We start from the raw sequence: 87,471 nt of genomic DNA, 5'->3' as shown, positions 1-87,471 counted from the left end.
GGTCCCCGCGTAAGAGGTGACGCTCCGGTCCCCGCGTAAGAGGTGACGCTCCGGTCCCCGCGTAAGAGGTGACGCTCCGGTCCCCGCGTAAGAGGTGACGCTCCGGTCCCCGCGTAAGAGGCGACCCTTCTTGTTGTGGTCGGTATGGAATCCGTCCCGGTACTTGACGGAACTCCGCGTACGCAACCCTCCCTTTGTGGTTCCGACTCCCAACTTGCTTGGCTCCCAACGCACCGTGCCATGCCAAGCCCCTCCTCTTGTGGTCCCCTCCTTTGTGGTCTCCCTTCCTTGTGGTCCTCCCTCTTCCCTCTTCTTCTTGATCTTCTGCTCTCAACTGTTTGGTGGTGGTTTGTTTTCTGCCTGACCCCCACTCTCTTCAGCGAAGCGGGAGAGAGTGGGGGTCAGGCAGGAGACGGGCCGCCACCAAACACCCCAGATCACAGCGATTTCATATCGCACTTTCATCGCACAACTTGTGTGCATTCATTGCGCATCCACTGTGCATCCGTTCCGCATTCGGTGCGCATCGGAAATCGGAGCCAGCGACATTGAAGATCGCGTACGCCTGCCCGAATCCACCGGCACTGCGGCCACCAACGGAGATGACAGCGGAACCTCGTTGTCGCGACCTCGGTGACTTACGCTCGGATCCCGTGCTGCATAGCTCCATCCCGCCAGCCCGCATCACAATCTCAGAGCCGCTGCCCCGCAGACGATTTGCTGAGATCATTGCACGATGAGCATGCCCACGCCCCAGGGACGCCTCGGCCGCCTCATAGATGCCTGGAAGACTCCTCTTCCTCCACCACCGCCAGCCCCTGAGCCAGAACAGGAGCCCGAACCGAGCCGCCTTAACCGCTTGGGAAGAGACATAGGGAAAGCTGCGACGTGGGATGGTTGGCTGAAGCTCGGCGCGATCGTGACTGCTGTCGGCGTACTGGCAGGGCTCTACTTCACCAATAACTCGTTGAAGGCGACCACTGTTCAGAACGAGGCGACGAGGCGCGTAGCTCTCACGGACCAGTTCAACAAGGCCGTAGCAGCCTTGGACAGCGGAGGCCTGAATGCGCGAATAGGAGGTATCTACTCTCTTGAACAACTCTCCATAGACTCCCCGCAAATGCGGAGCGCGATATTCTCAGTTTTAGCCGCCTTCATAAAAATCAATGCGCACACAAAGGATTCGAAGTCATGCGATAATCACACCGACAATCAGATATCCGAAGACGTTGCGGCCGCCCTAGTAATATTCACTCGAAATCAGTTCGGTGATACCCCGATCGCAAGAATCGACTCCGTCTGCCTGCCAGGCGCCAACTTGCGAGGTGCGGATCTGCGCAACATAGAATTCATCAACTCGAATCTAAATCGAACCGATTTTTCTGGTGGCCAAATCGGAGTTACGACCTTCATAGACGCCACGATGGTGAACTCCTTTCTGACCCACGTGAATCTCACAGGTGTATGGTTTCAAAATTCTGATTTAACAATCGCAGACTTCACTGATTCCAATTTGACTGACGCTAGATTCATCGGCGGAAATCTGAGGGGCGCTGACTTTCGGGGGACAGATTTGACAGGAACCTGCTTCGGGAATGTGGACATCTCAGAAGCCTTCTTTGTTGAAGAGTCGCGCTCAGATCTAGCGAAGAATATCAATAAAGCCCGTTTCGTTGGAAACGCCCATGCTGGGACCAGATGGCCGACTGGTTTTAGCCCGCCGACAACGATCGATCGTCCACATAAAGACACAGACGATATTTCTGTTCTCTGCGGGTAATATGCAAGGCGCTCGGTTCTAACGCAAATAAGTAAGACGGTAGACGACGTATTTGGCCGACACCGGCGTCGGACTGAGCTCGGTACCACCCTGAGAGCATCGAGCTGTGGCATCTCATGAGGTTGGTGCCGCGCTGGTCGCGGACTTCCACAACAACTACGACCGCCCGCTCGCCGGCACAGGCACATGGGCACCAATCAGCCGCGTCCCACTCTGAACCCTCCGGATCACCGACGTCGAAATCACTGCTCCTGCGCATCTGCCGCTGGAACCCCAACAGATCGACATAGTGGAACAACGTCATGAGGCACCACAGCTAGTCGTCTTCCATCTTGCGGCGCCACTTCTCCGCATCCATGGAGTCGCCGCGCTGCTCCAGAAGTTCTCGTAGGCGATACTTCGCCAACGAGTCTCCCGATTCGGCGGCCTTGCAATACCAATATTCTGCTTCGACGATGTCTCCCCTTCGATCAAGTTTGGACGCCAGTAGGTAGATCGCGTCCTTAATATCGGCCTCGGCAGCCAGTCGAAGCCAAGGCTCGGCTTCGACTGGATCCTCGAATACCGTCTCCAATAGAGCCCAGATACGAAGCATCGCATATGCGATTCCGTGTTCGGCTGCCTGGCGATACCAGCGCAGGGCGCCCTCAGCGTCTTGACGCTGTTCGCAGATGGCCCCGAGGTTGGACATGGCGATCGGATCATCGAGTTCGGCTCGGCGGCGATATCGTGCCTCGGCTTCGCCCAGGCCATCTCGCTGGTGGAGGAGGAAAACAAGCCTGAGCATCCCTACAAGATCTCCGCGGTCTGCAGCTTTGTAGTACGAGATTTCGGCGTCGGCGAGTTTTCCTTGCTCCTGGAACAGGTCTCCGAGGTTAACCATTGCCGTCGAGTTTCCCGCATCGCTCTCCCTACGCAACCGATGCTCGGCCTCCGTATGCTCGCCGCGTTCCTCCGAGATCTGGATGTACACATTCCCGACCAGGGATCCAGCCTCGCCGGCCTTGCGTTGCCAAACTCCAGCTTCAGCAGAATCGCCTCGTTGCAAATCGAGAAACGTTCCCAAGTCAAGAAACTCCGATTCGCCGCCGTTCTCGGCTGCTCGGCGAAACCAGAATTCAGCCTCGTCAAGGTCGTCACGATCCACGGCGAGGCAAGCGAGCTCTCTCATGGCTACTAGGTCCCCGTCGGCCGCGGTTTGCTGGAGCCGAACCTCTTTTTCTGCCAGATCCACGCCCCTGCTCCGTCGGCTTTCGACGAGTGCACTGAGCGTCCGCACGGCCGTGGTAGGTTCACGACGGTTAGCTCGTTGCAGCCTGACGAGCTCCCCTAGGTCCAACATCGCAGTCAAGTCGTCGCGATCGGTGTTATCGCGGTGACTAGTATCGTCATCTGCATTCGCCTGATCATCCAGATCACTATGCAACCAGCGAAGACCGTTTTTGACGATCAGGAAAGTAGCCGCGCGGAGGTCACCGACACGCGCAGCGCGGCGATACCAGTCGTCGGCGCTGTTGACGTCGTCGTATCGCTGGAGTAACGACCCGAGCCGTTTCATCGCGGAAGTGTTGCCGAGGTTCGCTGCACGTCGGTACCATTCTTCAGCCCCATCGTAGTCGCGACGTCGCTCAATCAGCGCTCCGAGCGCGAGCATCGCCTTATCGAAGTCGGCGTTAGCGGCACGCCGATACCATCTTTCGGCCTCGCTGTCATCGCCGCGCTCGTGACAAAGTACTCCAAGGACATACATTGCCTCCAGGAGACCGCCCTCGGCAGCAGTTCGGAACAGCCGTGAAGCTACAGTCACCCTGCCGCGCTGACGTGCAGCCAATCCAATTGCGAATAAGTTTGCTAGATCGGCGCTTTCTGCCGCGGAGTACCAAAAAGCGTCAGAGATGGGACGCGCTGCATGCTGTTGTCCGTCATCCCATGCAACCAGGTAGTCAAACGGACGATAGCCTCTCGCATGGCTACCAAGCCGGATTGTCGACAAAGCGGCGACACGTCCGGCACCGACAGGCGGTGTACGAGCATCGGAGATAGCAGCATGAATTTGCTGCTTTGTGATCTCGGCTTCCGGGTGGAGCCTGCCCGCCAGCTCGGTGGCGAGTTCAACTAGAACTGGTTCTGGGATGGGATCGGGCCGCCCAACTCGTACCCAATCAATGGCGATTCGGATCGCCGCAAATAGCGGTGGGCTGCTGTAACAGGAATCGCGGTAGCGGGCCAATAGTTCCGGCGCACCGGCCAACGCTTCTCCCAGCCCGTGTTTGCCGAGTTCTTGGTCTGGATAGGCGGCTACTGCGGCTGTCTGCTCTTGGTCGTCCTCGCTCGTTGAGCCAAGCTCTATCGCAACGGCGCTGCCAAGCAGGATTCTGATGTCACGCGTAAGTTCACCAGTGTTGCGACGCAATCGATCACGTGCCTCCAACCGCAACGTGGCGACTACCACCGTGTGCTCTTGGCGAGCCGTTAGTCGCGCCAGGATCGCTGGAGTGACAGGATCGACGTGAGTCAGAAATCTATCAAGATCGTCGAGCCACACCACAATTTGTCCATAGGATTCAGCGAGCTCCGGATGGGCGGCGAGCTGGCTCAATGATCCTGGCGTGGGGGCGAGCAAGCGCGCCGCTGGCAGGTGGGCACGGACGGCTTCGAATAGTGTTCGGGTCTTGCCCGCCTTCGAAGATCCGGTAACGAGGACAAAGCTCCCGTCGACCATTGCCGACGCCAAGCGAGCATCGACTTCATTGCGCGTGCGCGCCACGTATGGGTCGCGTTGCCCATAAAGGCCGATTTCACCGAAGGCCGAGGGTGTGACACCCAACAGATAGGGGTCGGACTCCGCCACGGTAGGCAGAACTCCGTCGCCGAACACTTCGACCAGCTCAGATAGTGCGGCCCTCGATGGGGGCTGGCCATAATTGAATGTGACGTCCCCGCCAGCAGACACACCCGACAAGACAACGGTGGGTGGAAAATTCGACGCGACTGTGGCTGGGTTTACTCCCGTCGCGTCACAGGAGGGTCCAGCGGCCCCTGAATTCCGGCCCGCACATTGTTGATGTCGATATTGCCGTGGAACGTGCTGTCGACTGCCTGCACGCCGGTACCGGATGCCTCGACATCGCTGATCCGCAATGCCTCAGCCTCAACTCTCGCCAAATCGACACCTACCGCTGGTCCCGTTTGAGGCGCGTTTGCGCGCACGATCGCAATCAATCCCTGTGCCGCCGCAAGCAATTCCAGATCTTCTCCAGCGCCAGCGTCATCGAGGTCTTCAGCCAGCGACTCACGTTTGGACAGCGATTCCGGCTTCGTCTCGACGGTTCCGAGGTCGACGCCGCGGTACCTGCTAGTAATCAGGCCCTTCAAGCCGCTGTAAGCATCAACGACTGCCTGTTTCGCCGAATCTTTCAACCCTGCCGCTGCCCCGACCGCAACAGCCGTGGCAACAATCGTCGTCAGAGGCTCCATGTCTCCCTCGATTTCCCCACCGCAGTAGCGGTTCCGTTGTTCCATCCGAGAGCCAGACACCCTGGCTCGACAACCTCCACTGAACCAGCCTGCAACCACGGCAGCAAGGATCAAACTCGTTCTGGGTTGCGGCGGCCGGTCAGGGTCCTCGGGATGAAAGACTCGTAGTGAAAGTCTCCCAGCGCAGTAACAGGTTTCGCGTATACAACCTGCTTTGAATGGGCACTACTGCAGTACCGATCCAGCACCATCATGGTGGCCAATTGGTCGCCGTGCGCTATACGCGGGCGTGAACAATGCCTAGTCGCAGGAACGCCGGAGAACGGGCGGATCGTATGTGACGTACGTAGATGATCTAGATACGAATCTGGGGTCAAATAGTCGCAGGTTCAAATCCTGTCAGCCCGACAGTAAGAACCCCTCCTGGTCGGGAGGGGTCTTCTACTATACCCCACAAACCCCCACCGAATTCGTCGCCCGTCGCGGTTTTCCGAAGTTGCCCTGGGTTGCGCAAGATGACCAAGAGTCGGCCAGATCACCAGGCACACAGGGCTTTTCGGTAGCAGTTGACAGCGAATAGCTGTGTCAAGTAGCGATGCTTTGTGCTAATCCCTAGATCGCAGGTTCGATTCCTGTCCGCCGGTAGGCAAGGGCTCCATCCTGGAGCAACCAGGCAGATGGTTGACATCGAAAGTCGTTGCACGCCAGGGGAAAGCTCGCCCAGCATCAGCTGGGCGAGCCTTCCCGGCTTGGCCGTCGCCTTCAAGGTTTCAAGGACTGTCTCGCTTCATCATGAGCGGTACTTGAACCAAAGTCCGTACACAGCGATCGTGAACGCTGTCGCCGCGGCGATGCTCTGCGTGTCGGCGCGCGCGACAACTACCAAGGCCAGCATGGCGGCGATGATCACTAAGAGCACCAACACGTCCAGAATGGTCCGCAAGCGACTGTGGCGGTGCTCGCTCTGGTCCAGCTGGATGGGACCCTCCACCAGATCTGGCGTTGGGTCTTCCGGATCAGTGGGTCTAGGAGGCACGATCAAAGGGTCCTTCGTTCCGTAGGGACAATCCCGGATCGGATCGGCACCCTGGGCTGCGAAACCGTGGTAACCGATCCGATCCGGTGCACCGACCGGGGTTGGTCGACTGCTCTGAAATTGAATGTTGCGAAAGGGTTTTCGGTCCACCCCGAAAACTCCGTGAACTCTCGGCCATCTGGCAAACATCCGGGTTTGTGGGCAAACTTCTACGGTTTTCGGCACGGCTGCTTGGGTTTTCGGTCAAACTCAACGACCCGTGAGCACTTCACAACCGCAAGCGGAGACAAATACGGCAAATCGGAACCGTGGTGGGAGACCACGCATCACGGATCCCGAGCAACTTCCGTCGTGGATGCCGGACGAAGTCAAAGCACTGGTCGTCGCGCTGAACCTGCTGATGAATCGAGCGAGACTCACAGCTTCTGTAGTTGCCCGGCAACACGGGCTGAAGCTAACCCCGCCCCAGTTCCATGACCGGATGAGCCGCAAGTCCGGTCCGCCGCACGAGGTGTACCGCGGGATCGTGGAATCGGCCGCGTCCGCACTGAGCATCGACCCCATCGAACTGCACAAAGAGCTAGAGCCACTGTGTAGGGCGGTTTACCCGACTGGCCCTGAACTGTGGTCACCGATCCTCGGCAGCGACCAAGCAATATTGGGCAGTCTCGACGCTGGTGGGGCTGAAGTCCGCGGCCGAACAAAGTGGTTGCGCGACCTCCTGCAAAACGCCCGTGAGGACGAGGCCATCGCCGCCCTGGATGAGCATTTCCCCGGGAATGACGGCGTGTTGGCAGCAGCGCTGATCGACATCGCAGCAGTCGACAGGTTCGGGGTTGGGCTGTTTCTCGACACTCTCGCTTGCACAGACTCACACCGGGCAGCCAACGTCGTGCGCGCGATCAGTGAACGTGATGAGCAATCCGCTGCCGCAATAGGTGAGGTCAGTAACCTCTCGATGTCCGCTCATGAAGCTGTCGAAACAGTCGAGCCGACCTCGGGGCCAGACCAGGACCCTGATCTCGTGGCCGGTAAACGGATAGTCGCGCTGTTGGAGCAACGACGCGAGACGCGCCGCCTAGTGCGTGAACTCAAGATCCGAGTCGAGGCCGACGAGGAAATCGCGGGTGGAACTCGTAGATCCTGGCATCGGCCCAATAAGGACGATTTTGACCAGGCTGCCCAGTATGAGCGCCCTCGGTGCAGCAGATCGTTCCAACGCCTGATTTTCGGCATCGCCATGAGCGAGACAGTCCGCGGGCCACATCGGCTGGCCGAGCTACTGCTGGCGCTTCATGATGCCGGTGAGCACCAATGTGTCAATCATTGCGTCACCGCGTTGTTCGATCTCGGGAACAAGTACGGTAAGCCTGTATTGCGTTCCATTGCAAGGGTTTTCGAGAATATGACCACAGATTCCGTGCTGCAGATTTTGTGCTGGATCTGTACTGAAGTGCGACTCCAGGACGACGATACTGGTGCGGCCACACACGATGATCTAGAGATGTTGTTGTGGGCGCTCGACGACCTCGACCTGGTCCTTGTATCGCAGCAGGTGGCTGCGCTACCTGCTGAAGCCGCGCTCAGCATCGGCCGATTCGTGGCCTGTCTACCTAACATCTCATCGTTCTGGCGCCGCATGATCGACAGTCAGGATGGATACCTCGCCGGTGTGCTGCTTGAGCGTGCTCTTGCAGACTGGTTGCCTGTCGACCTCGCGACCCCTCAGCCTGAGGAGTATCCACCATTGCGATGGATCGCCAGCGCCTTGGTTGACGTCGACGCCATGCACCGAATGCCGCGCCACAATCCCCGTGCCGTGCCGATGCACTCGCCTGTCATCACGCTGTTGAAGCGCATGCTCGCCGACCATCCAGCGGCGGCTATCCTCCTGCTGCACGCAGTCGTTGTGGACACGCATCCCAGGAAAGGTGCGTTCTTCAGGGCTCTGACGGACGACGCGGATGCGTACGAAGCACTTACATACACCATCGCCCCTGGTCAGCCCAAGACGGCCGCAGTTCGACTGTTCGAGCACCTCGCAACCAACCTGCCTGCGACGGCGCACCAACTTGCAGACCGGATTGCTACCGAGTTCACAGACAACACGCACCACGTCCTCATGGATCACATAGACGATGCGCCCTTGTTCAGCGAAATCCTGCTTGACAAGCTGGCCGACCTTCACCCGGAAGGGCATTGGGACCTCAAACGTGCACAGGTGCGTAAGGAAAGTGCAGCTGGCCGTCTGAACCGCTTCGCGATGTTCCACAGCGTGACTGTCTAACCGTGCGGTCCCAAACCGGCCCTCAGCCAATTGCAACGCCGCCAACGCCTTCAATCGAACTGCACGACCGTGGTGGCCATTCGGTGGCCACACGGCATGCGCGAGAGCGAACAATGCCTGGTGACAGGGAACTCGGCTGGCACGCTTGACGTGTGCGACGTGCGCAAACGGTCTGGCTGCGAACCTGGGGGTCAAGTGGTCGCAGGTTCAAATCCTGTCAGCCCGACAGAGTGAAAATAGCCGGTCTTCGGACCGGCTATTTTCGTATTTCATTCGACTTGTGAAAGCCTACGGCGGAATGCGCGCGGCCTGTGCGGCTAATCGCGCAGGACAGTGGCGGCAATCCGCGCAAGGGTGCCGCGGCAAAGCGCGCATATAATCAGCGGCAATTCGCGCTCACACTGTGTCATTATTGATGTGTGACCTCGTCGTTCTCCTCTTCGCCTATCGGCCGAATCTTGCCGCGTCATGCGCATTCGGCCGTGCACGAAGCGCTGGCAGATACGCGTGTTGTCCTGATCAACGGAGCCAGGCAGTGCGGCAAGAGCACCCTGGTATCCCGGATCGGGCGGGAAGTCGATGCCGAGTGGCGGAGTCTGGATCGGCCGGAAACGCGGCACGCGGCACAGTACGACCCGACCGAGTTCGTCGACAGTGCCGCACCGCTGGTGATCGATGAGGTGCAGCGGGTTCCGGAACTGCTGTTGGCAATCAAAGAGAGGGTCGACGCAGACGGTCGGCCCGGTAGATTTCTGCTGACCGGATCAGCGCATGTGATGGCTCTGCGCAGTGTGCCGGACGCGTTACCGGGGCGTATGGAGACGATCGAGCTCTGGCCGTTGTCTCAGGGCGAAATCGATGGTGCGCCGGACAGATTCATCGATCTCGCCTTCACGCGTGGTCCGGAATTGAAGTTCAGCGGTGCGGAGACGCGGGACGGATACATAGAACGTGTACTTCGCGGCGGATTTCCCGAAGCTGTTGCGCGAGTGGGAAAACGGCGGTCCCGATTCTTCTCGTCCTATGTCGCGGACCTCATCAACCGGGACGTGATGCAACTTTCGGAGATCGAGCGCACGACGGAGATGTTCGCCTTGACCAATCTGGTCGCGGCACGGTCCGGTCAGCTGTTGGTTCCGGGAACCTTGGGCAGTGAACTCGGCCTGCCGAAAGACACTGTCGCCCGATATCTGCGCTTGCTGGAAGAAGTCTTCCTGATCAAGCGGATTCCAGCCTGGTCGCGCAATCTCACCACCAGAGCGTTCGCGACATCGAAGGTATTCATGGTGGATTCCGGTATCGCCGCCCACCTGTGCGGAGCCGACCTCCGGTCCTTGCGCGCCATAGACGGCCCTTTGGGCGCGCTACTCGAAGGCTTCGTCGCCGCTGAGCTCGCTCGTCAGCTCACATGGTCCGATCAAGACGCCCGGATGTATCACTACCGCACCCGAGACAACGTCGAGGTCGACATCGTCCTCGAGAACAATCGCCGCGAGGTGATCGCGATTGAGGTCAAGGCCGCCGCAACGGTGCGCGGCGATGATTTCCGAGGCCTGCGGCACCTGGCCGACCGTTTGGGCGGCGATCTACTTGCCGGATATGTCCTCTACACCGGAACGGAGACGCTCCCCTTCGGTCCGAAGTTCCGGGCCATCCCGATCTCGGCCCTCTGGGACGCCCGCAGCTGACCATCTCGGTCAAACCCATCCCTGCGTCGGAAGATGGCCTGTACCAACGCCGCCACAGCAGGAGCTTTAGACGACAATCCGGAACGGGCACTCTCGTCCCTGGAACATGCGGTGGACCACTATGGCCGCACTAGGTATGTCACTCCAATGGAGGGTTGATGCAGTGCGACAACGACACCGGGGCGGTCGGGAAGTTCCGGCCGGTCGGGTCGTTCCGGAGTGCGGAGAATGCTAGGGACAGCGCGTCGTGCCAAGCGCTGTTCCATAGCGCGTCCGCGCGGGCGTGGAGCTGGCCTAGTTCACAGCGGTCAGCGAATCGCGGCCCAGAGTGGCGATGGCGTCCTCGAGTTCCCGCCGTAGGTCGCTCATTGCTGGTCATCCTGCTGCAGCGGCACTGATCGGATCGGGCGGGGGCCGTCGGTGTAGTAGTCGTGGGCGACTCCGTAGGACCAGCAGACACAGTCCTCGTGGACCACATTGTTGTTGCGGCCGAACAAGAATCCCTGTTTCTGCTCGACCCACTCTCCGCAGTCGCTGCAGCGGGCGCGATACCAGTTCCTGGCAGCCATCGTGTTCCTCCTCGAAATGAATTCCTGGGGGTGCCGCGGCTGCTCGTGGTCTAGATCCGCGGTTCGCCAGGGTTGATGGGATGGCGCACCGATGCGCGGTGTACGAATACGTCGACATTGAGGCGTGCCAATCGATGCTGTTGTGGCTCAACTGATCTCGATGAGTAGCAGGATCGTGAAGGCGATCAGCAGCAGCGCGATCAGCCAGGCCCGCCGCATCAGCTTCGTGGTCATGGTCGCGATTTTTCGGCTGAACTGTTGGCGGGTGGTTTCGAGTTCGCTTGCCAGTCGCGAAGATTCGGCTGCGGCGGTGTCGGCGCGGCTGGTCTCGGAAGCAATGGACCGTGCCTGGTTAACGATCTGGTTCTGCTTGGTCTGCAGCTGCGCGGCTTGTTGCTTGATGGTATCGCGGAACGAGTCGCGGGCCTTTCGTGTCGCTGCGAGACGGTCTTCGAGGTCTTTGATGGTGTCGGCTTGTGCTGCGGTGCGCAGCTTCCAATCAGTCACGGTGGCCCACCCTGCTTGCTTGTGATCTTTGTTGGCCCATGCCAGTTCGCCAGCGACCCACTGTTTGAGGAACTCGCGGACCGAGACTTCGGTGACGGTCATGCCTGCACGGGAGTCGTAGGTGAGAAATCCGGTATGAGCGCGGTAATCCGCTTAGGTCGGTGCGAAGGAGGCGATGCCCAGTGCGGGTAGCCGCGCGACCCAGTCACAGTTGCGGGTCAGCCACACCACCTCGTGCACGCCGGCCGTCTGCTGGTCGGCGGTCCGCTGTGCCGCGTTCTCGTAGCTGAGGTCCGACCATTGGACTTCGACGGAATAGCCTCGACCGTCGCTACTCTCGCCGAAAATGTCCGGTTTGCGGACGCCCAAGTCGACCTCGACCTCGGCGGCGACACCGCGGACGCGGAGCTCGTCGCGGACCCAGTACTTGAACCGGTAGTGCAGGAAGGTTTCCCGAGCAGCACGCCGCTGGGCGGCCGTCCCTTTGGGCCCGTAGCCCTTCCCGTGACGGACGAACAGGTTCCTCACCTTCGAGTGGTAGATCTCAGCGGGGCGTCCACACACCAGGCAGCACAGTCCGGTCCTGTTCTGCCACGTCTGGAAGACGTCCTCGCTGGCGATGTCGACGTATTCACCAAAGGGTCCCAGCGCGGCGGTCATCCGCTGTGCGAAACAATCGGCGCTTCCGGCAGATTCGTTCATGTCCCGACCCCGACACTCGCGAAATAGTTACCCGCACAACGGTAACCGCGACCACCGACTAATCCACGGAAAGTCCCACGCGGGCGTAACTGACTGTTGCACTTGCACTTTCATCTGTGCGGGCGATGTGGATTTAGTCTGGCGAGGGTGATTCCTTCGGGATGCCGTCCGATGAGCGCGGCCGCCTGGGACATGAGCGAATCCCTCTTGTCCAGGGCGACCCGGCGACGAAGTCGGGTTACCGCTGCAGTTCGGAGTCAGCGAATAAGGATCGTCATTATCGCGGTCGATACCGTCGTGATGATGGGGGTAAGGGCGATGATCCACTGGCGTAGGCGTTCTTCGCGCGAGGAACGCTGGGGTCGCCGGACGACGGGAGTCCGAGCAGCGTTCGGGTGCAACCTGCCTCGAAGGCGTTTGGGTGCAACGGCTTTGGCGTTCGCGTCATCCATGCGAAACCCCCCTTTATGGTGGTCTTTCCACCGCGTCGGGACGGGGCAGTGGGGCAGAACGGCTCGGTCTGAACTCCCGTCCTGTGGGAGCCTTCGGTCGCCGCTCGCAGGGTGCGGCGATCCGCGCCGCACACCCCACTGAAAACCAACCTACAGTCTGTTTAGCCAAGAATCTACTGCATTGTCGGTATGTTTTCCTGAGTCACGTTGGCGGACGGAGGGTCTCGCTCGTCACGGAATGGTCGATGACACCGCCTCGCTCTATCGGTGCTGTGGCGTCAGAGCCAGCCCTTGCGGCGGAAGAGGGCTTGGACGAGGGCTGCCAGGGAGAGCATGAGGGTTAGGGCGGTGGGGTAGCCGTAGGTCCAGGTTAGTTCGGGCATGGTGTGGAAGTTCATGCCGTAGATGCCTGCTACCAGGGTGGGGGCGGCGGCGGTGGCTACCCAGGCGGAGATTTTGCGCATGTCTTCGTTTTGGCGGATGCCTACCTGGGTGAGGTTGGCGTTGAGGATGCCGTCGAGGAGTTCTCGGCGGGCGGTTACGCGGGTGTCTATGTGGCGGAATTGGCGGTCTATTTCGTGGAGGGCTTGGGCGCCTACGTTGGCGCTGTAGGGGTCTTGGGTGATCCAGGTGGGGAGGCGGCGGCGGACCAGGCGTTCTAGGGGTTCGTCTACGAGGGGGGAGGTGGTTTGTTCGAATTCCATCAGGAGGCGGCGTAAGCGGTAGATTTGTTCTACGGGGTTGGCGCCTTTTGTTGAGAAGACTTCTCGCTCAAACTGTTTGATTTCTCGGTCCAGGTGGTCGAGCAGGGAGAGGTAGTCGTCGATGATGAGGTCGAGGACTATGTGGAGGGCGGCTAGTGGGCCGCCTGCAAGTTCGGCGTCGGAGTGTGGGGGAGTGAGGTCGCCGCCGATGGTTACGATGAAATCCCTTCCTACGGCTATCAATACGTCCGATACCTCGAGGGATGAGTCCTCGGGGTTGTAGTGACCGGTGGTCAGGGCGATGATCACGGTCTCGCCGTGCACCTCCAATCCGGGACGCTGCAGCGACCGATGAGCTTTCGCCAGCAGAACGGGATCCGATCCCACCGCGGCGTGCAGCCGGGTGAGATCGGCATCGTCGAGATCCCGCACCCCTATCCAGGCGAACGCCCCTGGTGCCAGCTCATTGCGAGCGGAGGTCGTCGCCTGGGAACCGGGGAGCTGCTGCCCATCGAGATAGATGGCGTCAACGGTGATCATGCGGGCATTGTGCCGGGTCGCGCGCGGGGCAGACAACATCCCGCAAGCTCGCGGCACCCCGCCATCGGCTACCGTCGCGCCGCGACCACCAGCGCTGCCAGCGCCGCGACCGCCGCCGCGATCGGCAAGGATTGGGTTCCGTTGCTCTGCAACAGAATCCCGCCCAGCAGTCCACCTCCCGCGACAGCGAGGTTGAAGACCGTCACCAACATCGATTGGGCGAGATCGGCTTCCGGCCCCGCCGCCCGGCCGATAGCGGTTTGCAGGAGAGTGGGAGCGCCACCGAAGGCCAAGCCCCAGGCGATGATTCCGATGATCGCGGCGACAGGCGAACCGCCCGCGATGGCGAGCACGATCGCCGCCGCCGCGAAGACCCCCAGGCTGACGAGTGTCGTTGCGCGCAGCCGAGTGTCGACCAATGCCCCGGTGGCCCAGATCCCCGCGATAGCGGCCGCGCCGAAGATCAGCAGCATGAGATCGGTGCGCGACTGTAGACCGGAGCGGGCGAGGAACGACGAGATATAGGTGTAGAAGACGTTGTGCGCCAATATCCAGAGCAGAACCAGGGCGAGCACCGGTCGAACACCGGGGAGCGTGAACACGTGGCGTAGCGGGAGTCGCTCGTGTGCGGCCTGGCCGGGCTGATCGGGCACCGCCACACGGATCCACACCACCAGGACCGCCGCCAAGGCCGCGGTGATCCAGAAGGCCGCGCGCCAATCCATGAGCGTGCCGACCCAGGTGCCCAGCGGTACCCCCAATGCCAAGGCGATCGGTTGCCCGACACCGACCACCGCGAGCGCACGGCCCTGTGAATGTTCGGGAACCAGCCGACGGGCGTATCCGGCGAGGAGCCCCCAGATCACGCCCGCCGACATACCCGCGGCGAAGCGCGCACCCAGTGTCAGTGCATAGCTGGACGATACGGCGGTTACCGCATTGAATACGACCATCCCCGCGACCGCAGCCAAAAGCAGTGGGCGACGCCGTATTCCGCGAGTCGCGGTGATCACCGGAATAGCGGCGGCGACCGAACCCAGCGCGTAGAGCGTGACGAGCTGACCGGCCTGGGATTCGGAGACGCGGAGCCCGCCGGCGATCTGCGGTAGCAACCCGGCGGGCATGGTTTCGGTGATGATGGCCAGAAATCCGGCCGTGGTGAAGGCCAGCAATTTGCCTACGGGCAACCGGCTCGCGGCCGGTGCGGCGGTGACGGCGGTCATGGTCAGCGCACCTCGCGAGCCAGGTAGGAGGCGGCCATATCGGCGGCGTCATGCCCCGCGGCGGCGGCCCTGCGGAACCGCTCCAGCCCGGCCGCGCTGACATCGACCGCGATCCCGGCGCGGTCGGCCGCGTCCACAATGAGACGAGAATCCTTGACCGCGTTGGCAATCGAGAAGGCCGTCGAGAAATCGCCGAGCAGTGCCGCGTTCGCCTTGGACTGGAAGAATCCACTGTCCAGTGGTCCTCCCGATACCGCCTCGACCACCAGCCTCGGATCGACACCCAATGCCTCGGCGAGGGACAGGCTTTCAGCGACACCGTGGGTCAGCGCGAACACCAGACTGTTCAGCGCGAGCTTGAGTCGTGTCGCAGCGCCCGGCAACTCGCCGACCCACACCGTCCGGCTTCCGATCGCATCGAAAACCGCAGTGGCCAAGGGTCGTTCACCGTCCGGACCGGCCGCCAGGACGACCAATCGGCCGAGCTCGGCGGGCTGTTTGGTACCCAGCACCGGTGCGTCGTAGAGGATCAGCTCACGCTCGGCGGCGAACTCGGTCAACTCGTCGATATCGGCGTCACCGACCGTGCCCAGCTGAATCCACACCGTGCCCGGCGCGGGCGCGGCGGCCGCCATCACCTGCCGTACCGCCGCGGCATCGGTAAGTACCGTGACGACGACCTGCGCGCCGGACACGGCCTCGGCGGCGAACTCCGCGACGTGAATTCCATCGTCGACCAAGGGCTCCGCCGCAGCCCGAGTCCTGTTCCAGGCACGAACGGTGAAGGTCCGCAGCAGGTTTCGCGCCACCGGCGCGCCGATGATCCCGGTGCCGAGCACGGCGACGGTCGGTGTTTGCTCTGTCATGAAGAGAGTTCCTCACTTATTTTGACTGATCGTTACACTATGAAGGCAGCACAATGCCGCCGGACTGAAAGTTCTTTTACGAGCGCTTGATTCGCGACCGCTAGAGCGAAGCCAGCGCGGTCTCGACCGTCCCGATCATGGTGTCGCGATCCGCGGTCTTACCGAGCACCCGAAGCCCGTACATGACGGTGAGCAGATACGCGGCCAGCGCACGCGGATCGCGATTCGCGCTGATCTCGTCATCGCGCTGCGCCCGCTCCAGCGCCTCTTGGAACGCATCCTGCATTCGATCGAAGATCCGGCGCACCTGCGCCGTGGCCTCCGGATCGCTGCCGCCCAGCTCGACGATGGAATTGACCGCCAGGCAGCCGCGATTCGCCGGAACGGTACCGGACTCCTCATCGACAACCGTCATCAGCACCGTGCGAATACGCCCGCGCACGGGCCCCGCCCCGCCGAGTAATTCGACTTGGCGCACAGTCCATTCACTCTCATAGCGGCGCAATGCCTCCATGAACAGCTGATGCTTCCCGCTGAAGGAGTGATAGAGGCTGCCGCGCCCCAGTCCGGTGGAGTCCACCAGATCCTGTGCGGAGGTAGCTGCGTACCCCTTGTTCCAGAACGCCGACATGGCGGCATCGATCACATGATCGGTGTCGAATCCCTTGGGACGAGGCATATCAGCACCCTAACATGTAGTTGAACGACTGTTACAAATACGTGGGAGCCCCGCGTGAGATCACGGTCGGCGATGCGCGACCGTATGGGTGATGCCGATATTGTCGATATCGCAGCTGACCACGGAGGTGGCGGCGAACATCCGCCAGGCGCGGGCACGTTGTTCACCCACGATGGCGACCGCCTCCTCCCAGTTCTCCTCGATATTGCGCAGCCAGGCGATATGGCTTGCGGTGAAGTGGGTGCGGAGGTTCTCCACGGTCGCGATCTCGAACCCGGCCGACTCGAGGGTGGTGATGGCCGAATCACGAGTCGGGACATCGATTTCGGGAAAGATATAGGCGGTGATGAAGCCGGACCCGCGCTGGAAGAGGCGGCCTCTGGGCGACGCGGTGATCTCATGGCAGAAGATTCGCCCGCCGGGGCGGACCAGATCGTGCAGGGCCCGGGCGTGCTGGATTCGCCCTCGGGTATCCAGGTGGAAAGTCATCTCGATACTGGAGACCGCGTCGAACGGTCCGTCGGTGACATCCCGGAAATCGCACAGGCGGAACTCGGTCCGATCACTGACCCCCGCCTGCTCGGCCAGCTGCCGGGCATGGGCGACCTGATTGCGGGCGAGGGTCACCCCGACCACTTCCACGCCATAGTGTTTGGCGGCGTGCACACCCAATGCGCCCCAGCCGCAACCGATATCGAGCACCCGCATACCGGGTTGCAATTCGAGACGCTGGCAGATCCGGTCCAGTTTGGCGATCTGCGCTTCCTCGAGATCGATCGGCTGGGCGGGGTTCTTCCACACCGCGCAGGAGTACACCATGGTCGGCCCGAGCATCAGCCGGTAGAACTCATCGCTCAGATCGTAGTGATGCCGGACGGCCTCGGCGCCGCGTGAACTGGCGCGACGCACCTCGGATGCGGGCGGTGGCACCGGCAGGCCGAGCAGGCCGTTGCGCAGCAGCCATTGGGTGGTGTCGGCGGCGGCGAGTGCCCTGGCGGCCAGGGGCCGGATGCGACGCCCCAGGATATCGTCGAAGGTGGTGTCGGCCGCGAGCATGAACTCGCGCATGAAATCGACCAGACTGCCCTCGACCTCGAGATCGCCCGAGATGTACGCGCGCGCGACTCCGAGATCATTCGGCCGGAAGAGTATGCGCCGCAGCGCCTTCGGATCACGCACTACGACCACGGGGCCGTCATCTCCCGCGGTGCTGTCGTCCCACAGTCGAAGTCGCAGCCGCACTGGGCGGCCCGCGACCGCCTCGGCGGCGCGCAGGAGTCGCTGGGCTTTGTTGTTCGGCATGGTTGCGCTCCTAGCGGTATGCGGAATCGGCGAGTCCCGAACGCAGCCACGGCAGTACGAGGTGCCGCAGCGCGGGGAAGAGCAGTGGGCGTGGGATGGTGCGGCCGCCCCACGCCTGCATTCGTGCGGTGCGGCCCGGCGTCACGGTGCGCCGCCGCGCGAACAGCGCGGTCAGACCCGCACGCGCCACCTGGTCGGTGGAGATCGAGGTATAGGACTGCTCGCGTTCGGTGGAAACGCCGCCGACCTGATAGAACTCGGTGCGCACCGGGCCCGGCGATAACAGCGTGCAGGTCACGCCGGTGCCGTGCAGTTCGACATGCAGTGCCTCCGCGAAACTGTTCACGAATGACTTACTTGCGGCGTACGCGGCGGCCGTCGGCACCGGTTGCACACCGGAGATGGAGCCGGTGAACAGGATCGCGCCGTCCCGACGGGCCAGCATCGAGGGCAATACCGCTGTCGTAAGCTCCTGCACCGCAACGACATTGACGAGCAGCATGGCCCGCTGCGCCTGCGCGTCCGTCCGCGCCACCTCACCGCAGACCGCGAATCCGGCGTTATTGCACAGCACCGCCACATCTCGCGCGGCCAGATCCGCGCACAACTGTTCGCGATGCGCGGCATCGGCCAGGTCGCACGGGATGACCTCGACCTTCGTGCCGTACTCACCGCGTATCCGGCTCGCCAATGCCTCCAGCCGATCCACCCGGCGCGCCACCAGTACGGTGGCATAGCCGCGCTCGGCCAGTTGACAGGCCAGTGCCGCACCGATTCCCGACGACGCGCCGGTGATCACCGCCCAGTTGCCGCTATTCGGTTCACTTTTCACCATAAATGACTCCCGGCCGCTCGAGTACGTCAAAGGTACTGTGCCGTAATGGATGTCGGGCATCGCCCGGGAATCGTCCGGTAATCGGCGAAACTATCCACCGATTTGTTCCGGAATTTCCCGGCGATTACCGAGCGGTTTCCGAGTCATGGTGGCGCGCTGCGAATTTGGGATATTTTATCGGTTACACAGTTCGACGTCAGGAGTGCGGCAATGCCCGTTCCAGAATCTCATATCTTCGATCGACTTCGCGACCTTGCCGCGATCACCGAACCGGGCGCCCGGCCGACCCGGGAGATCACCGAGGTATTCACTGGCAGCCGGCTCGGCGACATCCCCGTGGGCACCGTCGCCGACGTGGACGCGGCCTTCGCGAAAGCTCGTGTGGCACAGCGTGAATGGGCCGCTCGGAGCCCACGGGAGCGGGCCGCGGTGTTCGAACGGTACCGCACGCTCATCTTCGACAACCGAGAATTCCTGATGGATCTGCTGCAGGCCGAGTCCGGTAAGGCCAGGGCCGTCGCCAATGCGGAGGTACTCGGGCTGGCATTGGCCACCCAGTTCTACGCCCGGGTCGCACCGCGATTACTGCGGCCGTATCGGGTACCCGGCCTATTCCCGATGCTCGTCAAAACCATTGTGCACCATAGGCCCAAAGGCGTGGTCGGGTTCATTTCGCCGTGGAATTACCCGATGCTGCTCTCGATCGGCGATGCGGTGCCCGCATTGCTGGCCGGCAATGCGGCGGTGCTGAAACCGGACGGTCGCACACCCTTCTCCCTCCTCGCGAACGCCGAATTGCTGTACCGCGCCGGGCTGCCCCGCGATCTGCTCGCGGTGGTGCCGGGGGAGGGACCGGTCGTCGGCACCCGAATCGCCGACAGCTGCGACTATCTGATGTTCACCGGTTCCACCGCCACCGGGCGCATCCTGGCGCAGCGCTGCGCCGGCCGTCTGATCGGCTTCTCGGCCGAACTCGGCGGCAAGAACCCGATGATCGTCACCGCCGGAGCGGATGTGGACACGGTCGCCGCGGCCGCGCTGCGGGCCTGTTTCGACAATGCCGGGCAGCTGTGCCTGTCGGTGGAGCGGATCTACGTCGAGCAGGCGATCGCCGAGCGGTTCACCGCTGCCTTCGTCGCCGCGACGCAGCAGATGAAACTCGGTGCCGCATACGACTTCTCGACCACCATGGGCAGTCTGATCTCCGCCGATCAACTCGAACGGGTCGCCAAGGCCATCGCGGACGCGAAATCCAAAGGCGCGACGGTGCTCGCCGGGGGCAATGCCCGTCCCGACCTCGGTCCACTGTTCTTCGAGCCGACCGTGCTCACCGGCGTCACCGACGAAATGGACTGTGCCCGAAGCGAAACCTTCGGTCCGCTGGTCGCTATCTACCCGGTCGATTCGGTCGACGAGGCCATCGCCCGGGCGAACGATTCCGAGTACGGCCTCAACAGCAGCGTCTGGGCGGGGTCGAAGCGGCAGGGTGAGGAGATTGCCCGGCAGCTCGGCACCGGTTCGGTGAACGTGGACGAGGGCTATGTGCCGTCCTTCGGCAGCATGGGCGCGCCGATGGGCGGTATGGGCGCATCCGGTATCGGCCGCCGCAATGGCGTCGAGGGACTGCTCAAGTACACCGAATCGCAAACGGTGGCGACCACCAGATATCAGAATCTGGATACGCCACCGTTCCTGTCCGATGAGCAGTGGCAGCGGATGATGATTCCGCTGGCCAAGCTGGTCAGCCTGCTACCGGGTCGCGATATGCCGCCACGGACCCGAAGGGTCTGAGCTGCAGACGAATTCGAGATCCGGATCCTGCGACAGTATCCGCTGATGCAGTCGCTGCAGATCCATCTGGGGTTCGATGCCGAGCCGGTCGACGAGTGCGCCGCGGGCGCGCTGGTATGCCTCCAGCGCGTCCACCTGCCGACCGGATCGGTACAGCGCGAGCATGTACTGCTTGCAGAATGTCTCCCGCATCGGCGCCGCCGCGGTCAACACCTTGAGTTCGGGCGTGATCTCGCGATGTCGTCCACTGGCGAGTTCGGCCTCGAAACAGGATTCGTAGGCATTGAGCCGCTCGTCATCGATGGCGGTCAGCTCACTCCAGCGGATCCCGCTCTCGGCCAGATCCGCCATGGCCTGCCCGCGCCACAGCCCGATCGCCTGCCGGTACAGCACGCGCGCGAATTCTGCTGAGCCGGAATGCAGTTCGGCATCGCCGCGCTGTACCAGCTGCCGGAACAGGCAGAGGTCTACGGTATCGGGATCGACCCGCAGCAGGTAGCCCGGCTCCTGGGTCAGCAGGAGGGTGCCGTCGGCGTGATCGCGCGGGGTGAGCGCCTTGCGGATCGCGGAGACCGCGTTCTGCACGATCTTGCGGGAGGTCGCCGGCGGATCGTAGTTCCACAGCGCATCACGCAGTTGGCTGGCCGGTACGACTTGATTGTTGTGCAGCAGCAGGTATCCCAGCACCGCGCGCGGGGTGACGCCACCCAGCCGGATTTGCCTGCCACTGTCCAGGACGTCCAATTCACCAAGAATGCGAAATTCCACAACCGTCGCCTCTCGCCTTGCGCCACGACTGAAATTTCAAGCGAAATCACGCCTGGCTGAAACCGGGTCGGAGCCACGTCCTTGTAACCCAAGCAGGATCTTATTCTGTCACGCAAGATATTTCGCATCGCATGATCCGCGATGCGTGATCATTGTTAGATCTTCCAATATCGGGGCCGCGCGCCTTGGGAGAACGAACAGTCGTCCTCGCCCCGGCGCGCGGCCCATGAAATTATTTACACGTATCAATTAATGGCGCGCTCCCGGCCTTCCCAGAACTTCTCCCGGAGCTGCCGGTGCAGAATTTTTCCGGTCGCGTTCCGCGGAATATAATCGATGAATTCGAAATTCCGCGGGAGTTTGAACTGCGCGATCTTCCCGCGCAGGAATTGGGCCAGTTCGCGGCCGGTGATCTGCTGTCCGGCGTGCACGGCGACGAAGGCGTGCACCACCTCGCCCCAGCGATCGTCCGGGACACCGATCACGGCGGCCTCGCGCACCGCGGGGTGATCGTTGATGACGTTCTCGACCTCGGCCGGATAGACGTTCTCACCGCCGACGATGATCATGTCCTTGATCCGATCGCACAGGTACAGATAGCCCTCGGGGTCGAGCCACCCCGCATCGCCGGTGCGCAGCCAGCCGTCGACGATCGTGCGCGCGGTGGTGTCCGGCTGATTCCAATAGCCGATCATGGTGGCCCGGCTGCGAATCAGCACCTCGCCGATCTCGCCCTGGGGTGCGGGTTCGCCCGCGCTGTCGACCACCGATATCTCGAATCCCGGGCACGGATACCCGGCCGAGCGCAGCCGCGGATTGCCGACCACATGTTCCGAGGGCGGCAGAAAGCTTATGACGGAACCGGTTTCGGTCATGCCGTAGAACTGCACGAAACCGCAGTCGAAGCGTTCCATGCACGCCGCGAGCAGGGTCTCGGGGATGGGGGATCCGCCGTAGGCCGCCAGCCGCAGATGTTCGAACGCGTCCTTGGTCGCCGCGGGTTCGGCCAGCACCAGCGCGAACATCACCGGCACCCCGACGAACGCGGTGACATGCCTGGTGAGGATGAGCTCCATGGCCAGGCCCGGGGCGAACTCGGGCATGAGAATGCTCGGGACGCCGGCGAACAGGCCCTGTACCACCCAGGCCAGACCGGCGATATGGAAGCTCGGGATGGCCACCAGCAGGCAGTCGTTCTCGCGTACGTCGAACCAATCCACCTCGGGCGAGACCAGTGCGGCGCGCGCGGCGTAGATGCTGCGCTGGCCGATCACCACGCCCTTGGACAATCCGGTCGTGCCGCTGGTGTACATCTGGATGAACGGATCATCCGGTCCGACCTCGGCCTCGGGTCCGGAATCGTCGTGCCCGGCAAGCCATTCGGTGAAGCCGCCCGGACCGTCGATGCGCACCACCGGGGTCTGCGTGCCGGCATCGGACTGCGCCTTGGCCACCACCTCGGCGGCCGCGTCGTCGACGAACAGCAGCTTGGCGCCGGAATCGCGCAGGATGTGCGCGATCTCGGTCGCGGTCAGCACCCGGTTGACCGGGATGAGCACGGTGCCGCTCTTGGCCGCGGCGATCAGCAGTTCGTAGAGGTGTTCGGAGTCCTTGCCCACGTAGGCCATTCGATCGCCCTTGCGCAGACCCATCGCCCGCAGCGCGTTCGACGCGCGGCCCGAACTCCGGTCCAGTGCGGCGAAGTCGATCGATCGATCGCCGCACACGATGGCGATATCATTCGGCCGCGTTCGCGCTCGCTCGCGAATGATATCGGCAAAGTTGCCCGGGATCTCGATCGATTCGATTTCTTTCTGCGAAACCATCACAACCTCGAAACTGTCGTCACGATGAATCGAGCCCCGATATCTTTAAAGGCAGTCGGGCGCCTCAATTCTGGATCGCGATTGATTTTAGCCGGGCTCCGGTAATTGACCGGTAATCGTCCGGGAGCCCGTTCCGAGGGGTATTGGCGAATGTTTTCGGCTATGTCCAGGCAATTACCGGACAATGGGCTGTCGCCGCATCAGCCACCCTAAGGTAGGCAATGTGATGGCAACAAGCCGGTCGGTCGATAACGCACGGTAGCGCAGCATGACCGGTTTCGAAGGATACGAGGTTTGCCGAATGTCGCAGGATGATCTTAACGGTGCGCCGGGGTCCGCCGGCTCACGGGATTCGGTGGGAGGCGCGCTCGGTGAGCTGCGCCGCCGCTACCTGGACGAGCAGGATCGGCTGCTCACGGACATGATTCGGCGTCAGGTGGATCGGGTGCTCGGCGACTTCGCGCCGGAAAACATCGATCCCGCAACGCGTTTCGAGGACCTGGGGCTGGACTCCCGCACGGCGGTGGAACTGCGGGACCGGGTCGCGGCCGAGACCGGCACCGCACTGCCCGCCGCGGTGATCTTCGACCACCCGACGGTCGGCCAATTGGCCGAACATCTGCGTGGGTGGCTCGAAACAGGCACGGCGGCAGAGTCTTCCGAGCAACCATCGACGGCCGTCGGTGTGGACGATGATCCGATCGTGATCGTGGGCATGGCGTGCCGGTTCCCGGGCGGTATCGCCGCACCGGAGGACCTGTGGCGGGTGGTATCCACGAAAAGCGATGTGATCGAAGACTTTCCGGCCGATCGCGGTTGGCCCGTCGATGCGATATACGATCCCGAACCCGGTATTCCCGGAAAGTCATACGTCCGAGAAGGCGGATTCCTCGACGGCGCAGGCGAATTCGATGCCGGATTCTTCGGGATATCGGCGCGTGAAGCGCTGGCGATGGATCCGCAGCAGCGGCTGGTGCTCGAACTCGCCTGGGAGGCCTTCGAAGGGGCGCGGATCAACCCGCAGTCGTTGCGGGGCAGCGGTACCGGGGTGTTCCTGGGGATCAACGATATGGGCTACCGGTCCCTGCTGAGCGCCGGGCCGGAGCTGGCCGGGGCGGAAAGCTATCTGCTGACCGGCAATATGCCCGCGGTGGCCTCGGGCCGGATCGCGTATTTCCTCGGCCTGCAGGGTCCGGCGGTCTCGATCGACACCGCGTGCTCGTCCTCACTGGTCGCCCTGCACCAGGCCGCGCGCTCGCTGCGATCCGGGGAATGCGCGCTGGCGCTGGCGGGCGGGGTGACGGTGACCATGTCGCCGCTGGGCTATGTGTTCTTCTCGGCCCAGCGCGGCCTGGCGCGCGATGCCCGCTGCAAGTCCTATGCCGCGGCCGCCGATGGCACCTCCTGGTCCGAGGGGGCCGGACTCGTTGTGCTGGAGCGGCTTTCCGATGCCCGGCGGAACGGCCATCCGATCGCGGCGGTGCTCCGGGGCAGCGCGATCAATCAGGACGGCACATCGAACGGCCTGACCGCGCCGAACGGCCTCGCCCAGCAACGGGTTATCCGCCAGGCGCTGGCCGATGCGGGGTTGACGGCCGCCGAGGTGGACGTGGTGGAGGGGCACGGCACCGGTACGGTGCTCGGTGATCCCATCGAGGCGCAGGCGCTGCTGGCCACCTATGGGCGGCGGCCATCCGAACAGCCGCTGTTGCTCGGATCGATCAAATCGAATATCGGGCATACACAATCGGCCGCGGGTATGGCCGGGTTGATCAAGATGCTGCTGGCGATGCGGTACGGGACGGTGCCGCCGACCCTGCACGTCGATCAGCCGTCACCGCATGTGGACTGGTCGGCCGGGCATATTCGGCTGGCCACCGAGACACAGCCGTGGCCCGAGCACGGCCGGCCGCGGCGGGCGGGCATCTCCTCGTTCGGCATCAGCGGCACCAATGCGCATGTGATCGTGGAATACGATCCCGATCTGGCCGAATCGGTTGCGGCGCAGCCGAATCGAGCCGATGAGCTGTCGGTGTGTGTGCTCTCCGGGAAGACCGGCCAGGCCCTGCGCGGTCAGGCGCGCCGATTGCTCGCCGCCTGCGACGCCGATCCGGGCGTCGATATCGCCGATATCGGGCTGTCCTCGGCGACCACCCGCGCGGTGTTCGATCATCGGGCGGCCCTGGTGGCGGGCAGCCGGGCCGAACTGATCGATGGGCTCACGGTACTGGCCGAGGGTGCGTTCGCACCCACGGTGATCACCGGCCGCGCGGCAGCGGCGGGCAAGACCGCGATCCTGCTGCCCGGCCAGGGCAGCCAGGTACTCGGCATGGGATATGAGCTGTACCAAGCGTTTCCGAAGTTCGCCGCGGAATTCGACGACCTGTGCGCCGCATTCGATCCGCATCTGGACCACCCGCTGCGCGAGGTGATTTTCGGGACCGCGGGGACGCCTCCCGAGCTATTGGACCGCACCGAATACACCCAGCCCGCACTGTTCACCATCGAGGTCGCCCTGCTGCGACTCCTGCAATCCTGGGGAGTGGCACCGGATTTCGTGCTCGGGCACTCGATCGGCGAGCTGGCGGCCGCGCACTTCGGCGGTGTTTTCGACCGCGCCGACGCCGCGGCGGTGGTCGCGGCGCGTGGCAGGCTCATGCAGCGGCTGCCGCCGGGCGTGATGATGTCGGTGCGCGCGTCCTACGCCGAGGTCTCGGAATCCATCGCGGGGCAGGAAGCCGCCGTATCCATCGCGGCGAGCAACGGTCCGAACGCCACCGTGATCGCGGGCGATGCGGATGCGGTGACCGCCCTGGCCAAACACTGGCGCGAACGCGGGCGGCGCACCAAACGACTCCAGGTCGAACGCGCCTTCCACTCCCCGCATCTGGACGACATCCTCGATGAATACCGCGCGGTGGTGGCCGCGGTGTACCCGCGCCCGTCGTCGATTCCACTGGTATCCAATGTGACCGGGCGAATCGCGACGGCCGAACAGCTGTGCTCGCCCGACTACTGGGTGAGCCAGGCCCGGCAGGCCGTGCGCTTCCACGACGGCATCGAATTCCTCGCCGGTGCCGGAGTGTCGACGTTCCTGGAGGTCGGTCCGGGCGAGGTATTGGCCGGAATGGCCCAGGAATGCCTGCCCGAGGGCGGGCGCATCACGATCGCCACCCTGCGCAAGGGCCAGCCGGAAGCCCGAAGTCTGTTGCGGGCCACCGCCGCCGCCTGGGCCGCGGGTACTTCGCTCGACTGGGCGGCCGTGTACGCGGGCCGCGAGGCCGTGACAATCGACTTGCCCACCTACGCGTTTCAGCATCGCCACTACTGGATCGGAGCCGAGGTGACCGCCGCCGGGTACATCGAACAGCGAGCCGACGCCGAAGCCGGACCAGATCCGGCACAGGAGTTCCGGGACGCCCTGGCCGCACTGCCCGAATCCGAACAGCTCGACTACGCCATGACCGTGGTGCGGGCGCAGATCCGGGAGATCCTGATCGATCAGGACACCGACTTCGACGCCGACCGCATCCTGTTCGAAGTCGGACTGACCTCGCTCTCGCTGCTGGAACTGCGCAGCAGGCTCAATCATGTTGCCGGAACCTCCATCTCGCTGGGCAGTCTGATCGACCAGGCGACCATCCGCGGTGCGGCCCGGCTGATCACCGGTATCGCCGCCCCCGCATTGCAGGAGGTCGCGCGATGACCCCGACCACCGAGACCGGCCTGAGTTTCGAGCGCACGGTGCCGTGCGCCCTGGCCCACCGGCGGGCACTCGGTGAGGTATTCGTCGCCGATACGGCCCCGGCCGATATCGACGGATTCCTCGCCGCCATCCAGATTCCGCGCGCGCACTCGCTGTATTTCGACCGGCTGGTGGACTATCACGATCCGCTGTCCACGGTGGAGGCCATCCGGCAGGCGATGATCGTGGTGGGGCACAGATATCTGAACGTCCCGTCCGGAACCCCCGCCAGCCTGCAGCAATTGGAGTTCGAGGTCGAGGACCTGAGCGCCTATCGCGATGAGGCGAATGTGCCGCTGGAGGGCATCGTCCGGGCGAGTGCGGGACTGGCGGGCACCTTCGGCGATTCGGCGGGCACCTTCTTCGAGGCCCAGCTCACCATCGGCGGTGTGCGGGCGCTTACGTTGCGGGGCGGCGGGATTCAGTTTCCGGCCGACACCTACCGGGAGATTCGCGAGCTACAGCAGGCCGGTCGGCCGATGAACGGAGAATCCGGCAGCGTCACAGTCGAACCCGTCGCACCGGCGTCGGTGGGCAGGCGCGACCCGCGCAATGTCGTTGTCGGACAACCGATACCGGGCGAGCAGTCGCGAATACCGCTGATCGTCGATCAACGGCACCCCTCCTTTTTCGACCATCCCTACGACCACGTACCCGGCCCGCTGCTGATCGAAGGCTGCCGTCAGGCGGCCATCGTGGCGGCGGTGGCGGCGGGCGCACTGGATTCCCCGATCGCCGCCGTCACCGGCTGCGCCACCACCTTCACCGGATTCGCCGAACTCGGTGGGCTCATCGATTTCACCGCCGCGGCGGGCAGCGATCCCGATACCGGGGGAGCCGCGGTCGAACTCGAGCTGCATCAGTTCGGCGCGCGAATCGCCCGGTGCCGTATCGAACTCGCGCCGTACCCGGCCACCGCCTGATCACACAGAGGAGTCACCACAATGGAAAGTTCGGCACACAGCAGCGGTAAGCGATTCGCGGTGGTCGGTGGCGGCGTAGCCGGTATCGCCGCGGCCTACCAACTGCACCTGGCCGGTCATCACGTCGAGCTGCTGGAACGAAACCCCGTGCTGGGTGGTCGTTTCGGCGTGGATCATCTGGGCGATCGCCCGGTCATGATGGGCGGCAAGAACATCAGCCGCACCTATACCGAGTTGCGCGGGTTCCTGGCGGCCATGCGCGCGGACAAGTTCGAGTATTTCGGCGTCAACACCTCCCGCCTGATCAACGGCGAACTCGTCACCTTCGACAGCAAGAACAGCCGGTTCGACCTGATCCGCAAATTCACCAAACTCGGTGCGCCGCTGGACCTGCTGAAGCTGGCGTTCCTGATGTTCACGATCAAGCGGGATGAGAGCAACCGGTTCCTGGGCGGGGAGACCTTCTCCCGCGTGGGCGCGCGCCGCGATCACAAGCCGCTCACCGCGTATTTCGGCGCCTCGCTGGTGAACAATATGTTCCGGCCGTTGACGGTGCGGCTCAACGGCGCCGAACCCGATGAGATGTACCTGGGCAACTTCAATGTGAACCTGAGCCTGGCCAGCACCTTCGACCAGCTGACCGACGGTATCCAGCCCGCGCTCACCGAGTTCGCGAAATTGGTTACGGTGCGGCCGAATTCGACGGTCGAATCGTTGGTCATCGAGGACGGCCGGGTGACCGGGGTCCAGCTCGCGGGCAATGGCAAAGCGCCGGAAGTGCTTCCGTACGACGGGGTCGTGCTCGCCGCGCCCGCCTACGCCGCCGCCGATATCGTGAAATCCAACCTGCCGGATCTGAGCGAACTGCTGGCCGAGGTCAGATACTTCCCCGCCGCGGTCGCGGTCGTCGAATACGATCGTCCCGTTTTCGATCAGGTGGTGCGCGCCATCGCCCTCGACGGCGGCCGGTGCAGCAATGCGGGCGTCTACGGCGTCAACGATCTCAATATCGTGCGGTACACCTTCAGCGGGCGGGCGGCGCGGCCCATGCCGACCGAGGAGGGGCTCGCATCCTGGCTCGACGAGGCCGAGGAACTCATCAAGGGTCTGCTGAAGATCGAGGGCTCGCTGAACCGGGTGCACGCGGTGACGCATATCTGGGATGCCGCGTACTGCGCGTATCTGCCGTTCTACGGCGGTTTCCTGTCGAAGGTCCGCACCGAGGTGAGCCGGGTGCACGGTCTCGAACTCGCCGGTGACTACGTCAAGGGAGCGCCGCTGGAGGCGTGCTTCCGTTCCGGCCAGGAAGCCGCGAAGAGCCTGTCGCGCCACGGGTGATCCGGCGCCGAATCGAAGTGAGAGACCATGATTTCCTACATCGACCTGGTGCGCTCGGGCGCGCGGGTCCATGGCGACGAGACGCTGTACACGTATCTGATCGACGGTGAATCCCACGAATCGCGTTTGAGCTGGGCACAATTGGATCTGCGCGCCCGGGCGATCGCGGCGGAATTGCAGGCTCGCGGGCTCGCGGGTAGTCGGGTGCTGCTGGTCTATCCCGCCGGAATCGATTACGCGGTGGCGTTTTTCGCCTGCCTGTACGCGGGTGTGCTGGCGGTGCCCGCCTATCCGCCCGAACTCAATCGTTCGGTATCGCAGCTGCGTGCCATCATCGAGGATGCGGGCATCGCGGTCGCGCTCACCGATGCGAGCGTGCACGCCCGCCTCGACACCTTCGTCACCGTCGAATCCGCGCTCGCACCGCTGACGTGGATCGTCACCGAGGATGTGCCGGACGAGCGGGCGGCGGCGTGGCTGCCGCCCGAATTGACCACGGACAGTGTGGCTTTCCTGCAATACACCTCGGGCTCGACGTCCGCGCCCAAGGGCGTCATGGTCACGCACGGCAATCTGCTGCACTGCGGTTCGGTGTTCGCCCGGCTCGTCGAACCGGGCGCGCCGATCCTGAGCTGGCTGCCGCAGTATCACGACCTCGGGCTGTTCTTCGGTCTGCTGCAACCGGTGTACGGCCGCAATCCGATCATCATGATGTCGCCGCTGGATTTCCTGCGCAGGCCCGCGCGCTGGGTCGAGGCGATATCGCGGTACCGGGTGCAGGCCACCGCGGGACCGAATTTCGCCTACGACCTGTGTGCCCGCCGCACCACGCGGCAGGAGGTCGAACAGCTCGACCTGAGCTGCTGGCAGGTGGCGATCAATGCCGCCGAACCGGTGCGCGCGGCCACGCTGGATCGCTTCGACAAGGTCTTCGCATCGGCGGGCTTCCGCAGTTCGGCCCATCTGAACCTGTACGGCCTCGCCGAAGGGCTGGTGCTGACCACCGGCGCGGTGAGTGATCCACCGCAGATCGAACGGTTCGACGCGCGATCGCTCGGCGGCGGGCTGGCCGTGCCGTCCCGGGAGCAGGGCAATGGACTGGCGCTGGTGAGCGCGGGCAGGCCCGTCGAGGGGCAGCATGTCATCGTCGTGGACGAGGGGTCCGGGGCCGAATGCGATACCGGGCGGGTGGGTGAGATCTGGGTCGCGGGCGGCAGTGTCGGCCTCGGTTATTGGGATCGGCCGGTGGACAGCGTGGAGACCTTCGGGGCCACCCTTTCCGATGGCAGCGGACCGTTCCTGCGCACCGGTGACCTCGGATTCGGCTATGACGGACAGCTTTTCGTTACCGGCCGGAGCAAGGACGTCATCATCATTCGCGGCCAGAACACCTATCCGCAGGATCTCGAGCGCAGCGCCGAGGAAAGTCATCCGGCGCTGCGTCCGGGCTGCGTCGCGGCCGTCGATATCGGCACCCGCGCCGAGAACGAGGGCGATCACCTCGTCATCGTGCAGGAGGTACGCCCCGACTGGACCGGTGATCTCGCCGCCGCGGTCGCCGCCATCCGGCGCGCCATCGCCACCGAGCACGCGCTGCCGCTCTACGCCATCGTGCTGATTCGCCCCGGCCTGATACCGAAGACGTCGAGCGGCAAGATTCGCCGCAATGAGACTCGAAAAATGTTGCTGTCGAACGAATTCGACGTCGTACATGAATGGTGGCTGGCGGACCCGGCCACGGACGGCCTGAACCACGCCGATATCGAAGCCTGGCTCAAGGCGCGACTGTCCACCCGATTCGACCTGAACCCCGATGAGGTCGACATCCGCGCACCCTTCGCGGAATTCGGCCTGAACTCCGCCGAAGCCGTCGAGATCGCCACCGATCTCGCCGACTGGCTGCGCTTCCCGATCGCCACCGTCGTCATGTGGGATCACCCCACCATCGAAGGCGTCGCCCGCCACGTGTCCACCGCGATGCGGCGATTCACCCGGATATCGGCGGAGGGCATGCAATGATCCGCCGCCGCTGGACGGCCCGCCTGCTGCGCCTGCTGCCGTATTTCGCGTCCCTGGGCGGAACGGCGCTGACGGAACCGTTGCCGCACAACAAATCTCAGACCCGGGTCGCGCTGTCCGACAGTCTGGAGGTCGATGCGGCCGGGGTCTGGCCGCGACAGCGCTGAGCGCGGTCAGTCGATATCGCTGATCGCCTTCAGCACCACCGGCACCTCGGCGGCGGGCAGATAGCAGCTGGTCTGTTCGAAGCCGCCGATGGTGTGGGCGGCGTAGTCGCCGTAGCCGATGCGGAGGAAATCGTCACCGCTGAGGCCGTGCACGGTCCAGTCGAAGGCGACCCGGGCGCGGGCGACGACCGTGCGCAGCGCCATCAGGTGATAGCCGCGGGCGGCGAATTGTGCCGGGATACCGCGTAATCCGATCTTGAGCGGACGGGCCACGGCGTCCCGGCCGCCCAGGTCGACCACCATGCCGAGATCGGGATGCCGGTACGGTTCGACGGTGCCGCCGCGCAGGGTCGCGAGCAGGTTCTTCGCGAGGTGCCGGCCCTGGCGGATCGCGTGCTGCGCGGTGGGTGCGCAGGATTTGCGGTCGTCTTCGGTCAGATTGGGGACCGCGGCCGCGTCACCGCACGCCCACACGCCATTGAGCCCCGGCACGGTGAGATCGGGTGCGGCGACGATCCGGCCCTTCTCGGTGGCCGCCCCGAGATGTCCGGCCAGCGGACTGGGCGCGACACCCGCGGTCCACACCAGGGTGCGGGTGGGAATGTGACGGCCATTGGTGAGGGTGACGCCGTTCGCGGTGACCTGCTGCGCGGACGCACCGGAGATCAATTCGATTCCGCGTTCGGCGAGAATGCGTTTGGTCTCCCGGCCGAGTCGTTCGCCGAGTTCGGGCATGATGCGATCACCGTGGGTGACCAGATGCCAGCGCACCATATCCGGGTTCAGCCGCGGGAAATAGCGGCGTGCCGCGGCCTGGGTGACCTTGTTGAGCACGGCGGTGGTCTCGGTGCCCGCGTAGCCCGCGCCGATGGTGACGAAGTTGAGCCGCTCCCGGTCCTCATCCTCCTCACCACGCACCGCGGCGATATCCAGTTGCCGCAGTACGTGATCGCGCAGGTGCATGGCCTCGGCGAGGGTTTTCATGCCGAACCCGTGCTGATCAAGTCCCGGGACGTCGAGCACCCGGGTGATGCTGCCGGGCACCAGGACGAGATGGTCGTAGCCGAGCGCGAATTCCCCGCCCGTGGGCCGCTGTACGATGACCTGCCGGGTCGCGGGCTCCACGCCGATGGCGGTGCCCGGCACAACCTCGGTGCGGCGCAACACCCTTCGCAGCGAGACCGATACCGACCGCGGATTGAGCACACCCGAGGCGACCTGCGGCAGCAGCGGAAGATAGAGCAACCCGGCCACGGGCGTGATGAGCTGGATAAACGCTTCCTCGGGCCCCAGATGGCGTTCGAGGTACCGGGCGCATTCCACACCAGCGAAACCACCGCCGATGATCACGATCTTCGATGGCTCCACCGGTTCACGATAACAACGTATTGCGCCCCCGTCTGCCCGGAACGCGGATGGGAAAAATTGGACTTTCGACCAATCCTCGTGCCGGAGCATGACGAACCGCTGAAGAAGTGCTTTTCGAACAGAGGTTGATCGGATGCGGGTTTTCGGCGGGATTTCAGCGGAGCGGTCGGTGGTGCGCGGGGTGCTGCTGTCGGATTCGGCAGGCAGGCAGCGGGATTCACCCGCGCTGGAGCGTCCGGTACTGGGGGAATCGGCGGAGGCCGTCACCCTCGAGGTGCTGGAAGCGCTGGTACGGGACGAACCGGACATCGACGATGTGGCGGTCGTCTATCGGACGGCCACCGAGCGGCGCGCCACCGTCTCGGCGCTCGCGGGCGGGAAATGGCAACGGGCCTCCCACGTCTCGATCAAGGCCGCACTGCTGGCGCTGGCGCGCGAGACAGCCGGGGCCGGAAACCTGATGGTGCTCGAACTACTGGACCATCACAGCGCGTTCGTGCTGGTGGGCCCCGGGCGCTCGCGAATTCTGGCCGCGGACTCGTGGCCCATCGGCGTCGTCGACGCGCACGGTACGCAGGAGGCGATCGACCGCATTCGCCCGATCTCCGATGCCAGCGGGCTACGGCCCGACGCCATCCTGATCTGCGGTTCGGTGGCCGCCGACGCGGCCGTGGCCGATGCGGTGCGGCTCGGGTTCGCGACGCCGGTGACCCTCGCCCCCGATGTCGCGAACGCGGTGGCCCGCGGCGCCGCGCTGGTCGCCGCGGAGCAGTCGCGGGAACTGGATGCCGATGTCCCCGAAGGGAATCGACGGGCGGGCCGGATCCTGCTCGGGGCCGCCGCGGTCGCGGCCACCCTCGCCGCCGCCGGTGTCGCGTTCGTACAGATTCGTGAGCATTCCACGCCGGTGGCCCAGGTGCATATGACGCCCGCCGGCTCCGGAACCGCCCTGCCGACCACGACGGAAACGCCTGTCCCGGAACCGATCACCTCGATCCCGTCGCCGGATGCGGATACCACCACCGATATCCCCGCGCCGATCGCCACCGCACCTCCGAAACACACCCGCCCGGTGCGCACCACCACCGACCCCGCCCCGACCACCACCGTCGATCCGACCACCTCGGATATTCCGCCGGTCACGACCACCGCGCCCGGTACGGTCGGTGCGCCGGATGCGAACTGGCTCTTCCCCGGCGAATCCCCGCCGCCGCCCGCGGGTTCGGATCCCGCACTGGTGCAAGCCTGGTGGGATAACCATCTGATGCTGAAAGACCGCTGGCTGCACGGGAATTGACGCGCCGCGAATTCAGTTGCGCGGATACGGGTCGATATCGCGCAACCGCTGACGATGGATGCGCTGTAGCTCGCCCGCTCGATTGAGGAAGGTCGCGATCATTTCCAATTCGGCGGGGTCGTACCAGTTGAGCATCATCTTGTAGCCCTCGTCGACCAGCGATGAGATGAGTTCGTGCACGCGGCGGGCGGCCAGATCCGTGGCCACCACGATGACGCGGCGGCGGTCGGTGGGGTGCAGGGAGCGGGCTATATAGCCCTGCTTCTCCAGACGGTTGAGCATTATGGTGGCGCCCGCGGCGGTCAGGCCCAGGCGTTCGGCGAGCATGCCGGGCGTGGTGGATTTGCCATCACCGAGCAGGACGATTTCCAGTGCGCGCCGGTCTGTTTCGTTCACGCCCAGCAATCTGATCAGTTCGCGGGACAGGTCTTCGAGTGTTCCGTGATAGAACTCGAGAGCTCGTCTGAGCTCTACGGCGATCCGATCTGGTTCGGTTGACATCGGACGCACGGGCTCCCAACCTCGAACACTTGAAACATGAAACCTCTCAACGGAACTCACCGGCCACGCCTGCGACGCGATGGCCGATACGATAGTCTGCACCAATGCCGGGACTGGGCTGGCTTCAACAGCCCAGTCCCGGCATATTTTCACCCGGAACGGATCAGCTGACGGCGGTGCTGGTCAGCGTCGGCGACGGGTTCGGGTAGCACGCGGTCGCGACATTGCCGACGAAGGCCACCTTGGTCGTCATCGTCATACCCGGGTTGGCATAACTGGTTCCCGCGTACTTGCTGGTGATCGGCGTTCCGGGGGTGCCCGCCGTGACATTGATGGTCACCGCCGGCGGGGTGAAGCTGGTGCCGCCCGCGATCGGACCCGGCACGGTGAGCACGACATTCCCGCCTGAGGTGCTGACCGTGCCCGCCACGGTGCCGCCCGATGCGGTGGCCGAGACCAGCGTGGAATTCGCCGGGGTCGGGAAGGTCATCTTGAGGTTGCTGATATTCGTCACGCTGAATCCGGAGGCCGAACTGGGCACCGAGGAGACACCGGGCGTGAGGGTGATGGCCACCGCAGACCCTGAGGCCGCCGTGGCGGGTGCGGTGCCATCGACCGAGGTGCTCATGCTCGAGGTCTGGCCGATACCGAAGATCGTGCCCTGACAACTCCAGTTCAGGCTGACCGACGCCGCATTCGCGGGAGCCGCCAAACAGAAGACGGTGGCAAGGGCCATCGGAGTTACGACACCGGCACGAAGCAGCGCGGATGCGATTGATCTCATGACTATCTCCAAATACGCGAAGCATCGGTGTGACCGGGAATCCGAGTCGCACCGTAAGGGATCTAAAATGTAACCTGTTCTCATCTGGGGGCGGCCGAAATCGGAAATAACGGTTTGGTATCGATGGACCTCTCGAGGGCGGATCGGTATGTACTTATCCGCTATTAAATATTCACTCTGGAAAGTTAATTTCACAAAGTCTTCGGCATGGATTCTTCTGATCCACTCGGTTGGCGCTCACATATGACCAGTTCAGAAGCGGTTTTTGTCGAGCTCTTCCGGATGGGTCGGCCGTGTCTCGTATGGTCATGAATCGGCTGCCGCCGCTCGCCTCTAATGGCGGCATCGCATCCGCCGGAGATATCGGCAACGTCACGCCGCTGCAAATGCAATTTCGTTTCAGGTTCGATACGCGCCCCTGCCGGATTTCCATCCAATTCGACGGCCTGCTTCGAATATAACGGCTCGAATGTGGTGCGGGTCACCAATGTTTCTTCCGTGTGCGTCCGCGTTGCCGTGAGCGGGGGAGTGCCGGCTAGGGATCGATGAACTGCCGATAACGACGACTCGTGACCGATTGCTCACAAGTAGCTATCGATGCTCTCCTTGGGCTCCAGTCCGGAACATGCAGCGCTGAAGGATTTGCTCCGGATCCATTCGAGGGAAGTGAGCACACCATGCGAACCACACTCTTGGTAAGCGTCGCGGGCGTGGCAGCCGCGATCGCAGCCGTGACCACCGCCGGTACGGCCGCCGCGGCGGAACCGATAGTGATCCCCGAAGCGGGATTTGCCGGGGTGTGGCTGACCCCCGGTGAGACAGCCGCACTCGCGAACAGCCCGCTCCCGGATATGGCCGATGGCGTGATCTCGCCCGCAGCCACCCGGGTATCCATGGCACCGGGCTCGACACTGGCGAATCCGGACGGCAGTACCTATGCCAGCAATGCCGCGATCCTGGGTGAGGCGGCCGCGCATCCCGGGGGATCGGCGGGGGTGTTCCTGAGCAATCCGGCCGACCCGGCCGATCCGGGCGCGATTCTGACCATCGTCCAGGATTGGTGACCGGGGTGCGGATCAAACAGTTGAGCGCGTTGGTGATCGCGGCGGCCGCTACTACCGCGGCCGCCGCCGCCAGCGCCGATGCCGCTCCCGATCCGGTGGCGCTCGGCGGGGGTTCGGGCATCGTGCTGGGCGGGCACGCGATGTGCTCGCTCACCGCGGTCGGAACCGATGGCGCCGGGCGGCTCGTCGGCTTGACCGCCGGTCACTGCGCATCGGCCGGGACGCCCGTCAGTGCCGAGGAGACGCCTGCCGCCGGTGCCATCGGTACGATCGCCGCCTCCGATGGCGGGGCCGGATTGGATTACGCCGTAATAGAATTCGACGCGTCGAAGGTCACCCCGGTGCGCACCGTCGGCGGCACCACCATCGCCGGGGTCGGCGATACACCCGGCCCGGGGATCACGGTGTGTTCGAACGGTCGCTCCAGCGGTTTCGACTGCGGTGTGGTCTGGGGAACGGTCGCGGGCCGGGAAGTGAACCAGTCCTGCTCGCAGCCGGGTGATTCCGGCGGACCGGTGACCATCGGGGATCGGCTCGTGGGCATGAACCAGGGCCGTTTGACCTCGCTGGGCGGTATCGGGTTCAACGTGCCCTGCGTGGTGGCGGCCGTTCCGGTGCACGCGCCCGCCTATTTCCAGCCGATTGCCCCGATCCTCGCCGAGATCGACACCGCGGGCGGCGTGGGCGCGGGCTTCCGGCCGATCTGATCGGGCCTATTCTGATCCGATGAGCAGTAAGGAGACGGTCGCGCTGTCGCGGTTGCCGCGGGGGCCGCATCGCCTCACCCGTGAGGACGTGTCGGCCTCGCAGCGGCATCGGCTGTGCTGGGCGGCCATCGAGGCGGTGGCCGAACGCGGCTACAAGCCCATGACCGTGGCCGATATCGTTGAGCGGGCGCATGTTTCGCGACGCACCTTCTACGAGATGTTCGACAATCGGGATGACTGTTTCGCCGCGGGCTTCGAGCTCGCGATGGAGATCGTCGAGACGAAATTGGATTCGGCGATCGAGAACGCCGAGAACCTGCGATTGCGCGAGGTGCTGTTCACCTCGCTGCGGGAATACCTGACCTTTCTCGCGAGCGAGCCCGCCGTGGCGCGGGCGCTGCATGTCGAAACCCTGTCCGGCGATGCGGCTCTCGCCGAACAGCGGGCCCGGATGGAACGGGTGCTGTCCGAGCGCATCCGGGCGGCGTATCTGATGGCGCGCGCCGACGGCGCGGATTATCCGCTGGTCCCGGACGGCATTTTCGATCTGCTCGTCGGCGGTATCGACAATCGGATCCGCGATTTTCTGCGCACGCGGGGCGCGGCGGACCTGCCCGAACTCGCCCCGCTACTGCATCAGGCGGCCATGGCCCTGCTCGGTCGACCCGAATATCCCACCGGAAACTGATAAACGCCTGCCCGATTTGCCGGTTATGCGGTATATGCATGAACGTCAGGTGTATTCCAGTTTAATCCGGTGATTTGCGCTGTGTATCGAGTCACTTCAAGGTCTGCATTCGTTGCACGCTGCTGATTGCAAACTTACAGTTTGCTTATCAATAGCTAACCCGGCGATTGGTTCTTAATCTGCAGGCTGAAGTAAGAGGTAGGGCATTGATCAAGACCAGACTGGCCGCGGTTGCCGCACTGGTATCGGCGGTTTCGGTGATTACGGCGGCCGCGGCGCACGCCGATCCGATCTCCGATGCGGCGGAGGCCATCCACTACACCGCGTCCGCCACCGATGGTTCCGCGATCATCTCCACCGATATCGGATCGCTCGATGTCGAGGACGGCCGATTCGAGATCAAGGCGCCCGGCGGCGCGGTCGTCGCGGGCACCGAATTGTCCTTCCGCGTGGACGATTTCGTCTTCCCGATCGCCGCCGCGATTCGCGACAACACCGCCACCCTCACCCCGCTGTTCGACCTCCAGCACGCGCAATACCGCCCTGTCGCACTGCCTTTCGAGGAATCCGCGCCGTGGAAGACCCCGTATGACCGGGAACAGGCCGCGTGGAATCGCATGAAGGACACCATCAGCGTCGGCGCGACCATCGGCACCCTGGTCGGCGGAATCGGCGGCGGCGCGGTCGGTTGCGCCCTCGGCGGTCTCGCGGTCGGCACCGGCGCGTCGCTGGCCACCGGCATCATCGGCGGGCTGTTCTTCTTCCTGCCCGGTGCGGTGGTCGGCTGCCTGGCGGGCGCCGCCGCCATGGGCGCCCTCGGCGCGATCGCGGGCATGATCCTGGTGACCGCACCCGTCGCCATCGCCGCCGCCGTGCAGTACTTCACCACGATCAACGAACCCTTCACCCCGGCGCCCGCGAAATAGCTCCGCCGGAAGACAATTCGCCAGGTGTGATTTGCCGAGAATTTGCGGCAATTCTCGCCTGGCGAATTTCTATGTGTGCTCGGGGTTTTCCGGGCTACTGCTCAGCAGGGTGAGAGCGGCGTAGGACAGCGTGGGTTCGAGATCGGGAAGCGCTGCGGCTCCGGCGGTTTGCAGGCAATCGCGGATGCGGTCGTCGATTCCGCCCATGAGGAGTTCGATGACCGCCTCGGGAAGTTGTCCGGTTACCTCGCCCTGGGCGGCGGCAAGATCGCGGGCGGCACGCATGCGCCCGGCGAAGACCGACATCAGGCGGCGGCGGTAGACGGTGAAAGCCGGTCCGGCGATGAGGGCTTCGATATGCAGGGCGCGGGCGGCGGCCGGGTCGTCGGCGAGAATGCGGAGGTAGGCGGCGAGTGAGGCGCGCACCAGTTGCCGCCAATCGAGCTGTCCCGCAGCCGCGATGGCGGAGTCGAGCCGGGTGGTGGCGATGTCGACGAGTACCTCGAAGGCCGCGGCGAAGCAGGCTTCCTTCGAGTCGAAGAGTTCGTAGAAGGTGCGGCGGGAGATCTTGGCGCGCGCCACCAGATCCGCGACGCTGACCGCGTTGTAGCCGTGCTCGGCGACCGCGTCGATGATGGCGACGTACAGGCGCGCCAATTGCGAATCGGCCACTTCGGCGCGGGTGAGCCGGTGCGGGCCGCGCGGAAGTCGCTCGACTGCGGCAGGCTCGTTCACCCGGCCACGATAGCAACGCCCGCGGTCCGGATTGCCGCATGCGGCGGCGTGGCCGCCGACCGGGGTGAACTCGCACACACGCTTGGCGGAGAAGAGTGAGGTACTCTACTGTTTCCTACAGGCGGTCCGACCGCTGGACCGGGTGGGTCGATCCAGGCGAGGAGTACGAAACTATGCAACTGACCTGGCGAATGGCGTGGATGCGGCACCCCGTGCCCACGGGCGCATGACACTCCCGGGTGGTTGGTGATGACGATCGCTCCACTGCGGCTGGCGGCCCACGCGCCCCTGGTCGCCAGGCTGGCGCCGCGCATTCCGGAGATCGCGCTCGAAGTGCGGGATGTCTGTGTGAGCGCGATGCCGATACAGGTCTCCGCCACGGAGGGCTATTTCGCCGATGACGTCCGGCCCGCGATCTACGCGTGCTGTTCGGGCTATCTGCGCGCACTCGAGGAGTCGCGCACGATCTCCCGGGAGGAGATCGCCCGCATCGTGATGCCCGTGGCCGAACGGCATGCCCCGGGCAATCGGATCGGGCTCTCGCTGCTGATGTCGGCGCTGCACAGCGGTGCGGGGCATCTGTGGAGTCTGATCGCCGAGTCCGCCGAGCCGTCGGATGCGGCGGATCTGGCCGCCTTCACCGAGCATCTGTTCGCGTTCATCGGTGAGGTCAGCGCGGTACTGGCCGAAACCTACATCGACAGTGAGCAATCGGCGTATTCGGGGGATCCGCTCGCGCGGCGGGCATTGTGCGCGGCGCTGCTCAAGGGCGATCCCGCCGAGGAGCTCGCGATTCGCGCGGATATCACCCTGGTCGATCGCTATGACGTTGTGGCACTGCAGATTCGATCGGAAGAGGGGATTTCGGGCCCGGGTGCGATGCTGGGAGCGCGGCATCGATTGCGGCTGGCGCAGCAGGCATTCGACCATTTCGCCGGCGGTCCGGTGCTCAATACGTTCGATGGAATCTCCGGTGTCGTCCTGTTGGCGGCGGAAACCGTGGACGTCGATCAATCGGGTGATGCGATCGAGCAGTTGATCGCCACCCTGGAACGGCAGTTCCACATCGATACGCATGCGGCGGTATGCCGCGATATCGTGCGCGCCGAAATTCCCGCCTCCGGTGACACCTGCCGACAGGTCGCCGAAATCGCACAACTGCTCGGTCGCCCGTCCGGACTCTATCGACCGGACGACTTCCTGCTGGAGCAGCAGATCACCCGGCCCGGTCCGGCCCGGGAAAGGATTGCGGCACTGCTCATCCCGCTGCGCGAGCACCCCCATTTGCTCGAAACCCTGGAGATGCATGTCCAGTACGGCGGAGCGGACCGTAAGACGGCGGCCGACAAGATGTTCATTCACCCGAATACGTTCAGCTATCGACTGCGCCGTGTTGCGGAATTGACCGGGGTGGATCCATTGCAGCCGAATGGTTTTCGCTTGCATGCCGCCGCGATGATCATCCATCGCATCGACAGGGCCAAATCCCGGATCTGTGCCGAGGCCCCCGGGACGAGCTAGCCGATCTTCGCGGGGCCGCGCGTAATCTCGCGGCCCCGTTCCATCAGGCTGCTTTATCTCCGCTGACATCACTGCCGCGCAACGTGTTTCGGGATGCGCGGACCCGCAGCGGCCGGCCGAACAATACGCGCAGTGCGGTGGCGGCAAGCATGAGCACTCCCCGGAGACCGGGAGCCATACCAACCACGGACCACACGGTTCTGGTGCTGGATTCCGCGACGGGAGTCCCCGCTATCCGTGCGGCCAGCCAATCGAGCACCAGTGGTGTGGACAACGGCATCAGTGAGCCGTGTTCGCTCAGCCGGTCGCGCAGATAGGTGACCCGCGCGCCGCCCGCCAGATATCGGCCGACCTGACCGTCGACGTCGTCGACGTGGATGATCTGATCGTGCACGGCCTGCACCACGAGCAAAGGGCAAGCGGGAGTGTGCATTCCGAGCCGCACATCGTCGAGCATCTCCTGCATGGCGGGTCGCTGGAGCAGGTTGGCCAGCGTATCGGTGCGCAGATATCTGTCGACGCTGTGCCGGGCGTACCGCGTGACGATCCCGAACGGATTCATCTTCGCCGCCCGATCGAGGTGGCGCAGCCCCTCGGGCGTGGTCTGTTCGGCGACCACCGCGCCCAGTGCCGGATACAGCGGAACCAGCCCGGCGATCACCATCAGCGCGAGTCCGGCGAACCAGCCGCCGTTCAATCTCGTTACCGCGGCACGGAAATCGCCCACCGGCGAACCGAGCGCGGCACCGGCGATATTCAGTTCCGGACTGTAGATCGGAGCCAGCTCCGCCGCCCACGAACTGGCCATACCGCCGCCGGAATAGCCCCACAGCACCACGGGGGTCTGCTCCGGCAGTCGCAGTCCGTCGAAACCCAGCGTGGCGCGAATTCCGTCGAGTACCCGGTAACCGGGTTCCCGCGGTGCGCCGAACGCACCGCGCATACCCTCGTGGTCCGCCATGCTCACGGCCCAGCCGCGCGCGAGCGCGTTTGCCACGACCAGCCATTCGAGCTGTGACAGTGATCCGAGCGCATGTGCGCCGCGGCGCAGCGCGTAGGACGGGAAGCAGTGTTCGCTGACCGCGTCGATGGCACATTGGAAGGCCAGCAGCGGCCGCGGTTCGGCGGGATCGGCTCCGTGCGGCAGGAATACGGTCGTGACCGCCGTTTCCGGCGCACCGTTCAGATCATTGCTGCGGTACAGCAGCTGCCATGCGGTGACTTGCTGGCGGACAATGCCGAACTGCGCGATTTCGACTGTGCGAGTGCGTAATACGGTGCCCGGTACCGAATTCGCGAAATCATCGGGCGGTGCATAGAACGGGTCGGCGGAGGGGAGTAGCGGTGTGCTTCCGCGTGTGACGACATCATCGGTGATGCCCATGGTGAACCTCCGTTGAAAATGAAACGCTCGGCGTCGGTAGCGCGACATAGCTGTATTCGGGACCGGCAGTCCGATTCCATCGTGTCAGATTCGATACCACGGAAACACTCCGCAGATCCATTTTGTCTTGTGAGACAAAAGATCCCCGCGATCTTCTTCGCGGCGTGCAGTGACCGCCGGTCCCGGGTCGGCGAGACTTGGCAGTCGATCGAAGCAGGTTGTAAACAACAGATGACGGTCCGGGGTGGGTGACGTGTCTGTGTATCCGGCACGCGCAATGACAGGCGGTATTTTGATTTCGGTGGTCCCTGCGCTGAATATCGTGAAGGAGAATTTCTCCGCCACGGTGATCGCGAGCATGCGAACATTCGGCCGATCCGTGCAGATCGGCGTGGAGTCGATTATCGGCACCGCCACCGACATCACCCGCCGCAAATTCCAATGGCGCGAAATGATTCTGCAATGCTGGGCATTGCTCACGGTCACCACCATTCCCGCGATTCTCATGGCGATTCCATTCGGCGTCATCGTCTCGGTGCAGGTCGGCAATCTCATCCATCAGCTCGGCGCGGATTCCATGCTCGGCGCGGGCGGCGGTCTCGGCGTCATCAAACAGGGCGCGCCGATGGCGACAGGCTTCCTGCTGGGCGGAGCGGGCGCGTCGGCCATTGCCGCGGATCTCGGGGCGCGCACCATTCGCGAGGAGATCGAGGCACTGAAGACCATGGGCATCGATCCCATTCACCGCCTGGTGATTCCGCGCATGGTCGCCATGGTCATCGTCGCCCCGCTGCTCAATATCCTGATCATCTTCGTCGGCATTCTGACCGGCTATGTGATGGCCATCGCGAGTCTGGGCGTGACACCCGGCAGCTACTGGGCGACCTTCGGTTCGTTCGCGACGGTCGCCGATGTCTGGGTCTCCCTGGCCAAATCGATCATCTTCGGTTTCCTGGTGGTGGTCATCGCGTGTCAGCGCGGACTCGAGGCCAGGGGTGGACCGCGCGGGGTCGCGGACGGCGTCAATGCCGCCGTCGTGGTCTCGGTGGTGTCCATCGTGCTGGTGAATCTCGCTATGACACAGGTGGTTTCGATGTTCCTGCCGACCAGGATCGCGTGATGACGGCGTCATCGTTCACGCCGAAGGGCCTGGGCTGGGCCTATCGCGGCTATCAGCGCCGGCATCGGCTGCTGGATCCGGTGCGCACCGCGGGTTTCGCGCTCGGCTTCGCCTGGGAGGTGCTGCGCGCGATTCCCTTGGCGCTCACCCACTATCGCGCCCAGACCATTCGGACCATCACCGATATGACCTGGGGTCGCGGTTCGCTCATCGTGGGCGGCGGCACCGTGCCGATGCTGATCATTCTCGGCCTCGCCATGGGCGCGTCGGTGGGCATCGAATCGTTCGTGACGCTGGACATGATCGGTATGGGCCCGATCACCGGTGTGGTGTCCGCCTTCGCCACCACCCGCGAGATGGCCCCCATCGCCGCCGCCATCGGCTTCGCGGCACAGGCGGGTTGCCGCATGACCGCCGAAATCGGCTCCATGCGCATCTCGGAGGAGATCGACGCCATCGAGGCGCTGGGCCTGCGCTCGATACCCTTCGTGGTCACCACCCGCGTCGTCGCGGGTGCCATCGCGATCGTGCCGACCTTCCTGATGGCGCTGATCCTGAGCTATGCCTCGTGCCGGGTGCTCATCACCGTGCTGCACGGACAGGCCGCCGGGGTGTACGACCACTATTTCTTCCAGTTCGTGAGCGGCTTCGACGTGATCGCCGCGGTGATCAAGGTGATGGTGTTCAGCGTCCTGGTGATCCTGATCCACAGCTACAAGGGCTTTTTCGCCACCGGTGGACCCGAGGGGGTCGGCATCGCGTCCGGGCATGCGGTGCGCGCCAGTTTCGTCGCGGTGATCGCCGCCGACATGGTGCTGAGCATCGTGCTGTGGGGTTTCAACTCACCGATCAGCTTTACGGGGTAGGGGATGCCTGCATACGGATTACCCGGCGTGGCCATGGACGAGAAGCGGTCGCTGGCGATGGGCGCGATGGCGCTCGCCGTCGTGGTCACCGCCGCGCTCATCGCCACGGTGGTCGCCGGGGTGCGCGCGGACTCCCGGTTGCGCGTCTCGCTGCTGACCGAGCAGATCGGCGACGGTATCGAGGCGGGCACCGAGGTGCGGCTCGACGGGGTGCGGGTGGGCACGGTCTCAACCATCGAACCCGGTGACGGCGGCACCCAGCGAATCGCATTGCGGCTGGACCGCTCTCGGCTCTTCGGTATCGATGACAGCCTGCGCCTGGACTACGCGCCCGCGAACCTGTTCGGCATCAGCGAACTCGAATTGAAACGCGGCTCCGGCGGCGCGCCGCTGCGCGATGACGCCCTCATCGATCTGACCGGACCGCGCGCGAAGGATGTGTACGACGCGACGATGGGATCACTGTTGCGCACCCTGTCCCAGGTCGGTGACAGTGTGCTGACCCCGCAGGTGGCGGCCATGCTCAGCCGGATGACCACCGATCTGGACGCCTTCACCCCGCTGTTGCAGGCGATGGTCGTGACCGCCGGGACCGTCGCCGATAAGCAGACGATGCCGATCTCGACCGTGCTCGGCAATTTCGGCGCGACGCTGGACAGCGGTGCGGGCTTCGTCGACGCGACGGTGCAACTGCTGCAACGGATCTACTCGATCCCGGTGCTGCGCACGGACCGTCAGCTCTTCGATTCGGGTGTGAACGTGGTGGTCGAGGATGTGCTTCCGGCGATTCGCGCGATCGGCGACGCCGCGCGCGATCAGCTCTCCGGATACACCGATATGCTCATCCCGCTGCTGCGGGCGCTGGCCCAAATGGTGCCCGCGCCAACGCGTTCCGGTCAGGACGTGAGCGCACTGCTGGACCGGTTGCGCACCGCCATGCCGGACACCCCGAACGGTCCGGTGCTGGACCTGTCGGTGGATCTGCGCGGTGTGCCCGCGCTGGCCGTGCCGCTGCTGGGCCTGTCCGCTCCGGCGGGAGCGGGCCGATGAAATCCGTGACGGGCGCGGCCTGGCGCACCCTGGCGTTCGCCATTGCCATGATCGTGGTTCTCGGCGTAGTGATTTCGGCGATCAAGCGCCCGGTCGACGGTGCGACCGAAACGCACGCCGTGCTCTTCACCGATGCCAACGGCCTCAAGACCGGTGATGACGTGCGCATGTACGGCGTGCAGGTCGGCAAGGTGAACAGCATTGCGCTGGACGGGAATCGGGCAAAAGTGCAGATCTCGGTGCTGACCTCGCACCCGCTGTTCGACACCAGCAAACTGGCGATCCGGTATCAGAATCTGACCGGGCAGCGCTATATCGACGTCCAGCAGCCGCCCGCGCCGACCACCCGGCTCGCCGCCGGGGCCGCCATCGGCACCGATCGGACCATACCGTCGTTCGATATCACCGCGCTGTTCAACGGTTTACAGCCGGTGCTCGCGACGCTGTCGCCGGACGCGCTCAATCAATTCGCCGAGAACATGCTCGCGGTGATCGATGGCGACGGCAGCCGGGTGGGGTCCGCGCTCGATTCGATCGGCAAGCTGAGTTCGTATGTGACCGATCGGCAGAGCGTGATCTCCACGCTGATGGGCAATCTCGCGCACATCTCCGATCAGATCGGCGGGCAGTCACCGCATCTGGTCACCCTGCTGCGCAGCATCTCCGATGTCTTCGGCTCATTGCAGACCAATATCGACGGCCTGGTCGATTTCGCGCTGACCGCCCCGCCGCTGCTGAATCCGGTGGACAGTCTGCTGGATCGGCTCGGCCTGACACCGAAGGCGAACCCGGATATCGACGGACTCATCCGCACCCTGTTCCCGAATCCGCAGGACGCGGTCGATGTACTCGGCCGCCTCCCCGGACTACTGCAATCGCTCGACGCGCTCGTCCCGCGGACCGGATCCGAGGTGGACCTGTCCTGCTCGCGGGGCAATGCCGAAGTGCCGCAGGTGCTCTCGGTGCTGATCGCCGGTCAGAAGGTCGCCGTATGCAAACAGTGAAACCGACGTGGCGGCAACGATTGCGCGTGCTGTTCGAACAGCGGTCGCGCACCGAACAGGCAACGCGCAGGCGCGAGCTGCGCTACGGGGTCATCGCCACCGTCGCGGTGCTCATCGCGGGTGGTGTGGCCGGTGCGACCTACGTAATGCCTTTGGGCAAACACACTTTTATCGCCGAGCTGGACGAGGCGCAATCGGTGAAGCCCGGTGACGATGTGCGCCTGGCCGGTATCCCGGTGGGCACCGTCAAATCACTGGATCTGCGGCCCGATCGGGTGCTGATGAATTTCACCGTCGACACCGATGTGTTCGTCGGCAATGAGACGACCCTGGATATCCGCATGCTCACCCTGGCCGGCGGCCACTATGTCGCGCTGTTCCCCGCCGGTTCGCGGCCGCTCGGTTCCGGGCATATCCCGGCCGATCGGGTTCGACTGCCCTACAACCTGATTCGAACCTTCCAGGACGCCACCGAACCGGTGAGCAAGCTGGACGGTGATGCCTGGCGCAAGAACTTCGCGGCCCTGGAACAGTCGATCACCGCCAATCCGGACGCACTGCGCCAAATGCTCGGCGGCGTCGAGAGTCTGGTCGACATCCTGAACAAGCAGAACGCGGACGTCTCCAGTGCGCTGGCCGTGGCCGATGAGTACATCGGCGCGATCACCACCGCGAAATCGGTGCTGGGACAGTTCATTCGCACGACCAACCTGCTCGAGACGACCCTGACCAATTACCGGGTGGAGGTGCGCGAGACGGTCAAGACCCTGGTCCGCATCGTCGATCGCATCGCCGCACTGCGACCGGCCTGGCAGTCCAGTCTGCAACCGGTGCTCACCCAGCTCGTCGCGGCCGTCCCCGAATTGGAAAGGCTCGGCGGGAAATTGGGCTCGCTGATCGATTCGGTACAGGACCTCGGTAAAAGGCTCGGTCAGCTGGTCCTGCCCGACGGCGGTATCGGCGTGGACCAGTCCGCGGCCGTGGTGACCGCGCCGCAACTGTGCATTCCGGTCGCGGGAAAGGCGTGCTGATGCTGTATCGCATGCTCGGCTCGCGCGGATTCATGACGATCTCCGGTGTCGTCGCGGTGGTCGTGGTCGCCTTCGCCGCGTATTTCGTCGCACTCGATCCGGCGAAGAAGATGAACAGCTACTGCGCCGATATGCCGGACACCATCGGCCTGTACACCGGCAATCGGGTGACCATGCGCGGGGTTCCGGTCGGGCAGGTGACCAAACTACAGCCCGGCGGCGCGCGAGTCCGGGTGGACTTCGAGGTGGACGCGCGATATCCGCTGGCGGCCGACACCGCGGCGACGACGCTGTCCAACACCCTGGTCGCCGATCGCGACCTGGCTCTGATCAGCCCCGGAAAGTCCGGTGCGCGTTGGGAATCGAGGACGTGTATCTCGAAGACCCTGACGCCCAAGAGCATGACCGAAATGCTCGACGCGATGGCCACGCTGTCCAACCGGACGCTGGGATCGGACCCGGCGCGGCAGGACGCGCTCGGCACCGGATTGAAGGCGCTGAACAGCGCCACCGCGGGCACCGGCGATCAGATCAACCAGATCATCACCAAATTGGGCACCGCGCTGAACGCCCCCGACGCGGCCATAGGCAGGCTCGGTTCGGTCATCGACGCGCTGGCGAGGCTGTCGGACAGCGTCGCCGCGCACTGGGGTGACATCAAATCCATGCTGACGCGGTTCGGCGGGGTGCTCGATCAGGTCAACAATGAACTGTTCAATCAGGTCGTCGAGGTCATCGAGGGCTTCCAGCGCGCCCTGCCGCTGCTCAATGACATCACCACGTTGGCAGGCGATCCCGTGCTGAAGCTGCTCGATTCCGCGGTGCCGCTGGTGCGGATGATCGGGGCGAATGTCGGGACGCTGGAGCAGATCATTCGCATGATCCCCACCATCACCGGTGCGTTCGCCCGCGCGGTCGATCCGCAGACCGGTGCGATCGGCCTCGATTACGCCCCGCCGCGCGTGGCGGTGGCCAGGCCCGATGCCGAGGCGGTCTGCGCGGCCATCAACGCGGTGGCCCCGGGCCGCTGCGCCGGTGCCGCCAATGGACTGGCCGATATCCAACTCCCGCAATTGATACTCGGAATCGTCGGTGCCTCATGAAACGGTCGAATTACGCTGTCCCGCTACGATTCCTGACGGCGGCGCCACTCGCCGCGGCGGTGCTGGCCACCTCCGGCGGTTGCGGTTTCGATCCGGCCTCGGTACCGGTCCCGGGTGCGGAGGTATCGGGTCCGACCCATCGCATCCAGATGGAATTCACCAGCGCGCTGAACCTTCCGGCGCGCGCGAAGGTGATGGCCAACGGGGTGCGGGTGGGCACGGTGGCCGATGTGCGCGTGGTCGATCCGGCCGCGGCTCCCGCCAAGGGCGGCTATGTCATCGTCGATGTCGACATCCTGGACTCGGTGCAGCTGCCGGTGACCACCATCGGTGAACTGCGCCAGAACACCGTGCTCGGCGATATCCACATCGCGCTGACCACCCCGCCGAACGGAGTCGGCGCGAAAATTCCAGCGGGCGGGACGATTCCGCTGACCCAGACCAAACCTCCGGTGCAGCTGGAGGACACCATGGCGGGCCTGGCGACCTTCATTCAGGGCGGTGCCATCGGCCGAATGCAGGATGCGGTGAACAAGCTCAACGGGGTGCTGCCCGCGGATCCCAAGGAGACCGCGCGCATCGCCGATGTGCTGCACGCCGATTACGTCGATCTGGGAAACAATCTCGCACAGGTGGATTCGTTCCTGAACGGTATCGGGGCCGATGCGAGCACGGTGGCGGCCGATGCGCCCGCCATCAAGGAACTGCTCACCGATTACGGCGTCACACAGACCTCCGCGGCGGTGTCCTCGGTGGTCGGGGTGGTCGGCGTACTGGGCCAGCTCGGCGCGGTCGGGCACGCGCTGATCTGGGCGGCCCCGCTGGTCGATTCCGCCGATGCGGCCGCGAAAGCCTTTCTGCCGCTAGCATTCACGGGCAGACCCCTGGATCTGAGCGCGCCGTCCAATCTGAACAAGTTGGTCGCCCTGCTGCGCGACAAGATCATTCCGTTCGTCGAGCGCGGGCCGAAGGTGAACATCACCGGCGCGACGGTGAGCGGGCCGGATACCGTCGCCAAGAACGATCAGGTGGACCGGATCGTCGATACCCTGCGCATGATCGGCGCGGTGCGATGAAGGCCGGGGGAGCGGTATCGCTACTGTCCATCGCGGTCGTGTCGATTCTGGGCGCGATCTACCTGGCGTACGGGGTGGTCCGGCTCGACACCTTCGTGGACTACACCACCGCGCGCATGGTGCTGACCAATTCCGGCAGTATCGGGGTGCGATCGCCGGTGCTGCTCAGCGGAGTTCGCGTCGGCGATGTGACCTCGGTGGACACCACCGCGGCGGGCGTCGAGGTGAATTTCCGCATCGATGACACCTATAAGATTCCGGTCGACTCGCGCGTGGTCATCGAGAATCTGTCAGCGATCGGTGAGCCCTATATCGAATTCGTGCCCGCCACGGGCGCGGGACCCTATCTGCGGTCGGGGCAGACCGTGGCGACCGAGAAGATTCGCATGCCCACCTCGATTCCGGAAGTCGCGCAATTGGTGGTGAAATTCCTGAATCAACTCGATCCGGAATCCATCAAACCGCTCATCGAGACGTTCGACCGGGCGCTGACCGGAACCGAATCCACGGTGCCCGGACTGGCGCGCGCGAGCGATCTGCTGGCGGCCAGCATGATCAGCCGCTCGCCGCAGCTGGGCGCGGTCATCACCAATCTGCAATCGCTTGCGGGAGATATGGATTGGGCCGCCCCGGCGATCTCGGCGGGCAATCCGCAGTGGGTGGATTTCGGCGTCGGGGTGGACAGGATCGCGGCGGCGTTCGGGGATCTGGTCAAGATCGCACCGGGTCCGCAGATGTACGCCGAGGGCAATGGTCTCGCACCGTTCCTGCAGAAGCTGGCCGAATGGGTCCGCACCGTCGGGCCGGATCTGCAAGCCCTGCTTCCGGTGCTGCAACCCCTTGTCCGGACCGGTATTTCGACCATTCCGCAGGTCGATATCAGCAGTCTGCTCGCACAGGCGCTCGCCTCGGTCGGCGATGACGGTGCGCTGCGGCTGCGGATCAACGTCAAGTAATCAGACATGGAGTGTGAGTTCAGATGGCGACCCTGATCGACGAGAACATCGAGGAGAAGACCACCGCCGAGCCCGCCGCGGCCGGGACCGGGCGGACCATCGCGGTCTCGCTGTCGACCATGATCACGGCCGCCGTCGTGGCGGCGCTGGTGATCACCGCCGGAGTGTTCGCGGCACTGTGGATTTCCGCGCGCGGTGAGCTGAGCGACAGCACCGCCGCCACGGCCGCGAATCAGCACGCCGAACAGGTGGCCACCGATTACGCGGTAGGCGCGGCCACCATCGACTACAAGGATGTGAACTCCTGGTTCGCCAAATTGAAGGCGAACACCACGCCCACCCTGGCGAACAAATTCGATGCCACCGCACCCAAATTGCAGGAGATCCTGGTCCCGCTGAAGTGGACCTCGACCGCGACCCCGATCGCGGCGAAGGTCGCCTCGGATTCCGGCGGCATCTACAAGGTGAATGTCTTCGTGAACGTGAATTCCACCAGTGCCCAGGCCCCGGACGGCGGCCTCACCACCGTCACCTACAGCGTCACCATCGATACGAATTCGGGCTGGAAGATCTCCGATGTCGGCGGCATGGACGGCGCGCTCCCGCGCAAGTGACGAAATCATCGCAGTAATCCAGGAGGAATCCACCGTGACCGAGAAGCTCGTCTATGCCGAATTCCCCGGGGGCAGTTGGCAATCGAGGGTGGTGCGGCAGACGCTGCGCTACACCATGAAACCCGTGCTGTGGCTCTGGGCGCTGGCCCCGAACCTGCCGTGGCCGTACCGGCTCGCCGATCAGCTGGGCCGATTCATGTGGTCGCCGCGCGGACTGGATCGCCGCTGGATCAAGCTTGCCAATGCCAGAGCCGAAATGGTCACCCCGGCCGACCCGATCGGCGAGCGGGTGGTGCTGTACTTCCACGGCGGCGCGTTCTACGTCGGCGGTAAATGGCTGCACCGCCAGCTGGTGGGCCGCATCGCCAAGGCACTGTCCGCTCCGGTGCTGAGCGTCGACTACCGCATGCTCCCCAAACATTCGGTCGCCGCCGCGATCGACGATTGCGTGGACGCGTACCGCTATCTGCTCGGTCTGGGCGTTGCCCCGGAAAGCATTGTCTTCATGGGTGATTCGGCCGGTGGGTATCTCACCTTCGCCACCGCGATCACCGCCCGCGACGAGGGTCTGCCGGTCCCCGCGGCGATCGCCGCGATGTCCCCGCTCACCGGCTGGGATACCAGCCGCATGGTGGCCGCGCCGACCGCCGCGACCTGTGATGTCTTCCCGATCAGATCCGTCGGCGTCTTCACCGCCCATGCCGAACGGGCCAATGGCGACCGCCCGCTGCTCTCCCCGGTGGACAGTGACCTCACCGGTCTGCCGCCCACCCTCATCCAGACGACCTCAACGGAAATGACCTTCCCCGACGCCGAACTGCTCTCCGCCCGCCTCGCGGCGCGCGGCGTCCCCTGCGAATTCCAGCTCTGGTTGAAACAGGTCCACGTCTTCCAGGCCGCCGCCATGCTGGTCCCCGAATCCCGCCTGGCGATAGCCGAGCTGGCGGCCTTCGTCGATCGCACCGTGGCGACGGTTCCGCGCCGGGCGACGGCATGACCTCCGGAGGTACATCGGCTGCGGCGCAACAGGATTCGGATGGGCCGTACCTGGACTGCGGTCTCGACTCCATGCACTCGCTGGAACTGATCGCCGAATTGGAGAAGACCTTCGGGATCTGCGTCACCCCCGACGAGATCCCGCGGACCGGCACGTTGCGCGAGGTCTGGGAAGCGATGGAACGCAAATTCTGCGATGCGAACGGCCGCCGTCCGCGTCGCTAGCGACCACTATTCACCCGGCCGTCATTCCGTGGTCAGCAATCATCAAGCGCGGTAAGGGTTTCCGCCCATAGTCTCGAAGCGGTCCGGAACCCGGGTGTATACCCGCCTCCTGAGTGGTGGCCCTCGCTGCAACCGAGGGCGTGCTCACCGCTCACGCTGATGCCGCCGGAATCGTCCCCCTGCCCGGCGGCATCACCGAACCACTTCGGCGCACTCCGTCCCGAATGCCGGTTCTCGGCTACCAAGATCGCTATCGTTGGCTTCGAATGCGAGCGAAATGCCTGATCCTGGAGGTGGCGTGAGACGCGTTCCCGCGGGTGTACCGCTAGCCGCTCCGGACGGCTGGTTCGATCGGATGATCGTGCTGCCGGGCAAATTGCCGCTGGCGATTCTGCTGCTGATGTTCGTGATCACGTTCGTATTCATCCGGATCAGCGTGCGCATGATTCGCGCCGGTGTGTCGTGGTGGCCGGGCAATATCACCCCGGGCGGGAAGCATATTCACCACATGGTGTTCGGGGTGGTGTTCATGATCGCGGCCGGATTCGGCGTATTCAGCCCGATCGGCGAGCATTCGCCGTGGCCGGAGCTGTTCGCCGGACTATTCGGGGTCGGCACCGCGCTGGTGCTCGACGAGTTCGCGTTGATCCTGGATCTGAAGGACGTCTACTGGTCCGAACAGGGCCGGGTATCGGTGGACGCGGTCGTCATCGGAATCGCGGTGTGCGCCCTCATGCTGCTCGGTGCGACACCGCTGGGGATCACCGACAACTTCCGCGGCTGGCAGGTGGTCGTCGGGGTGGTGCTGCTGCACGGCTCGCTCGCCCTGGTGACCATGGCCAAGGGCAAAGCCTGGACCGGGCTGTTCGCGCTGTTCATACCGATAGTGGGACTGATCGGCGCGATTCGCCTGGCCCGCCCGCAATCACCGTGGGCGCGTTGGCGATACGGGGCCGGATCGGCGAAGGCGCGCAAAGCCGAGCATCGCGAGGCCGATGAGCAATGGTTCGATCGCCTGCGCGACGGCATCTACAACGCCGTCGCGGGGCGACCGAGCCAATAGTTCGATCAGGCGTGTTCGCCGATATTGCCGAAGACGCTGTTCAGTTTCGCCTGGCCGTCGGCGAGGTTGTAGGTGACGCACGCGATGGCGAGTTCGCCCGCCATGACGCGCTTGGAGATGCTGGTCGAGCGCTGCATGAGCTGGCGCGCGGTCTCCTCGACGTGGCGTCCCTCGAGTTCGTCGACGGTGGTCAGGCCCTCGCGGCGGCCGAGCAGGATGGACGGGGTGACCCGCTCCACCACGCTGCGGATGAATCCGCCGGGCACCTCACCGTTGTCGAGCGCGTCGATGGTGGCACGCACCGCGCCGCAGCTGTCGTGACCAAGGACGACGATCAGCGGCACATTGAGCACCTCGGTGCCGTATTCGATGGAACCGAGCACCGAGCTGTCCACCACGTGGCCCGCGGTCCGGACCACGAACATATCGCCGAGACCGCGGTCGAAGATGATCTCCGCGGCGACGCGGGAGTCACCGCAGCCGAACAGGATCGCCGAGGGGTGCTGCCCGCCCGCGAGCTTGGCGCGATCCGCCGCTCCCTGGCTGGGGTGCTGCAGTTCACCGTTGACGAAACGCTCATTTCCTTCGCGGAGGGACTTCCAGGCACTGATCGGGTTCGAATAAGGCATAGCTCCCATATTGCCCATGAAACAGACTGGACGCGATGTGAGGTTCACGGTGTGGTCGCAACCCGCCGGTTGGTCCGACCGCAACCCGCCGGTTGGAGACGCCGCCGGACTTCGCTAGAGTTCGTCATCGCAGCTGGTTCGCCGGAGAGGGTATTGAGGAGCCCCTGATCCACTCGAAGGCGTCGAGCTCGGCAACGCGCACGCGCGAGCCGGGTGAGAGGGAACCCGGTGGGAATCCGGGACTGTCCCGCAGCGGTGAGTGGGAACGACGGTCGTGAAGGCACTGGGCGCGAGCCCGGGAAGCGACGGCCGATAGGTAGCGCCCCGGTCGTGTGTGCCGGGGTCGGCCCGGTGCGGGCCGGCGCCCACGAGTCCGAAGACCTGCCCGTTGCGCCGGATACACCGTATCCGGCGGTCGTCGCCTCGTGGATTGGGCGGTACGCCGAGGATCGGTGCGGGGACGAATTACCCCGCGGGCTCCGTCAGCGTGCGCTCCCGATGGGGTGACGGCGTATCGGTCGCTGATCATGGAGCTCCTCGATGTCGAACGCTGACAACACCTCTACCGTCGTGCGAAGTCTGCGCGCCCATTCCGGGTCGCGGGTGCCGTTCTCGGTGGAATTCAATCCACCCCGCGACGCCGCCGGTGAAGCCCGATTGTGGCGCGCGGCACGCGAATTCGAGCGCATGCACCCGGCGTTCGTATCGATGACCTACGGGGCCGGCGGCTCCACCAAGGACCGCACCGCCCGCATCACCGGCCAACTGGCGCAGGAGACCACATTGCTGCCGGTCGCGCACCTGACCGCGGTGGGGCACAGCGTGGCCGAACTGCGGGCGCTGGTCGGCTCCTACGCCGACTGCGGCATCCGCAATATCCTTGTGCTGCGCGGAGATCCGCCCGGCGACCCGCTGGGCGAATGGCGCAAACATCCGGACGGGCTGGAGTACGCCGAGGAATTGGTCCGGCTGGTGCGCGAGCTCGGCGATTTCCACGTCGGGGTCGCCTCGTTCCCGCAGGGGCATCACCGCTCCCCGGACCTGGAGACCGATTCCGCCTATCTGGCCGCGAAACTCCGTGCCGGAGCGGACTATTCGATCACCCAGATGTTCTTCGATCCGGAGCACTATCTGCGGCTGCGGGATCGCATGGCCGCCTTCGATCCGGTGCAGGGCGCGAAACCCATTATCCCCGAACTGATGCCGATCACCTCGATGCGCACGGTGGCCCGCGCGGAGGAGCTCAGCGGGCGGGCGCTCCCGGCCGCGATCGCCGAGCGGCTGCGCCGCGCGGCGGGCAACGGCCCGGAGGAGGATCGGGCCGCCGTCCGCGCGGCGGGCATCGAGATCGCCACCGAGATCGCGCAGCGGCTCATCGACGAGGGCGCGCCCTGCCTGCACTTCATCACGCTCAATTTCGCCAAGGCGACCCGCGAGGTGCTGAACAACCTCGGCTACCACGTCACCGCCGCGCCGCTCAGCGCATGACCTCGAAACCGATTCGGTCGCTGAACATTCGCTCCGGTCGCATACCGCGCCGGGGATTCCATAAGATTCCGATTGGTACGGTGCATTTCATGAAGACGACGCGATCGATGCGGCTTCTGGCTGTGTTCGGAACAGTTGGCTGTCTCGTTGCCGGTATCACCGCCTGCGGCAGCTCCTCGGATACGACGACGGCCGGGGACGCGAGCGCCCAGGACCGCCCGGGGCGCACCGGCTATCCGTTCACCCTCGAAAACTGCGGCGTCAAGGTCACCTTCGACAAGGCGCCCACCCGCGCGGCGGCGCTGTACCAGGCGTCCACCGAGATCCTGCTGTCGCTGGGCCTGGCCGATCGCATGGTCGGCACCTCGACCTGGTTCGATCCGGTGCTCCCGGCGCTGGCGGCCGATAACGCCAAGGTGCCCCGCCTGGCCGATAACGATCCGTCGTTCGAGGCGGTGCTGGCCAAGGAACCCGATCTGGTGACCTCGGCCAGCGCGCACACCTTCACCCCGGCCGTGGTGGCCGAGCGCTCCCGGTTCGCGCAGCTCGGCATCCCCACCTATCAGTCGCCCGCGGTCTGCACCGGCGCGAAGGTGGACGGCGAAACCGTCACCCGCACAGCGCCACTCGGCATCGATACGCTGTTCCAGGAGATCACCGAACTGGCCCGGATCTTCGACGTCCAGGATCGGGGCGCGCAGCTGGTCGATCAGCTGCGCGGCCGCTTGCGCGCCGCGACGGGCGGGCAGCAGGGTTCCGCACCGACCGTCGCCTTCTGGTTCTCCGGCGTCAAAACCCCCTATATGGCCGGATGCTGTTCCGCCCCCGGGCTTTACGCCAAGGAGGTCGGCGCGCGCAATGTCTTCGTCGATCAGCGCGAGGACTGGCCCGAGATCAATTGGGAAGCGGTCGTGGCGAGCGATCCGGATGTGCTGGTGCTCGCGGACCTGAGCCGCAAACGCATCGAGGGTGATGCGCTGACCACGAAAATCAGCTTCCTGGAATCGAATCCGGCCACCAATCGAATGCGCGCGGTGCAGGGTAAGCACTACGTGGTGATGACCGGCTCCGAACTGGATCCGGGCATCCGCGAGATCGACGCCATCGAGAAGCTGGCGACCGGTCTGGCCACGGCGCGTTGACACCGGCCCGCCGCGCCACCGCGATCTGTCTGGGTTCGGCTGCGCTGCTGGTCGTTTCGATCGCCGTGACGGTATCCATCGGGCCCGCGAATGTGTCGCCGCGCGAGGTCTACGGCATCATCGGTCAGCACCTCGGCATCGGCACCTCCACGGCCGGTCGCCTGGCCGACGGCATCGTCTGGCAATTGCGGCTGCCGCGCGCCCTGCTGGCGGCGCTGTGCGGGGCGGGGCTCGCGCTCTGCGGCGCGATTCTGCAATCGCTGCTGCGCAATCCGCTCGCCGATCCATTCGTCCTGGGTGTGTCCTCCGGCGCTTCCACCGGTGCGGTGCTGGTGGCGGTGCTCGGAGTCGGAGCCGGGGTGCTGACGCTGTCCGGCGGTGCGTTCCTGGGCGCGGTGCTGTCCTTCGCGCTCATGCTGGCGCTGGCCTACGGCGCGGGCGGCACCCCGGATCGGGTGGTGCTCGCGGGTGTGGCCTGCACCCAATTGTTTTCGGCGCTGACCTCGCTGATCGTGCTGTCCTCGGCCAATGCCGAACAGACGCGCGGCGTGCTGTTCTGGCTGCTGGGCTCGCTGGCGGGCGCGACCTGGACCGATGTGGCGTTGGCGGCCACGGTGTTCGGGATCGGCGGCATCATCTGTCTCTGGTACGCACCGGCTTTGGACGCGTTCGCCTTCGGCCCGGATGCCGCCGCCGCGCTCGGCGTCGCCGTGGGCCGCACCCGGGTGGTGCTGCTGCTGGTCACCGCGCTGGTCACCGCCGCGCTGGTGAGCGCGGCCGGGGCGATCGGTTTCGTGGGCCTGGTGCTACCGCATTTCGCCCGCTTCCTGGTCGGTCCCGGTCATTCCCGGCTGCTGCCGGTGACGGTCCTGATCGGCGCGGTCTTCATGGTGTGGGCCGATACCTTCGCGCGAAGTGCGTTCGGTGCCAGGGAGATTCCGGTCGGCGTGGTCACCGCCCTGCTCGGGGTGCCCGCCTTCGCGGTTCTGCTGGCCCGGCGGCGCAGGCAGCTGACATGACCCTGCGCGCACTCGAGGTCTCCTGGACCCGCTCGGGCCGCCTGGTCCTGGACGGCGTCACCCTCGATCCGGAACCGGGAACCACCGTGGGCCTGCTCGGCCCCAACGGTTCCGGCAAATCCTCACTGCTGCGGCTCATGTCGGGCCTGGACCGCGCAGATTCCGGCAGCGTCCGCCTCGATGACACCGCCCTGCACGATATTCCGCGCAGACAGCTCGCGCGCCGGATCGCGCTGGTCGGCCAGCACGCCGATACCGATCTCGATCTCACCGTGCACGATGTGGTGCGGCTCGGCCGGATTCCGCATCGCGGCTGGTTCGGCGGCGATCCGGGCGCGGATACCGCGGCCATCGACGCCGCGCTCACGGCGGCGGGTTTGGCGGACAAGGCGACTCAGCGCTGGCACACGCTCTCCGGAGGTGAGCGCCAGCGCACACTGATCGCGAGCGCGCTGGCGCAGGAACCCCGCGAACTCCTGCTCGACGAGCCCACCAACCATCTCGATATCGCGCATCAGCTCGAGATCCTCACCCTGGTCCGTGCCCTGCCGGTGACCGCGATCCTGGCCCTGCACGATCTGAATCTGGCCGCGATGTTCTGCGATGTACTGGTGGTGCTGCAACACGGCCGCGTGGTGGCGACCGGCGCTCCGGCGCAGGTGCTGACCGAGGAACTCATCGCCGAGGTCTACCGGGTGCGCTGCCGGGTCGAAAGCACCGGCGCAGGCGATACTTCGGTGCGATTCCTGCGCGACTGACCGGAGCGCGCCCCGGGCGTGCGGGCATCGTATGCTTCGTACGCAGCTGGTTCGCCGGTGATCGCGATATCGGGAGCCCCCGGATCGATCCCCGGCGTCGAAGTCCGCACGGTGCGAGCCCGCGGGCGAAGAGGGAACCCGGTGGGAATCCGGGACTGTCCCGCAGCGGTGAGCAGGAACGAACGCCGTCACACGCACTGGGCGACCGACAGCCCGGGAAGCGACGGCCGGTAGGGCGGCCGAATTCGGGCCGGTGCCTGTGAGTCCGAAGACCTGCCCGCTGTGCCGGATGCGCCGTATCCGGCGGTCGCCGCCTCGTGGACTGGGCGCAGCACCGACCTCCGGGCCGCCCGCGTGCGGGAGCCGGACCGTCTCAGGTGCGCGTGCCCGAGGGCGTCGGCTATCCCCTTGCTAGCCAACGGAGTACGCCAGTGGTTGCTTCTCATCCCCGCACCGCCTCGGTCAACACCCAACCGCTCGGTGAGCTCGATCCGGAGCTGGCCGCCGCCATGGCGGGCGAGCTGGCCCGCGAACGCGACACCCTCGAGATGATCGCCTCGGAGAACTTCGTACCGCGCGCGGTATTGCAGGCCCAGGGCAGCGTGCTGACCAACAAATACGCCGAGGGCTATCCCGGCCGCCGCTACTACGGCGGCTGTGAACACGTCGATGTGGTGGAGACCCTCGCGCGCGATCGCGCCAAGGAGCTGTTCGGCGCGGAATTCGCCAATGTGCAACCGCATTCGGGTGCGCAGGCCAATGCCGCGGTGCTGATGGCGCTGATGAATCCGGGAGACCGGCTGCTCGGCCTGGATCTGGCGCACGGCGGGCATCTCACGCACGGTATGCGATTGAACTTCTCCGGCAAGCTGTATCGGGTGAGCGCCTACGGCGTGAGCAAGCAGGACCATCGCATCGATATGGACGAGGTCCGCAAGATCGCCCGCAATACCTCGCCGAAGGTGATCGTGGCGGGCTGGTCGGCCTATCCCCGGCATCAGGATTTCGCGGCCTTCCGCGAGATCGCCGACGAGGTCGGCGCGTACCTGTGGGTCGATATGGCGCACTTCGCCGGACTGGTCGCGGCCGGATTGCATCCTTCGCCGGTGCCGCACGCCGATATCGTCTCCTCCACCGTGCACAAGACCCTGGGTGGTCCGCGCTCGGGCCTGATCCTGGCCAAGCAGGAGTTCGCCAAGAAGCTGAATTCGGCGGTCTTCCCGGGCCAGCAGGGTGGTCCGCTCATGCACGCCATCGCGGCCAAGGCGGTGTCGTTCAAGATCGCGGCGGGTGCGGAATTCCGGGATCGGCAGCAGCGCACGCTGTCCGGTGCCAAGATCCTCGCCGAACGGCTCACCGGCAGCGATGTCGCGGCCAAGGGCATCAGCGTGCTCACCGGCGGTACCGATGTGCACCTGGTGCTGGTGGATCTGCGGGATTCGCAGCTCGATGGCCAGCAGGGCGAGGATCTGCTGCACGAGATCGGAATCACGGTGAACCGCAATGCCGTTCCCTTCGATCCGCGCCCGCCCATGGTCACCTCGGGTCTGCGCATCGGCACCGCCGCATTGGCCACCCGCGGCTTCGGCGATGCCGAGTTCACCGAGGTCGCCGATATCATCGCCACCGCCCTGGCGGGTGGCTCCGATATCGAGGCGCTGCGCGACCGGGTCACGAAACTGGCGCGCGCGGTACCGCTCTACGACGGGCTGGAGGACTGGCGACTGCTCTGATCCGGCCCGTCGTGCGGCGGGACGGTGCGCTAGCGAGCGCTCAAATACGCTCGCCAGCCACCGTATTCGGTGATGTCGGCGGCGGTGGCGGTGGCGTCATGGGTCGCGGTGAAACCTATGACGCCGCGGCCGTCCTCCAGTTCGATCGCGGTGAGCGCCATCGGTGCGGGCAGGGCCGCCAGGAACCGGCCCAGCGCGGCCTCGGACAGCCGGTACAGCTCGCCCGGAATCGGTGCGCCCGCACCGGGTTCGGTGCGCACCAGTCCGGGTTTCGGTGGCGTGGTGGCCATGGCCGTGAGCCGGTACGCATCGGTGGTGCGAATGGCTCCGGCGAAGCGCGCCCCGAGTTCCTCGAGTTGCCAGTGCAGTGGCTGATCGCGCAGATGCGCCCCGAAGACGGCGAGGTCGACGCCGCGATCGACCAGAAGCGGTGCGGTATCGGCATTTTGGAGCCGAGCCGCGATATCGACCGCGACCTGATCGGCGAAGGCGGGGACGACGATCATCACCCCGAAGGGATATCCGGTGGCGGTCGCGGCCCCGGGAATCGCCACCGCGGCCAGATCCACCAGATTGCAGAAGTTGGTGAATGTGCCGAGCCGCCGGTTGATTCCGATCGGATCGGCCTGGACCGCCGCGAGACTCGGATGCTCGGTGGTCGTCGGCAAGAGCAGGGCGTCGAAGGGTTCGAGCAGTTCCGCCGCGAAGGCGCGAGCCCGGGCGAGGGTGTCCAGATCGGCGGCGAAGCCGGGCCCGGTGGTCGCGGCGGCGGCCGAAATGATCGCCGCCACGGTGGGATCGGCTCCGGCCGGGGCGGTATCGAGGAACGCGCCGACGGCCGCGTAGCGCTCCGCGACGATCGAGCCGTCGTAGAGCAGCAGTGCGGCCTCCAGCAGCGGCGCGATATCGACCGCCTCGATCTTGCATCCGGCTTCGAGCGCGGCGCATACCGACCTGTCGAAGGCGTCCCGATATTCGGGGCTGAGCGCATCGAGGTTGGCGGGCACGGGGACTGCCAGCCGCGGCACCTGGGGTGCCGCGAAACGCACATCGGCGGGCCAACTTCGGCTGCGGGGATCACGACCCTCCGCGCCCGCCATGACGGCCGCCGCCCGGGTGGCGAGGTCGAGGGTGGCGGCGAAAACGGTGACGGCGTCGTAGTCCGCGCAGGCCGGGACCACCCCGTGCGCCGGGATGATCCCGAGCGTCGCCTTGATACCGACGAGGTCGTGGAATGCGGCCGGAACCCGGCCGGAACCGGCTGTGTCCGTACCGATTCCGATATCGGCGATGCCGAGCGCGACCGCGACCGCCGATCCGGAACTGGAGCCGCCCGAGATCAGCTCCGGATGCAGTGCGTTGCGGACCGCGCCGTGGGGGCTGCGCGTCCCGACCAAGCCGGTGGCGAACTGATCGAGATTGGTCTTACCCAGTACGATCGCCCCGGCCGCGACCAAACGCGCTATGGCGGAAGCGGTTTCGGCGGGGGAGTAGGCGTATTCGGGGCAGCCCGCGGTGGTCGGCAGTCCCGCGACGTCGACATTGTCCTTGACCGCGACGAGCAATCCGGCCAGCGGCAGCACCGCGCCGTCCGCGAGGCGCTGTTCGATCGCGGCCGCCTCGGCGTGCACATCGTCGAACTCGCGCAGGGTGATCCACACTTCGGGCCGATCGGCCGCGGCGATGCGCGCGTAGGCCGCCGCGACGCGTGCGGTCGGCGCGGGGAGGGCGGCCTCGGTCTGGGACGGGGTCATTCGGTCACTCCGATCACGGCTAGTGGGGTTCCGGGTTCCACGGTGGCACCGGGGGCGACGAGCACCCGAAGGACGGTGCCGGTGGCCGGACTGGGCACGGGCAGTTCGAGTTTCATCGCCTCGAGGACTGCCACGGGGTCACCGGCGCGCAAGCGCGCGCCGGGTTCGATATCGACGCGCCAGACATTGCCGACCATGGGTGCGGTGACCACGGTGGCATCGGGTGGCAGATCGGCGAGCGGATCGCCGCGGTCCTCGACCGGTGGCGGTGCGGCCACGGTGCGGTCGAATTCACCGGCGGCGTGCCAGGCGCGTTTCTCGGCCTCGAACGCCGCGCTCTGCCGGGTCTCGAATTCGGCGATATCGGCGGCATTGTCGCGCAGCATCTTTCGGTGCTCGGCGAGCGCGAAGATGCCCTCGGTGACCTCGGCATCGAAGCGTCCGGACCGGGCGTCCGCGCGATGGTCGAGGAGCTGTTCGGGGCTGACCGGCTCCCAGACGATGCGGTCGAAGAAGCGGAACAGCCACGGTGTGCCGTCCTCGAACGGCGCGTGCTGGCGATAGCTGGACCAGATCGGGATGGTGCGCCCGATCAGCTGATAGCCGCCGGGGGATTCCATGCCGTACACGCACAGGTACTTGCCGCCGATGCCCACCGCGTCCGACGGCGTCCAGGTGCGCGCCGGATTGTATTTGGTGGTGACCAGCCGATGCCGCGGATCCAATGGAACCGCCAGGGGCGCACCGAGATACACATCGCCGAGCCCGAGCACCAGGTATTCGGCATCGAATACGGTGCGGCGGACCTCATCCACGCTGTCCAGGCCGTTGATGCGGCGAATGAACTCGACATTGGACGGCAGCCAGGGCGCGGTATCGCGAATTCCGCTGCGGTAGCGGTCGATCGCCTCGGCGATGGACGGATCGTCGAAGGACAGCGGCAGCCGAATGGTGCGGCTCGGCACGACCAGATCGCCGGTCGCGGGCAGTTGCTCCTCGAGTTCGGCGAGCAGTCCGAGCAGCCGATACTGCGGCAGGGCAGCGGGATCGAAGTGGATGTGCAGCGACCGGACCCCGGGCGTCACATCGATGATGCCGGGCGGGGCGGCGGCCGCCAGGGCCTGTGCCAGCGCGTGCACTCGCATGCGCAGGCCGAGATCCAGCACCATCTCACCGTATTCGACCAGGATATTGTCATCGCCACCACGCAGATAGCGCACCGCCGGACGGTCGGCGTCGGCGTCCACGCCGCCGAGTATGCCGCGATCACGCAGTGCCGCACCGGAATCGGTGAGCACACCGGTGGCGCGCGCGGTGGTCGAGGCGCGCAATTCGGTGGCGGTGTCATCGGTGACGGGCAGGAACGCGATGGTGTCGCCGGGCCGCACCTGGCCCAGCTTCCAACGGTGCGCGGACACCACGGTCAGCGGACAGGCGAAGCCGCCCAGGCTGGGACCGTCGGGGCCGAGCAGAATCGGGGTATCGCCCGAAACATTGAGCGCGCCAACGCTGTACGGATTGTCGTGCAGGTTCGACGGATGTAGTCCGGCGTCACCGCCATCGGTGCGCGACCATTGCGGGCGCGGTCCCTCGAGCCGGATGCCCGTGCGATTGGCATGGCTGCCGACCCGCCAGGACCGCTCGTAGAACTGCGTCATATCGGCATCGGTGAAATACGCGGGCGCGGTTTGCGGCCCCTCACCCACGGCCAGCTGCCAGTCGTGCGTGAACAGCGGCCGCTGCTCGACCGGCACCGGTCCCGGCGTGTTCGTCGTATCCGCTTGCACGGCAGCGATTCCCAGCACATCGCCATCGGCGACGGCCTTACCGGTGACCCCGCCGAAGCCGCCGAGCGTGAACGTCGCGGCGCTGCCGTGGTACAGCGGCGCGTCGATCCCGCCCCGAATGGCCAGGTAGGTGCGCAGTCCCGCATCCGAGGGCGCGCCGATATCGAGCACCGATCCGGCTGCGATGGCGACCGGTTCCCACATGGGCGCGGGCTCGCCGTCCACGGTCACCAGGGTCGGCGCTCCGGTGACACAGATCAGCGCCGCACCGGAGAACCGCAGCCGGGGGCCCTGCAAGGTGCATTCCAGACCCGGTGCGCCGGTGGGATTGCCCACGGCGGTATTGGCCAGGGTGAACGACAGATCATCCATCGGCCCGGACGGCGGAATTCCCACCTCCCACAGTCCGATTCGGCCGGGATGGTCCTGCACCGTGGTCATGGTGCCCGCCCGCAGCACATCCACCCGGCGGCTGGACCACGACAGGTCGGCCAGGGTGCCGGTGCTGTGATCGGCGGCGCGCACCACCGGCGCGACCGCGGCGGCCCGCAGCTGCGGAAGATTCGTTTGCACACCGTAGACGCCGGTGTCCGCGAGCGCCGCGCTCAGCTTCCCGAACGCCGCCTCGCGGTTCGCGCCGTGCGTGATGACCTTGGCCAGCAGCGGATCGTAGAACGCGCTGACCTCGGTGCCGGTCCCGATCCAGGTGTCGACCCGGGCGTCGGCGGGAAACCTTGTCGCGGTAACCAATCCGGCGCTCGGGCGGTAGTCGTGCCCAGGATCCTCGGCGTAGACGCGCGCCTCCACCGCCCAGCCCGCGAGCGCGGGTCCGGCGTCCGGTACACCGTCGAGCACGGTGTCCTCACCACCGGCCAAGCGCAGCATCCAGTCCACCAGATCGACGCCCGTGATCGCTTCGGTGACCGGATGTTCCACCTGGAGACGGGTATTCATCTCCAGGAACGAGGCTTCGCGGCGTTCGGTGTCGTACACGAATTCGACGGTGCCCGCCGAGCGATAGTGCACCGAGCTCGCCAGGGCACGGGAGGTCGCGAGCAATTGTTCGGTGAGCTCTTCGGGCAATCCCGGGGCGGGCGCTTCCTCGATCACCTTCTGATTGCGGCGCTGGAGTGAGCAGTCGCGGGTGCCCAGGCTGACCACCCGGCCCTTACCGTCGCCGAAGACCTGCACCTCGATATGCCGTGCGCGCCTGATGAATCGCTCCAGGAATACCCCGGCGGAGGAGAAGTTCGCCACCGCGAGCCGCTGTACCCGCGCGAAGGCCGCCCGGACCTCGTCGGCGTCGAAACACGCCTGCATACCGATGCCGCCACCACCGCCGACGGCCTTCACCATCACCGGATAGCCGACCCGATCCGCCTCGGAGACCGCGTGATCGACCGATTCCAGAATGCCGCTGCCCGGTACCAGCGGTACGCCCACCGTGCGGGCCGCCTCGCGGGCGGTGTGCTTATCACCGAACACCCGCAATTGTTCCGGCGTCGGGCCCACGAAGACCAGTCCGGCCGCCGCCACGTCGGTGGCGAATTCCGCGTTCTCGGAAAGGAATCCGTAGCCCGGGTGAATGGCCCCCGCGCCGGAGGCCAGTGCCGCCTCGATGACAGCGTCGGCGCGCAGATAGGACTGTGCGGCCGGACCCGGTCCGAGCCGCACGGCCGCATCGGCCATGTGGACGTGCGCGGCCCCGAGGTCCGCGTCGGAGTACACCGCGACCGTCTTGAGCCCCAGGTCGCGGGCGCTGCGCAGGATGCGACAGGCGATCTCACCGCGATTGGCGATCAGTACGGTGTCGAAACTCGAACTCACCGATTACTCCTGTTCAATGGCCATGGACATGGCGACGATGGCGCGGGTGACCCGCTCGACCACGACGTCGAGGGATTCACCGATATGCCGGTGCAGTAGGTCGTAGGCGAGCGGAAGATCATCGGCGAGAACGGCGTCCAGAATCGCGAGATGTTCGGCGATGGTCACCTCGACCCGGTTGTTGACCATGAAGTCGTACATGCGGACGTGCCGGATGCGGGCATTGACCGCGATCAGGGCGCGCACCAGCTCACCGTTGCCGGACGCGGTCAGCAATGCGATATGGAAGCCCTCGTCCACGACCACGAATCCCGGCTCCTGCGCGGGCGGATCGGCCCGCAGGGCCAGCCAGTGCTCCCGTTCGAGCCGCAGCAGCTCATGATCGTGCCGGATATCGGCATTGTCGATGGCGCGCTGAATTCCGCTCAGCTCCAGCGCGATTCGCAGCTCATAGAGATCGCGCACCTTGGGAATACTGGGCCGCACCGGGCTGAACCCGATCTCCTCCCGGTGCAGCAGTCCGTCCGAGCACAGCATGGCCAGCGCCTCGCGCGCCGGTGTCCGCGAAATTCCGAACCGGGCCGAGACTTTCGGTTCGGTCAACCGCTGACTGAACTTGATCTGACCGTTCATGAGTTCGTCGCGCAGCGTGGCGTACACGGTGTCGCGCAGGTGTCCACTGGCCCCGTTGGCGCGCGTCCGCAATGGTGTCGACATGCCTGTATACGCTATGTAGCAGGCGTTTCCGCGTGGCTACGGTGGGTAACGACTGGGTTAGCAAGCCCTCACGGGTGTTGTTCGGCGGCATTCGGCGAGAATCGAGAGATTCGAGGGTTAGCGTGGAGTGGTATGGCTAGTAGAGATATTTCGGTGACGGTGGGGGAGGACGACTGGCGTGCGCTGGTCGCCGCCGCCGAGGCGGCGGGAATGGGGGTGGAGGCGTATGTCTCCTGGTGTGTGCGGATTCTCGCGTTGCAGGCGCAGCCCGGGGGCGGCAAGCGCGCGGAGCGGCTGGGGCATGTGAAGGCGCGGCGACGCAAGGCCACCGCCGATGAGGGCACCGAGGCCGCGGCCTGGGCGGAGACGTTCACCGAGCGGTTGTCCCACCGGGCGGATCGAAGGCCGCGGCTCTGATTCCCGCTATGTGACCAGCTTTTCGCTCTTCAGCCAGTCGTAGGCGACATCGGACGGGTCCTCGCCGTCGATGTCGACCCGGCCGTTGAGGTCCTGCATCAGCTGGTCGGTGAGGCGTTCGGAGATGGTGCCGAGCAGCGTGCGCAGCTCCGGATACTTGTCGATGATCGCGCCGCGCACCACGGCTGTGCCGCTGTAGGGCAGGAAGAACTTCTTATCATCTTCCAGCACAGTGAGATTCAGGTTCTTCACGCGGCCGTCGGTGGTGTAGACCATGCCGAAGTTGCAGGGTGCGCTCTTGGCCGTGGCCGGGTAGACCACGCCCGCGTCCATGCGGGTGACGTTGCCGGACGGGACGCCGCTCGGATCGTTATAGGGGATACCGTATTTCGCGAGCATGGGGATGAAACCATCCGAGCGGCTGAAGAATTCGTCATCGACACAGAAGGTGCGATCGTTGACCGGCAGTGCCGCCACATCGGAGAGGGACTTCACCTTCAGGCGTTGCGCGGTCGGACCGGAGGCGGCGAAAGCGTAGGTGTCGTTGAAGTTCGACGGCGGCAGCCATTCCAGATCATTGTCCCGGCGCTCGATATCGTGCACGCGCTGCCACAGCTCATGCGGGTCGACGATCGTCTCGGTCTCATTGTGGTAGTTGACCCAGCCGGTGCCGGTGTACTCCCAGAGGATATCGGCGTCGCCGTTGAGCTGGGCCTGCCGCGAGGAGGCGGAACCGGGCGCACCGGTCAGATCGGTGACGTCGGCTCCGGCCGCGGCCAGATAGGTCGCGGTGATCTTGCCGAGCAGTACGCCCTCGGTGAAGCTCTTGGAGGTCACCACCAGTTTCGCGCCGTCCAGCGGCTGCCCGCCGTCCACCAGTTTCGCGGCGTGGAAGGTCCCCGACGAACTCACCAGACCACATCCGGCGAGCAGTGAAACCACCAGCAGCGCAATCGATCCGGCCCGTATCGCCCTCATGAGATGCCTCGCGGAGTCGCGGCCAGTTCGACCAGCCTGCCGAGCCAATCGATGATCAGCGCCAACAGGCCGACCAGGATCGCACCGGAGATGAGCAGTTTGGGCAGGAACAGCGTGACACCGGTGGTGATCAGCGTGCCCAGACTGGTCGCGCCGATGAAGGTGCTCAGCGTCGCGGTGCCGACCAGGATCACCAGCGCGGTGCGCACCCCATTGAGGATCACCGGCACCGCGAGCGGCAATTCGACCTGCACCAGGGTGCGCGCGGCCGTGAAGCCGATACCGCGGGACGCTTCGATGGTGCGCTGATCCACCTGTCGCAGACCGATAATGGTGTTCTGCAGGATCGGCAGGATGGCGTAGACCACGAGACCGATGACGGCGGTGCGGAATCCGGTGCCGAGCCAGAACGTGAACAGCACCAGCAGCCCGACCGCCGGAGCCGCCTGGCCGATATTGGCGATATTGACCACGATCGGCTCGAAACGCTTCAAAGCCGGTCGGGTGAGCGCGATTCCGAGCGGTATCGCCACCACGACCACGATGAGCGTGGCCACCACGGTCAGCTTGATATGCGCCAGAATCGTGGTCTGCAGATTGGCCCAGCCCAGTGACGCCTTCTCGGTCGCGGTGAAGGTGGTGGACCGGTACCAGAGCAGGTATCCGATCCCGATGGCCAGAATGATGATCGGTTCGAACCAGACGTCGATCGGCGTGCGGCGCAATCGATTCATGACTGCCCATCCGAGTCCGCGGTCGCGGTCACCGCGATGGAATCCGGTTCGTCATCGGCGGCGATCACCGGTGTCGGCGCGTATTCGGTTCCGTCGACATGGGTTTCGTAGGACAGATCCTCTTCCTCGGGATGCCCCTCCGCGAGTTTGGTGCGAATCAATTCCGTCACGGCCCCGATATTGAGCGAGCCGACCACCGCGCCCCGGCCGTCGGTGACCAGCGTGGCTCCCTGGCTGGTCGCGAGCATGGCGTCCAAGGCGTCGTTCAGCGTGGAGGAGCGCGCGACCACGGGCAACCGCCGATCCAGGAAGTCCGACACTTCGGGTTTGGTGGCGACTTCCGCGAGGGTGGGCCATGCGCGTGGTCGCCCGGAACGATCGACCACCACGATCCAATCGTGCCCGGCGGCCTTCGCGCGCGCGATCACTTCCCCCGACGGTTCACCGATGCGTGCGGTAATCACCTTGTCGTACTCCACATCTCGCACCCGCGAGACGGTGAGGTACGCCAGCTTCGCCCCCGATCCGACGAATTCCTCCACGAACGGCGTGGCCGGATCGGTGAGAATCTCCTCCGGGGTGGCGTACTGCTCGATATGCCCGCCCTCGGACAGGATCAGCACCTTGTCCCCGAGTTTGGTGGCCTCCTCGAAATCGTGCGTCACGATCACGATGGTCTTGCCGAGTTCGTGCTGAATGGCGATCAGACTGTCCTGCAACCGAACCCGGGTAATCGGATCGACCGCGCCGAACGGTTCGTCCATGAGCAGCACCGGCGGATCGGCGGCCAGCGCCCGTGCGACGCCGACGCGCTGCTGCTGTCCACCGGACATATCCTTGGGCAGCCGGTCCGCGAAAGTGGCCGGATCGAGCCCTACCAGATCGAGCAGATATTCGGTGCGCTCGGCGATCCGCTTCTTGTCCCAGCCCAGTACGCGCGGAATCGCTCCCACGTTCTTGGCCACCGACCAGTGCGGGAACAGGCCACCGGACTGGATGACATAGCCGATGGACTGCCGCAGCTTATCCGGATCCTCCTTGGTGACATCGCGCCCGTCGATGAGAATCCGCCCGTCGGACGGTTCGATCAACCGGTTGATCATCTTCAGGGTGGTGGTCTTACCGCAGCCCGACGGTCCCACGAACGCGACGATATGCCCGGCTTCGATCTCCAGGTCCAGCCGCTCGACCGCCGGCTTCTCCTGTCCCCGATAGCGTTTCACCACACCGTCCAGCACGATGGACGCACCGGTCACATTGCGTTCGGCCGGAACGGGCGGCCGGGTCACTGCCTCGGTCATGAGAGTCCCTTTGCGATGGTGAGCCGTCCGAGCAGGACGAGGAGCGCGTCGAACACCAACGCGATCACGACGATGAGAATGGTTCCGGTCAGCGCCATTTCGAGTGCGTTGGCGCCGCCGAGCCGGGACAGGCCGTTGAAGATGAGCGAGCCGAGACCCGGGCCGAGCACGTACGCGACGATCGCGGCCACGCCGACCACCATCTGCGTGGAGATCCGGATGCCGGTGAGGATCACCGGCCAGGCGATCGGCAATTCGACGGTGAACAGAATCCGCCTGCGCGAGAGCCCGATACCGCGCGCGGATTCGATCACCGATTCCGGCACCGACCGCAAGCCCACGATGGCATTGCCGATCACCGGCAGGGTCGCGAAGAACGCCAGCATGATGAACGACGGCACCACCCCGAGTCCGAACGGCACCAGCAGCAGCGCCAGCAGTGCGAGCGACGGAATCGTCAGCGCCACCCGGCTCGAGGTCAGCGTCAGCGCCGAGAGCAGCGGCAGCCGATACACCGCGATCGCGATCACCACGGCGATGATCGTCCCGACCAGCACCGTCTGAAAGGCAAGGGACGCATGCTGATAGGTGAGGAAGGCCAGCGTCTCGCCACGTCCTCGGATATAGCTCCACAAATGCACGGGATTCCCCTCGTCGGCCGGGGGCCGGGTCGGTTACCTGTCTGCGTATTCACCGGACGCGTGAGCCGTTAGACGGTAGTCGATCGTGCCCACCGGCTGCGGGCGGCGCGCGGTAGGCGAATCGCCGTTATGTCGTTGTGCCTTTCAGGCCGCGCGCGGTGTCGCGGCCGTCGAGTAGTACCCGGCATCACCGGAGATCACGGTGCTGGACCGGCCGTCCACGCCGACCGGGACCGCACCCGCGAGGGTGATGCGGGTCAGCTTGCGGTGCTCGCTGCCGTCGTAGTCGTCGATCGCGTAGTGCTGGGTGGCGCGGTTGTCCCAGATGGCCACATCACCCAGCGACCAGTTCCAACGGGTCGTGTTCTCCAGCCGGGTTATCCGGTTCTGGAAGAGTTGAAACAGGGCCTTCGACTCATTTCCGGTCAGCCCGACGAGTTCCTTCACGAAGCAGCCGAGCAGTAGCGCGCGTTCACCGGTCTCGGGATGCACCTCGACCACGGGGTGTTCGGTCTCGAAGTACTCGGACTCGAATTCCCGTCGGTAGGCCGCGGAGTTCTCCTCGGTCGAACGACCCTCACCGGCGTAGTCGTACAGATTGGTGTGCCGGGCGCGCAGGCTTTCGGCCAGTACCTTGAGCGGTTGCGGCAGTGCCTCGTACGCGGCGACGGTGGAGGCCCAGGTGGTCGAACCGCCGTAGCTGGGCAGGGTGACCGCCCGCAGAATCGAGGCCTGCGGCACCCGATCGACGAAGGTGACATCGGTGTGCCAGACATTCGAGCGGCCGTGCCGCGAATCGATGGCCAGACTCTTGGCGCCCGCCGAGGTCAGCGTCGGATGCGGGGTGGTCGGGCTGCCGAGCAATTCCGCGAATTCGTACTGTCCGTCCTCGGTGAGCTGATCCTGACCCTGGAAGAAGATCACCTTGTGCTCGTGCAGCGCGGCCCGAATCGCCGCGACGGTCCGCGCGTCCAGATCCCCGCCGAGCCGCACCCCCTCGATGCGCGCGCCGATATTCGCGCCGAGCTTGACCACCCGCGGCGTGGATCCGGGCTCGACTGAGTTGTGCACGGACATGGCGGGGCCTTTCGCTCGAACCGATCGATCAGCGCAGGAAACCACGTCGTGACCACCGCGAACACCCTTTGGGTCAGCCAGATCGAATCTCGCACGCGGGCTGGCTCTTCAAAGTTGGACACGGGTGTGCAACACTGGCGCTGCCGACTATCGTCTGGGTCACTCCGGCGGTGCGGTGTGACCTGCGTTATAGAAGCGATGATGCTTGGAGGATCGAGTGGGTAAGCCCGGGTTGAGACGGCTGGCCGTGGCGGCGATGTCGACGATGGTGGTGGCGAGTGGGGCGCAGGCCGCGACGGCCGATCCCGGATATCCGCCGATGCCGCTGGATCAGAATCAGCTACCGCAATTGCCCACCGAACCGCAGCTTTACGACATGCTGCCGGTGCCGGTCCCGTCCGAGGATCCCTGGTACGACGATCCGGCCGATATCGCCTCGTACGCACCCGGGCAGATCGTGCGCTCGCGCGAGGTGCAGACCCGCTTCCTCGGCATTCCGTTCCCGGTCTACACCAGGCAATTGTTGTTCCGCTCCAACGATGTTCACGACAATCCGATCGTGACCGCGACGACCGTCATCGTGCCCGGGGTGCCGTGGCAGGGGAGTGCGCGGCCGGTGGTCTCGTTCCAGGAGGCCATCGACTCGACCAACTCCTCCTGCAATCCCTCGTACACCCTGCAGGTCGGCACCATGAAGGAGTCCGCGCTCGCGATCGGCTGGCTGGCACAGGGTTTCGCGATCAATGTGCCGGATTTCGACGGCAAGTTCAGCACGTTCAACACCTACGCCGAGGGCAAGATGGTGCTGGACAGCCTGCGCGCCATGAAGAATGACGACGCACTCGGGCTCGCGGACTCCGGCATCGCGCTGTACGGCTACTCCGGCGGCGGCTCGGGTTCCATTCGCGCGGCGGAACTTCGGGCCACCTACGCCCCGGATGTGCGACTGCTCGGCACCGCGATCGGCGGTACGCCCGGCAACCTGGTCGATGTCGCGAAGTACGCCACCAAGCAGCAGACCGGTATCGCGGGCATCGGCAATTTCACCATGTGGCTCGGTCTGACCAGCTTCGCGCGCGAGTACCCCGATGCGTTCCGCCCCGAGGAACTGCTCACCCCGGAGGGGCAGCAGCTGGCCGCGGACTTCCAGAGTCGTTGTCTGCCAACCATTCTGCTGGAAGGCATGTACCGGCCGATCAGCGCCTACTACCAGCCGGGCAAGTCGCTGGAGAACTCACCGGAGATCGTGCAGATCCTGCAGGACAACAGTCTCGGCAAGCACATCCCCGATACCCCGATCCTGTGGTGGCACGGTATGTGGGACGAGGTCATTCCGCCCTCGACCGTCATCCCGACCGTGAACTCCTATTGGGAGCGCGGCGCGGATCTGCGCTTCTACACCGTCCCGATTCCCGAGCACGGCGCGAACGCCGTCACCGGCTGGGCCCCCGCCGTCGCGTGGATCACCGCCGTACTGCGTGGCCTGCCGCCGGGGCCCAAGTTCAAGGCGGACTTCCAGCCGCTGCCGCAGGGTTTTCCGGGTAGCTGATCCCGGATTCGGTTGCCGGGGTTCAGATTCGAGCCAGTTCGTCCAGTGTCCGCTCCAGTAGTCCGAGCGGGAGCGCCCCGAGATTCGAGACGTGCCGGTCGATGCCGAAATCATCGCATTGATCGAGGATCTCGGGGGTGGGCAGGCCGAATTGATAGAAGGTGATGTGGACCCGGTCCCGGCCGAGTTCGGCTGCCCGATAACGCAATCGGGCAATGTGGTCGGCATGGTCCCGGGGTCGCAGGCCGTCGCCGATGCGCATCCAGCCGGGTCCGCGCCCGAGCGCCATGCGGCCACCGCATACGCGGTCCAGGGTGTCGATCTGTTCGGCGAGCTGAACGGGATCGCGCCGCACCCGCCGGGTCATGACCGTCCCGACGATCAATCGCTCGGTCGCCGCGGCGGCCCTGGCCAGCGCCGCGAACGGCTCATCCGGGGTATGGGAATCCAAATCATCAGGCACGAACAAGGATTCGAAGCCGCGCTGTTCCAATATGCGCGCGGCTTCGACCGGGGTCGCCGCGTGTGCCGTCATCGACAGCGCGATGCCCAGCTTCACCTGCCCACCTCCATTCCGGGGCTTCGCGGTCCGCCTCCGCATCCGGCGGTCCCGCTGCACCATTGTGACACCAATCAGTGTCACATATTGGCGAGGGGGTCGTGCGTTGCCCCACACGGGGTTCGGTCCCGCGAGCCGTATGGCTCGCGGGGGCGGTCACTGCGGGTCGGTCTGTCGCGAGGATTGGATGCGGTGCACCGTCAGTGCCGCCGCGATGAGGCGTGATCCGTGCGGATCGGCCGGATCGATACCGGTGACCTCGGCGATGCGGCGCAGCCGATAGCTGTAGGTGTTCGGGTGGATGTGCACGGACGCGGCCGCCTTCTGCCGATCCGCGCCGAATCTGACATGTGCCTCCATCGCCTCGACCAGATGCGGTTGATCCAGCAGCGGCAGAATCCGTTCGGCCAGTTGATCTCGGGCATCACCCGGCCGGGTCAGCTGATATTCGAGCAGCAGATCCTCGAGCCGGTAGCTACCCGCCGGGCGGTGCAGATGCCGGGCGAGTTCGGCGACCTCGGCGGTCTGCCGGGCCTTGCGGGGCATCGAATCACGTTGCACCCCGGTACATTCGGCGACAATCGCGCTGACGCCGAGCTGTTCGGTCAGGGTGCGCGCGAGCAGGCGGCGCTGATCGGGTGTGACGGTGTCACCGGGCAGCAGCGCGAAACCGCTCTGACCGTCGAAGGTTTCGAGGGCCGGGCCGCCGGTCAGTTCGTCCAGCGCGCGCCGGACGATGCGTATGCGCCGACGGGTGGTCAGCATATCGGTGGCCGGAATCGCACCCTCGGGAGTGGCGAGGTGCAGGGCCAGCAGATCGTAGTGGTCCGCGGTGATACCGGCGCGAGCCGCCAGGTCCTCGGACGACGCGCCCTGTACCAGGGCCGAGCACAGGGCCCTGCGCAGTTCCCGTTCCCGGTCGTGCCCGGCCTGTTCCAGGTGCACGTGCTTCTCGGTGATCGCGGACATGACCTGGCCCGAAAGTCGCAGCAGCAGATGCGAGAAGGCGATCACATCGGCGTGATCCTCCGGTCGTGCGGCCGCGCTCGCATGTCGCCAGAGGTGGTCGGTGGCGCGCAGGAAACCCGCCAGCAGCGGCCGTCCGGCGGACCGCTCGTCGAGATGGTGCTCGACCAGCGGTGTCAGCAGTTCGGCCGGATCCGCGCTGCCGTAGTCCGGGATTCGATCTATGTATTCGAGTATCGCCGCGGTCAGGAGCCGAATGGATTCCCGGGTGTGTGCGTCGACACCGTGGGCGGTGTGCGATATTCGCGCGAGGCGGGCCAGAATCGGTGCGTCCGGTGCTATTCGATGGTCGATGTCCGATCGCGCGAAGTCGTCCGCGAGCGGTGAGTTGTGTGCCAATTCGCTGATCTCCCCGTATTCCGAATCCGTATGTTCCGTGCGTTCGCCGCGCACCGCACCCTGAAGGCTTCATCGGCTTCGGTTTGCTGAGATTCCAGCCTACTATGAAACTTGGACACGTGCGTCCAACAAAACTGGGGGCTGTTACGGGGAGCCTAGTCCAGTCTCAGTGATGTTGCGTCACAGCCGAATCGGGGTCACGACGGTGCTTTGTCACGAGAGACGAACGCGCGCCGCGCAATTTCGTCGATTCATGCAATGACTCGCCGGTAGCCCTCTGGCAGAGTTGGTGTTCGGTCCAGATGGCCGCCGGCTCGCAGCGTGGTGAGTATTCCGTAATCGAGCAGGGGCGGGGCGGACGACTCGAACGATTCGAGCGTCGCGGGACATCACATTGTCGTGGAACGGACCGTTGGGATTTGTGCGCCGCCGGGCGATGGGAATTTTCCGCTGCGGCGAAACAGAGTGAGGACGTGTGTTGATCAGTGAATCTGCGATCGGAATTCCCCGTATACCGGACCGCGGGCATGAGAGTGAGATCGCGCGCCGGCACCGGCTCTCCTGGATTCGGGAGCTGACCGGCAGCGAACTGTCTTCGCTGGATCGCTTCCAGCTCAACCCGACTCGGCTGGTCGGGAATGTGGAGAACCTGATCGGCAGCGTCGAGATCCCGGTCGGGTTGGCGGGTCCGCTGCTGTTCGAGGGCGAATACGCGCACGGCTGGATCGCCGCGCCGTTCGCCACCACCGAGGGCGCGCTGGTGGCCTCGGCCACGCGTGGCGCTCGCGCGGTATCGGAATCGGGTGGTGTGCACACCCGGGTGCTCGGCCAGCGCATGGTGCGGTCACCGCGCTTCGACCTGGACGATGTCGTTGCCGCACAACGCTTCGGCCGCTGGGTGCAGGAGCATCACGCGGAGTTGGCGGAGCAGATCGCCACGGTGTCCCAGCACGCGCGACTGGTCGGCCTGCGGCCGTTGCAGGTCGGGCGCAGCGTCGACATGCTCTTCGAATACGAGACCGGGGACGCCTCGGGTCAGAATATGACCACCGCCTGCACCTGGCACGCCTGCCAGTGGATCGACGCGCAACTGCGGGACGATCCCGAGATCACCATCCGGTCCTACTGCATCGAGGGCAATGCCGGGGGCGATAAGAAGATCGCCCAGCGCTCGCTGGCCAATGGCCGCGGTATGCGCGTCACCGCGGAATGCCGGGTGAGCGGCGATGTCCTGCGGCGCGTGTTCAAGGTCGATCAGGCCGATATGGTCCGCGCCTTCAATATCGGCGTCCAGGGTTCGGCCCTGAGCGGTGCGCTATCGCCGAATATCAACGTGGCCAACGCGATCGCGGCGATCTTCGCTGCCACCGGACAGGACATCGCCTGCGTCCACGAATCCGGTTCCGGTCTGCTCGGCATCGAAGCGGACGGGGATGGCATCTACGCGTCGCTGCTGCTGCCCGCGCTCGCCATCGGCACCGTGGGCGGCGGCACCCAGCTGCCGCAGCAGTCCGATTATCTCGAGATGATGGGCTGCGGCGGCACCGGCACGGCCCGCAGACTCGCCGAGGTCATCGCCGGATACGCACTGGCACTGGATCTTTCGACGCTCTCGGCGGTCATCGGCGGGCAGTTCGCGACCGCGCACGAGCGGCTCGGCCGCAATCGGCCGGTCAACTGGTTCACCGAACCCGATCTGACCCCCGAATTCTTCGATACGGTGCTGACCACCCGGGAACGCCCGGTGGAAACCGTGAAGGTCATCGGAAACTCCACCGCCGCAAGCGTTATCAGTGAGCTCACCCAGCGGGTGAGCATGCAGAAGCTGGTCGGCGTACTGCCGGTGGACGTGCACTTCCTCGATGATCCGGATCCGCTCGAGGTGATGGTCAAGGCCAAACCCCTCGACGGTGAAGTGGTGCTGGCCGCGCATCGACTGGTCTCGCTGGCGGGCGGCCCGCTCTCGGAAGCCTGGGCACGGGCCGGTGACGCGGGCGGATTCCTCGGCACCCATATGCGCGAGCTGGAGCTGTACCGGAATCCGGGACCGCTGGCGCGCATCATGCCGCATTGCTACGGCATCTACGAGGCGCCCGAACGCGAAGCGTTCCTGCTCATCCTGGAACGCCTGGGCGACAACGTGATTCTGAAGGATTCCGCGGACACCCCCGAACGGTGGACCGAGGCGCACATCCACACCGCGCTGCGCGGTATCGCCGATATCCACGGCCACTGGTACGGCCGCGTCGACGAACTGCTGGAACTGCCCTGGCTCGGCCCGCCCACCGACGCACCCCGGCTCGCGGGCATGGCCGAACTGTGGCGGGGACTGTTCAGCCATCATCGCGCGGAATATCCGGAGCTCATGCGGGGGCCGTGGCTGGATCGGACGCTGGAGCGCATCGACACCATCGGGGACTGGTGGCAGCAGCTCGAGGCGATGCCGCGCACGTTGGTGCACAACGACTTCAACTCCCGCAATATCGCGCTGCGGCGTTCGCCCAGCGGCGGCGCGGACGCACTGGTCGCCTACGACTGGGAATTGGCGAGTATCCATCTGCCACAGCGTGATCTGGTCGAACTGCTCGCCTACGTGCTCACCCCCGATGTGGATGCCGAAACCGTCGACGCCCACCTCGAATTCCATCGCCGCGCCGTGGCGGAGGCGGCGGGCGTTGACATCGATCCGGTGGTGTGGCGACACGGCTACCGACTCGCGTTGGCGGACTTCACCATTCGCCGTCTCTCGCTGTATCTGCTGGTGCACACGGTGCACGGACTGCGCTATATCGAGCGGGTGACCGCGACGGTGCGGCGACTGGACGACATCGAAGCGGATATGGCCTCTCGATCGACCGGACAGGAATTCCACGCGTGAGCACTCTGACCGCGACCAGGCAGTCCCCGTTCGCCCTGCGGCTGCTGGCGTACTCCAATGAACGATTCCCGGCCTGGCAGGTGCTCGGGCAGTTCCCGATGTTCCTGGTGGCCTTCCTGTTCGGCCAGGTCATCACCGGTAAGACCGCCGGGTTCACGGTGGACCTGTTCGTTGGCTTCGCGGCGTTCGTGGCCTACACGCTGATGGTGCGGACCATCGACGATCACAAGGACGCGGCGCATGACAACGCCCACTATCCCGAGCGGGTATTGCAGCGCGGGCTGGTGACCTTCACGCATCTCAAGATCATCGGCATCATCAGTCTGCTGGTGGTGCTGGGCGGCACGTTCTACGTCGACCGCGGCTTCGGACCCGTATCGGTCTGGCTGCTCGGCATTTTCGTCTCCAACAACCTGGTGCAGTTCGTCCAGGTGAAGTGGGCGTGGATCGGGGAGTGGCTGGAGGCGCGGCGGGTGCTGCTCGCGCTGTCGGTCATCCCGTTCTGGGGTGTGGGCGCGGTCTGGGCCGCGCAGATGGGTGCGGGCGCGGAATGGGTGCCCGCGAAGGTGTGGTGGCTGGTGGCGCTGTGGTCGGTGGCGGCGCTGCTGCTCGAGATCGCGCGCAAATCGCGCACCCCGGAGGACACCCGCGAGACGGTGGTCGACTACACCAAATCGGCGTCGTCCTGGACGCGTTCGCTCGGGCTGACCGGGACCGTGGTGGTGCTGGCGGGCCTGGCGCTGGGTGTGACGGTCCTGGAATTCGCCACCTTGGCCGTGATCGACCGGGGCGCGGGCTGGGCGTATGCCGCCCTGGGCGTCACCGCGCTGCTGCCGGTGGCCGCCGCACTGCTGTTCTGGCGCAAGCCGACTCGGGTCGGGGCCAAGAACGTATCCGAGGCGTCGGCCAGTGTGTGGCTGATCGGGCAGATCGTCTTCGCCGTCGCGATTCTCACCACCGGATAGGAGGCGTATATGAAGTTCGCCATCATCGGGGCGGCGATCAAGGTTCCGGGGGCGACCGATATCGATCTGTTCCGCGCCGAACTCGACCGTGGGGCAACCCATTTCGAGACGGTGTCACGGGAGCGGGCCCTGGCGTCCGGGCTGAATGCCGAGGACATCGGGCACGCCAACTATGTCGGGGTGGCATCACCGCTGGCCGGGGCCGAGGATTTCGATCGCGAATTCTTCCGCATGAGCGCCGCGGAGGCGCGCTGGACCGATCCGCAGCAGCGGTTACTGCTCACGCTGACGCATCAGGCGCTGGAGTCCGGTGGCATTGCCACCGGTGACGCCCGAATCGGCTCGTACGTAACGGTTTCCGAATCCTCCTACCTCCGGGGCCGGGTGGATCGGGTCAGTACCGCACGCGTGGACTACCAATCGCTGATCGGCAATGATCGCGATTTCGCGGCCGCGCGACTGGCGTACCGGTTCGGTTTCACCGGTCCCGCGCTCACCATTCAGAGCGCCTGTTCGAGCTCATTGGTCGCACTCCATCAGGCTTGTGCGGGACTGGCTTTCGGTGATGCGGACATCGCGGTGGTGGGCGCGGCATCGCTGAGTTTCCCGCAGCCGCACGGCTATATCTACGAAACCGGCGGCATCATGTCGCCGACGGGATCATCCCGGCCCTTCGACGCCGAGTCCGACGGCACCGTCCGCGGCAGCGGCGGGGGAGTGGTCGTGCTGCGCCGCCTGGAAGACGCGCTGGCACAGGGTGATCCGATCCTCGCGGTGGTCGCGGGCAGCGCGATCAACAATGACGGCGCACAGCGCATGGCCTTCAGCGCCCCCGCGGTCTCCGGACAGGTGGACGTGCTGACCGCCGCCCTGCGGCGCGCCGCCGTCTCACCCGACGACATCGGCTACCTCGAAGCGCACGGCACCGGCACCCAACTCGGCGACCCCATTGAATTCCGGGCCCTCACCAGGGCATACGCCGATACCGGTGGCCGCACCGCGCCCTGCCACCTCGGGTCCGCCAAGGCGAACCTGGGCCACCTCGATGCGGCAGCGGGCATGATCGGCCTGCTCAAAACCATCCTGACGCTGGACTCGGGCCGCATCTTCCCGCAACCCGGCTACCGCGCGCCCAATCCGGCCATCCCGCTGGATGATTCGATATTCACGATCGCCACCGAATCGGTGCCGAGCCCGGATCTGCGTTACGCGGCGGTCAGCTCCTTCGGCATGGGTGGCACCAACGCCCACGTCATCCTGGAACGCGCACCCCGCCTCGGCGTATCGCGTGCGGGCGGCGGCGATCGTGGAGTCCAGATCACGCTGTCCGCGCGCTCGGAAGCGGCCCTGCGGGGTTACCGCACGCGCCTGGCCGCGTATCTGCGCGATCACATTGACCTCAATCCGGCAGATATCGCCGCCACCCTCGACGCGCGTACCCGTCACCCCGAGGCCACCTGGACGACTCACATCGACTCGGTCACCGAACTCGTCGACCTGCTCCACGAGGACACGGCCAACCGGGAGCCGAGCGGTCCGGCCGACCGTGACCCCGACGGGATCTCGAACAGCGGCAGCGCCCCGGCGGCGCGACAGACACGGGTGGTCGCCGGAGAGCCAGGTGCACACAGCCAGGCGCATCGAATCTGGTTGCCGCCCGCGCCTTTGGCGGAGACCTTCCATGGGCTGCCGCTTCGGCTCGATGACCCGGCACGAGTGTCGTCAAATTCGGAGAACGACGCGGACGCGTCGGCTGGGGCGGCCGCCGCTGGCGCACCCGGCGGATTAGCCGACACCACCACATCGAGCCGCGCTGATGCCGCGCCCGAATCGGAGCAGGTCGCGACCGTATCCGGCCGGGCGGCGAGCGTTGCCGTGCCTGGCGGGGTGGAAGCCGATGTGCGGGAGTTGTTCTTGCGGCTCGCCGGGGAGGAGCTCGGCGCTGGAATCGATGAGCGGACCGATTTCTTCGCCGCGGGCGGGGAGTCGATCGCGCTGGTGGCGATTGTCGGCAAGGTGACCGATCGGATTCCGTTCGCGGTCGATTTCGGGGCGCTGGACGGCATCACCACGGTGGGCGAGCTGGGGCGGGCGCTGGCCGGGCAGGCCACCGCCGCCGGGACCCGGGATGGGTTGCTGGCCTTCGGGTCCGGGGAACCGATGATTCATCTCTTCCCGCCCGCCGGGGGCACCAACTACTGCTATGCGGCGCTGTCCCGGGTGGTTCCGGAGATCGGGCTGGCGGCGTTCCGCGCTCCGCATCCGGCCGGGGGATCCATCGAGGAGATCGCGGCGGCCTGCGTGGACGATCTGCGCCGGGCCGGGGCGATCGATGATCGGCTCGTACTGGGCGGGTATTCGTTCGGCGGGAATGTCGCGTTCGAGATCGCGCGGCAGTTGCAGGAGGGCGCGGGGGTCAGCGCTCGGAACGTGATCATGTTCGACTCCTTCGCGCCCGATGCGTTCGGTGGGCTGCGGGTGGATTCCGATCAGCTCGCGACGGAGGTCGAGGGGCGGTTGCGGACGGCTACCGCGGCGCTGCCCGGATACCGGTCGGCGGCGGACACCGATCGCAGCGGGGCGGTCGTGCTCGATTCCTTCCGGGAGATCTGGCTGGCCAATACCCGTGCGCTGGACCGGTATCGGCCCGCGGGCCGGATCGCCTCACCGATCACCGTCTTGCGGGCGCGCCAGCCGCTGAGCGCACCGCGCGCGCGAGCGCTGGGCATCGACCTCGGCGCGACCATGTCCTGGCAGCGGCATACACGCGGCTCCGTCCGAATCATCGACGTGCCGGGCGATCACTACACCCTGTTCACCGATCCGGCCCATGTGGCGGTCGCCGCAAAGGTTTTCGCGCAAACCCTGCGTTCGGTGCATTCCGTCGACCGCGAGGAGGCGACAGCTTCGTGAGATATGCGACCCCCAGTCAGCGCCGTTTCGTGCTGGCGGCCAAGGTGCGTCCCGGTGATCCGGCATCGAATTGGTCCCTGCTGTCCAGACTGCCCGCCGGAGCCGATCCGGTGCGCTTCGCCGCCGCGGTCGAGGCGGTGCTGCACGGCAATGACAGTTTCAACGAGATCTTCGAACTCGACGCGAGCGGCGAGATCATCGTGACGGCGACGAGCATTCGGCAATCCTGTTCGGTGCGTACGTATTCCGATATCGAGGCGGTGCGCGATCGCGTACAGGCGCTCGCGGACTCGGCATTCGAGCTGTCGGATGCCCCGCTTTACCACGCCGAGGTGGCGGTGGTCGGCGAGGAATCCTATTTCCTGTTCGCCGGTGCGCACGTGCTCTGCGACGGATTCGGTTTCTACAATCTGATCGGCGATTTCGCGGCCCGGTACGCGGACCCCGGCTATATCAGCCCGAGTACCGGTTCCCCGGTGGACACCGTGGAACCGTATGGAGCCGATCCCGCTGCCGCGCAGCGCTATTACGCCGGTGAATTCGCCGGTATCGACAACCTCGGCATCGACGGCTGGGATCGCCGGGACGCCCGGGGGCGGGTTGCGGGGGAGATCCTGCGCCATACCCTTCCGGGCGCGGACTATCGCGCCGCCGGAACGCTCGCGAAAAAGCTTGGTGTGCGCCGGTATTCGGTTCTGCTGAGCACCTACGCGCTGACCGTCGGATGCCTGTCCGGGCTGGACTCGGTTGTGGTGTCGGTACCGATGTCCAATCGCCGTGCGAGTGCGGCCGCGCAGGCCACACGCGGTGTGCGGGTCAACGCGTTGCCCGTCCGGTTCGATCTGAGCGGCGAGGCGACCTTCGCGGACCTGTGCCGCGCCGCGGACCGGCAACTCGCGCACCTCATCGAGTTCGAACAGTTCGCCTTCGCGGACTTCTCCCGCCGGCTGATCGCCTCGGATTCCGTTGACGCCGTGCAGCCTTCGGTCAGCTTCACCGTCTATCCGCGCCCGCTGGCGGTGGTGATCGACGATGAGGTCGGCGTGCCGGTACATGTCGACCGGCGGTTCATCCAGTACCCGCTGTCGATGAATATCGAGGTCGGCACCGATTCGGCGACCCTGATCATCGAACGCGCCGATCATCTGCCGCACTGCGATATCGGCGAGTTGTACACCCGGGTGCTGCGGCACGGCGTTGCGGCGGCCAATGTCCGATTGACCGAATTGCGCTGGGCGACAGCGGAGTCCGCCGCCGAGGTGCTGCCGGAGACCCGATTTCCCGAGCAGACCCTGGTCGAGGCGTATCGGGCCGCTGCCGCGAGCACTCCCGATGCTGTTGCCGTGATCGATGATTCGACCCGGCTCACCTACCGCGAGCTGGATCGCCTGTCGGACGATATCGCGAGCTGGATCGTGAACACCCTGCCCGAGCATCGAATCGGCGTCCGCCTGGGAGCCTCCGCGCGCCAGGTCGCGACCCTGCTCGGCGTCTTCAAGGCGAACAAGATCTATGTGCCCATCGATCCGGCCTCGGGTCCGGGACGCTACGCGCAGGTCGTCACGGGCTGTGGCGGCCTGACCGTCCTCGTGGACGTCCCGGACCCGGTGGAGGGCGCACGCGAGGTGCGGCTGCCGCTGGAATTCACCGCGGCGACCCCGCTCCCCGATCCCGCCGGAACAACCGACCTCGCCTACTTGCTGTTCACCTCGGGCACCACCGGAACCCCGAAAGGCGTTCAGGTCGAACATGCTTCGCTGACGCGTTTCTTCGACGGCCTGCGCCGGGCCATCCCGACCGGCCCGGGCCGGCGCTGGCTGCTATTCCATTCGGTGGCCTTCGACGTGTCCTTCGCCGAGACCTTCGGTGCACTGCTGAGCGGCGGCACCGTCTGCATTCCGGCCGATGCGGTGCGACGCGATCCGCACCGGCTGGCCGAGTACATCGCCGACCATGAGATCGCGGTGCTCTCCCAGACTCCCTCGGCATTCACCATGGTGTCCGGCCGCCTGGGCGATGCCCGCGCGCTCGAATACGTGATCCTGTGCGCGGAGCGCCTCGAATACTCCTCGGTGGCGGCCTTCGTCGCCGCACGCCCCGATGTGCGGGTCGTGAACAGCTACGGCATCACCGAAACCACCGTCTATCACACGGCTTTCGCGGTGCCCGCCGATACGGCGGACTTCCCGGCCGAATCGGTGATCGGAAGGCCGTTCGCCGATGTGGGCATGGCGGTGGTGGATGATCTGCTGCGCGTGGTGCCACGCGGCGTCCCCGGTCAACTGGTGGTGAACGGTCCGGGATTGATGCGGGGCTATCTGGGCCGCGATGATCTGACCGCCGCGCGCATCGTGGAGGTCGACGGTGTGCCGTCCTATCTGTCCGGCGATCGCGGATATCTCGATGACGCAGGCCAATTCGTGATCACCGGCCGCATCGATCGGCAGGTCAAGATTCGCGGGCATCGGTGTGAACTCGGCGAGATCGAGCACGCGGTCGCCGCCACCGGACGGGTGGAGGCGGTGTACGCCACCGTCTTCGGCGCGGGCCTGACCGCCGAACTCGTCTGTTTCGTCGTGCTCGCGCCGGACACGGGAACGATCGACGAACTGCGCCGCGATGTCCGCGCCGCACTCCCGCGCTATCTCGAACCGGATCGCTATCTGACGCGGACCGCGATGCCCATGACCGCGAACTCTAAGGTGGACGCGGCCGCGCTGACCAGCCTGTACGAAGCGGAAACAGCTGTCGCGCAGGAGATCACCTTCGACGGCACGACCGGGCGCGCCGATATCCGAGAGGTGGTCGACGCCATCTGGGCCGATGTGCTCGACGGAGCCGAATTCGACGGCTCCACCCGCTTCTTCGACGCGGGCGGCACCTCGGCAATGGTGATCCAGGTCGGCGAACGCCTGCGCGCCCGGCTGGGCGTGAACGATATCCACGTGGTTGACCTGTTCGAATACTGCACGCCGGAGTCGCTCACCGGCTTCCTGGTCGAGAAGGTGTGATCGGCAATGACGGAACTCTCGACGAGCGCGACGGACTGCGCCGAATTCACGCTGATGTGCGGCTGGCTGCTCGATCCGAACCCGGACACCGGAATCGACCTCGCCGATGAGGCCGACGGCTGGCAGCGCCGCACCTACCCCGAATTGCGCACGGCCGCATGGCGTATCGCCGCGCTGCTGCGCGAACGCGGAGTGCGCCCCGGCGACGGGGTGTGCGTGGTGCTGCCCACCGGCTTCGACTGCATCGCCTCGATGTACGCGGTGTGGGCCTGCGGTGCGACGCTGAGCCTGGTGCCGCCGCCGGTATTCGGCGGCGGCGAGGAGTACGTGGCGCACCTGCGCGGCATCCTCACGCAGGCGGTGCCGCGTATCGTGCTCACTTCGGGCGATATCGCCGAAACCATCAAGCGCGCCACAGAAGTTCTGACGGGCACGAGTGACGCGATGGCGGGCGCGGCCGACCTGCTGGACGGCGCGGCCGATGCGCTGGACGGTGTGACCGAAGTGCTGGTCCTGCAAGGCATTCCGGACTGCGACGGTGAACCCTTCGAGCGGGCTCCCGTACCGGCTGATGATTTCGCCCTCGTGCAGTTCACCTCGGGCTCGCTGGGCACGCCCCGCGGTGTGCGGATCAGCTGGCGGAACCTGGGCGCGAACACTTCATTCATCACCTCGGCCGTGGACTGGCGGTCCGGTGACGTCACGGTGTCCTGGCTGCCGCTCTATCACGATATGGGCCTGATCGGCGGACTGCTGGCCAGCGTCGCCAAGCAGGGCGAGCTGCGGTTGATGCGTCCGGATCAGTTCGTCCGCGATCCGGGCCGCTGGTTGCGTGCTCTCGCGGGCGCGCACCATTCGGTATCGCCGTCATTCGGCATGGGCTACACCGCCAAACGGGTGCAACCCGCCGAGCTCGAGGGTCTGGATCTGTCCGGGCTGCGGTCGCTCATCACCGGTGCGGAGCCGATCGATATCGCCGATGTGCACGCCTTCACGACCCTGCTCGCGGATACCGGGTACAGCCCGGAGAGCCTGCGCCCGGCCTACGGTCTGGCCGAATCCACGCTCATGGCAACGATTTCCGTGGCGGATCGAGTGCCCACCGCGCTCCGGGTGGACAGCTCGACGCTGCGCTTCGGTGCGGCCGTGCGGGTGCTGGCGACCGCGGTAGTGGATGGCGGCGCACTGCCCGGGGCGGGGTGGGTGGTCGGATTGGGCTGCTCCACAGCCGAATCCACCATCACGATCGTCGATACCGAGGGTGCGCCGCTCCCGGAGGGCGTACTCGGCGAAGTGGTGATCGCGGGACCGTCGGTGGCCCAGGGCTATCAGCCGATCCCGGGTGAGCCCGATCGTGAGGGCGCGACGCGTTTCATCGACGGCGCGGTCCATTCCGGCGATGCCGGATTCCTGCGTGACGGCCGGCTGTACGTGCTGGGCCGCATGGGCGCGAGCATCAAGGTGCGCGGCAAACCGGTGTTCATGGAGGACGTCGACCATCGCGTCGCACACGAAACCGGCCTCGCCAAACACAGATTCGCGGCCGTCGCCATGCAGGGCACCGGCGCGGATCAGGGCATCGTGCTGTTCGCCGAAGCGCGGCCGGGCGATTGGATAGAGGTGGCGCGCAAGGTGCTGCGCGGTGATCTCGGCCCCGCACAGCAGCTGACCATCGTGACCGGCCGGGCCGGTTTGATCCGCCGCACCTCGAGCGGTAAACCCCGGCGAAGGCTCATGTGGGAGCTGTATCGCGGTGGCGAACTCGGCGACGACGTGACCGTGCACGGTGCGCTGCGCGGCTCCGAGGTGACCGCGGCCGGACCGCGCCGCCCGGCGCAGGCGCTGCTGACCGACGGTGAGATAGCGGATCTGCTTGCCGCGGCGCTGGCCGTGGTGGACATTCCCGCCGATTCGACCGTCCTGCTGGAGGGTTCGATCGCGGAGGGTTTCGGCAATACCGGCTCCGATATCGATTTCCTGGTGGCCGTACCGGGTGCGGATCCCGCGCCGGAGATGCCGACCGTGCTGTTCCTCGGCGGTCGCCGGGTGGAGATCCGCACCCGATCGCGGGCGCAACTGGAAGATCAGCTCGCCTACGCGAGAAACGCGCTGCCCCAAGATGATTCCGACCCGACCACCCTGATCGACCTCAACCAGGACGTGCTCAATCGCTGCCAGCGATTCCTGCGCGCCACCGTGGTGCGGTCCGGGGCAGTGGATGTCGAGGAGATCCGAAAGCAGTACCCCTACGCCGATTTCGCCGCGCTCATGAGCGCGTGGTGGTTCGCCCGGGGACAACAATCGCTGCGCCAGGCCGTGGCCATGGCGGCACTCGAGGCGTGGCCGGAGGCGACCGGGTGGGCGCGTGACGGACTGCTCGACGCGATCAAGGGCTGGGCCGCCAATCGCGGCGAGACCTATATCGAATCGAAGTGGATCGGCCCGCAGCTCGATCGCATCGGCGAAAACGAAGTGGCGCAGCGGTATTACTCGCTGCTGCACCGGCTTACCGAGGACGTGACGGGTCCGGGCATGCTGGACGAGGTCCTGGAATTCGTGGTGACCCTGGGTCACCCGGCTGTGCCGAACGATCCGAAGATGGTGCGGTTGAGCCGGATCGGCGGCATCACCTCGTGGCCGATCGACGGCCGCATTCACGTACTCCGCGCCGATCGTGAGGTTTTCGTACTGTCGGACGGCGCGGCGAAAGCCTGGCGCTCGGTGGTATTCGGCCGCTCGCTGGCCGATGTGACCGCCGGTGCGGGCGCGTCCGCGCACGCCGATCTCGCCGAGTTCACCCGGCTCGGCCTGGTCGGCCTGAGCTGGCGGGACGCGGGTGCGCTGCGGCCCGCCGTGGCCATGGTCAAGGTGATCGGCGCGTACACGCCCCCGCCCACCACCGCGCCCGTCCTGGTCGGGCTGGGCG

At 65.5% G+C, this 87,471-nt stretch carries 70 protein-coding genes and 2 riboswitches (1 of these 72 cut by a window edge); of the genes, 40 read left to right on the top strand and 30 right to left on the bottom strand.

Features of this window, described 5'->3' with window-relative positions; genetic code table 11:
- Nucleotides 1–736: 736 nt before the first annotated feature.
- Nucleotides 737–1,780, top strand: coding sequence for a pentapeptide repeat-containing protein (locus tag ACFC4D_RS04300; RefSeq protein ID WP_376061761.1), 1,044 nt, complete (start codon nucleotides 737–739; stop codon nucleotides 1,778–1,780).
- Nucleotides 1,781–2,096: 316 nt separating this feature from the next.
- Here ACFC4D_RS04300 and ACFC4D_RS04295 read toward each other — a convergent pair whose 3' ends face one another.
- From ACFC4D_RS04295 to ACFC4D_RS04285, 3 genes are all read right to left on the bottom strand, one after another.
- Complete coding sequence (locus tag ACFC4D_RS04295) at nucleotides 2,097–4,631, bottom strand: tetratricopeptide repeat protein (RefSeq protein WP_376061760.1); 2,535 nt, start codon at nucleotides 4,629–4,631, stop codon at nucleotides 2,097–2,099.
- A 152-nt stretch (nucleotides 4,632–4,783) separates the two neighbouring features.
- Nucleotides 4,784–5,302: a hypothetical protein gene (locus ACFC4D_RS04290; protein WP_376061758.1), complete on the bottom strand. Its 519-nt coding sequence runs from the start codon at nucleotides 5,300–5,302 to the stop codon at nucleotides 4,784–4,786.
- Nucleotides 5,303–6,047: 745 nt separating this feature from the next.
- On the bottom strand, nucleotides 6,048–6,443 hold the full coding sequence (locus ACFC4D_RS04285; protein ID WP_376061756.1) for a hypothetical protein: 396 nt from the start codon (nucleotides 6,441–6,443) through the stop codon (nucleotides 6,048–6,050).
- A 205-nt stretch (nucleotides 6,444–6,648) separates the two neighbouring features.
- Here ACFC4D_RS04285 and ACFC4D_RS04280 point away from each other — a divergent pair, with 205 nt between their 5' ends.
- Nucleotides 6,649–8,580 (top strand): hypothetical protein, encoded by a 1,932-nt coding sequence (locus ACFC4D_RS04280; RefSeq protein ID WP_376061754.1) that lies wholly within the window; start codon nucleotides 6,649–6,651, stop codon nucleotides 8,578–8,580.
- 458 nt (nucleotides 8,581–9,038) lie between these two features.
- Nucleotides 9,039–10,268: an ATP-binding protein gene (locus tag ACFC4D_RS04275; protein WP_376061752.1), complete on the top strand. Its 1,230-nt coding sequence runs from the start codon at nucleotides 9,039–9,041 to the stop codon at nucleotides 10,266–10,268.
- A gap of 365 nt (nucleotides 10,269–10,633) precedes the next feature.
- On the opposite strand, the gene ACFC4D_RS04270 is transcribed toward ACFC4D_RS04275, so the two are convergent.
- From ACFC4D_RS04270 to ACFC4D_RS04230, 9 genes are all read right to left on the bottom strand, one after another.
- Complete coding sequence (locus tag ACFC4D_RS04270; protein WP_376061751.1) at nucleotides 10,634–10,837, bottom strand: hypothetical protein; 204 nt, start codon at nucleotides 10,835–10,837, stop codon at nucleotides 10,634–10,636.
- A gap of 147 nt (nucleotides 10,838–10,984) precedes the next feature.
- Nucleotides 10,985–11,446: a hypothetical protein gene (locus ACFC4D_RS04265; RefSeq protein ID WP_376061749.1), complete on the bottom strand. Its 462-nt coding sequence runs from the start codon at nucleotides 11,444–11,446 to the stop codon at nucleotides 10,985–10,987.
- A 51-nt stretch (nucleotides 11,447–11,497) separates the two neighbouring features.
- Entirely contained in the window at nucleotides 11,498–12,046 is a 549-nt protein-coding gene (locus tag ACFC4D_RS04260) for a hypothetical protein (RefSeq protein ID WP_376061748.1), read from the bottom strand.
- Between the two features lie 730 nt (nucleotides 12,047–12,776).
- On the bottom strand, nucleotides 12,777–13,742 hold the full coding sequence (locus ACFC4D_RS04255) for a magnesium and cobalt transport protein CorA (RefSeq protein ID WP_376061746.1): 966 nt from the start codon (nucleotides 13,740–13,742) through the stop codon (nucleotides 12,777–12,779).
- Between the two features lie 68 nt (nucleotides 13,743–13,810).
- Entirely contained in the window at nucleotides 13,811–14,965 is a 1,155-nt protein-coding gene (locus ACFC4D_RS04250; RefSeq protein WP_376061745.1) for an MFS transporter, read from the bottom strand.
- A gap of 2 nt (nucleotides 14,966–14,967) precedes the next feature.
- Nucleotides 14,968–15,831: an NAD(P)-dependent oxidoreductase gene (locus ACFC4D_RS04245; protein WP_376061743.1), complete on the bottom strand. Its 864-nt coding sequence runs from the start codon at nucleotides 15,829–15,831 to the stop codon at nucleotides 14,968–14,970.
- A gap of 100 nt (nucleotides 15,832–15,931) precedes the next feature.
- Nucleotides 15,932–16,510 (bottom strand): TetR/AcrR family transcriptional regulator, encoded by a 579-nt coding sequence (locus tag ACFC4D_RS04240; RefSeq protein ID WP_376061742.1) that lies wholly within the window; start codon nucleotides 16,508–16,510, stop codon nucleotides 15,932–15,934.
- Nucleotides 16,511–16,570: 60 nt separating this feature from the next.
- On the bottom strand, nucleotides 16,571–17,812 hold the full coding sequence (locus tag ACFC4D_RS04235; RefSeq protein ID WP_376061740.1) for a class I SAM-dependent methyltransferase: 1,242 nt from the start codon (nucleotides 17,810–17,812) through the stop codon (nucleotides 16,571–16,573).
- Nucleotides 17,813–17,822: 10 nt separating this feature from the next.
- Complete coding sequence (locus ACFC4D_RS04230) at nucleotides 17,823–18,647, bottom strand: SDR family NAD(P)-dependent oxidoreductase (RefSeq protein WP_376061739.1); 825 nt, start codon at nucleotides 18,645–18,647, stop codon at nucleotides 17,823–17,825.
- A gap of 210 nt (nucleotides 18,648–18,857) precedes the next feature.
- On the opposite strand from ACFC4D_RS04230, the gene ACFC4D_RS04225 reads away from it, so the two are divergent.
- The gene (locus tag ACFC4D_RS04225; protein ID WP_376061737.1) at nucleotides 18,858–20,438 is read left to right on the top strand and encodes a succinic semialdehyde dehydrogenase; all 1,581 of its coding nucleotides are present in this window, start codon (nucleotides 18,858–18,860) and stop codon (nucleotides 20,436–20,438) included.
- Here ACFC4D_RS04225 and ACFC4D_RS04220 read toward each other — a convergent pair.
- Nucleotides 20,397–21,206 carry an AfsR/SARP family transcriptional regulator gene (locus ACFC4D_RS04220; protein ID WP_364633077.1) on the bottom strand — a complete coding sequence of 270 codons (810 nt, stop codon included), beginning with the start codon at nucleotides 21,204–21,206 and terminating at the stop codon, nucleotides 20,397–20,399. The two genes, ACFC4D_RS04225 and ACFC4D_RS04220, sit on opposite strands and share 42 nt — an antisense overlap.
- Before the next feature lie 245 nt (nucleotides 21,207–21,451).
- Complete coding sequence (locus ACFC4D_RS04215) at nucleotides 21,452–23,032, bottom strand: long-chain-fatty-acid--CoA ligase (protein WP_364633079.1); 1,581 nt, start codon at nucleotides 23,030–23,032, stop codon at nucleotides 21,452–21,454.
- A gap of 301 nt (nucleotides 23,033–23,333) precedes the next feature.
- On the opposite strand from ACFC4D_RS04215, the gene ACFC4D_RS04210 reads away from it, so the two are divergent.
- Genes ACFC4D_RS04210 through ACFC4D_RS04190 form a run of 5 tightly spaced genes read left to right on the top strand, consistent with a single transcriptional unit; the run spans nucleotide 23,334 to nucleotide 31,224 of the window.
- Entirely contained in the window at nucleotides 23,334–26,738 is a 3,405-nt protein-coding gene (locus ACFC4D_RS04210) for a beta-ketoacyl synthase N-terminal-like domain-containing protein (protein ID WP_376061736.1), read from the top strand.
- Nucleotides 26,735–27,700, top strand: coding sequence for an AfsA-related hotdog domain-containing protein (locus ACFC4D_RS04205; protein ID WP_376061735.1), 966 nt, complete (start codon nucleotides 26,735–26,737; stop codon nucleotides 27,698–27,700). The genes ACFC4D_RS04210 and ACFC4D_RS04205 overlap by 4 nt, the downstream gene beginning before the upstream one ends.
- A gap of 21 nt (nucleotides 27,701–27,721) precedes the next feature.
- A complete protein-coding gene (locus ACFC4D_RS04200; RefSeq protein ID WP_375966692.1) occupies nucleotides 27,722–29,038 on the top strand; it encodes an FAD-dependent oxidoreductase in 1,317 nt (438 codons plus the stop codon).
- A gap of 27 nt (nucleotides 29,039–29,065) precedes the next feature.
- The gene (locus tag ACFC4D_RS04195) at nucleotides 29,066–31,057 is read left to right on the top strand and encodes an AMP-binding protein (RefSeq protein WP_376061734.1); all 1,992 of its coding nucleotides are present in this window, start codon (nucleotides 29,066–29,068) and stop codon (nucleotides 31,055–31,057) included.
- Nucleotides 31,054–31,224, top strand: a complete 171-nt coding sequence (locus ACFC4D_RS04190) for a hypothetical protein (protein WP_376061732.1) — start codon at nucleotides 31,054–31,056, stop codon at nucleotides 31,222–31,224. The genes ACFC4D_RS04195 and ACFC4D_RS04190 overlap by 4 nt, the downstream gene beginning before the upstream one ends.
- Before the next feature lie 6 nt (nucleotides 31,225–31,230).
- Here ACFC4D_RS04190 and ACFC4D_RS04185 read toward each other — a convergent pair whose 3' ends face one another.
- Nucleotides 31,231–32,592, bottom strand: a complete 1,362-nt coding sequence (locus tag ACFC4D_RS04185) for an NAD(P)/FAD-dependent oxidoreductase (RefSeq protein ID WP_376061731.1) — start codon at nucleotides 32,590–32,592, stop codon at nucleotides 31,231–31,233.
- A 133-nt stretch (nucleotides 32,593–32,725) separates the two neighbouring features.
- Here ACFC4D_RS04185 and ACFC4D_RS04180 point away from each other — a divergent pair, with 133 nt between their 5' ends.
- On the top strand, nucleotides 32,726–33,889 hold the full coding sequence (locus ACFC4D_RS04180) for a hypothetical protein (RefSeq protein WP_376061730.1): 1,164 nt from the start codon (nucleotides 32,726–32,728) through the stop codon (nucleotides 33,887–33,889).
- Between the two features lie 12 nt (nucleotides 33,890–33,901).
- On the opposite strand, the gene ACFC4D_RS04175 is transcribed toward ACFC4D_RS04180, so the two are convergent.
- Nucleotides 33,902–34,390: a MarR family transcriptional regulator gene (locus ACFC4D_RS04175; protein WP_364633094.1), complete on the bottom strand. Its 489-nt coding sequence runs from the start codon at nucleotides 34,388–34,390 to the stop codon at nucleotides 33,902–33,904.
- 163 nt (nucleotides 34,391–34,553) lie between these two features.
- Entirely contained in the window at nucleotides 34,554–35,174 is a 621-nt protein-coding gene (locus tag ACFC4D_RS04170; protein WP_364633096.1) for a hypothetical protein, read from the bottom strand.
- 308 nt (nucleotides 35,175–35,482) lie between these two features.
- Here ACFC4D_RS04170 and ACFC4D_RS04165 point away from each other — a divergent pair, with 308 nt between their 5' ends.
- The 5 genes from ACFC4D_RS04165 to ACFC4D_RS04145 all read left to right on the top strand — a co-directional run bounded on the left by ACFC4D_RS04165 (nucleotide 35,483) and on the right by ACFC4D_RS04145 (nucleotide 38,559).
- A complete protein-coding gene (locus tag ACFC4D_RS04165; RefSeq protein WP_376061729.1) occupies nucleotides 35,483–35,635 on the top strand; it encodes a hypothetical protein in 153 nt (50 codons plus the stop codon).
- A 216-nt stretch (nucleotides 35,636–35,851) separates the two neighbouring features.
- Entirely contained in the window at nucleotides 35,852–36,238 is a 387-nt protein-coding gene (locus ACFC4D_RS04160) for a hypothetical protein (protein WP_376061728.1), read from the top strand.
- The gene (locus ACFC4D_RS04155) at nucleotides 36,235–36,945 is read left to right on the top strand and encodes a hypothetical protein (protein WP_376061727.1); all 711 of its coding nucleotides are present in this window, start codon (nucleotides 36,235–36,237) and stop codon (nucleotides 36,943–36,945) included. Before ACFC4D_RS04160 ends, ACFC4D_RS04155 begins: the two co-directional genes overlap by 4 nt.
- Before the next feature lie 19 nt (nucleotides 36,946–36,964).
- Entirely contained in the window at nucleotides 36,965–37,633 is a 669-nt protein-coding gene (locus tag ACFC4D_RS04150; protein ID WP_376061725.1) for a TetR/AcrR family transcriptional regulator, read from the top strand.
- Nucleotides 37,634–37,839: 206 nt separating this feature from the next.
- On the top strand, nucleotides 37,840–38,559 hold the full coding sequence (locus tag ACFC4D_RS04145; protein WP_376061723.1) for a hypothetical protein: 720 nt from the start codon (nucleotides 37,840–37,842) through the stop codon (nucleotides 38,557–38,559).
- Nucleotides 38,560–38,628: 69 nt separating this feature from the next.
- Here ACFC4D_RS04145 and ACFC4D_RS04140 read toward each other — a convergent pair whose 3' ends face one another.
- The gene (locus ACFC4D_RS04140) at nucleotides 38,629–39,294 is read right to left on the bottom strand and encodes a TetR/AcrR family transcriptional regulator (protein WP_375966709.1); all 666 of its coding nucleotides are present in this window, start codon (nucleotides 39,292–39,294) and stop codon (nucleotides 38,629–38,631) included.
- Nucleotides 39,295–39,543: 249 nt separating this feature from the next.
- Here ACFC4D_RS04140 and ACFC4D_RS04135 point away from each other — a divergent pair, with 249 nt between their 5' ends.
- Complete coding sequence (locus ACFC4D_RS04135; protein WP_376061721.1) at nucleotides 39,544–40,815, top strand: PucR family transcriptional regulator; 1,272 nt, start codon at nucleotides 39,544–39,546, stop codon at nucleotides 40,813–40,815.
- Nucleotides 40,816–40,858: 43 nt separating this feature from the next.
- Here the strand turns inward: ACFC4D_RS04135 and ACFC4D_RS04130 are convergent, their stop codons facing one another.
- Nucleotides 40,859–42,199, bottom strand: a complete 1,341-nt coding sequence (locus ACFC4D_RS04130) for a lipase family protein (RefSeq protein ID WP_376061720.1) — start codon at nucleotides 42,197–42,199, stop codon at nucleotides 40,859–40,861.
- Nucleotides 42,200–42,557: 358 nt separating this feature from the next.
- On the opposite strand from ACFC4D_RS04130, the gene ACFC4D_RS04125 reads away from it, so the two are divergent.
- From ACFC4D_RS04125 to ACFC4D_RS04070, 12 genes are all read left to right on the top strand, one after another.
- A complete protein-coding gene (locus ACFC4D_RS04125; protein ID WP_364635929.1) occupies nucleotides 42,558–43,319 on the top strand; it encodes an ABC transporter permease in 762 nt (253 codons plus the stop codon).
- The gene (locus ACFC4D_RS04120) at nucleotides 43,319–44,185 is read left to right on the top strand and encodes an ABC transporter permease (RefSeq protein WP_375966714.1); all 867 of its coding nucleotides are present in this window, start codon (nucleotides 43,319–43,321) and stop codon (nucleotides 44,183–44,185) included. The genes ACFC4D_RS04125 and ACFC4D_RS04120 overlap by 1 nt, the downstream gene beginning before the upstream one ends.
- Nucleotides 44,186–44,188: 3 nt before the next feature.
- A complete protein-coding gene (locus tag ACFC4D_RS04115; protein ID WP_376061719.1) occupies nucleotides 44,189–45,235 on the top strand; it encodes an MlaD family protein in 1,047 nt (348 codons plus the stop codon).
- Entirely contained in the window at nucleotides 45,232–46,239 is a 1,008-nt protein-coding gene (locus tag ACFC4D_RS04110) for an MlaD family protein (RefSeq protein WP_376061718.1), read from the top strand. Before ACFC4D_RS04115 ends, ACFC4D_RS04110 begins: the two co-directional genes overlap by 4 nt.
- Nucleotides 46,227–47,270 carry an MlaD family protein gene (locus tag ACFC4D_RS04105; protein WP_376061717.1) on the top strand — a complete coding sequence of 348 codons (1,044 nt, stop codon included), beginning with the start codon at nucleotides 46,227–46,229 and terminating at the stop codon, nucleotides 47,268–47,270. The genes ACFC4D_RS04110 and ACFC4D_RS04105 overlap by 13 nt, the downstream gene beginning before the upstream one ends.
- Nucleotides 47,270–48,373, top strand: coding sequence for an MlaD family protein (locus tag ACFC4D_RS04100; RefSeq protein ID WP_376061715.1), 1,104 nt, complete (start codon nucleotides 47,270–47,272; stop codon nucleotides 48,371–48,373). The genes ACFC4D_RS04105 and ACFC4D_RS04100 overlap by 1 nt, the downstream gene beginning before the upstream one ends.
- Nucleotides 48,370–49,449: an MlaD family protein gene (locus tag ACFC4D_RS04095; RefSeq protein WP_376061714.1), complete on the top strand. Its 1,080-nt coding sequence runs from the start codon at nucleotides 48,370–48,372 to the stop codon at nucleotides 49,447–49,449. The genes ACFC4D_RS04100 and ACFC4D_RS04095 overlap by 4 nt, the downstream gene beginning before the upstream one ends.
- Nucleotides 49,446–50,405, top strand: a complete 960-nt coding sequence (locus ACFC4D_RS04090) for an MlaD family protein (RefSeq protein ID WP_375966725.1) — start codon at nucleotides 49,446–49,448, stop codon at nucleotides 50,403–50,405. The genes ACFC4D_RS04095 and ACFC4D_RS04090 overlap by 4 nt, the downstream gene beginning before the upstream one ends.
- Before the next feature lie 23 nt (nucleotides 50,406–50,428).
- Nucleotides 50,429–51,019 (top strand): hypothetical protein, encoded by a 591-nt coding sequence (locus tag ACFC4D_RS04085; RefSeq protein ID WP_376061713.1) that lies wholly within the window; start codon nucleotides 50,429–50,431, stop codon nucleotides 51,017–51,019.
- A 34-nt stretch (nucleotides 51,020–51,053) separates the two neighbouring features.
- Nucleotides 51,054–52,016 carry an alpha/beta hydrolase gene (locus ACFC4D_RS04080; protein WP_376061711.1) on the top strand — a complete coding sequence of 321 codons (963 nt, stop codon included), beginning with the start codon at nucleotides 51,054–51,056 and terminating at the stop codon, nucleotides 52,014–52,016.
- Nucleotides 52,013–52,240: an acyl carrier protein gene (locus ACFC4D_RS04075; protein ID WP_375966730.1), complete on the top strand. Its 228-nt coding sequence runs from the start codon at nucleotides 52,013–52,015 to the stop codon at nucleotides 52,238–52,240. Before ACFC4D_RS04080 ends, ACFC4D_RS04075 begins: the two co-directional genes overlap by 4 nt.
- 298 nt (nucleotides 52,241–52,538) lie before the next feature.
- Nucleotides 52,539–53,303 carry a hypothetical protein gene (locus tag ACFC4D_RS04070; protein WP_376061710.1) on the top strand — a complete coding sequence of 255 codons (765 nt, stop codon included), beginning with the start codon at nucleotides 52,539–52,541 and terminating at the stop codon, nucleotides 53,301–53,303.
- A gap of 5 nt (nucleotides 53,304–53,308) precedes the next feature.
- On the opposite strand, the gene ACFC4D_RS04065 is transcribed toward ACFC4D_RS04070, so the two are convergent.
- Nucleotides 53,309–53,932 (bottom strand): carbonic anhydrase, encoded by a 624-nt coding sequence (locus tag ACFC4D_RS04065; protein ID WP_375966734.1) that lies wholly within the window; start codon nucleotides 53,930–53,932, stop codon nucleotides 53,309–53,311.
- 167 nt (nucleotides 53,933–54,099) lie between these two features.
- A riboswitch (cobalamin riboswitch) is annotated at nucleotides 54,100–54,336 on the top strand.
- Between the two features lie 136 nt (nucleotides 54,337–54,472).
- On the opposite strand from ACFC4D_RS04065, the gene ACFC4D_RS04060 reads away from it, so the two are divergent.
- From ACFC4D_RS04060 to glyA, 5 genes are all read left to right on the top strand, one after another.
- Nucleotides 54,473–55,420, top strand: coding sequence for a methylenetetrahydrofolate reductase (locus ACFC4D_RS04060; protein WP_375966736.1), 948 nt, complete (start codon nucleotides 54,473–54,475; stop codon nucleotides 55,418–55,420).
- Nucleotides 55,421–55,509: 89 nt separating this feature from the next.
- Nucleotides 55,510–56,562 carry an ABC transporter substrate-binding protein gene (locus ACFC4D_RS04055; RefSeq protein ID WP_376061708.1) on the top strand — a complete coding sequence of 351 codons (1,053 nt, stop codon included), beginning with the start codon at nucleotides 55,510–55,512 and terminating at the stop codon, nucleotides 56,560–56,562.
- Entirely contained in the window at nucleotides 56,559–57,581 is a 1,023-nt protein-coding gene (locus ACFC4D_RS04050) for a FecCD family ABC transporter permease (protein ID WP_376061706.1), read from the top strand. The genes ACFC4D_RS04055 and ACFC4D_RS04050 overlap by 4 nt, the downstream gene beginning before the upstream one ends.
- Entirely contained in the window at nucleotides 57,578–58,339 is a 762-nt protein-coding gene (locus tag ACFC4D_RS04045) for an ABC transporter ATP-binding protein (RefSeq protein ID WP_375966740.1), read from the top strand. Before ACFC4D_RS04050 ends, ACFC4D_RS04045 begins: the two co-directional genes overlap by 4 nt.
- 98 nt (nucleotides 58,340–58,437) lie before the next feature.
- Nucleotides 58,438–58,635, top strand: a riboswitch (cobalamin riboswitch).
- A 135-nt stretch (nucleotides 58,636–58,770) separates the two neighbouring features.
- On the top strand, nucleotides 58,771–60,072 hold the full coding sequence (gene glyA / locus ACFC4D_RS04040; RefSeq protein WP_376061704.1) for a serine hydroxymethyltransferase: 1,302 nt from the start codon (nucleotides 58,771–58,773) through the stop codon (nucleotides 60,070–60,072).
- 29 nt (nucleotides 60,073–60,101) lie between these two features.
- On the opposite strand, the gene atzF is transcribed toward glyA, so the two are convergent.
- Genes atzF through ACFC4D_RS04025 form a run of 3 tightly spaced genes read right to left on the bottom strand, consistent with a single transcriptional unit; the run spans nucleotide 60,102 to nucleotide 66,157 of the window.
- Nucleotides 60,102–61,826 carry an allophanate hydrolase gene (gene atzF, locus ACFC4D_RS04035; protein WP_376061702.1) on the bottom strand — a complete coding sequence of 575 codons (1,725 nt, stop codon included), beginning with the start codon at nucleotides 61,824–61,826 and terminating at the stop codon, nucleotides 60,102–60,104.
- Nucleotides 61,823–65,440 carry an urea carboxylase gene (gene uca, locus ACFC4D_RS04030; RefSeq protein ID WP_376061701.1) on the bottom strand — a complete coding sequence of 1,206 codons (3,618 nt, stop codon included), beginning with the start codon at nucleotides 65,438–65,440 and terminating at the stop codon, nucleotides 61,823–61,825. The genes atzF and uca overlap by 4 nt, the downstream gene beginning before the upstream one ends.
- A gap of 3 nt (nucleotides 65,441–65,443) precedes the next feature.
- Nucleotides 65,444–66,157, bottom strand: coding sequence for a GntR family transcriptional regulator (locus ACFC4D_RS04025; RefSeq protein WP_375966743.1), 714 nt, complete (start codon nucleotides 66,155–66,157; stop codon nucleotides 65,444–65,446).
- A 132-nt stretch (nucleotides 66,158–66,289) separates the two neighbouring features.
- Here ACFC4D_RS04025 and ACFC4D_RS04020 point away from each other — a divergent pair, with 132 nt between their 5' ends.
- On the top strand, nucleotides 66,290–66,574 hold the full coding sequence (locus ACFC4D_RS04020; RefSeq protein ID WP_376061700.1) for a hypothetical protein: 285 nt from the start codon (nucleotides 66,290–66,292) through the stop codon (nucleotides 66,572–66,574).
- 6 nt (nucleotides 66,575–66,580) lie between these two features.
- Here the strand turns inward: ACFC4D_RS04020 and ACFC4D_RS04015 are convergent, their stop codons facing one another.
- The 5 genes from ACFC4D_RS04015 to ACFC4D_RS03995 form a co-directional block, all read right to left on the bottom strand.
- Nucleotides 66,581–67,552, bottom strand: a complete 972-nt coding sequence (locus ACFC4D_RS04015; protein WP_376061699.1) for a glycine betaine ABC transporter substrate-binding protein — start codon at nucleotides 67,550–67,552, stop codon at nucleotides 66,581–66,583.
- Nucleotides 67,549–68,286 (bottom strand): ABC transporter permease, encoded by a 738-nt coding sequence (locus ACFC4D_RS04010; protein WP_364633144.1) that lies wholly within the window; start codon nucleotides 68,284–68,286, stop codon nucleotides 67,549–67,551. The genes ACFC4D_RS04015 and ACFC4D_RS04010 overlap by 4 nt, the downstream gene beginning before the upstream one ends.
- Nucleotides 68,283–69,587 (bottom strand): ATP-binding cassette domain-containing protein, encoded by a 1,305-nt coding sequence (locus tag ACFC4D_RS04005; RefSeq protein ID WP_376061698.1) that lies wholly within the window; start codon nucleotides 69,585–69,587, stop codon nucleotides 68,283–68,285. The genes ACFC4D_RS04010 and ACFC4D_RS04005 overlap by 4 nt, the downstream gene beginning before the upstream one ends.
- Complete coding sequence (locus ACFC4D_RS04000; protein ID WP_364633148.1) at nucleotides 69,584–70,228, bottom strand: ABC transporter permease; 645 nt, start codon at nucleotides 70,226–70,228, stop codon at nucleotides 69,584–69,586. The genes ACFC4D_RS04005 and ACFC4D_RS04000 overlap by 4 nt, the downstream gene beginning before the upstream one ends.
- A 144-nt stretch (nucleotides 70,229–70,372) precedes the next feature.
- Nucleotides 70,373–71,305: a TauD/TfdA dioxygenase family protein gene (locus ACFC4D_RS03995; protein ID WP_376061697.1), complete on the bottom strand. Its 933-nt coding sequence runs from the start codon at nucleotides 71,303–71,305 to the stop codon at nucleotides 70,373–70,375.
- Nucleotides 71,306–71,570: 265 nt separating this feature from the next.
- Here ACFC4D_RS03995 and ACFC4D_RS03990 point away from each other — a divergent pair, with 265 nt between their 5' ends.
- Nucleotides 71,571–72,854, top strand: coding sequence for a lipase family protein (locus ACFC4D_RS03990; protein ID WP_376061895.1), 1,284 nt, complete (start codon nucleotides 71,571–71,573; stop codon nucleotides 72,852–72,854).
- Nucleotides 72,855–72,876: 22 nt separating this feature from the next.
- Here the strand turns inward: ACFC4D_RS03990 and ACFC4D_RS03985 are convergent, their stop codons facing one another.
- Together ACFC4D_RS03985 and ACFC4D_RS03980 are read right to left on the bottom strand one after the other, a co-directional pair.
- The gene (locus ACFC4D_RS03985; RefSeq protein WP_375966751.1) at nucleotides 72,877–73,413 is read right to left on the bottom strand and encodes an LLM class flavin-dependent oxidoreductase; all 537 of its coding nucleotides are present in this window, start codon (nucleotides 73,411–73,413) and stop codon (nucleotides 72,877–72,879) included.
- 156 nt (nucleotides 73,414–73,569) lie between these two features.
- A complete protein-coding gene (locus tag ACFC4D_RS03980) occupies nucleotides 73,570–74,832 on the bottom strand; it encodes a PucR family transcriptional regulator (RefSeq protein ID WP_376061696.1) in 1,263 nt (420 codons plus the stop codon).
- 424 nt (nucleotides 74,833–75,256) lie between these two features.
- Here ACFC4D_RS03980 and ACFC4D_RS03975 point away from each other — a divergent pair, with 424 nt between their 5' ends.
- The 5 genes in view from ACFC4D_RS03975 to ACFC4D_RS03955 are tightly spaced (at most 9 nt apart) and all read left to right on the top strand, a layout consistent with a single transcriptional unit that may run on beyond the window.
- A complete protein-coding gene (locus ACFC4D_RS03975; RefSeq protein ID WP_376061694.1) occupies nucleotides 75,257–77,656 on the top strand; it encodes a hypothetical protein in 2,400 nt (799 codons plus the stop codon).
- Nucleotides 77,653–78,621, top strand: coding sequence for a hypothetical protein (locus ACFC4D_RS03970; protein ID WP_376061693.1), 969 nt, complete (start codon nucleotides 77,653–77,655; stop codon nucleotides 78,619–78,621). The genes ACFC4D_RS03975 and ACFC4D_RS03970 overlap by 4 nt, the downstream gene beginning before the upstream one ends.
- Before the next feature lie 9 nt (nucleotides 78,622–78,630).
- Nucleotides 78,631–81,534, top strand: a complete 2,904-nt coding sequence (locus tag ACFC4D_RS03965) for a beta-ketoacyl synthase N-terminal-like domain-containing protein (protein ID WP_376061692.1) — start codon at nucleotides 78,631–78,633, stop codon at nucleotides 81,532–81,534.
- The gene (locus ACFC4D_RS03960) at nucleotides 81,531–84,545 is read left to right on the top strand and encodes an amino acid adenylation domain-containing protein (RefSeq protein ID WP_376061691.1); all 3,015 of its coding nucleotides are present in this window, start codon (nucleotides 81,531–81,533) and stop codon (nucleotides 84,543–84,545) included. The genes ACFC4D_RS03965 and ACFC4D_RS03960 overlap by 4 nt, the downstream gene beginning before the upstream one ends.
- Nucleotides 84,546–84,551: 6 nt before the next feature.
- A protein-coding gene (locus tag ACFC4D_RS03955) for an AMP-binding protein (RefSeq protein WP_376061689.1) crosses the window boundary here: on the top strand, nucleotides 84,552–87,471 show its 5' portion. The gene runs 611 nt beyond the window's last position; the window shows 2,920 of its 3,531 coding nt (coding positions 1–2,920); the start codon lies at nucleotides 84,552–84,554; the stop codon falls past the right edge of the window.

This window comes from Nocardia sp. NPDC056000, assembly GCF_042269265.1.
GTDB lineage: Bacteria > Actinomycetota > Actinomycetes > Mycobacteriales > Mycobacteriaceae > Nocardia.
The sequence above is the reverse complement of the archived record's forward strand: the minus strand, read 5'-3'. Positions and strand labels throughout refer to the sequence as shown.

Excerpts from the sequence above, each read along its gene's own strand:
- ACFC4D_RS04300 (WP_376061761.1), top strand. The coding sequence starts at position 737 with ATGAGCATGCCCACGCCCCAGGGACGCCTCGGCCGCCTCATAGATGCC.
- ACFC4D_RS04290 (WP_376061758.1), bottom strand. The coding sequence starts at position 5,302 with ATGGAACAACGGAACCGCTACTGCGGTGGGGAAATCGAGGGAGACATG.
- ACFC4D_RS04280 (WP_376061754.1), top strand. The coding sequence starts at position 6,649 with ATGCCGGACGAAGTCAAAGCACTGGTCGTCGCGCTGAACCTGCTGATG.
- ACFC4D_RS04270 (WP_376061751.1), bottom strand. The coding sequence starts at position 10,837 with ATGGCTGCCAGGAACTGGTATCGCGCCCGCTGCAGCGACTGCGGAGAG.
- ACFC4D_RS04265 (WP_376061749.1), bottom strand. The coding sequence starts at position 11,446 with ATGACCGTCACCGAAGTCTCGGTCCGCGAGTTCCTCAAACAGTGGGTC.
- ACFC4D_RS04260 (WP_376061748.1), bottom strand. The coding sequence starts at position 12,046 with ATGAACGAATCTGCCGGAAGCGCCGATTGTTTCGCACAGCGGATGACC.
- ACFC4D_RS04255 (WP_376061746.1), bottom strand. The coding sequence starts at position 13,742 with ATGATCACCGTTGACGCCATCTATCTCGATGGGCAGCAGCTCCCCGGT.
- ACFC4D_RS04250 (WP_376061745.1), bottom strand. The coding sequence starts at position 14,965 with ATGACCGCCGTCACCGCCGCACCGGCCGCGAGCCGGTTGCCCGTAGGC.
- ACFC4D_RS04245 (WP_376061743.1), bottom strand. The coding sequence starts at position 15,831 with ATGACAGAGCAAACACCGACCGTCGCCGTGCTCGGCACCGGGATCATC.
- ACFC4D_RS04240 (WP_376061742.1), bottom strand. The coding sequence starts at position 16,510 with ATGCCTCGTCCCAAGGGATTCGACACCGATCATGTGATCGATGCCGCC.
- ACFC4D_RS04235 (WP_376061740.1), bottom strand. The coding sequence starts at position 17,812 with ATGCCGAACAACAAAGCCCAGCGACTCCTGCGCGCCGCCGAGGCGGTC.
- ACFC4D_RS04230 (WP_376061739.1), bottom strand. The coding sequence starts at position 18,647 with ATGGTGAAAAGTGAACCGAATAGCGGCAACTGGGCGGTGATCACCGGC.
- ACFC4D_RS04225 (WP_376061737.1), top strand. The coding sequence starts at position 18,858 with ATGCCCGTTCCAGAATCTCATATCTTCGATCGACTTCGCGACCTTGCC.
- ACFC4D_RS04215 (WP_364633079.1), bottom strand. The coding sequence starts at position 23,032 with ATGGTTTCGCAGAAAGAAATCGAATCGATCGAGATCCCGGGCAACTTT.
- ACFC4D_RS04210 (WP_376061736.1), top strand. The coding sequence starts at position 23,334 with ATGTCGCAGGATGATCTTAACGGTGCGCCGGGGTCCGCCGGCTCACGG.
- ACFC4D_RS04205 (WP_376061735.1), top strand. The coding sequence starts at position 26,735 with ATGACCCCGACCACCGAGACCGGCCTGAGTTTCGAGCGCACGGTGCCG.
- ACFC4D_RS04200 (WP_375966692.1), top strand. The coding sequence starts at position 27,722 with ATGGAAAGTTCGGCACACAGCAGCGGTAAGCGATTCGCGGTGGTCGGT.
- ACFC4D_RS04195 (WP_376061734.1), top strand. The coding sequence starts at position 29,066 with ATGATTTCCTACATCGACCTGGTGCGCTCGGGCGCGCGGGTCCATGGC.
- ACFC4D_RS04190 (WP_376061732.1), top strand. The coding sequence starts at position 31,054 with ATGATCCGCCGCCGCTGGACGGCCCGCCTGCTGCGCCTGCTGCCGTAT.
- ACFC4D_RS04180 (WP_376061730.1), top strand. The coding sequence starts at position 32,726 with ATGCGGGTTTTCGGCGGGATTTCAGCGGAGCGGTCGGTGGTGCGCGGG.
- ACFC4D_RS04175 (WP_364633094.1), bottom strand. The coding sequence starts at position 34,390 with ATGTCAACCGAACCAGATCGGATCGCCGTAGAGCTCAGACGAGCTCTC.
- ACFC4D_RS04170 (WP_364633096.1), bottom strand. The coding sequence starts at position 35,174 with ATGAGATCAATCGCATCCGCGCTGCTTCGTGCCGGTGTCGTAACTCCG.
- ACFC4D_RS04165 (WP_376061729.1), top strand. The coding sequence starts at position 35,483 with ATGAATCGGCTGCCGCCGCTCGCCTCTAATGGCGGCATCGCATCCGCC.
- ACFC4D_RS04160 (WP_376061728.1), top strand. The coding sequence starts at position 35,852 with ATGCGAACCACACTCTTGGTAAGCGTCGCGGGCGTGGCAGCCGCGATC.
- ACFC4D_RS04150 (WP_376061725.1), top strand. The coding sequence starts at position 36,965 with ATGAGCAGTAAGGAGACGGTCGCGCTGTCGCGGTTGCCGCGGGGGCCG.
- ACFC4D_RS04135 (WP_376061721.1), top strand. The coding sequence starts at position 39,544 with ATGACGATCGCTCCACTGCGGCTGGCGGCCCACGCGCCCCTGGTCGCC.
- ACFC4D_RS04130 (WP_376061720.1), bottom strand. The coding sequence starts at position 42,199 with ATGGGCATCACCGATGATGTCGTCACACGCGGAAGCACACCGCTACTC.
- ACFC4D_RS04125 (WP_364635929.1), top strand. The coding sequence starts at position 42,558 with ATGCGAACATTCGGCCGATCCGTGCAGATCGGCGTGGAGTCGATTATC.
- ACFC4D_RS04120 (WP_375966714.1), top strand. The coding sequence starts at position 43,319 with ATGACGGCGTCATCGTTCACGCCGAAGGGCCTGGGCTGGGCCTATCGC.
- ACFC4D_RS04115 (WP_376061719.1), top strand. The coding sequence starts at position 44,189 with ATGCCTGCATACGGATTACCCGGCGTGGCCATGGACGAGAAGCGGTCG.
- ACFC4D_RS04110 (WP_376061718.1), top strand. The coding sequence starts at position 45,232 with ATGAAATCCGTGACGGGCGCGGCCTGGCGCACCCTGGCGTTCGCCATT.
- ACFC4D_RS04105 (WP_376061717.1), top strand. The coding sequence starts at position 46,227 with ATGCAAACAGTGAAACCGACGTGGCGGCAACGATTGCGCGTGCTGTTC.
- ACFC4D_RS04100 (WP_376061715.1), top strand. The coding sequence starts at position 47,270 with ATGCTGTATCGCATGCTCGGCTCGCGCGGATTCATGACGATCTCCGGT.
- ACFC4D_RS04095 (WP_376061714.1), top strand. The coding sequence starts at position 48,370 with ATGAAACGGTCGAATTACGCTGTCCCGCTACGATTCCTGACGGCGGCG.
- ACFC4D_RS04090 (WP_375966725.1), top strand. The coding sequence starts at position 49,446 with ATGAAGGCCGGGGGAGCGGTATCGCTACTGTCCATCGCGGTCGTGTCG.
- ACFC4D_RS04085 (WP_376061713.1), top strand. The coding sequence starts at position 50,429 with ATGGCGACCCTGATCGACGAGAACATCGAGGAGAAGACCACCGCCGAG.
- ACFC4D_RS04075 (WP_375966730.1), top strand. The coding sequence starts at position 52,013 with ATGACCTCCGGAGGTACATCGGCTGCGGCGCAACAGGATTCGGATGGG.
- ACFC4D_RS04065 (WP_375966734.1), bottom strand. The coding sequence starts at position 53,932 with ATGCCTTATTCGAACCCGATCAGTGCCTGGAAGTCCCTCCGCGAAGGA.
- ACFC4D_RS04060 (WP_375966736.1), top strand. The coding sequence starts at position 54,473 with ATGTCGAACGCTGACAACACCTCTACCGTCGTGCGAAGTCTGCGCGCC.
- ACFC4D_RS04055 (WP_376061708.1), top strand. The coding sequence starts at position 55,510 with ATGAAGACGACGCGATCGATGCGGCTTCTGGCTGTGTTCGGAACAGTT.
- ACFC4D_RS04045 (WP_375966740.1), top strand. The coding sequence starts at position 57,578 with ATGACCCTGCGCGCACTCGAGGTCTCCTGGACCCGCTCGGGCCGCCTG.
- atzF (WP_376061702.1), bottom strand. The coding sequence starts at position 61,826 with ATGACCCCGTCCCAGACCGAGGCCGCCCTCCCCGCGCCGACCGCACGC.
- ACFC4D_RS04025 (WP_375966743.1), bottom strand. The coding sequence starts at position 66,157 with ATGTCGACACCATTGCGGACGCGCGCCAACGGGGCCAGTGGACACCTG.
- ACFC4D_RS04020 (WP_376061700.1), top strand. The coding sequence starts at position 66,290 with ATGGCTAGTAGAGATATTTCGGTGACGGTGGGGGAGGACGACTGGCGT.
- ACFC4D_RS04015 (WP_376061699.1), bottom strand. The coding sequence starts at position 67,552 with ATGAGGGCGATACGGGCCGGATCGATTGCGCTGCTGGTGGTTTCACTG.
- ACFC4D_RS04010 (WP_364633144.1), bottom strand. The coding sequence starts at position 68,286 with ATGAATCGATTGCGCCGCACGCCGATCGACGTCTGGTTCGAACCGATC.
- ACFC4D_RS04005 (WP_376061698.1), bottom strand. The coding sequence starts at position 69,587 with ATGACCGAGGCAGTGACCCGGCCGCCCGTTCCGGCCGAACGCAATGTG.
- ACFC4D_RS03995 (WP_376061697.1), bottom strand. The coding sequence starts at position 71,305 with ATGTCCGTGCACAACTCAGTCGAGCCCGGATCCACGCCGCGGGTGGTC.
- ACFC4D_RS03990 (WP_376061895.1), top strand. The coding sequence starts at position 71,571 with ATGGTGGTGGCGAGTGGGGCGCAGGCCGCGACGGCCGATCCCGGATAT.
- ACFC4D_RS03965 (WP_376061692.1), top strand. The coding sequence starts at position 78,631 with ATGAAGTTCGCCATCATCGGGGCGGCGATCAAGGTTCCGGGGGCGACC.